This is a genomic window from Rathayibacter sp. AY1F4, from assembly GCF_002931775.1.
Classification (GTDB): domain Bacteria; phylum Actinomycetota; class Actinomycetes; order Actinomycetales; family Microbacteriaceae; genus Rathayibacter.
In genome coordinates, this window is sequence record NZ_PSVE01000015.1 from 1 (window position 1) to 91,786 (window position 91,786).

Here is a 91,786-nt window from a genome sequence, read left to right on the forward strand (position 1 = left end):
CCCCTCCCGAACCGAAGGAAGACCCGCCCCCGTGAGCATCGAGATCAACAACGAGTCGAGCGTCCCCGTCGACGAGGCCGCCCTGCTGCGCCTCGCCGGCTACGCGCTCGACTCGCTCCACGTGCACCCCGACGCCGAGCTCGCGATCGTGCTGGTCGACGAGGGCGCGATGGAGCAGCTGCACGTGCAGTGGATGGACGAGCCGGGGCCGACCGACGTGCTCAGCTTCCCGATGGACGAGCTGCGTCCCGGGACCGAGGACGAGCAGACCCCCGCGGGGCTCCTCGGCGACATCGTGCTCTGCCCGCAGGTCGCGCAGTCCCAGGCCGAGTCGGCCGGCCACTCCGTGCTCGACGAGCTGCAGCTGCTGACCGCCCACGGGCTCCTGCACCTGCTCGGCTTCGATCACGCCGAGCCGGAGGAGGAGCGCGAGATGTTCGGCATCCAGCGCGACATCCTGGTCGGCTTCCACATCAGCGAGCGACGCCGCTAGAGCGCGCCGTGCCCACTCTCCAGCTCCTCATCGCCGCCCTCGCGCTCGTCGCCGTCGGCGGCTGGTTCGCCGCGACCGACGCCGCACTCGGCGTCCTCTCGCGCAGCGACCTGCTCGACATGGCCCAGCACTCCCGCAGCGCCCGCGCTCTCCGCGCGATCGCGGGCGACATGAGCGCCCACGTCAACGTCGTCAACTTCTCGCGGATCGCGGCCGAGACGACGGCCGCGGTGTTCGTCACCACGGTGCTGGTCGTCGAGGTCCCGCAGCTCTGGCTCGCGCTCCTGCTGGCGGTCCTGATCATGGCGGCGGTCTCGTTCGTCCTGGTCGGCTCCAGCCCCCGCAGCGTCGGGCGCGCGAACGCCCGCGCGGTCCTGTCCACCAGCGCCTCGCTCGTGCACGTGCTCCGGCTCGCGCTGGGCCCGGTCGCGCACGGGCTCGTGGCCCTCGGCAACCGGGTGACCCCGGGAACCGGGCGCTCGGCGGGGTTCTCCTCCGAGGAGCAGCTGCTCAGCATGGTCGACGAGGCGACCGAGCAGGACGTGCTCGAGCAGGACGACCGCGAGCTGATCCACTCGATCTTCGAGTTCAACGACACCTTCGTCCGCGAGGTGATGGTGCCCCGCACCGACATGGTGACGATCGAGGCGACCTCCTCCGTCGGCGCCGGCATGGGGCTCCTGCTGAGCCGCGGCATCTCCCGGCTCCCCGTCATCGGCGACGGCGTCGACGACGTCCTCGGCGTGCTCTACCTGCGCGACGTGGCCCGGCACACCTACGAGCGGCCGGACGACGACGACACGGTCGCCGATCTCGCGCGCCCCGCGCTGTTCGTGCCCGAGTCGAAGAAGGCCGACGAGCTGCTCCGCCAGATGCAGCTCGAGTCCAACCACCTCGCGATGGTGGTCGACGAGTACGGCGGCATCGCGGGCCTGGTGACGCTGGAGGACCTCATCGAGGAGCTCGTCGGCGACATCTCCGACGAGTACGACCGCGAGGTCGACCTCTTCGAGGAGACGGCGCCCGGGGTCTACCGCGTCTCGGCGCGCCTGCCGGTGGACGAGCTCGGCGAGCTGTTCGAGCTCGACCTCGAGGACGACGACGTCGACTCGGTCGGCGGACTGCTGACCAAGGCCTACGGGCGCCTCCCCGAGCGCGGCGCGACGGCGCGGATCGGCGGAGTGCTGCTCGAGGCCGAGCAGGCGGACCCGCGCCGTGGGACCATCTCCACGGTGATCGTCCGCCGCGATCCCGATCTGGACACCGCCGGCGAGCCCGGCACCGGCCCCGTCGCGATCATCGCGGACGGCGGCACCACCACCCCCAGCCCGAGCACGGCTCCCACCCGCGGAGCCACGGGCGATCAGCACGAGGACGCACGATGACCGACACCACTCCCGCCGCCGCTCCCTACCGGGCGGGCTTCGTGTCCTTCGTCGGCCGCCCGAACGTGGGCAAGTCGACGCTCACGAACGCCCTCGTCGGCGAGAAGATCGCCATCACGAGCTCGAAGCCCCAGACCACGCGGCGCGCGATCCGCGGCGTGGTGCACCGCACCGACGGCCAGCTGATCGTCGTCGACACCCCGGGCATCCACCGGCCGCGCACGCTTCTCGGCGAGCGGCTGAACTCGCTCGTCACCTCGACCCTCGGCGACGTCGACGTCATCGGGATGCTGTTCCCGGCGGACGAGCCGATCGGCCCCGGAGACCGCTTCATCAACGAGCAGCTCGACTCCTTCCCGCGCGCCCGGAAGGTCGCGATCGTCTCGAAGGTGGACCTCTCCTCGAAGAAGTCCGTGGCGAAGCAGCTGCTCGCCGTCTCGGAGCTGCGCGAGTGGGACACGATCGTGCCGATCTCGGCCGTGACCGAGGAGCAGCTGGACGTCCTGGCCGTCGAGCTCCTGCGCCTGATGCCGGTCTCGCCCGCCCTCTACCCGGAGGAGGCGGTGACCGACGAGGACCTGTCCTCGCGGATCGCCGAGTTCATCCGCGAGGCCGCCCTCGAGGGCGTCTCGGACGAGCTGCCGCACTCCCTCGCCGTGACGCTCGACGACATGGTCGAGCGCGAGGACGGCTCGCTGATCGACATCTACGCCAACGTCTTCGTGGAGCGCGACAGCCAGAAGGGCATCATCATCGGCAAGGGCGGCCAGCGCCTGCGCGAGGTGGGAGCCGTCTCCCGCGAGCAGATCGAGCGCCTGCTGGGCCGCCGCGTGTTCCTCTCCATCCGGGTGAAGGTCGCCAAGGAGTGGCAGCGCGACCCGAAGCTGCTGGGGCGCCTGGGCTTCTGACGCCGGAGGACGACCGCGGTCACCCTCCAGGACGACGCCCCCGGGCGCGCGGACCCGTAGCGTGGTCCTCATGCGCGCCCTCCTCGACCGACCGGCGGCCCTGCCGATCGCCGGGGCGCTGCTCGCCGCCCTCCATCTGTTGCTCGGGCTCACCGGGGTCACTCCGACCGAGCGGATCGCCGGCGGCCTCGTGCTCGCGCTGGCCCTCGCCGTCGCGGGATTCCTGCCCGCGCTCGCCCCCTCGCTCGTCGCGGTCGGCGCGCTCGCCGACGGAGGCGTCCTGCTCGGCGGCGTCCCCGTCGACGGGGTGCTCGTCGGCCTGGTCGTCCTCTGGCAGACGACCCGCCGGGTGGGCCCCTGGACCCGTGCCTTGGCGCTCGCGGGCGGCCTGATCCTCGCCGGGATCGGCGGCGTCACCGTCGCGCTCGGCCTCTCCGGTCCGCTCGATCCGTCCGGGCTCCCGGCGCGCGTGGAGTTCGCCGTCCTCGCCCTGGTCGCCCTCGCGGTCGCCTCCGTGCTCGGTGCGGCGAAGGTCCTCGTGTACCTCAAGGCGCTGCGGGCGCCGGTGCTCGCGGGCGATCGGATCGACGCGCTGCTGACCCGGGTCGTCGGGCCGCAGGACCCGTTCGCGGTGGGGGTCGCCGGTGGTCAGGCGCTGGTGCTCCTCCTCGTCGCCGGCCTCCCGTTCGCCGGGGTGGACGGCGCGATGCAGCTGCTGGTCGCGGGCGTGCTCGCGGTCGCGCTGGTGCTGCACCGGCGGTCCCCGGTCCTCGCCCTCTCGATCGCCTGGGCCGGCGCCGCCCTGCAGATGAGCGCGAGCCTCGCTCCCGGACCCGCGGATCTGGCCATCCTGGCCGTCCTCTTCGGCGCCGGCGCGTCGGAGTCGCGGCGGGTGCGGATCGCGGGCGCGGTGTCGGCCGTCCTCGGCGCTGTGGTCGCCGTCGTCTACCTCGTCCTCGTCTTCGACCTCGTCGCGAGCGCCTACGACGGCCTGCTGTCGGCCGGAGCCACCTTCGGCGGGATCCTCGCGACGCTCGGCCTCTCCTGGACCATCGGACTGCTCTCGCGCTCGGTCCGCCGGGCGCGGGAGGGCCAGACCCTGCGCGCGCAGGCCGAGCAGGAGCGCGCCCGGGCGCAGCGCGAGCTCGACACCGTCGAGGAGCGCAACCGGATCGCCCGCGACATGCACGACGTCGTCGCCCACTCCCTCGCCGTCGTGATCGCCCAGGCCGACGGCGCGCGCTACCTCGGCGCCACCAGCCCCGAGCAGACCGACGCCGCGCTGCTGACCATCTCCTCCGTCGCCCGGGACGCCCTCGGCGACGTGCGCGTGCTCCTCGCCCAGCTGCGGCACTCGCAGAGCGACGGCCCGCAGCCCGGCGCCCGCGACCTGCCGGCCCTCCTCGACAGCGTGGGCGGAGCCGGAGCCCCCGTCCGCGCCGAGCTCGCCGTCGACCTGGAGGCGGTGCCGCGCGCCGTCGGTCTGGCCCTGTACCGGATCGCCCAGGAGGCGACCACGAACGCTCTCCGCCACGGCCGCCCGGGCTCGCCGCTCGACATCGCCCTGCGCCAGGACGGCGGCGAGCTCGCCCTGACCGTGCGCAACGCCCGGTGCGCCGACGTCGAGCGCGACTCCCTGCCGGGCGAGGGCCACGGGCTGGTCGGCATGCGTGAGCGCGCCGCGCTCGTCGGGGGAGTGCTCGCCGCCGGCCCGGTCGGGGACGACTTCGTCGTCGACGCGCGCCTGCCCTCCTCCCCGTCCCTCGCCCGCACCGCCCCACCCCTCGCCTCCGGAGGCAGCCCCGCATGACCGACACCATCCGCCTCGTCCTCGTCGACGACCAGGCCCTCTTCCGCGCCGGCATCCGCATGCTGCTCGGCTCGCAGCCCGACCTCGAGGTGGTCGGCGAGGCGTCGGACGGAGCGGAGGGCGCGGAGCTGGTCGCGCGGCTGGCCCCCGACGTCGTGCTGATGGACATCCGGATGCCGGGCGTCGACGGGATCGAGTCGACCCGGCGGATCCTCGCGGACGCGCAGGAGCGGCGGGTCGAGCCTCCGCGCATCCTCGTGCTGACCACCTTCGACCTCGACGAGGCCGCCGCGCGCGCCATCCGGGCGGGCGCGAGCGGCTTCCTCCTGAAGGACACGGAGCCCGGCTTCCTCCTCGCCTCCGTCCGCACCGTGCACGCGGGGACCGCCGTGGTCGCCGCCTCCGCGACCCGCGAGCTCTTCGAGCACTTCGGAGCGGCGGGCAGCGGACGCGAGACCCCGCCCGCCTTCGCGACCCTCACCGACCGCGAGCGCGAGATCTTCCACCTGGCCGCGCGGGGGATGAGCAACACCGAGATCGCGCGCGCCGAGTTCCTGAGCGAGGCGACGGTGAAGACGCACATCAGCCGCACCCTCGGCAAGCTCGGCCTGCGCGACCGCGTGCAGCTGGTGGTCTACGCCTACGAGAACGGCCTGGTCTCCTAGAGCGGGACGCCGGGGTGACGCGCCGCGGGGGCGGTGCTACCCTGACCGGGTGCGCTTCGGACAGCTCCTCCTTCTCCGCCGCGACGAGATCTGATCCTCAGGCCATCCTCGTCGCGGAGTCCGTCGTCGGCTGAACCATCCCTCGCCCGCGAGGTCGATCCGCATCCGGATCCCCGCGAGACCGCCCGACCGGCACCGCCCACCAGCGGAGCCGCACGCGAGCGGGATCGGTCACGAGCGAGAACAGACACGTGCGCACCACTGCGCCGGGAGAGCACCTCATGCTGAACAACCAGAAGCCGTCGCCCATGCCGATCGGCAAGTACCGTCCCTTCCACGAGCTGATCGCCGTGGACCTGCCCGACCGCACCTGGCCGTCGAAGCGCATCACGACCGCGCCCCGCTGGTGCGCCGTGGACCTCCGCGACGGCAACCAGGCGCTCATCGACCCGATGAGCCCCGAGCGCAAGCGCATCATGTTCGATCTGCTGGTCCGGATGGGCTACAAGGAGATCGAGGTCGGATTCCCGAGCGCGAGCCAGACCGACTTCGACTTCGTGCGCAGCCTCATCGAGGAGGGCGCGATCCCCGAGGACGTCACCATCCAGGTGCTGACCCAGGCCCGCGACCACCTGATCGAGCGCACCTACGAGTCGATCCGCGGTGCGCGCCAGGCGATCGTGCACCTCTACAACTCCACGAGCGTGCTGCAGCGCGAGGTCGTGTTCCGCAAGGACCGTCAGGGCATCATCGACATCGCGCTGGCCGGCGCCCGCAAGTGCCGCGAGATGGAGTCGACCGTCCCCGGCACGGCCGTCTACTACGAGTACTCGCCCGAGAGCTACACCGGCACCGAGCTCGACTTCGCCCGCGAGATCTGCGACCGGGTCGTCGAGGTCTTCGAGCCGACTCCCGAGCGCAAGGTCATCCTGAACCTGCCCGCCACCGTCGAGATGGCCACCCCGAACGTCTACGCCGACTCGATCGAGTGGATGAGCCGCAACCTCGCGCAGCGCGAGAACATCGTGCTGTCGCTGCACCCCCACAACGACCGCGGCACGGCCGTGGCGGCCGCCGAGCTGGGCTACCTGGCCGGTGCCGACCGGATCGAGGGCTGCCTCTTCGGCAACGGCGAGCGCACCGGCAACGTCGATCTGGTCGCGCTGGGCGTGAACCTGTTCACCCAGGGGATCGACCCGCAGATCGACTTCAGCGACATGGACGGCATCAAGCGGACCGCCGAGTACTGCAACCAGCTGCCCGTGCCCGAGCGCAGCCCCTGGGCGGGCGACCTGGTCTTCACCGCCTTCAGCGGCTCGCACCAGGACGCCATCAAGAAGGGCTTCGAGGCGATGCAGGCCGAGGCCGAGCGGACCGGCCGCAGCGTCGACGAGCTCACCTGGGCCGTGCCCTACCTGCCGGTGGACCCGAAGGACCTGGGCCGCTCCTACGAGGCGGTCATCCGCGTCAACTCGCAGTCCGGCAAGGGCGGAGTCGCGTACCTGCTGAAGACGGACCACGCGCTCGACCTGCCGCGCCGACTGCAGATCGAGTTCTCGGGCGTCGTGCAGGCCAAGACCGACGCCGAGGGCGGCGAGGTCACGAGCGAGCAGATCTGGACGGTGTTCCAGGACGAGTACCTGCCGGCGCCCGCCGAGCGCGCCGACGAGAAGTGGGGCCGCTTCGAGCTGCTGCGCACGAACACGTCGAGCGATCTGGGCGGCAGCATCGCGCTGGACGCGGTCCTCCGGGTGGGCGACGAGCGCGTCTCGGCCAGCTCGCGGGGCAACGGCCCGATCAACGCCTTCGAGGCCGTGCTGGAGCAGCAGGGCGTCGAGGTCCGGGTCCTCGACTACGTCGAGCACGCGCTCAGCGCCGGCGGCGACGCGCTGGCCGCCTCGTACGTCGAGTGCACGGTGAACGGCCGCACCCTGTGGGGCGTGGGCGTGGACGCCGACATCTCGACCGCCTCCCTCAAGGCCATCGTCTCGGCCGTCAACCGCGCCCTGCGCGAGGAGGTCCCGGTCCGCGAGCTGGCCGGCGCCTCCGCCTGATCGGGCCCGATCCCCGCCGTGGGAGCCGTGATGCGTCGCGGCTCCCACGGCATTCCCGTGCGCGGACCGCGCGGGACTCCGCTCCCTGCGTCCGGGTCGGCCGCCGCTAGGTCCGGCGGCGCCAGCGCAGGCGCGGCACCCCGCTGAGCGCGCGCTGCTCGGGCAGGCTCCAGCCGTAGCGGACCGCGAGCAGGCGGATGACCGTGGTCACGCCCACCGCGAGCGGCGCGGCGAAGTCGATCGTCACTCCGAAGCGCAGCGCGAGGACCAGGACGCCCGTGCCCACCGAGGCCGCGACCGCGTAGAGCGAGCCGACGTGCATCAGCGCGATCGGCCGGTTCAGCAGGATGTCGCGGACCACGGATCCGCCGACGGCCGAGACGGTGCCGACGAACACGGCCGGCACCTCCGGCACGCCGAGCGACAGGGCCTTCGTGGTGCCGATCGCGCCGAAGAGCCCGAGGGTCAGCGCGTCGAGAGCGGTGATCGTCCCGTCGACCCGGTTCAGCAGGTGCTGGAGCAGCATCCCGAGCAGGGAGGCGGTCACCGCGACGATCAGGTACGCGTCGGTGTGCAGGGCCACCAGGGGCGTCTGGAGCAGCAGATCGCGGAGCACGCCGCCGCCGAGGCCGGTGGCCGTGCCGATGATCGTGACGCCGAGCAGGTCGATCCGGCGGTCGCGGAACTCGCCCGCGAACATCGCGCCCTGGAGGCAGCCGATGGCGATCGCGAGCAGGTCGGCCCAGGCCGGGATCTCGAAGAGGGAAGCTGCCACCCGGACATCGTTCCACGGCGAGGGCCCTGCCCCGGCCGGGCTGCCAGCCGGGTGTCGGGGGTCGGGGGGATAATCGGAGGATGCCCACCTATCGCGACGAAGCCGTGGTGCTCCGCACGCACAAGCTGGGCGAGGCCGACCGCATCGTGACGCTGCTCTCGCGCAGCCACGGCAAGATCCGCGCGGTGGCGAAGGGCGTGCGCAAGACCGGCTCCAAGTTCGGCTCGCGGCTCGAGCCGTTCATGGTCGCCGACCTCCAGCTCTACGAGGGCCGGAGCCTCGACATCGTGACGCAGGCCGAGTCGCTCGGCGCCTACGGTGCGCTGATCGCCGCCGACTACGACAGCTACACGGCGGCGAGCGCGATGGTCGAGACGGCGGACCGCCTCACCGACGCGGACGCCTCCCTGCAGCAGTACCTGCTGCTCGTCGGGGCCCTGCGCTCGCTCTCGAAGCACGAGCACGAGCCGGTGCTGACGCTCGACTCCTACCTCCTGCGGGCGCTCTCGATCGCGGGCTGGGCGCCCAGCTTCGAGGACTGCGCGCGCTGCGGCGCCCCCGGGCCCCACGGCGCGGTCGTGGTGCAGCTCGGAGGCGTCGTCTGCGCCGACTGCACGCCGCCCGGCGCACCGCGGGTCGCTCCGGAGGTCGTGGTCCTGCTGGGCGCACTGCTCACGGGAGACTGGGCCCACGCCGAGACCACCGAGCCGACCACGCGGTCGCGGGCGAGCGGAGTGGTCGCCGCCTACACGCAGTTCCACCTCGAACGCGGTCTGAGATCCCTGGAGCACGTCACCCGATGAAGCCCTTCACCCACAAGGACGCCGAGCCGTACCGCCCCCTCGACTGGACCGGGATCCACCCGCCCGCGATCCCGCGGAAGGCCGTTCCGGGGCACGTCGCCATCGTGATGGACGGGAACGGCCGCTGGGCGAACTCCCGCGGCCTGACGAGGATCGAGGGGCACAAGCGCGGCGAGACGGCGCTGCTGGACGTCGTGGCCGGAGCGATCCAGATCGGCGTGAAGCACCTCAGCGTCTACGCGTTCTCGACCGAGAACTGGAAGCGCTCGCCCGAGGAGGTGCGCTTCCTGATGGGATTCAACCGCGACGTGCTGCACCGCCGCCGCGATCAGCTCAACGAGTGGGGCGTGCGCATCCGCTGGGCCGGGCGGAAGCCGCGCCTGTGGGCGTCGGTGATCAACGAGCTGCAGTTCGCCGAGCGGATGACCGCGGACAACGACGTGCTCACCCTCACCATGTGCGTCAACTACGGCGGGCGCACCGAGATCGCCGACGCGGTGCAGCGGCTCGCCGCCGAGGTCCAGGCGGGGCGGCTCAAGCCCTCCGGCATCTCCGAGAAGACGATCGCCCGGGCGCTCTACGTGCCCGAGATGCCGGACGTCGACCTCTTCGTGCGCTCCTCCGGCGAGCAGCGCACCAGCAACTTCCTGCTCTGGCAGAGCGCCTACGCCGAGATGGTGTTCCTCGACCGGCTCTGGCCCGACTTCACGCGGACCGACCTCTGGGACGCGATCGAGCACTACTCCGGCCGCTCCCGGCGCTTCGGCGGCGCGGTCGACGTTCCGGGGGCCTCCTCGTGATCCGGGCCGGGATCGTCGGCTTCGGGCTCGCGGGCAGCGTCTTCCACGGTCCGTTCCTCGCGGCCGACCCGGCGTTCGAGGTCGTCGCCGTCTCCACCCGCGACGCCGGTCGGAGGGCCGCGGCCTCCGCCGCGCATCCGGAGGCCCGGATCGTGCCCGACCTCGACGCGGTGCTCGCCGAGCGGCCGGAGCTGGTCGTGCTCGCCTCGCCGCCGTCGGTGCACCGGGAGCAGGCCGTCCGGGTGCTCGAGGCCGGTGTCGCCGTCGTGATCGACAAGCCCTTCGCACCGAGCGCCGCCGACGCGGACGCGATCATCGCCGCCTCCGAGCGGAGCGGTGCGCCCGTCTTCGTCTTCCAGAACCGGCGCTGGGACGCCGATCTGCTCACGCTCCGCCGCCTCCTGGGCGAAGGGGTCCTCGGCGAGGTCCTCCGCTTCGAGTCGACCTTCGAGCGCTGGAGCGCGCCGAAGACGGGACGGTGGCAGAACGACACGGGTTCGGCCGAGGGCGGCGGGATCCTCTTCGATCTCGGCAGCCACCTGGTCGACCAGGCGCTGCTGCTGTTCGGCCCGGCGGTCGTCACGGCGGCCGAGACCCGGACCGTCCACGAGGGCTCGGCGAGCGAGGACGACGCGTTCGTCTCGCTCCTGCATCACAGCGGCGTCCGCTCCCACCTCACCATGAGCCGCGTCGCCCGGGCGACCGGCCCCCGCTTCCGCGTGCTCGGCACCCGCGCCGCCTTCAGCGTCGACGGTCTCGATCCGCAGGAGACCGCGCTCCGCACCGGCGGCGCCCGGCCCGACGACGAGGGCTTCGGCGAGGTCGCGCCGGAGGGATGGGGCGTCCTCGTCGACGACTCCGGCGCGCATCCCGTGCCGAGTGAGCGGGGACGCTACGCCGCGTTCCTCGAGCAGGTCGCGCGGTCGCTCCAGGACGGCGCTCCCTCGCCGGTCGACGTCCGCGAGGCCCGCGAGGTCGTCGCCGTGCTCGAGCAGGCGCACGCCCTCGCCGCCCGCTGACCGGGCCCGCCGCCGACGCGCCCGGTCGCTCCCCGGTGTTGGCGATCCGGCTCCGGAGCGTCATCCTCGAGAGGTGAGCACCGCACTGCCGAACTCCGCCGACCTGCGCGCGCGCTTCGCCGGTGCCCGCGGCTACCACAACGCCTGCACCCTCGGCCTGCCGCCGCGGGAGACCGTCGAGGCGCTGCGGGCGGACCTCGATGGCTGGTCGTCGGGGGAGAGCACGGCCGCCGCCTACGGCGCTGTCGCCGAGCGCGCGCGTGCCTCGTTCGCCGCGATCGCCGGGGTCCCGGTCGACCGGGTCGCGATCGGCTCGCAGACCTCCGCCATGGCCGCCGTGCTCGCCGCCTCGCTGCCCGACGGGGCCCGCGTGCTCTGCGTGGACGGCGACTTCTCCTCCATCGTGTTCCCCTTCCTCGCCCAGGCGCACCGCGGAGTGACCGTGCGCTCCGTCGCGCTCGAGGCGCTGGCCGACTCCGTCGAGGACGGGGACGACCTCGTCGTCTTCTCCGCCGTGCAGTCCAGCAGCGGAGCGCTCGCCGATCTCGACGCCGTCCTCGAGGCGGCCGCGCGCCACGGAGTGCGGACCGCGTGCGACCTGACGCAGGCGGCCGGCGTCCTGCCGGTCGACGCCTCCCGCTTCGACGCGACCCTCACCCACGCCTACAAGTGGCTGTGCTCGCCGCGCGGAGTGGCGTTCCTCACCGTCTCGCCCGCCTACGCGGCCGAGCTCGTCCCCGTGCAGGCGGGCTGGTACTCGGGGGAGGACGTGTGGTCGTCCTGCTACGGACCGGCCATGCACCTGGCCGAGAACGCCCGCCGCTTCGACGTCTCGCCGGCCTGGCAGGCGTTCGCCGGCGCCGAGGCGTCGCTCGCCCTGTTCCGCTCGCTCGACCTCGACGCGGTCTGGGCGCACGCCTCCGGCCTCGGCGACTCGCTGTGCGAGCGGCTCGACCGGGAGCCGCAGCACCGGGCTCTGGTGTCGTGGCCGGACGAGCGCGGAGCGGACCTGGAGCGGCTGCAGGCCGCGGGTCTGCGCGCCTCGGGCCGCGGCGGCCGGCTTCGCATCGCCTTCCACCTCTGGAACGACGAGTCCGACGTGGACGAGCTCGTCCGCGTGCTGCGGGAATAGCGGGGCGCCTCCTCCGTTGTCCTGAGGGTGAGTGCTGAGCCGAGCCCCCTGTCCGTCGACGTCTGGTCCGACATCGCCTGCCCCTGGTGCTACATCGGGAAGCGCCGGTTCGAGCGCGGGCTCGAGGCGTTCCGCGCCGCCCACCCCGAGGCTCCGGAGGTCGTCGTGGAGTACCGCAGCTTCGAGCTCTCGCCGGACACGCCGGAGGACTACCGCGGGGGAGAGGCGGCGTTCCTCGCCGAGCACAAGGGCATCCCGGAGGCGCAGGCGCAGCAGATGCTCGACTCCGTCACGGCGATCGCGGCGAGCGTCGGCCTCGACTACCACTTCGAGTCGGTGCGCCACGTCAAGACGGTCACCGCCCACCAGGCGCTCCACCACGCCAAGGAGAACGGACTGCAGCTCGAGCTCGTCGAGCGTCTCCTGAGCGCGTACTTCGTCGAGGGCCGCGACCTGGCCGATCCGGAGGTGCTCGCCTCGCTCGCGGGCGAGGTCGGGCTCGACCCGGCGGAGACGCGCCGCGCTCTCGAGGACCGGCGCTACCTCGGGCGGGTGCAGTCCGACATCGCCCAGGCCCGCGAGTACGGGATCTCGGGGGTGCCGTTCTTCGTCCTCGACGGGCGCTTCGGCGTCTCCGGCGCCCAGGAGCCGGCGGCGTTCACCGAGGTCCTCGAGCATGTGCTGGAGCAGCGGGCGGCCGTCGCGTGAGCGGGCCGTTCGAGATGCTGGGCGACTCCGGCGTGCCGCTGTGCGAGGACGGCGTCTGCGCCGTGCCGCCGGCCACGGAAGCGGAACCGCAGGCCGAGGTGCCGCCGATCAGCGCGGAGGCTCCTCCACGGTGATGTCGGCCACGGTCGCGCCGTAGGCGGCCACGAGGGCGTCCGCGTCGACGAAGGCGCTGCGCCCGTCGGCGCCCGCACCCATCGCGACGCGGCGGCCGAGGATCCGCTCGTCGGCGTAGACCGGCCAGGCCGTCGTGGAGCCGATCGGGGTGATGGTGCCGCGCCGGTAGCCGGTCGCCTCGAGGGCGGCCGTCTCGTCCGGGAGGCGGAGCTTGTTCACTCCGACCACCGCGCGCAGCTTCGGCCACGCGATCTGCCGCCCGCCGGGGACGAGGGCGAACAGATAGCCGCCGTCGTGGCGCTTCACCACGAGCGACTTCACGATGTCGCCGGGCTCGATGCCGAGCAGCGCGGCCGCCTCGTGCAGGCTGCCGGCAGCGGGCCTCTCCACGATCTCGACCGCCAGGCCGCGGGCGGACGCGTCCGCCTCCAGCCGCTGCGAACCGTCCTCCACAGGTGTGCTCCCGTTCATCTCTCCACCTCTCCGCTCGTCACTCCGCCTTCCCCAACACAGGATCTGGGAGAATCGATACCGATGTCCTCCACTCTCACGGCCGCCCCGCCCGCGCGCACCGCGCCGGCGCTCCGGATCGGCCCCCTCGAACTCGACGCGCCGGTGGTGCTCGCCCCCATGGCGGGCATCACCAACACGGCGTTCCGCCGCCTCTGCCGCGAGTTCGGCAACGGCCTCTACGTGAGCGAGATGATCACCTCCCGCGCGCTCGTCGAGCGCACGCCGGAGTCGATGCGCCTCATCCGCCACCACCCCAGCGAGTCGGTGCGCTCGATCCAGCTCTACGGAGTGGACCCGGTCACCGTCGCCGAGGCGGTCACCATGCTCGTCGCCGAGGACCGGGCCGACCACATCGACCTCAACTTCGGCTGCCCCGTGCCCAAGGTCACCCGGAAGGGCGGGGGAGCGGCCCTGCCGTGGAAGCTCCCGCTGTTCCGGCAGATCGTCGAGGGCGCCGTGAAGGCGGCCGGCGACGTCCCGCTCACCGTCAAGATGCGCAAGGGCATCGACCCGGACCACCTCACCTACCTCGAGGCCGCCCGTGCCGCCGAGGGCGCCGGAGTCGCGTCGATCGCGCTGCACGCGCGCACCGCCTCCGAGTTCTACAGCGGGCACGCCGACTGGTCGGCGATCGCCACGCTCAAGGAGACGGTCACGAGCGTGCCCGTGCTGGGCAACGGCGACATCTGGTCGGCCGAGGACGCGCTGCGGATGATGGCCGAGACGGGCTGCGACGGAGTCGTCGTCGGTCGCGGCTGCCTCGGGCGCCCCTGGCTCTTCGGCGACCTCGCCGCCGCGTTCGCCGGCTCCGACGAGCGGTTCCGTCCCTCGCTCGGGCAGGTCGCCGAGGCGTTCCGCCGCCACGCGGAGCTGCTCGTCGACTTCTTCGAGAGCGAGGAGCGCGGCTGCCGCGACATCCGCAAGCACGTCGCCTGGTACTTCAAGGGCTACGCCGTCGGCGGCGACCTCCGCGCCCGCCTGGCCACGGTCGAGACGCTCGCGCAGCTCGACGAGCTCCTGGCGACGCTCGACTGGACGCAGCCCTACCCGGGCGAGGCGGCCGAGGGGCAGCGGGGTCGCGCCGGCTCGCCCAAGGTCCCTTCCCTCCCGGACCGCTGGCTCGAGTCCCGTGAGCTCGACGCCGGGCAGCGCGACGCGGTCTCGGCCGCCGAGATCCACAACAGCGGTGGATGACCGCGCGCTCTGGGGGTACTCGCTCGTCGACACCGAGCGATTCCTGCCGGAGGACCACTCGACCCGCCGCTCCGACTTCGCCCGCGACCGCGCCCGGCTCTTCCACTCCAGCGCGCTCCGCCGTCTGGCCGCGAAGACCCAGGTGCTCAGCCCCACGGCGGGCGTCGACTTCGCGCGCAACCGCCTGACCCACTCGCTCGAGGTGGCGCAGATCGGCCGGGAGCTCGCCACGAGCCTCGACCTGGACCCCGACGTCGTCGACACGGCCTGCCTCGCGCACGACATCGGGCATCCGCCGTTCGGGCACAACGGCGAGCGCGCGCTCAATACCTGGGCCGAGGGGATCGGCGGCTTCGAGGGCAACGCGCAGACCTTCCGGTTGCTCACACGGCTCGAGCCGAAGGTGTTCGGCGACGACGCCCGCCCCTACGGGCTGAACCTCACCCGCGCCAGCATCGACGCGAGCTGCAAGTACCCCTGGCCCGACACGCGCTCGGTCGCCGACCCGTCGGGGCGCGCCAAGTTCGGCTTCTATGCCGACGACGCCCCCGCGTTCGCCTGGATGCGCGAGGGCGCCCCCGAGGGGGTGCGCTGCATCGAGGCCGAGGTGATGGACCTCTCGGACGACATCGCGTACTCCGTGCACGACTTCGAGGACGCGGTGGTCTCCGGCTACATCGACGTCGAAGCACTCGGCTCCCGCGCCGACCACGAGGACCTCGTGCAGTCGATGCACTCCTGGGTCGGCGGGGAGGTCGGCCACGACGAGCTCGTCGCCGCCTTCGACCGTCTCGACTCGCTCGACGTGTGGGTCTCCTCCTGGGACGGCTCCCGCCGCGACCAGGCCCGGCTCAAGAACCTGACCAGCCAGCTCATCGGCCGCTTCGCCGCCGCCGCCACCGAGGCCACCCGCGAGGCGTACCAGCACCCCGACCTCGTCCGCTTCGGCGGCCACGTCGTCGTCCCCCGCGAGCAGCAGGCCGAGATCGCCGTGCTCAAGGGGATCGTCGCGACGTTCGTGATGTCGCGGAACACCCGCCAGCCCATCTACGCCCAGCAGCGCGAAGTCCTCACCCGCCTCGCCGACACCCTCCTCGACCGCGGCCCGGGAACCCTCGAGCCCGGCTTCGCCGAGGACTGGCACGCCGCCCCCGGCGACGACGCCCGCCGCCGCGTCGTCGTCGACCAGGTCGCCAACCTCACCGACCAGAGCGCCCTCGCCTGGTTCGAGAGGCTGTGCTGAATTCCACGCCGGTCCTTGCCCGGCGTGGCGCGGTCGGCTTGGCGACGTGGTGCGTTTCGTGGAGCGGGGTGCGTCCGCCTGGGGCGATCCGCTGGCACGCGGATCGGCCGTTCGGCGGTGCCGGTGGCACGCCGGTCCTCGGCCGGCGTGGCGCGGTCGGGTGTGCTCGATTCCACGCCGGTCCTTGCCCGGCGTGGCGCGGTCGGCTTGGCGACGTGGTGCGTTTCGTAGAGCGGGGTGCGTCCGCCTAGGGCGATCCGCTGGCACGCGGATCGGCCGTTCGGCGGTGCCGGGGAGCACGCCGGTCACCGCCAGGCGTCACCGCGGTCGGCTTGTCGGGGTGGTGGGTTCCAGGGAGCCGGGTCCGTCCGTCTGAGGCGATGTGCTGACGTGCGGGTCGGCCGGTCGGCCGTCGAGGCCGACAATCCGGACAGCTACACCCGCTCGGGCGGGAGGCTGACCGAGTCGCAGGCGCTGGCGTTCGCCACCCTCCTGACGGCGCGCGCTCACCGCTCCGGCCTGGCGATCGGCTAGAAGAACGGAGCCGACCTCGCCGCTGCCGGGAAGAGGACGGTCGGCTTCGACTTCGCCGTCGTCGAGGAGTGCCAGGTCTACGACGGGTGCGCGGCGTACACGGACGTCTACGGGCGCCAGGTCTACGAGATCGAGTACACCGACAACGGCCGGTCCGCCTACGCCGAGGCCTGCGCCGCGCAGGGCCGGAGCATCTCGGTCACCCTCCGCGACCGCGACGTCGTCCCCCGTGGCGCAGCGGGCTACGTGAACCGGCACTGCTGACGCCGGGCGGACGCTACCGCAGGGCTCCCAGCACGACGGCCGCGGCGCGGGCGACCAGCGCGTCGTCGTACTCCGCCTCGGGGTCGTTGCGCGCCGAGAGGATCGACAGCACGACCGCGTCCCGCCCGGGAGGCGTCACCACGGCGACGTCGTTGCGGATCCCGCCGGCGCCCCCGGACTTGTCCGCAACGCTCCAGCCGGCCGGAGCGCCCGCCCGGACGAGAGTGTCGCCGGTCGCGTTGCCGCTCATCCAGTCGAGCAGGACCGCCCGGTCCTCCGCGGACAGCACGTCACCGGTGGCGACCGCGGCGAGGTCCGCCGTGAACGCGGCCGGGGTGGTGGTGTCCTCGGTGCTGTCGGGCTCGATCGTGTTCAGCGCGGGCTCCTCGTTCACCACCTCAGTGGTGGTGTCGCCGAGAGCCTCGAGTCCACGGTCGAGGGCGGAGGGTCCGCCGAGGCGCCGGAGCACGAGATTCAGCGCTGTGTTGTCGCTCCGGCGGACGGCCGCCTCGGCGAGCTGCGACAGCGGCAGGCCGGTGGCGGTGCTCTCCTCCGTGACGGGGGAGTAGCCCGCCGCCTCGACGTCGGCGACGGTCCAGGTGACCACCTCGTCCCGCTCGGCGGCGGGGACGGTGCGCAGGAACTCCGTTGCGGCGAGGGCTTTGAGGCTCGAGGCGAAGCCGAAGCGCTCGTCGGCCCGGTGATGGACCCGGCGGCCCGAGCCGGTGTCGACGGCGCTGACGCCGATCCGGGCGTCGAACTCGTTCTCGAGCGCGGCCAGCTCGGCGGAGACGTCGATCGGAGGAGGGGTGGCGGAGGATGTCGACGACGGCACCGAGGCGGACGACGGCGGCGCGACCGGGGTGTCCGCCGTGGTGGTGCACCCGGCGAGGGCCAGGAGGAGGGCGGAACCCGCGAGTGCGCGGAAGGTCCGCGACGACCCTCTCGAACGGTTCACAGCGCGGAGTAGACGACGGAGAAGGCGACGGCGGCCGCCGCGGTGACGCCGAGCGCCGCGAGCGAGACGAGTGCCCGCGGCCTCCTCCGCACGACGGCCAGGACGAGGAAGCCCGCGCCCAGGACGATCTGGAGCCACCAGTACACCGGACTCGTGGTGTCGGCGACCGCGCCCAGCGCCCAGACGCCCTCGCCGACCAGCACGCCCGAGAGCGGCGCGACGGCCAGGACGCGCCACGTCCTCGAGCCGTGGAGAGTGAGCGCGGCGGCGGCGCCCAGGATCGGCCCGGCGGGGACGGCGAGCAGCCAGAAGACGTCCGTGAAGGGAGGCGAGTAGCCGAAGCCGCGCGCTGCGGTCACCAGGTCGTAGCCCTCGAGCAGCGCCCAGAAGCTCAGCAGGCCGAGAGCGGTCGCCGCCGCCGGTCGGGCGCCGCCGAGGCGCACGAGCGCGAACACGAGCATGGACCAGCCCCCGGAGGAGTTGGCGAACGAGCTCACCGACGGCGGGAGGGAGCCCTGCAGCAGGCTGGTGAGCCCGCCCAGGGCGAGACCGCCGAGCAGGGCGACGAGCAGAGCACGCAGGAGAGGCGGGCGGGAGGCGGCAGGGGGCATGGGTCGATTCTCGGAGACGGCGGGCGGGTGCGGATCAGGGATGACCCTGATCTCGGGGTGCGGGGCGATCACAGGTCTCGGGGGTGATCCGCGCCGCCCTGGTGGAGTTCTCCCCACCCCGGCTCGGCGGCCCCGGCGGCCGATACGATGGACCCCATGCCTCGGATCCGACAGTCAGATGTCGAGGAGGTCAAGGCGCGGGTGAACATCGGCGACGTGATCGGCGAGTACGTCACGTTGAAGTCGGCCGGCGTCGGCTCGCTGAAGGGCCTCTGCCCCTTCCACGACGAGCGCAGCCCCAGCTTCCACGTCCGCCCGCAGGCCGGCTTCTACCACTGCTTCGGCTGCCAGGAGTCGGGCGACGTCTACAGCTTCGTCATGAAGATGGACCACAGCTCGTTCAGCGAGACCGTCGAGCGCCTCGCCGGGCGCATCGGCTTCCCGCTGCAGTACGAGGACGGCGACGGCCGCGCGCCCGAGACCGGCGGGCGAGCGCGCCTCCTCGCCGCGAACGACGCCGCGGAGGAGTACTTCCGCGAGCAGCTCGCGACCCCGGGCGCCGACGTCGGCCGGCGCTTCCTCGGCGAGCGGGGCTTCGACCGCGCCGCCGCCGACCGCTTCGGCGTCGGCTTCGCGCCCGACGGCTGGGACGGTCTCACCACCGCGCTCAAGCGCCGCGGCTTCTCGGAGGAGGAGCTGACCACGGCCGGGCTGGTCAGCAGCAACAACCGCGGCGGCGTCTACGACCGCTTCCGCGGCCGCCTCGTCTGGCCGATCCGCGACGTGACCGGCCAGACCGTCGGCTTCGGCGCCCGCCGCCTCCTCGAGGAGGACAAGGGCCCCAAGTACCTCAACACCCCCGAGACGCCCGTCTACCACAAGTCCCAGGTGCTCTACGGGCTCGACCTCGCCAAGCGGGACATCTCCCGCGGGCACCGGGTGGTCGTCGTCGAGGGCTACACGGACGTCATGGCCTGCCACCTCGCTGGCGTCACCACCGCGGTCGCCACCTGCGGCACCTCCTTCGGCGTCGACCACATCAAGGTGCTGCGCCGGGTGCTGGGCGACGACAGCGGCGTCGGCGAGGTCGTCTTCACCTTCGACCCCGACGCGGCGGGCCAGAAGGCCGCGATGCGCGCGTTCCAGGAGGAGCACCGCTTCGCCGCGCAGACCTTCGTCGCCGTCGCGCCCGAGGGCCTGGACCCCTGCGACCTCCGCCTGAACCGCGGAGACGACGCCGTCCGCCGCCTCATCGACGACAAGAAGCCGATGTTCGAGTTCGTGATCCGGCAGCTGCTGGACCGCTACGACCTCGAGACGGTCGAGGGCCGGATCGCGGCCCTGCGCGCGGCCGCCCCGGTCGTCGCCGAGATCCGCGACCCGGCGCTGCGGCCCGGCTACTCCCGCGAGCTCGCCCGGATGCTCGGCCTGGACATGGCCGAGGTCAACTCCGCCGTGCGCTCCGCCGGATCCCGGCCCCGCTCCTCCGGACCCGAGGGCCGCGACCAGCAGGGCGGGCGGGGCGGCGGCGAATCGTCCGCGGCCGAGGCGCCCCTCGGCGCGCGCATCGCCGACCTCCCCGTCGACGTCGTCACGCGCATCGAGCGCGAGGCGCTGATGGCGATGCTCCAGCTTCCGCAGGCGATGGGTCCGGAGCTCCTGGCCAGGGCGGCGCACGCGGCGGTCACCAACGAGACCCTCCGCGTGGTCCGCGACGCCGTGGTCGCGAACCTCGAGCGGGCGGAGGACCGCGACTGGGTCGAGCACGTCGCCGACGACGTCCCCGGCCCCTTCGCCTCGCTGGTGCGCCAGCTCGCGGTGGCGCCGATCCCGGCCGCCGACGAGGAGGGGCTCGCCCGCTACTCCCGGGACGTGGCGATCTCGCTCATCGAGCGCGATCTGCTCCGCGAGATCGCCGAGCTGCGCGGGGCGCTCCAGCGCGCGTCCGCCGATCCGGTGATGGCGCGCGCGGTGCAGGTGCGCCTGGTCGAGCTCGAGCGCGAGAAGCGGGCGCTGCGCACGGAGTGAGCGTGTTGCGGTCGTGTGAAGAAATCGGCCGCACGCCCGTGCCGGTTCGGAGAGCGCTTCCAACTGTGTTACCTATGAGGAACAGCAATGCGGGCGTCCAGTGTCGTGACGCCACAGCCCACAGGAGATCTGTGTGCCGAGAGTCCGCGCGCCCGGAGCGCGCCCGCATCCCATCCTTGACAGGAAGAGGCAGACGGAGATGAATTCCGCATCCACTCGCGGCACCCGTGCACTGGCCGCCGCCGCAGGCTTCGCCGCGGTCGCGCTCGTGCTGACGGGCTGCGCCGCCGGCGGGAACGACTCGTCCGGCGGCAGCGCCGGAGGGGCCCTGACCATCGGCACCACCGACAAGATCACGACGCTCGACCCCGCGGGCTCCTACGACAACGGCTCGTTCGCCGTGATGAACCAGGTGTTCCCGTTCCTGATGAACACCCCCTACGGCAGCCCGGACGTCGAGCCCGACATCGCCGAGTCGGCGGAGTTCACCGCTCCCACGGAGTACACCGTGAAGCTGAAGGAGGGACTGAAGTGGGCCAACGGCCACGACCTCACCTCCTCCGACGTGAAGTTCTCCTTCGACCGCCAGGTCGGCATCGCGGCCGAGAACGGCCCGTCCTCGCTCCTGGCGAACCTCGACAGCGTCGCGGCTCCGGACGACACGACCGTGGTCTTCACGCTGAAGTCCGAGAACGACCAGACCTTCCCGCAGATCCTCTCGAGCCCCGCCGGCCCGATCGTGGACGAGGAGGTCTTCTCGGCCGACGAGCTGACCGCGGACGCCGACATCGTCTCGGGCGACGCCTTCGCCGGCCAGTACACGATCGCGAACTACGACGTGAACAACCTCATCCAGTACAAGGCGTACCCGGACTACCAGGGCGTTCTCGGCGAGGCGAAGACGGACACCGTCAACGTCAAGTACTACGCGGACTCGTCCAACCTCAAGCTGGACATCCAGGAGGGGAACATCGACGTCGCGTTCCGCAGCCTCTCGGCGACGGACATCGACGACCTCCGCGGCAACGACACGGTCAAGGTCGTGGACGGCCCCGGCGGCGAGATCCGCTACATCGTCTTCAACTTCGACACCCAGCCCTTCGGCGCGACGACCGGTGAGGCCGACAGCGCCAAGGCCCTCGCCGTGCGCCAGGCCGTCGCCGACCTGATCGACCGCGACGAGATCGCCGACCAGGTCTACAAGGGCACCTACACTCCCCTCTACTCCTACGTCCCCGCCGGCCTGACCGGCGCGGTCGAGCCGCTCAAGTCGCTCTACGGCGACGGCAACGGCGCGCCCGACGCCGACAAGGCGAAGGCGACCCTCGAGGCCGCCGGCGTCACCGCTCCGGTCACCCTGAACCTGCAGTACTCGAACGACCACTACGGTCCGTCCTCGGGCGACGAGTACGCGCTGATCAAGGACCAGCTGGAGTCGACCGGCCTCTTCACCGTGAACCTGCAGACCACGGAGTGGGTGCAGTACTCGAAGGACCGCTCGAGCGACGTCTACCCGGCGTACCAGCTCGGCTGGTTCCCCGACTACTCCGACGCCGACAACTACCTCTCGCCGTTCTTCATCAAGGAGAACTTCCTCGCGAACCACTTCGACGACGCCGAGGTGCAGAGCCTGATCGCGCAGCAGGTCTCGACCACCGACGCCGACGCGCGCACCGCGCTGATCGAGCAGATCCAGGAGAAGGTCGCGGCGCAGCTCTCGACCGTCCCCTACCTGCAGGGCTCGCAGGTCGCGGTCGTCGGCAGCACCGTGAGCGGAGCCGAGGACACCCTCGACGCCTCGTTCAAGTTCCGCTACGCGGCACTCAGCAAGGGCTGATCCACCCCCCCCTCGCGGCCGGCGCCTCCCCGACAGGAGGCGCCGGCCGTTCTCCACGAAAGGCATCACGTGACGACAGCCACGACGGCTGCGGCGACGGCGCCCACCCGGCGACCGCGCGGCTCCGGGGGCGGACTCGGGCGCTACCTGCTCGTCCGCTTCCTGCTCATCATCCCCACCGTCTTCATCCTCGTGACGCTGGTGTTCCTCCTCATGCGCTCCACGGGCGACCCGATCACGGCGGCCCTCGGCGGCCGCCTGACCGCGGACCAGCTCGCCGAGCGCGTGGCCGCCGCCGGCTACGACCGGCCGCTGATCGTGCAGTACCTCGAGTACCTCGGCAAGCTGCTGACCGGCGACTTCGGCACCACCCTGAGCGACAACCGCCCCGTCACCGAGGTGCTCCTCACCTACGGCGCTGCGACGGTCGAGCTCGCCTTCTACGCCCTGATCGTGGCGTTCCTGGTCGGTATCCCGCTCGGGATGCTCGCCGCCTACCACCGCGACCGCACCCCCGACGCGGTGCTGCGCATCTTCGCGATCCTCTGCTACGCGACCCCGGTGTTCTTCGCGGGCCTGCTGCTGAAGCTGGTGTTCTCCGTCTGGCTGAAGTGGTTCCCCGTCGCCGGGCGTGCCTCGACGAGCACCGAGCTCTCGCTCCAGTTCCTCGAGAACAAGACCGGCATCTACCTGATCGACGCGATCCAGACCGGCGACCCGGCCGCGATCTCGGACGTGCTCTCGCACGCGGTGCTCCCCGCCGTCGCACTGGGACTGCTCACCGCGGGCATCTTCCTGCGCCTGGTGCGCACCAATGTGATCGGCACGCTCGGCACCGATTACGTGGACGCGGCGCGCTCGCGCGGCGTCAGCGAGTTCCGGCTCGTCCGCACCCACGCCTACCGGCCGGCGCTCATCCCGATCATCACCGTGATCGGCCTGCAGATCGCCCTGCTGCTCGGCGGCGCCGTCCTCACCGAGACCACCTTCGAGTGGAAGGGCCTCGGCTTCCAGCTCGCCGAGTACCTCCAGGCCCGCGACTTCGTGGCCGTGCAGGGCATCGTCGCCCTGCTCGCCGTCATCGTGGCGCTGACCAACTTCATCGTCGACGTCATCGCGGCGCTCATCGACCCGCGAGTGAGGTACTGAGCATGAGCACCACCTCCCCGGCGCGTCCGCGCCGCCGTCTCGTCGACCGTCTGCCGGTCGTCCACCAGCTCCGGCAGAGCGTCGGCCTCCAGCGGGGGATGCTCGTCACCGGCCTGATCATCACCGGCGCGTTCCTGCTGGTGGCCCTGTTCGCGCCCCTCATCGCGCCCTACGGCTACTCGCAGCTGCGCTCGGGCGGCGAGTCGTTCGGCGCGCAGGAGCCGCCGAGCGCGGAGCACCTGCTCGGCACCACCGTCGGCGGCTACGACGTCCTCTCGCGAGTGATCTGGGGAGCGCAGACCGCGTTCCTCGTGATCGTCGTCGCCGTGGTCCTGTCGATCTTCCTCGGCGTCTTCCTCGGCCTCGTCTCCGGCTACCTCGGCGGCTGGCTCGACCGCGTGCTCGTCGTGATCTGCGACGCGATCTACGCGTTCCCGACCCTGCTGCTGGCGATCGTGATGTCGATCGTCATCTCCGGCGGGCAGTCGAACCTCTGGGCCGGCATCTTCGCCGCAGCGGTCTCGATCACCGTGGTCTACATTCCGCAGTACTTCCGCGTGATCCGGGCCGAGACCGTGCGGATCAAGGGCGACGCCTTCGTCGAGTCGGCGAAGGTCATCGGAGCGTCGACGCCGCGGATCATGTTCCGCCACGTCCTGCGGAACGCGACGCGCACGCTGCCGCTGATCTTCACGCTGAACTCCTCCGAGGCGATCCTGACCCTCGCCGGCCTGGGCTTCCTCGGCTTCGGCATCGAGCCGACGTCGGCCGCGGAGTGGGGCTACGACCTCAACAAGGCACTGTCGGACGTCACGAGCGGCATCTGGTGGACCTCGGTCTTCCCGGGCCTGGCGATCGTGCTCGTGGTGCTGGGCATCACCCTCGTGGGCGAGAGCCTGAACGACCTCGCCGACCCGCGCCTGCGCGGTCGGCGCGCGGTGGCCGCCGGTGCCGGCGACGTCGCCGCGACGTCCGTCGTGCCGGGCGGCGTCCTCGCCGCCGACGGCCTGGAGACGCCGGGGCACGACCCCGTCGCCGGAGTGGAGGGGACGCGATGAGCGACCAGCGCATCGTCCGGGACGCCTCGGCGCGTCCGATCGTGGACATCACCGACCTCGAGGTCGCCTTCGCGAGCGACCGCGGCGCCGTCCGCGCCGTCGCCGGGGTGAGCCTGCGCGTCGAGCGCGGCGAGGTCCTGGCGATCGTCGGCGAGTCCGGGAGCGGCAAGACCGTGACCGCGAAGACCATCCTCGGCCTCCTGCCCGAGACGGCCACCGCCTCCGGAGTGGTCCTGCTCTCGAAGAAGGACGGCAGCGCGGCGACCGACGTCGTCTCCGTGCCCAAGGCCCGCCTCCGGGAGCTGCGCGGCACCGACGTCGCCATGGTCTTCCAGGAGCCGGGAACCGCCCTCAACCCGGTCTTCACGGTGGGCTGGCAGATCGCGGAGGGACTGCGCGCCCACGGCTCCGTCTCGAAGAAGGAGGCGCGCAAGCGCGCGATCGACGTCCTCCGCACCGTCGGCATCCCGGAGCCGGAGAAGCGGGTCGACTACTACCCGCACCAGTTCTCGGGCGGCCAGAAGCAGCGCGTCGTCATCGCGATGGCACTGGTCCTGGATCCCGGTCTGATCGTCGCGGACGAGCCGACCACCGCGCTCGACGTGACCGTGCAGGCCGAGATCCTCGACCTGCTCCGCCGGTGCCGCGACGAGTTCGGCACCTCGATCGTGCTGATCACCCACAACATGGGCGTCGTCGCCGACCTGGCCGACCGCGTCGCCGTGATGTACCAGGGCGAGCTGGTCGAGGAGGCGACGGTCTCCGAGCTGTTCTCGGCGCCGAAGGCCGAGTACACGAGGAAGCTCCTCGCCGCCGTCCCGCACGTGGGCCAGGGTGTCGAGCGCGCCCGCGTCCGCGCCGTCGAGCGCGCCGAGGCCCCCGAGGCCGAGACGCTCGTCGCCGCCGAGGGCCTGCGGATCCAGTACCCCGGCCGGCTCGGCCGTCCCGGCTTCGTCGCGGTCGACGGCGTCTCGCTGCGCATCCGCGCGGGCGAGGTGCTGGGCCTCGTCGGCGAGAGCGGCTCGGGCAAGACCACCATCGGGCGCGCCATCGCGGGCCTGACGCCGGTGACCGGCGGGTCGCTGAAGGTCCTCGGCAAGGAGATGCGCGGCATCCGCGAGCGCGCCTTCCGGCCGGTCCGCGGCGACATCGGCTTCGTGTTCCAGGACCCGGCGTCGAGCTTCAACCCGCTGCTCACCATCGCGGAGTGCGTGGCCGAGCCGCTGATCGTGCACGGACGGGCCGGTGACGCCGCCGGGGCGCGCTCGCGCGTCGACGAGCTCCTGGAGGCGGTGCAGCTGCCCCGCTCCTACGGCGACCGCTACCCGCACGAGCTCTCCGGCGGCCAGCGCCAGCGCGCCAGCCTCGCCCGGGCCCTCGCCCTCGAGCCGAAGCTGCTGATCGCCGACGAGCCGACCTCGGCGCTCGACGTGTCGGTGCAGGCCCGCGTGCTCGAGCTCTTCGCGGAGCTGCAGCGCGAGTTCGGCTTCGCCTCCCTGTTCATCAGCCACGACCTCGCCGTGGTCGACCTGCTTGCCGACCGCATCGCGGTGCTCTACCGCGGCGAGCTGGTCGAGGAGGGGACGGGGGCCGAGGTGCTCGCCGCGCCGAAGCACCCCTACACGCAGCGCCTGCTCGCCTCCCTGCCCGTGCCCGACCCGGTCGAGCAGGCCTCGAGGCGCGAGCTCCTGCGCAGCATCGTCGAGGCGGAGCGCCGGGCGTGAGCAGGACCGCCGAGGATCAGGCCCCCATCGTCGTCGACGACCTCAGCGTCGAGTACCCGCCGCGCGGCATCAGCCGCCGGTGGACGGCGCTGCGGGGAGTGAGCCTCCGCGTGGAGCCGGGGGAGGTGCTCGGGATCCTCGGCGGCAGCGGCTCGGGCAAGTCCACGCTCGCGCGCGTGCTCGGCGGCGACGGCCTGGGGCACGACGGCGGCCGCACGCGCCCGGTGATCATCGGAGGGGACGCGACGGTCGCGGGGCACCGCCTCCGCTCGCTCCCCGCCCGCGAGCTCAAGCGCTTCACCGTCGACGTCGCGCATCTCGCGCAGGACGCCGGAGCGGCCCTCCGCCCCGAGCTGACCGTCTCGGAGCTGATCGCCGAGCCGATCTTCCTTCGCGACCGCCACTACGACCCGAAGGCCGCGGCGGTGCGGGTGGCGACGCTGCTCGACTCCGTGCACCTGCCGCTGTTCCTGCTCGACCGCTACCCCTACGAGCTCTCCAGCGGCCAGCGCCAGCGCGTGGCCGTGGCCCGCTCGCTCGTGCTCGGGCCGAAGGTGCTGATCGCCGACGAGCCGACCTCGGGCATCGACGCGACGGTGCGCGAGTCGATCGTCGACCTCCTCGCCGACCTGCGGCGCCGGGAGGGATTCGCGGCCGTCGTGGTCAGCCACGACATCGATGTGCTGAGCCGGTCGACCGACCGGATCGCAGTGCTCGTCGGCGGCGAGGTCGTCGCGTACGGGCCGCTGCTGGAGGTGCTGATCGAGGCCCGGCACCCCTACGTGCGCGAGCTCGGAGCGGCCTTCGCCGAGTACGAGCGCTTCGACGCCTCCCGAGCGCAGCGCGTCGAGGCGGCCGACCAGTGACCGTCCCGCGCGTCGCGGTGCTCCCGCGGCCGAAGCCGGTGTTCGCCGAGGCGGTCGAGTCGGGCGGGGGAGTGGTCGTCGGACTCGACGAGAGTCCGGACGCGCTGCTCTGGCTGTCCTACGGCCGCACGGACGAGCTGGCCGCTGTGCTGGAGGAGCACCCGTCGATCCGCTGGGTGCAGCTGCCCTGGGCCGGCGTCGACGTCTTCGCGCCCGTGCTCGCCGCGTCCCGCGCGGACATCGTCTGGACCAGCGCCAAGGGCGCCTACGCGGAGCCGGTGGCCGAGCACGCGCTCGCGCTGGTGCTCGCCCTCCTGCGCTCGCTGCCCGAGCGGGCGCGCGCCGAGTCGTGGGGGCCGAAGAAGGCGGTCACGCTGCATCGCGCCTCCGTGGTGATCGTCGGAGCAGGAGGGATCGCTCGCGAGCTCCTGCGGCTGCTCGCCGTCTTCGACTGCCGGGTGACGATCGTCCGCCGCGGAGACGAGCCGGTGGAGGGCGCCGCCCGCACCCTGTCGGCGTCGCGGCTCGCCGAGGCCGCGGCGGACGCCGACGTGCTGGTCCTGGCCGCCGCCGCCACCGCGGGCACGGAGCGGATGGTCGACGCGGGTCTGCTCGCGCGGCTCCCCGCCCACGCCGTGCTCGTCAACGTCGCCCGGGGGAGCCTCGTCGACACGGACGCGCTCGTCGCGGCCCTCGCCGAAGGCCGTCTCGCGGGCGCCGCGCTCGACGTGACGGACCCCGAGCCGCTGCCGGACGGGCATCCGCTCTGGAGCGAGCCCCGATGCCTGATCACGCCCCACAGCGCGGACACCCCCGAGATCACCGCGCCGCTCCTGGCCGAGCGCGTGCGCGCCAACGTGGCCGCCTGTGCCGCCGGCGGGCCGTTCGTCGGCCGCGTCGACCCGGGCTCCGGCTACTGAGAGCGCGCCCGATTTTGCGTTCGCGGAGAGTTTGCTAAAGTAGTACCGCGCTGATCGCCTCCGGGTGGTCGGATGATCCTCGATAGCTCAATTGGCAGAGCAATCGGCTGTTAACCGGTAGGTTCTTGGTTCGAGTCCAAGTCGGGGAGCGAAGGGTCCGGGACTCCACTCTCGGGCCCTTTTTTCGTGCCCGCGAGCGGTCGCTCTCGAGGGCCCACCCGCTCGGACCGACGATCGGAGGCGCGATGCGCGAGGACGTGCTCGCCCTCCTGCGCCGCCGCCCCGACGTCGAGGCGCCGGATCTCGTCGCCGTCGACGCCAGTGACCGCCTGCTGCTCGACCTCGCCGCCGATCGCGGCCGCCTCGCCGTGATCGGGGACGCCTACGGGGCGCTGAGCCTCGGCCTCGCCGCCGACGGACGTGCCGTGCGCGTCGTGCAGGACTCGATCACCGCCGAGCGCGCTCTGGCGCAGAACCTCGAGACGGTGCGCGGGTCGGGCGTCGACCTCGCGCCGATCGAGATCGTCGACTCCGTCGCGGAGGCCGTCCGCGACGCCGACGCGGTGCTCCTGCGCCTGCCGCGCTCGCTCGACGCCCTGGCCGCCGTCGCAGCCGGGACCGCACTCGCGAACCCGGCGGCGACCCTGATCGGCGCCGGCCGCATCAAGCACATGACGCGCACGATGAACGACGTGCTCGCCGTGCGCTACGAGCGGATCGACGTCTCCCTCGCGCGTCAGAAGTCGCGCGCCCTGCTCGCAAGCGGCGCGCTCCCCGACCAGCCGCCCGCGCCCGGGCCCGAGCGGCGCCGTCTGGACGAGCTCGACCTCGAGGTCGTCGCGCTGCCGGGAGCCTTCGCCGGGGCGCGACTGGACCTCGGCACCCGCGCCCTCCTCGCCGCCCTCGATGTCGACTCCCTTCCCGCGGGCACCGCACTCGACCTCGGCTGCGGAACCGGCGTCCTCGCCGCCGTAGTGGCCCGGGCCCGCCCCGACCTCGCCGTGACCGCGACGGACACCTCGCGTGCCGCGGTCGAGTCCGCCCGGGCGACCGCGGCGGCCAACGGGCTGGCCGTCAGCGTCCTTCGCGACGACAACGCCTCGACGCTGGAGGCGTCCTCCGTCGACGTCGTGCTCTGCAATCCGCCGTTCCACTCCGACGGAGCCGTCACCGACCTCGTCGCCCGGCGCATGCTGCGCGCGGCCGGCCGCGTGCTGCGCCCCGGAGGCGTGCTGTGGACGGTCTTCAACTCCCACCTCGCGCATCCGGCCGAGCTGCGCCGCGCGGTCGGGCCGACCTCGGTGGTGGCGCGCGACCGCCGCTTCACCGTTACCCGCTCCGTGCGCTCCGACGACTGAGTCAGGCTCCGCAACCCCCTCCGCGGCCTCAGGTCCGCTGTCCGCGGCGCGGGTACGATCTCTCTCCGGCGCTCCTGTGCCGAACCCGTCCCGTCCCCCCCGGAGGCCGTCGTGCTCGAAGTCGTCCTCATCCTCGCCCTGATCGCCCTGGTCGCGGTCGTCGTGCTGTGGCGCCGCGCCGTCGGCGCCGAGCGCCGTGCCGCCGAGAGCCGTGCGGAGGAGGCGGCACGCGTCGTCCGCCTCGAGCTGGCGGTCGGCGAGCAGGAGGCGAGGCTCCGCATCGTCGGCGAGCTCGAGCAGCTCGCGGTCCGCAGCGCCGCGCACGTCGTCGAGGAGGCCGAGAGCGTCCGTCTCACGATCGACCGCGACCCCGCCGCAGCCGCGCGGTCGGCGCAGCGGGCCGTGCGGGCGGCCGAGGCCTCACTGGCGCAGCTGCGCCGCATCGCGACCGTCGCCTCCGTCGATCCGGGGGAGCTGCCGCGCACCGGCGGCTCCGTCCCCCTGATCGAGGGCGCCCGCGAGCGAGGCCTGAGCGTCCGCGAGGAGTCGTTCGGCGAGCCGTTCCCGCTGCAGGACGGCGCCGAGGTGGCTGTGCTCCGGGTGCTCGAGTACGCCTTCGACTCGGCGCTGGAGACCGGCGGCGCGGGGACCGAGGTCCGCATCAGCTCCCGATGGACGACCACCGGCCTCCGGGTGGAGGTCGACGACGACCGCGAGCAGCACGGCGCTGCGGAGCAGGACGCCAGCGCTCTCGAGGCGGATCTGCGCTCGCTCACCGAGCGCATCGACAGCCCCGCGCTCGCCGAGCTGCGCGAGCGGGCCGCCCTCTTCGGCGGCGACGTGACCGAGAAGCGGACGCCCGGCGTCGGCCGGAGCGTCACCGCCTCGTTCCCCGCGATCCGCCACCACAACGGCGTGCACGGGGTCGACCTGGCCTGAGTCAGTCCTCGAGGTGCTCCACGCCGGGCAGCCACGAGACGCCGGGGCCGCCCCAGCCGCGCTTCCGGGTGATCTTCGCGACCGGCTTGTGGTAGTCGTGCTCGAGGCGGTCGATGTAGAGCACGCCGTCGAGGTGGTCGAACTCGTGCTGGAACACGCGGGCGAACCAGCCGTCCGCGACGATCTCGAACGGCTCCTGCTCGAGGTCGACCGCGCGGAGGATCGCGCGCTCGGATCGGCGGAGCGGGAAGCGCTCGCCGGGGAAGGAGAGGCACCCCTCCGACTCCGTGTCCTCGTCCGCCTCGCCGAGCGGGGTCGGCGTGACGAACAGCTCGGGGTTGATCGCGACGCCGCGGCGGGGGGTGCCGTCGTCGTCGGCGTAGTCGTAGACGAACAGGCGCAGCGGGACGCCGACCTGCGGGCCGGCGAGGCCGACTCCGGGGGCGGTGTCCATCGTCTCGAACATGTCGGCGACGAGGGTGCGCAGCGCATCGTCGAACTCGGTGACGGGGGCGGCGGGGGAGTGCAGGACGGGGTCGCCGGCGATGCGGATGGGGAGGACGGCCATGGGGGACAGGGTACCGCGGGGCCGCCGACCGGGTCCGCGAGGATCATCCGCTGGGCTCAGCCCCTCACCCGTGCGTCGGAGGACTCCCGGAGGCGTTCTGGGTAGGGTCGACCCCATGCCCGCCGATCTCGCCGAACTCCTCAACGACCCGGCGAAGTTCATCGGCATCCCGATCGCTCTCGTGGGCGCGGTGTTCCTCTCCCTCGGCGCGCAGTTCCAGCACCGGGGAGTGGCGAAGGTGGAGCGGTTCTCGAAGCGCTCCGGCTCCTCCGGGCTCAGCGGCGGCCAGCTGGTCGCGCTGCTCTCGCGCCCCTCGTGGGTGATCGGCACCCTGCTCCTCGGCCTCGCGATCGTCTTCCAGCTGACGAGCCTCGGCTTCTCCCCGCTCATCGTGGTGCAGCCGCTCGGAGCGGTGGCGCTCGTGATCACCGCGGTCGTCAACGCGCGGGTCAGCCGGGTGCGCCTGAACGCGGCGTCGATCCGGGCGATCGTGCTCTGCGTCGGAGGCGTCGGCACGTTCGTCCTCGTGGCGGCGTTCAACGCGGTCGACAAGTCCATCCAGACGCCCGAGCTCATCACGATCCTCGTGATCCTCGCCGTGGTGCTCACGGTCTTCGTCATCGCCTTCCGCGTCTTCCGCCGCGGAGCGAAGGCGATCTTCTACATCGTGGGCGCCGGAGTGGTCTACGGCTTCGTCGCGACTCTCGCGAAGGTCGTGCTCAACCGCATCAAGTACGGCGAGTTCGACCCGCTGACGGTGGTCTGCATCGTGGCGCTCCTGGCCGCGACCGCGCTCGGCGGGTACTTCGTGCAGAACGCCTACTCCTCCGGCCCGCCGGACCTCGTTGTCGCGGGCCTCACCGTCATCGACCCGCTGGTCGCCGTCGCGATCGGCATCGTCGTGCTCGGGGAGGCGCAGTACGCGGCCCCGTGGGCGATCCCACTCTTCATCGCGGCCGGTGCCGTCGCCATCTACGGCGTCTTCCTCCTCGCCAAGCACCACCCGCAGGCGCGCTGACGGCGCGGGATCCCGAGTGGTGAGGACTCCTCTGCCTACAATGGGTCCGCGCCGAGAGCCACGAAACCGACCGACCTCCGCCGATCGCTCCCTTCTCTCCCCGAGCGGCACGACACCGATAGGACCTCCCGTGTCAGATCCCCGCGACGCGTCCCGACCGGGATCGCCCGACTCCCGACCGCTGACGGTCGTGATCGGCTGCGACACCTTCGCTCCCGACGTGAACGGAGCCGCGAAGTTCGCCGAGCGCCTCGCCGCCGGTCTCGCGCAGCGCGGCCACGAGGTCCACGTCGTCGCCCCTTCGGCCGACGGCTGGAGCGGCACCCGGGTCGAGACGCACGAGGGCCAGCGGATCATCGTGCACCGGCTCTACAGCTGGCGCTGGTACCCGCACGACTGGCTGCGCTTCGCGATGCCGTGGCGGATCCGGCAGAACAGCGCGCGCATCCTCGACGAGGTGAAGCCCGACGTCGTGCACTTCCAGTCGCACATCATCGTCGGCCGCGGTCTCGGGATCGAGGCGGCCAAGCGCGGCATCCGCATCGTCGGCACGAACCACTTCATGCCCGAGAACATGCTCGAGTTCACCCTCCTGCCGAAGGCCGTGCAGGCCAAGGCCGTGGCGATGGCCTGGCGGGCTGCGCGCCGCACCTTCGGCCGGGCGGAGGCGGTCACCACACCGACCCGCAAGGCCGCGCAGTTCCTCGAGAAGTACACGGGCCTCCGGGGCGTCCACGCCATCTCCTGCGGCATCGACGCCGACAACTACACGCCCGACTTCGCGGCCCGCGCCGGCGACTCGATCCTCTTCGTCGGCCGCGTGACCGGCGAGAAGCACATCGACGTCCTGCTCCGCGCCGTCGCCCTGCTCGATCCGGCACTCGACGCGAAGCTCGAGATCGTCGGCGGCGGCGACCAGATGCGCAACCTGCAGCAGCTCGCCGCGACCCTCGGCATCGCCGACCGCGTGCGCTTCACCGGCTACGTCTCGGACGCCGAGCTCAAGGAGGCGTACACCCGCGCCACCGTGTTCGCCATGCCGTCCATCGCCGAGCTGCAGAGCATCGCGACGATGGAGGCGATGGCCTCGGCCCTCCCCGTCGTCGCCGCCGACGCGATGGCCCTCCCGCACCTCGTGCACGACGGCGAGAACGGCTACCTCTTCGCGCCGGGCAGCGCCGAGGCCCTCGCCGACCGCCTCACCGCCGTGCTCACGGCCGATCAGGAGGACCTCGAGGCGATGAAGCGCGCCTCCCTCCGCATCGTCGCCGCGCACGACATCAACCGCACGATCAGCACCTTCGAGAGCCTGTATCGTGGGGAGCCGGTGGCCGATCCGGCCTCCGACGCAGCGTCCGCACCCGCCGCCACCTGACGGCCGCTCGGACGGCCGCCGCGGGGCGTTAGCTCAGCCGGTCAGAGCAGCGGACTCATAATCCGTCGGTCACGGGTTCAAGTCCCGTACGCCCTACTCCGCTCCACCCGCGGTCGTTCCTCCTCTCCAGCGCCGGGTCGGGCCTCCACCTGATGCCGGTCTCGTCGGAGCGCGCGGTCCGCTCCTGTCGGACCGGCGTGCCGTGCCTCAGGACGCCGCCGACGCGGTCCTCGCCGGCACGCCGACCGCAGACGAGTCGGAGGCGACGTCGCGGACGACGACGGCGCCGGCTCCGATCCGCACACGGTCGCCGACGGTCACGTCCCCGACGATCGTCGCGCGGGCGCCGATGTAGACGTCGTCGCCGATCACGGGCGTCCGACCCTTCGACTCGCCGATGGTGACGCCGTGGTAGATGAACGCGTTCCTCCCGATGACCGTGCGCGGGTGCAGGATCACGCCGCGGCCCCAGTGGGGGAGACGCAGGCCGGGCCCGACCTGAGCGGTCGGCGGCAGCTCGGCTCCGACGATCATGCGGGTCCAGACGAGATCGACCAGGCGGTAGACGAGGTGGAGGGGGAGCCGGGTCCTCCGAGAGCTCGAGTACTGCCCGAGCCGGAGGACGAGGACGGTGAGCCGGTCGGAGGCGTGGCCCTTGGCGGCCAGGTCCGCTCGGACGACGGCTCGGAGGTCAGCGAGATCCATGCTCCCAGTCTGAGTGGGAGCCACGCGGGTGGGTCCGGGCCGTCGGAGATCGTCCGGGGCGTGGCGAGCATCCGCAAGCGGACGACACGGTGGCGCGATGCGCTAGCACGTCCCGACGCGCCGCGCCCGTACTGGCCGCTCTCCGCTCGACGTGATTGCCTGATCCCGTGCCTGATCTTCCGATGTTCCCGCTCGGCTCCGTGCTCCTGCCGCACATGCCGCTCCCGCTCCGGCTGTTCGAGCCGCGGTACCTGCGGATGCTCGGCGACGTCCTCGAGGACGAGACCCTCGCGTTCGGCGTCGTGCTCATCGAGCGCGGCCAGGAGGTGGGCGGCGGCGACCAGCGGTTCGCGGTCGGCGCCCGCGCGCGCATCCTGAACATCGACGGGGCGGAGTCGTTCGTCACGCTCGACTCCGTGGGCGAGGAGCGCTTCGAGGTCGTCCGCTGGTACGAGGACGACCCGTACCCGCGCGCCGAGGTCCGCCTGCTGCCCGATCTGGAGTGGGACGAGAAGCACGCCCCCGCGCTGGCTGCGGCGGAGTCGGCGGTCCGCACGGCACTGGCGGTCGCGAGCGAGTTCGTCGAGCAGCGCTACGGCGCGGTCGTCGAGCTCGCCGAGGATCCGGCCGCGCACGCCTGGCAGCTCGCCGGCGTCGCACCGGTCACCGAGCTCGACCGCCTCGCGTTCCTCCGCAGCTCCACCATGGAGGAGCTGCTGGAGTCGGTCCGGGAGCGCTCCGCCGAGGCGACCGAGTCGTTCCGCGCCGGCTGGGCCTGAGCCCCGTCCCGGCGTCCCCCGACGAGCCCGTCAGTCCTCGAGGCTGACGCCGCGCTCCTCCGCCAGCTTGACCAGGTCGTCGACGACCACGAGCGCCATCCGCACCGAGCGGTCGCGGCGGTACTCCTCGTCGTCCGGGTCGATCCGCGAGGTGCGGTCGAGGGTCTCCTCGATCGACTGCGCGAGCTCGCGCCACGCGTCCTGACGGGCGTCGTCGACGAGCGTCGCGAGGTACTCCTCGTCCTGCGCCCGCCTGTGGAGGGAGTCGGCGACCAGGAGCGAAAGCCGCTCGCGGTGGTCGAGGTTGTCGACGTCGGCCGAGCGGTAGTCGTGCACGTGGTCGGAGCGGCCGCCCACCGAGGTCACGTCGGCGGCGATGCCGCGCAGGCGCTCGGCGGCTGCCTCGGACTCGCGCGCCAGCTTCTCGAGCTCCTCCGCGGCGACGACGGAGTAGCGGCCCGAGTCGAAGGGGACGTCGGCGCCGAGGCCGTCCATCAGCACCCGGTTCTTCACGGCCATGCGGCTCGCGTACTGCGCGAGCATCAGGCCCTCCTCGGCGGCCTCCTCGACGGAGGCGGGCTCGCGCGACGGGTTCTCATCGGGGTCGTACGGCTCCATCTTGAACCTGCGTCGACGCCGGAACCACACGTGCGTCACCTACATCCCGGAGCAGGCGCCCCGCCCGCCGGAGCACCTCTTCGAGAGTACCCGGCGGGCGGGCGCCGTGGTCGGCGGCTCAGGCCTCGCGCCAGTCGTCCTGCCGGAGGTGGGAGCCGGCCTGCGGCCCCATCTGCAGCATCCCGCCGTCCACGACGTACGAGGATCCGGTGATGTAGGAGGCGGCGGGAGAGGCCAGGAAGGCGACCACCGCCGCGATCTCGCGGGCGTCGCCGGGGCGGCCGAGGGGGATGCCGGGGCGGTCGATCGTGACGGGGTCCACGTCCTCGGCGTCGTTCATCGGCGTGGCGATCTCCCCGGGGGCGACGGCGTTGACGGTGATGCCGAGGGAGCCGAGCTCGAGTGCGGCCACCTTCAGCAGGCCGCCCAGCCCTGCTTGGCAGCGGTGTAGGCGACGGAGCCGACCCGCGGCTGGTGCTCGTGGACGCTGGTGACCGCGATGATCCTGCCGCCCGTGCCCTGGGCCGCCATGCGCCGCGCGGCGCGCTGGAGGCAGACGAACGCTCCGTCGAGGTTCAGGGCGACGGTCGAGCGCCAGCTGTCGAGGCTCTGCTCGAGGAAGGGCTCGCCCCCGCCTCCGCCCGCATTGCTGACGGCGACGTCGAGCCCGCCCAGTCGATCCGCGAGGTCGTCGATCACGTCGCCCGCGCCCTCCAGATCCGTCGTGTCGAGGCGCGCGATCTCGGCGCGCCGGCCGAGGGAGCGCACCTCCTCCGCCGTGCCCTGCGCACCCTCCTCGTCGCTGTGCCAGGTGATGCCGACGTCCATGCCCGCCTCGGCCAGTGCCACCGCGGTCGCCCGGCCGATGCCGGAGTCCGAGGCGGTCACCAGTGCACGGGTGGGCTGGAAGTCTCGAGGTCCCTGGGTCATGTCGTCTTTTGTCTCGATCGGGCCGCCGATCCGGCGGACACGGGTCGATCCCATCAGCGGATCCGGCGCGCTCGGGAGCCGGTTGACAGGTCCGGGCTCGCGCGAGACGCGTGGCGGTGTCCCCGCTGAGCGCCCCGATCGCGTTGACTGGGCGGATGGATCACCGGCGCATCTCGGTCGTCGTCCCCGTGAAGGACGACGCCCGCCACCTCGAGCAGCTGCTCGAGCTCCTCCGCGAGCAGACGCTCGCTCCGTTCGAGATCGTCGTCGTCGACGACGGGAGCACCGACGACAGCGCCGCCGTCGCGCGGGCGGCGGGCGCGCGGGTGGTGCGGCACGACGGAGCCGGGATCCCGGCGAGCACGGCGCACGGCTTCGACGAGGCGCACGGCGACGTCCTCGCACGGCTCGACGCCGACTCCCGCCCGGGACCCGACTGGCTGGCGCGCCTGGCCGGCCACTTCGCCGACCCCGAGGTCGGAGCGGTGACCGGTCCCGGACGCTTCGACGAGCTCGGCCCGATCGCCCGGGTGATCGCGCGGGTCGCCTACATGGACGCCTACTTCGTGCTGATGGGGTCGGCGCTGGCCAACTGGCCGCTCTTCGGCTCCAACTGCGCCGTCCGCCGGTCGGCGTGGGAGGAGATCGCGGAGGAGATGCACCGGCACGACGCCTACGTGCACGACGACGTCGAGATCAGCGTGCACCTGGGACTCCGACACCGGATCGTGCTCGACCGCCACCTCGAGGTCGGCATCTCGGCCCGCCCCTTCGGCGCCTTCGCGGACATGCTCCGCCGGTTCGACCGCGCTCTGCACACGCTGGCGCGGCACCCCGGGATGGGGTCGTCCCTGCAGCGCTGGACGCACCGGGTGCGCCGCACCCACCGCGACCGACTGCGAGCGACGGCCGCGGCGCGCCGCTCCGGCTGACGATGAGAACCGACGGCGCCGCCTGACGGCTAGGGCTGGGCCGCGTCCGGCCGGGCCGCGTCCGGCCGGACCGCGTCGGGCTCGGCCTTCGCCGCCCGATCCTCGTCCGGCGCGGGGCGCCCCTCCTTGGGCATCGCCCAGACCGCGGCGAGCATTCCCACGGCGAGGACCGTGAGCGCGATGCAGACGAAGCGGGTGCCCTCGGCGAGGTCCGCCGGTGCGGGGACGCCGCCGCCCGCCTTCGCGTTCACGATCGCGCCGAACACGGCCACGGCGACGGCGCTGCCGATGTTCCGGGCGAAGAAGTTTGTCGAGGAGACCACTCCGCGCTCGTTCCAGTCGACGCTCGACTGCGCCCGGATCAGCGTCGGAGTCGCCACGAGCCCCATGCCGGCGCCGATCAGCACGCAGAAGCCGGCGATCTCCCACAGCGTCGAGGAGGCGCCGAGCAGGATGGTCAGCGCCGTGCCGATCACGACGAGCCCCGCCCCGAGGAAGCCCGTGTTGCGGAAGCCGATGCGCAGGTAGAGCCGGCCCGACAGGGACGCCGCGACCGGCCAGCCGAGCGTCATCGCCGCGACGGCGAAGCCCGCGCCGAGGGCGGAGCTGCCGAGCACGCCCTGCGCGAAGGTCGGGAAGTACGAGGTGACGCCGAGCGTGATCGCGCCGACGGTCACCGAGACCAGGCTGGTCGAGATCAGCACGCGCCGCGTGAGGACCCAGAGGGGGAGCACCGGGGCGGCCGCGCGCCGCTCGATCGCGACGAAGCCGGCGAACGCGAGGGCCGAGACGACGAACACGCCGACTCCGGCGGGGGAGAGCCACGGCCAGGCGCTGCCGCCCTCGAGCAGCCCGAGGATGAGCAGCGCGGTGCCCACGGCGAGCACGGAGGCGCCCGCCACGTCGATCCGCTGCTTCTCGCCCCGGGTGGTCTCGCGGAAGCTGCGGATCAGGAGGAACGCCGCCAGGAGGCACAGCGGGATGTTGACGAGGAAGATGCCGCGCCAGGCGCCCAGGTCCGAGAGCACGCCGCCGAGCGTCGGCCCGACGACCGAGGAGATGCCCCAGACGCTCGCGAGGTAGCCCTGGGTCTTCGCACGCTCGGCGACCGTGTAGATGTCGCCGGCGATGGTGATGCCCATCGGCTGGATCGCTCCGGCCCCCAGACCCTGCAGGGCTCGGAACGCGATCAGCGCGGGCATGCTCCAGGCGAGGCCGCACAGGAGCGAGCCGACCAGGAACAGGGCGATGCCGATCAGCATGATGGGCTTGCGCCCGATCACGTCGGCGAGCTTGCCGTAGAGGGGGACCGAGACCGCCTGGGCCAGCAGGTAGATCGAGAACAGCCAGGGGAACTGCTCGAAGCCCCCCAGGTCGGCGACGATGGACGGCACGGCCGTCGAGAGGATCGTGGCGTCGAGGGCGACCAGAGCGGTCGAGATCATCAGGGACAGCAGGATCGGGCCGCGCTCCGAGCGCAGTCCGACACTCGCGCGGGTGGGGGCGTCGGTCACTCTGCCCAGGCTATTCCATAGCCGGGGGATGGAAGCGGGGAGGAGAGGATCCGCTCCGGGGCTCGGTAGACTGGTGGCATGGAACTCGTTCTCTGGCTCGTCGTGTCCGCCATCGCCGGTGTCGGCCTCGTCTCCGGAGTCGCGGCTCTCATCGCCATGACGCGGGCGCCCTGGTCGGCCGACAAGTAGCCGCCCGGCCGGCCTCGCGCCGGCACTACTCGTAGATCCGCACCACGCTCCACTGCGGCTCCGTCGACGCGACCACGTCGAGCACGAACGCTCCGCCGGTCGCGAGGTCCGTCGCCTGGAAGCGCCAGCCGCCGATGCTCACCGGTGTGCGCCCGAACGTCGGCGGGAACCCCTCGAGGGGCGCCCACCACTCGCTCGTGCAGGTCCACACCGTCGGCCGGTCGGTCACCCGGTAGCTCCCGCCCCGCCACTCGAGCGCGATCGGCACTCCCTCGCCGTCGGTCGAGACCAGCGCCGTCTCGTCGATCACCGCCATCGTCGTGCTCCCGTTCACTCGCCGGACCCGGTTGGCCGTTCGAACATGTGTTCGATAGTCTGCGAGTGTACGCCGCGGCGCTCGTGCTCGCCACGGCCGCGGATCGACCGGTGGGAGGCGCGATGATCGAGTGGAGTCCGCTCCAGATGCTGCGCAGCAGCGGGCAGGACGAGTGGGTGATGGTCGACGCCCTGCGCACCGGCCGGATCGGCCTGGTGCGCCGCATCGAGACCGGCCCGTACCGCGAGACCTGGTTCCGCGCGGTGACCTGGGCGGCCGAGCCGGAGAGGCGGACGCTCGTGGGCTACTCCCGCTCGATGGACACCATCGCGGCCGCCCTGTGGGCCCATCAGCCGCCGACGGCGCAGGAGAAGCCCTTCCCCGGCTACCCGCCCTCGCGGCCGTCGCCGTGACTCCTTCAGCGAGAGGGGGCCCGGCCGTCCCCGCGACGGCGGCCTCCGTGTCCGCCACGGGGGAGAATGGCCCGATGCTCCTCGCACTCGTCGGCGGCCCCACGGGGGCGTGGCGGGCGGTCGACCCCGTTGGCGGCGCCGAGGCCGGGAGCGGCAGAGGGCCGGCCGAGCTGGCGGCGTTCGTCCGGGAGCGGGAGCAGGAGCGCCCGCGCTGGGTCTGGGACGACACCGCGCGCTGGTATCCCGCACTGCTGTCGGCCGGTGTGGTCGTCGCCCGGTGCCACGACCTCCGGCTGGCCCGCGCGATCCTCCGCCGCTCGGTCTCCGCCGCCGCATCGGCTCTCGCGCGCTCGCCCCTCGACCCGTGGGACGCGGGAGCCGCGGCCCCCGCCGCGCAGGACACGCTGATCGGGTTCGAGGAGGCGGCGGGCGGCTCCGACGAGCTCGACCCCGTCCTCGAGCTGGCCCGGCAGGAGGAGGCGCTCTCCGGCGCCGCCGAGGCCGGCCGGCTCCGCCTGCTGCTCGCCGCCGAATCCGTCGGCGCCCTGATCGCTCGCGAGATCGCCCACGCGGGGCTGCCGTGGCGCGCCGATGTGCACGACCGGGTGCTCACCGGGATGCTCGGCCCCCGCCCGCTCTTCGGCGGCCGCCCGGCCCGGTTGGAGGCGCTGGCCGTCCGCCTGCGCGACGAGCTCGGCGCGCCCGAGCTCAACCCCGACTCGCCGGCCGAGCTCCTCAAGGCGCTGCGGCGCGCGGGGCTGCCGGTCGAGTCGACGCGCTCCTGGGAGCTGCAGTCCCTCGAGCACCCCGCGGTGCCGCCGCTCCTGGAGTACAAGAAGCTCTCGCGGCTGCTCACCGCCAACGGCTGGGCCTGGCTCGACGCGTGGGTGCGCGACGGACGGTTCCGGCCGGAGTACGTGGTGGGCGGCGTCGTCACCGGCCGCTGGGCGACCTCGGGCGGAGGGGCGCTGCAGCTGCCGCGGCAGATCCGCGCCGCGGTCACCGCGGATCCGGGCTGGAGCCTCGTGGTCGCGGATGCCGCGCAGCTCGAGCCGCGCATCCTCGCCGCGCTCTCGGGCGACTCGGCCATGGCCGCCGCCGGGCGGGGCCGCGACCTCTACCAGGGCATCGTCGACGCCGGCGTGGTCCCCGACCGGCCGCGGGCCAAGGTCGCGATGCTGGGGGCGATGTACGGGGCGACGAGCGGGGAGGCCGGGCGGCTGCTCCCGAGGCTCGCCCGTGCCTACCCGCGCTCGGTCGCGCACGTCGAGGCGGCGGCTCGGGCTGGCGAGCGCGGCGAGAGCGTCTCGACATGGCTCGGGCGCAGCTCGCCTCCCGGCCCCGAGGGGCTCTCGGCGGATGCGGCGCGAGCGCGCGAGTGGGGACGCTTCACCCGCAACTTCGTGGTGCAGGGGACCGCGGCCGAGTGGGCGCTCTGCTGGATGGGCGAGCTGCGGGCGCGACTGCGCGCCGAGGGCGGCGCGGTCGGCCGGGCGCACCTCGTCTACTTCCTGCACGACGAGGTGATCGTGCACGCCCCCGCCGACGTCGGCGAGCGGGTCGCCGCGATCGTCCGCGAGGCTGCAGTGCGTGCCGGACGCTCGCTCTTCGGAGAGGGCGAGGTCGACTTCCCGGTCACCGTCGCCGTCGTCGACTCCTACGACCAGGCGAAGTGAGACACGGGATCAGTACCAGTGCGGCGAGCGGTTGTTCCAGCTCGACCACGCGCTGCAGGGCGAGCCGTAGGCGCTCTTGATGTACGAGAGACCCCAGTCGACCTGCGTCGCCGCGTTCGTCTGGTAGTCGGCTCCCGAGTTGGCCATCTTGCTCGCCGGGAGGGCCTGCGGGATGCCGTAGGCACCGGAGGAGCGGTTCAGCGCGTTCCAGCGCCACCCCGACTCGCCGTTCCACAGCGGGATGAGACACCGGTCGACCTGATCGGCGCCCCAGCCGAAGCGGCCGACAGCGGTCCGGGCGTAGGCCTGGGCCTGCGCGGGGGAGAGGCCGTCCGTGCGTCCGGCGTAGGTGCCGAGGGCGGCGATGGTCTTGGCGGAGCTGTTGCGCGCGCCGGTCGGGTCGTCGTCGCCGAGCTCGACCGGGCCGCCTCCGCCGCCTCCACCGTTGGAGGGCGCTGCCGGAGCCGCGGCCGCGGCGGGAGCCGACGCGGCGCGCTGGCGGGCGGCCTCGGCCTCGGCGGCGAGGCGGGAGAGGCGCTGCTGCTCCTCGAACGCCGACTTCGCGTCCTGGCCGTCGGCGTACTCCCGCTCGATCTCGGCGGTGGTGTTCTTGAGCGAGGCGAGCTGGGTGTAGAGCTCCTGGCTGTACTTCTCCTGGTCGGCGACCTTGGCGTCGGCCTCGGCCTGCGCGGAGCGGGCGGCCGAGAGCGCGTCGGCCGCGGCGGTGGCGAGGGAGACGCGCTCGCCCCGGGCCTGCTCGGCCTGAGCGGCGAGGGAGACGGCCTGGTTCTCGGTCGACTGCGCCGCGGTCTGGAGTCGGCTGGTCTGCTGGGTGAGCTGCGTCATGGTGCCGAGGCGGTAGAGCAGCTCGCTCGACTCGTCGCCGCCGATGAGGAGGTTGAGCGTCGCATCGGTCCCGCCGTTGCGGTAGAGCTGCGCGGCGAGACGGCCGGCCTGCTCCTTCGCTGCGTCGGCGTCCGAGCGGGCGGCGGAGGCGCGCTCCTCCAGGGCGCTCACGCGCTGGGTCGCCTCGTCGAGAGCGCTCTGCGCGGCGTCCGCCTCGGCGGCCCGGCTGATGGCGGCGTCGGTGAGGGCGGCGGCCTGGTCGCGGAGGTCGGCGAGGAAGGCGGTGATGCGGTCGACCTCGGCGGCGGTGGCGCTCTCGCTCGACTTCGCGGCCTCCACATCGGACCACGAGGGGTAGTCGGACGGGTCGTAGGCGGCGGACGCGGAGAGCGGAGCGGCGAGGGCGGCGCACAGGACGAGGACCGTGCCCGCTCCGGCGGCGACGAGGCGCCGGCGCGCCCGGGAGGGGACGCGGAGACCGAGGGGGGTGCGGGACATGCGAACCACCCTAGGCGACGGCACCCGCGCCTGTCTCGTCCTAGCTCGAGGCTCGACGGCCCCGACGGGGACGCTCGAGAGCGTATCCGCGGACGCCCCGTCCCGGCCCGTCGCCCGTGAGCTCGTCGCGGGCCGCCTCGAGGAGGCGCCGCAGGGCCTCCTCCCGCACGCGGGCGGCGATCGCGGCGAGGCGGCGCTGCGGGTGCGCGTCCTCCTCCGCCGGCTCGTCGGCGGTGGCGGGCAGCGAGCTCTCATACGCGTCGAGGACGGCGGCGAGGTCGGCGCCGGACAGGCTCGAGGCCAGCAGCACCCGGTCGAGGACGTCGTCCCAATCCTCCTCCGGGGACGCTCCGTCACCCGTCAGCCAGGCGGCCGCCTCCGCGCGGCCCTCGTCGGTGAGCGCGTGCAAGGGGAGGCCGTCGTCGGTGGACCCGGCCGAGACGACGAGGCCCCGCTCGCGCAGGCGCTCGAGCGTCGAGTAGATCTGGCCGACGTTGACCCGGGGCCGGTGCGCGGCACGGTCGAGGAGCTCGGCGTGCAGCTGGAGGCCGTAGGCGGGGCCGAGCGTGAGCAGGGCGAGCAGGCCGTCGCGGACGGACACGGTGCTCCTCCCGGCGGGCGTCTGGCGGTGTGCGGCGTCCGGCGGCGCGGACGACCCGAGTATAGGCAGGAGCCGCCGGCGGCCGGTCGAGCAGGCGCGGCGAGCCGCCTTGACGGAGGTCCGCCGCTCCTGCATGATCGGGCGTGGTGGCACGTCCACCGTCATAATCGAAGAAGGCGCACCGCAGAGTGTTCCGTGGTCCGGGTCGTTGGGGAAGACGCACCGGGACGAACGGAGGACACCATGGTGGCGCAGCAGACTCGGGGTGTGCTCTTCGTGCACTCCGCCCCCCGCGCGCTCTGCCCCCACCTCGAGTGGGGGACAGGTCGCGCTCTTGGTCGTGCCGTGAACTTCGCCTGGATCGAGCAGCCCGTGCTCCGCAGCACGCTGCGCGCCGAGTTCGCCTGGGAGGGCCCGGTCGGAACCGGTGCCGTCATCGCGTCCGCTCTCCGCGGCTGGGCCGATGTCCGCTACGAGGTCACCGAGGAGCCCTCGCCCGGCGTCGACGGCGGCCGCTGGATGCACACGCCCGAGCTCGGAATCTTCTACGCCCAGACCGACAGCGCGGGCAACACCGTCGTGCCCGAGGACCGCATCCGCTCCGCTATGGAGCTCGCCGGCGCCGACTCCATCGAGCTGCACCGCGAGCTGCGCCTCGCCCTCGGCCAGGCCTGGGAGGACGAGCTCGAGCCCTTCCGCTACGGCGGCGACTTCGCCCCCGTCGTCTGGATGCACGGGGTCGGCTGAGCTCGTTCGACGCCGCTCCTCGCGCGGCGTCGCGCAGTCGGCTCGGTCGGGTGGTCGGGTTCCGTGGAGCGGCGGGCGTCCGGCGACGCCGATCCGCTGGCACGCGGATCGGCGGATACGCCTCGCGGCAATCGTTCGCTCCCGCCTCCCTGAACCAGGCGGCCAGCGGACCCCCGCTCCGGCAGAGGTCCGTCTCGAGGTCGCGCCGTCGCTTCGCGGTTGCCGCTCGCTGCGCACGTCGACCAGACGGTCGGCGGAGCACCGCGTTCCGGCGGAGGGCGTCGGAAGACTCGTGGACCCGCCCGCACCTCTGTCGCGCCTGATCCGAGCATCCGACCCGAGTCTCGGCGAAGCCCGCGCTCCCACCCGAACAGCTTCCGTGATCGGAGCATGCGACCCGGGTCGCGGCGAAGCCCGCGCTCCCCTCGAGCACAGCTGCTTGAACCGAAGCCTTCTACCCGAGTTGCGGCGGAGCCCGCGCTCCCACCCGGACAGTTTCCGCGATCGGAGTCTCCGACGCGAGTCGCGGCGGAGCCCGCGCTCCCACCCGGACAGCTTCCGCGATCGGAGCCTCCGACCCGAGTCGCGGCGAAGCCCGCGCTCCCACCCGGACAGCTTCGTTGATCCGATCATCCGACCCGAGCCGCGGCGAAGCCCGCGCTCCCCACCAGCACGGCGTGCTCACCAGCCCACACCAGACGGCGGCGCAGCTCCCTCGCGGCACGAGGCGTATCCGGTGATCCGCGTTCCAGCGGATCACCGTCGATGCACCGCACCGGCCCTCGGGAACCCCGCCCCCCTCCCCAGCGGACGCGCCTGCGCCGCGCAAGGAGCGGCGCAGCCCGCTTTCCGCACGGTGGAGCGGGGCTACGCCCCGCTACACCGTCCGGAAAGCGGCAACAGCATTGTGCCCCCCGAACCCGAACGAGTTCGAGATGGCGACCAGCGGTCCGTCGCCGAGGGCGCGGGGGCTGGTGACGACGTCGAGGGGGATCTGGGGGTCCTGCTCGAAGAGGTTGATGGTGGGGGGTGCGGTGCGCTCGTGGAGGGCGAGCACGGTGAAGATGGCCTCGAGCGCGCCGGTGCCGCCGAGGAGGTGGCCGGTGGACGCCTTGGTCGCGGAGACGGCGATGTTCGGGAGGTGGTCGCCGAAGACGCGCAGCAGGGCGCGGTACTCGGCGATGTCGCCGACCGGGGTGCTCGTCGCGTGGGCGTTGACGTGGGTGACGTCGGTGAGCGCGGCTCCGGCCTGCTCGAGGGCGCCGATCATGGCGCGGGCGGCGGCGGAGCCCTCGGGGTCCGGAGCCGTGATGTGGTAGGAGTCGCTGGTGACGGCGCCGCCGGCGAGCTCCGCGTAGATGCGTGCTCCTCGGGCGAGGGCGTGCTCCTCGGTCTCGAGGATGAGCGTCGCGGCGCCTTCTCCGAGGACGAAGCCGTCGCGGGAGACGTCGTAGGGGCGCGAGGCGGTCGCCGGGTCGTCGTTGCGGCGCGAGAGGGCCTGCATCGACGCGAAGGCGGCGATCGGGAGCGGGTGGACGACCGACTCCGTGCCGCCGGCGACGACCACGTCGGCGAGGCCGAGCTGCATGTGCTCGTAGGCGTTCGCGAGGGCCTCGGTGCTGGAGGCGCAGGCCGACACGTCGGTGCGGGCGTAGGCGCGGGAGGGGATGGCCATGCTGATCGCGGCGGCGGCCGCGTTGGGCATGAGCATCGGGATGGTCATCGGGAGGACCCGGCGGGGTCCTCGCTCGCGGAGGGTGTCCCACGCGTCGACGAGGGTCCATAGGCCGCCGATGCCGGTCGAGTAGTCGACGCCCACGCGGAGCGGGTCGACGTCGGTGATGCCGGAGTCGGCCCAGGCCTCGCGGGCCGAGATGAGCGCGAACTGGCTGGAGGGGTCGAGGCGCTTCGCCTCGGGGCGTGAGAGCACCTCCTCCGGGCGGACCTTGGCCTGGGCGGCGAAGGTGACCGGGATGTCGTACTGAGCGACCCAGTCCTGCTCGAGGGAGCGGACGCCTGATTCGCCGGCGAGGAGTGCGTTCCAGGACTCCCGGGCGGTCCCGCCGAGGGGAGTGCTGGCACCGATTCCTGTGACGACGATCTTCTTGGTCATGACGAGCTTCTCTGTTCCGTGTGGGTGGGTGCCGGGCTCACCCCGGCCGACGGTCGCCGGCCGGGGTGTCCGTCACGAGGACGGGGTGCGCGGGCGACGACTACTCGGACGCCTTGACGATGAAGCGGACCGCGTCGCCGACCGTCTTGAGGTTCTTGACCTCGTCGTCGGGGATCTTCACGTCGAACTTCTCCTCGGCGTTGACGACGATGGTCATCATCGAGATGGAGTCGATGTCGAGGTCGTCGGTGAACGACTTGTCCATCTCGACGGAGTCGGTGGCGATGCCCGTCTCGTCGTTGACAAGCTCGGCCAGGCCGGCGAGGACTTCTTCGTTGGACAGTGCCATGGTTCTCTCCTTGGGGGTTCTTCGGGTGTTCGTCAGTGACCGTAGGTCAGTTTAGGGGTGGGGTCGCGCCGGTCACGGGAGCACCACGACCTGCGCGCCGAACACGAGTCCGGCGCCGAAGCCGATCTGCAGCGCGAGTCCGCCGTGCAGCTCCGGGTGCTCCTCGAGCAGGCGGTGGGTGGCGAGCGGGATCGACGCGGCGGAGGTGTTGCCGGTGGTCTCGATGTCGCGGCCGATAGCGACGGTCTCGGGGAGCTTCAGCTGCTTCGCGAGCTCGTCGATGATGCGCATGTTCGCCTGGTGGGGGATGAACGCGGCGAGGTCCTCGGGCTGGACGCCCGCCTCCGCGAGCGCCTGCTTGGCGACCTTGGCCATCTCCCAGACCGCCCAGCGGAAGACCGACGGGCCGTCCTGGCGGAGGGTGGGCCATTCGGCGGTGCCGTCGCGGTAGGCCGCGAGCGGGTTGTCCATGCCGACGGTGTCCCACTTGGAGCCGTCGGATCCCCACACGGTCTTCGAGATGCCGGCGGTGTCGCTGGGGCCGACGACCGCGGCGCCCGCGCCGTCGCCGAGGAGGAAGGAGATGCTGCGGTCGGTCGACTTGACCAGCTCGGACAGCTTCTCGGCTCCGACGACGAGCACGTACTCGGCCAGGCCGGAGCGGATGAAGGAGTCGGCCTGGGCGATGCCGTAGGTGTAGCCGGCGCAGGCGGCCGAGATGTCGTACGCCGGGGCGGGGTTCGCGCCGATGCGGTCCGCGAGGAGCGCGGCCAGCGACGGGGTCTGCACGGTGTTGCTGATCGTGGAGACGAGCACGACGCCGATCTGGTCCGGGCGGATGCCCGCCTTCTCGATCGCCTCGAGGGAGGCGGTGGTCGCGAGGTCGACCGCGTGGATGTCGGCGGAGGCCCTGCGGCGCTCGATGATGCCGGTGCGCTGGCGGATCCACTCGTCGGAGGAGTTGATCGGCTCGATCAGGTCGTCGTTCGGAACGACGAGGTCGCCGCGTGCCGCGCCGATGCCGAGGATCCGGGTGTACGCGCTGCCGCTGGACTGGGTGAGGGAAGGGGTCGTCATGGGGTCTCTCCTGCTAGGCGGCGTGCTCGTCGAGGAAGGCGCGGGCGGCGTCCACGTCGTCGGGGGTCGTGATGGCGATGCTCGGCACGCCCTTGAGGCCGCGCTTGGCGAGGCCGACCAGCGCGCCGGCGGGTGCCAGCTCGATGATCCCGGTGACGCCCGCGTCGGCGAAGGCCGCCATGCAGAGGTCCCAGCGGACGGGGGACGCGACCTGGCCGACGAGCAGCTCGAGGAACGCGGCACCGGAGTCGACGACCGACCCGTCGCGGTTCGTCCAGAGCCGGAGCGTCGGGTCGGAGGGGGTCAGCCCGGCGGCGACGCCGGCGAGGGAGTCGCGGGCGGGCGCCATGTAGCGGGTGTGGAAGGCGCCGGCCACCTGCAGGGGGATCACGCGTGTCCCGCGGAGCGGCTCCGCCTTGAGGGCCTCGAGCGCGTCGACCGCGCCGGCGACGACGATCTGACCGCCGCCGTTGTAGTTGGCCGGCTCGAGGCCGAGCTCGTCGAGACGGGCGATCAGGGCCTGCTCGTCGCCGCCGAGGACCGCGCTCATCGCGGTCGGCTCGGCGGCGGCCGCAGCGGCCATGGCACGGGCGCGCTCGCGGACGAACACCAGCGCGTCGGCCTCGGTGAGGACCCCGGCTCCGGCAGCCGCGGTGATCTCGCCGACGGAGTGTCCGGCGATGCCCGCGATGCGCTCGCGCCGTCCGCCCTCGAGGAGGGCGGCGAGGCTCACGAGTCCCGCGGAGACGATCAGGGGCTGGGCGACCGCGGTGTCGCGGATGGTGTCCGCGTCCGAGACGGTGCCGTGCGCGGCGAGGTCGATGCCGACCGCCTCCGAGTGCGCGGCGACCTGCTCGGCCACGGAGGGGATCTCGAGCCAGGGGGCGAGGAATCCGGGGGTCTGGGAGCCCTGACCCGGGGCGACGACGACGATCACGGTATCCAGTCTTCCGATCTGCGCTCGCACGTGCGGCGCGTGGAGCCACTGACAAACCACAAAGAGCTTGTCGCGGGTCTACAAGTGTTCAGGGGCGGGAGGGGTTCGGCGAGCAGACGGCCTCAGCGGCGGGACGGCTTCCGGCGGACGGCGCCGTCCGGGTCGCTCATGGAGCCGAGGATGAGGGCGGACTGGAGGATGAGCGCCTCGCGGGCGCCCGTCGCGTCCCAGCCGATCACCTCGGCGACCCGCTTGAGGCGGTACCGCACCGTGTTCGGGTGCACGAACAGCTCGCGAGCGGTCGCCTCGAGGGAGCGGCCGTTGTCGAGGTAGGCCCACAGCGTGGTCAGAAGCTCGGTCGAGTGCTTCTGCAGGGGCCGGTAGATCTGCGTGATGAGGCTCTGGCGGGCGAGCGGGTCACCGGCGAGGGCGCGCTCGGGAAGGAGGTCGTCGGCGTTGACCGGTCGCGGCGCGTTCCGCCAGGAGCGGGCGACCGCGAAGCCGGCGAGGGCCGCGCGGGCGCTGCGGGACGCCTCGACCAGGGTCGGCACCTCGTGGCCGAGGACGAGGTGGCCCGTCCCGAAGCCGGGCTCGAGCGCCTCCGCGATCTCGAGGAACGCGACCGGCGGGCCGGTCTCCTCCGTGGCGTTCTCGCTCGGCTCGGCGCGGCCGATGACCAGGACGAGCCGGCTGCCCTGCACGCCGATCAGCACGTCGGCGTCCATGTGCCGCGCCGTGCGGCGCAGCTGGTCGACGTCGAGCATCTTGGGGGCGGTGCCCACCAGGACGGCGACCTCGCCGTGGCCGTGCCAGCCGAGGGCGGCGATCCGGCTGGGCAGCTCGTCGTCGGCCTCGCCCGTGAGGATCGAGTCGACGACCAGCGCCTCCAGGCGCGCGTCCCAGAGGCCTCGGGCCTCGGCGGCGCGCGCGTAGACGTCGGCCGCGGCGAAGGCGATCTCGCGCGAGTAGAGGAGGATCGCCTCGCGGAGGTCCTCCCCGCCGTTCTTGATCCGGTCCTCGACGACCTCGACCGTCACCTTGATCAGCTGCAGCGTCTGCGTCAGCGAGACGGAGCGCAGCAGCTCGCGGGGAGCGGCTCCGAACACGTCCGCCGCGATCCACGGCGTGGCCGACGGGTCGTCGAACCACGAGATGAACGAGGTGATGCCGGCCTGGGCGACGAGGCCGACCGCCGAGCGCCGACCGGGGGGCATGCTGCCGTACCAGGGCAGCGTGTCCTCGAGGCGCTTGATCGTCTGCGTCGAGAGCTCACCGGCGAGGGTGCGCAGCCAGGCGAGGGTCTGCTCCTTCGTGCGGGGAGCGCCCGGCCGGGTGGCCGGACGCTCCGCCGCAGGAGCAGGACCCCGCGCACTCGACGGTGCGGGTTCCTGCGAGAGCACGGACTCGTCCGTCAGCTCTCGCCGCCCGCGTTGCCGGTGGTGCCGGCGTTGACGTCGAGGAGGCGGTACTTCTCGATCGCCTGGACGGCGAGCGAGGGGTCGACCTCGCCGCGCTTGGCGAGCAGCTGCAGGGTCCGCACGACGACCGAGGGGCCGTCGATCTGGAAGTAGCGCCGCGCCGCCGCACGGGTGTCCGAGAAGCCGAAGTCGTCCGCGCCGAGCGTCGCGAAGTCGCCCGGGATGAACTGGCGCAGCTGGTCGGGGACCTGGTGCGAGAAGTCCGAGACGGCGACGAAGGGACCCTTCGCGTCGGCCAGCTTCTGCGTCACGTACGGCACCTGCTCGGCGTCCTCGGGGTGGAGGAAGTTGTGCTGCTCGGCCTTGATGCCGTCGCGGCGCAGCTCGTTCCACGAGGTGACCGACCAGACGTCCGCCGAGACGCCCCAGTCCTCGGCGAGGAGCTTCTGCGCCTCGATCGCCCACGGCACCGCGACGCCCGAGGCGAGGAGCTGGGCCTTCGGCCCGTCCCACTGGCCCCAGGAGATGCGGTGGATGCCGCGGACGATGCCCTCGACGTCGACGTCCTCCGGCTCCTTCGGCTGCACGATCGGCTCGTTGTAGACCGTGATGTAGTACATGACGTTCGGGTCGGTGTGCTTCCCGCCGTACATGCGCTCGAGACCGGACTGCACGATGTGCGCGATCTCGTACCCGTAGGCCGGGTCGTAGCTCACGACGGCGGGGTTGGTCGCCGCGAGGATCGGGGAGTGCCCGTCCGCGTGCTGGAGGCCCTCGCCGGTCAGCGTGGTGCGTCCTGCGGTGGCGCCGATCATGAAGCCGCGCGACATCATGTCGCCGGCCGCCCAGATCGCGTCGCCCGTGCGCTGGAACCCGAACATCGAGTAGAAGACGTAGACCGGGATGAGCGGCTCGCCCTGCGTCGAGTACGAGGTGCCGATCGCGGTGAACGCCGCGAGGGCGCCCGCCTCGTTGATGCCGACGTGGAGGATCTGGCCCTGCGGGCTCTCCTTGTAGGCCAGGAGGAGCTCGCGGTCGACCGACGTGTAGTGCTGGCCGCGCGGGTTGTAGATCTTCGCGTTCGGGAAGAACGCGTCCATGCCGAAGGTGCGCGCCTCGTCCGGGATGATCGGGACGACGCGGTTGCCGAAGTCCTTCGAGCGGAGGATGTCCTTCAGGATGCGGACGAACGCCATGGTGGTGGCGATCTCCTGCGTCCCGGAGCCCTTCTTGCCGACCGCGTAGGCCGAGTCCTCGGGGAGGTTCAGCTGCGTGTACTTCGAGCGGCGCTCGGGGAGGTAACCGCCGAGCGCGCGGCGGCGCTCCTGCAGGTACTCGATCGCCTCGTCGTTCTGACCGGGGTGGTAGTACGGCGGGAGGTAGGGGTTCTCCTCGAGCTGCGCGTCCGTGATCGGGATGCGCATGGTGTCGCGGAACGACTTGAGGTTGTCCAGCGTCATCTTCTTCATCTGGTGGGTCGCGTTGCGGCCCTCGAAGCTGCGGCCGAGACCGTAGCCCTTGATGGTGTGGGCGAGGATGACGGTGGGCTGGCCCTTGTGCTCCGTCGCGGCCTTCATGGCCGCGTAGATCTTGCGGTAGTCGTGGCCGCCTCGGCGCAGGCCCCAGATCTGCTCGTCGGAGTAGCCCTCGACGAGCTTCTTGGCGCGCGGGTCGCGGCCGAAGAAGTTCTCGCGGACGTAGGCGCCGTCCTCCGTCTTGTAGGTCTGGAAGTCGCCGTCGGGCGTCTTGTTCATCAGGTCGAGCAGCGCGCCCTCGGTGTCGCGGGCGAGCAGGTCGTCCCACTCGCGGCCCCAGATGAGCTTGATGACGTTCCAGCCCGCGCCGCGGAAGTACGACTCGAGCTCCTGCACGATCTTGCCGTTGCCGCGGACGGGTCCGTCGAGGCGCTGGAGGTTGCAGTTGACGATGAAGTTCAGGTTGTCGAGGCCGTCGTTCGCGGCGACCTGGAGCTGACCGCGCGACTCGACCTCGTCCATCTCGCCGTCGCCGAGGAACGCCCAGACCTGCTGGTCGGAAGCGTCCTTGATGCCGCGGTTGGTGAGGTACTTGTTCGCCTGCGCCTGGTAGATCGCGTTGATCGGGCCGAGGCCCATCGACACGGTCGGGAACTGCCAGAACTCCGGCATGAGCCGCGGGTGGGGGTAGCTGGAGAGCCCGCCGCCCTGATGCGACTTCTCCTGGCGGAATCCGTCGAGCTGGTGCTCGCTCAGGCGTCCCTCGAGGAAGGCGCGCGCGTACGGGCCGGGGGAGGCGTGGCCCTGGATGAAGACCTGGTCGCCGCCGCCCGGGTGGTCCTGACCGCGGAAGAAGTGGTTGAAGCCGACCTCGTACAGCGAGGCGCTCGACGCGTACGTCGAGATGTGGCCGCCGACCCCGATGCCGGGACGCTGCGCGCGGTGCACGAGGATGGCCGCGTTCCAGCGGATCCACGCGCGGTAGCGGCGCTCGACGTCCTCGTCGCCCGGGAAGTCGGGCTCGTTCTCGGGCGCGATGGTGTTGATGTAGTCCGTGGTGGGCACCATCGGCACGCCGAGGTGGAGCTCCTTGGAGCGCTTGAGGAGGCTGAGCATGACGTCGCGCCCGCGACCCCGGCCCCGCTCCTCGACGAGCGCATCGAGCGACTCGTTCCACTCCGACGTTTCCTCGGGGTCCGAGTCCACGTGACCGACGGAATACGGGTCCTGATCGTTAACAGTCACCCTCGACCTCTCTCTGGGGGCAGATCGTGCCCGAGACATCATTCTCATGAAGCGGTGCGGATCCGCGGATCCGGGGCTCGGATGACGAGCCGCGCGCGGGCACCTCCGTCAGCCTAGCGATTCCCGTGCCCCGAACCTGGAATCGCACTGTGGTGATCCACGAGGAATGAGCGCCGACGACTGTAGGAGAGCGCCAGACGGGACGCGTCGACCGGCCCGTGATCGGGGGAGACGGGATGTTCCTTGGAGTCTGCGCGGAGCGGGTCTAGCATTGCCCCTCGTGCTCGCGCGACTCTCGTGCGCACGGAAGGACATCGGACCGATGGCTCTCGAGAAGCTGACCCTGGCTCCCGACTTCGAACTCGCGAACCAGTACGGCGAGCGCATCCAGCTGGGCGACTTCCACGGGCGACGCAACGTCGCCCTGGTGTTCTTCCCCCTCGCCTTCTCCGGCACCTGCACGGGCGAGTTCTGCGCGCTGCGCGAGAACCTCTCCCTCTTCGAGCACGCCGACGTGGAGCTGATCGGCATCTCGGTCGACTCCAAGCACACGCTTCGCGCCTGGGGCGAGAAGCAGGGCTACGACTTCACGCTCCTCTCCGACTTCTGGCCGCACGGCGACGTCGCCAAGCAGTACGGCGTGTTCACCGAGGCGAAGGGCTACGCGACCCGCGCGACCTTCCTGATCGACAAGGCCGGCGTCATCCGGGACACGTTCATGACCGCCCCGGGCGAGCCGCGCTCCATCGACGCCTACCGCGCCGCGATCGACGCGCTCGCCCCCGCGCACGTCTGACCCTCCGGAGGCGGACCGCCCCGGTCGTCAGCTGAGGATGTTGACGGCCCGGGAGATCACGAGGGCCAGCAGGACGAATCCGGTGAACGCCTCGGCGATCATCAGGAGCTTCATCCGGCTCGACAGCGGCATCGTGTCGGTCGGGCTGAACGCCATGGTGTTCGTCGTCGAGACCGCGAGGTAGTCGACGAATCCGGGCCGCCAGTCGGCGCGCTCGGAGGAGGTCGCGGCGACCTCGGGCGCGGTGTCGCGGTAGGTGTCCTGCGGGAAGGCGAAGTCGGCCGCCGGCAGCTCGGTGCGGGGTAGCGTTCCGCGGGCGACCGGACCGCCGCGGTCGAGCTCCCAGAACAGCAGCGCGTACGCGACGACGTTGGTGACCCAGACCTGGAGCGCGGTGAGCAGCAGCGGCGGGCCGTCGGCCGTCCCGTCGACGAGGTCGATCACCACGGCGACCACGTTCACCTGGTTCGCCACGGCGAGCACGACCGCCAGGGCGATGGAGACCCCGCGCGACCAGCGCGTCTCGCTGTCGAGCCGGTGCGGGTTGACGACGAACAGCGGCACGAGCAGCGCGAGCGTGATGCCGGCGGCGACGAGGCGGACCACTGAGGTGTCGGCGCTGTGGCCGGCCACGTTCAGGGCGACGGCCACCAGGATCGCGGCGGAGGCGGGCCAGCGGCTCTCGGCGCGCCGCCTCGCCCGGGAGTCGCTGTCGGCGGTCATGTGCCGAGGCTAGTGCCCGCAGGGGGCTGCTCCGCCTGCCGTAGGATCGAGTCGATTCGTCCGCGGGTGCGCCCGCGACGGGGGCCTTTAGCTCAGTTGGTAGAGCGCCACGTTTACACCGTGGATGTCATCGGTTCGAGCCCGGTAGGGCCCACCACCTCCGTCGATCGGACGCTGCGCGTCAGCGGGACTGGCGGCGCTTGTAGGGCTTCGGCTGGCCCTTGACGATCGGGGCGCGCCCGGTCCCCTTGGAGGCCTTGGCCTTGCCTCCCGACTTCGGAGCCGCCTCCGGCTCGTCGCCGAGCGCGGCGAGCTCCTCGCGGGCGGAGGCGAGGCGCTGCCGCCCGGCTGCGGTGAGGGTCGTGGCGGCGGCACCGGGCTCGAAGAGCGGCTTGCCGAGGTCGAGCTCGACGGCGGCGACGGAGGAGTCGAGCTTCTGCCGCGAGATGCCGAGGCGCTCGGCGGCGCGCACGAAGTGCAGCTCCTCGGCGACCGCCACGAAGTGGCGCAGCTGGCTGATCTTCATCCCGAACCCTTCACGGCCGCTCCCTGCGGCACGACCACGGTACGCGGTCCGGGAGGGGGCGCCGACCGCCGGGAGCGCCGGCGGGAGCGGCATCGACCCGTCGATCCGCGCCAGAGGACCCGGCGGACGTTGCCGGACGCAGGCGGGAGGCCTACGGTCGCGCCCGTGGGCGGTCCCGAAGCCGGCCGCGGAGAGAGGCCGACGTGGGCGCGCTCATCTACAGCTCGATCGCGTCGCTCGACGGCTACGTGAACGACGCGGACGGCGGATTCGCCTGGGCGGAGCCGCGACCCGCCGTGCACCGCTTCATCACGGAGCGCGAGGGGCGGGTGCGCACGTACCTGTACGGGCGGCGCATGTACGAGGTCATGCGCGCGTGGGAGCAGACCTGGGCCCTCGCGGAGGAGTTCGCGTTCATCCGCGACTTCCAGGAGATGTGGCGGGCGGCCGACAAGGTCGTGTACTCGACCACGCTGGAGTTGGCCGAGACCCGCCGCACCCGCGTCGAGGGAGGGTTCGACCCGGTCGTCGTCGCCGCGCAGGTCAGCGCCGCCGACCACGACGTCTCGATCGGCGGGCCGACCCTCGCCCGGCACGCGCTGCTGGCCGGAATCGTCGACGAGGTGCAGGTCTACACGGTGCCGGTGGCGGTGGGCGGCGGGACCCACTTCCTCCCGTGCGGGTTCCACGCGCGCCTCGACCTGCGCGAGGAGCACCGCTTCGCCGACGGCACGGTCTTCACGCGCTACAGCGTGCGGCGCTGAGACCGGCTACTCGGCGCCGACCAGCGCGGCGATCCGCGAGGCGAGACGGGCGCCCTGAGCACGTCCGGCGCGGGCGGAGGCGGCGCGGACGGCCGGGTCGAGCGAGTTCGGGCCGAAGGCGCGCACCGACTCCTCGTCGGCGTAGAGCACCTCGACCCGCGAGTCCGCGAGGGCGTCGAGCTCGCCGGTCGGGATCAGGCCCGCGCCGGGCGTGCCGACTCCCGGCAGCGGAGTGACGATCAGGACCCAGTCGGCTCCCGCGGCGAGGTCGGCGTTGCTGCCGGAGCGCACGCCGCCGTCCATGTAGCGGACGCCGTCGATGCTGACGGGTGGCCAGACCCCGGGGACGGCGCAGCTGGCCGAGATCGCGTCGACGAGACCGACGCCGCTCTCGCGGTCGAACACGCGCAGCTCGCCGGTGGCCGTGTCGACGGCGGTGATGAGCAGGCGCTGCTCGGGCCAGTCGGCGTCGCCCACGCGGGCCGAGATGACGGCCCGGCGGGTGTCCTCGGGGAGCGTCTCGGCCTCGAGCGCGAGGGTGCCGATGCGGCGCCGCGCGTCCTGGGGCGAGGTCGCGCCCTCGACGGCCGCGGCGAAGAGGGCCTGGAGGCGCTCACCGTCGACGTCCGCTCCGATCTCGGCGGACTCCTCCTGGAGCTGGGCCTCGTACGACTCGTCGAGGCCGGTGCCGGTGCTCAGCTGCGCGGCGACCGCGGAGCCCGCGGAGGTGCCGATGAAGGTCGTCGAAGGATCGAGCAGGAGGCGGGCCGCCTCGGGGGAGGCGTCTGCGAGGCCGCGGAGGACGCCGAGCTCCCAGGCGATTCCGGCGAGGCCGCCGCCGGCGAGGACGAGTGCACCAGGCATGGGGGAGGTCCTTTCGATCAGGATCAGGAGGGGGCGGGCGCTGCGGAGCGCCGCAGCACCAACGCTGTCACATCGTCGTGCGCGTCGTCTGCGAGAGCATGCAGACGCTCGAAGAGAGCGGGGTCGTCGTTGCTCCGCACCAGCTCGGCGAGACGGTCGAGCGCGTCGAGGCGCCCGCCGAAGACGTCGAGCAGGCCGTCGCTGCAGGAGAAGAGCGCGTCGCCGGGGGCGAGCACGCGCTGCTCCTCCTCCCAGGAGACGTCGGCGGCGATGCCGAGCGGGACGCCGGTGGAGGCGAGCCGCTCCGTGGTGCCGTCGGCGCGCAGCAGGAGGGTGAGGCCGTGGCCGCTGTCCACGAACGCGACGGCGCCGCTCGCGAGGTCGACCCGGGCGATCAGCGCGGTCGCGAACATCCCGGTCGCGGTCAGGTCGGGCAGGAGCTGGCGGTTGACGGCCTCGACGGCTGCCGCGGGAGGGAGCTCCGGCCGCGCCTGGAACGCGGAGCGGATCGCGGAGGCGACGATCGCCGCCGAGACCCCCTTGCCCATCACGTCGACCAGCTCGAGGGAGAGGTCGTCCCCGCTGCGGCGCCACGCCGTGTAGTCGCCGGCGACGTCGTGCAGCGGCGTGGTCAGCGAGTCGAGGCTCCACTCGCCGAGGTCGAGGCGCGGGGGCCAGAGCCGCTCCTGCGTCTCGCTCGCGCGTCCGGAGAAGGCGATCTCCCGCAGCTCCCGCTCCGCCCACCGGCCGAGGTCCTCGAGGATCTCGCGCTCCTCCTCCGAGAAGCCGCGCGCCTCGCTGTCGATGATGCAGATCGTGCCGACGCGGAGGCCGTCCCCGACGACGAGCGGGCGGCCCGCGTAGAAGCGCACGTGGGGGGATCCGGTGACGACTCCGCGGTCGGCGAACCGCGGATCGGTGGTGGCGTCCTCGACGACGAGGATGTCGCCCTGCTGGACCGTGACGTCGCACATCGAGTCGGCGCGCAGCATCCTGCTCGCCCGCGCCGAGCGCTGGGGCGACTTCGTGAACTGCGTCGACTCCTCGAGGATGTTGATCTCGGCGAGGGGGACGCGCAGGAGTCGGCGGGCGACGCGGGTGATCCTGTCGAAGCGCTCCTGGGGGGTGCTCAGGCCGATCCCGAGCTCGGCGATCGCGGCGAGGCGGGCGCGCTCGGTCGGCTCGCTCACGTGCGGATCCGGGCGAGTGCCCAGAGGTTCTGCCCGTCGACACGGCGGTAGGAGAACTCGGTGACGAGGGCGTGGATGAAGGGGATGCCGCGGCCTGCCTCGTCCCACTCGTCCGGCATGTCGCGGGGGTCGGCGACCTCGGCGGGCGCCTCCTGGGCGGAGTCGTTGAGCGAGGCGCGCAGCTCGGTCGCGTCGACGCGGATCTCGACCAGGCAGATGATGTGCCGGTACGACCGGGCGTGCTGGACGATGTTCGAGGTCAGCTCGACCAGCGCGGTCTCGAACGACATCCGGTCGACCGGCGCGACGCCCGGCTCCTCGAGCCACAGCTCCTCGAGCGCCTCGTGGACGGCGGTGACGCCGTCCTCGGGCGGCGTGCGCACGACGAAGGAGCGCTCAGGCACGGTAGGCCTCCTCGACGGTCTCGGCGCTCCCGAGCAGGCGGTCGAGGTTGGACAGGCCGAGCACCATGGCGGGCTGCTCGCCGGCGGCGGCCACGCGCAGCTCGCCGCCCGCCTTCCGCGCCTCCTTGAGTCCGGCGACGAGGACGCCGAGCCCGGACGAGTCGAGGAACTCGACCGCCGCCAGGTCGACGACCACGCGGACCTCTCCCGCCTCGAGCGCGCGCTGGAGGACCGCTTCGAGCTCCCACGCCGTGGACAGGTCGAGCCGGCCGACGGGGCGGATCACCACGATGTCGGGCTCGATCCGCTCGGTGCTGATCCTCGAGCTGGGCTCCATGGTGTCCTCCTGACTGGACGGCACGCGGTTCCGCAGGGCTCGGAGACGTGGTGAGGACGCGGTCGGGGGCGCGACCGAGGGGCTCCGGATCCGATGCGGGGGTGAATCGGGGAGTTCGTCCGCGTCCGACCGTACAAGGGAACGGGGCGCCCCGTGGGAGGCGTGACCGCATCCGCGCTGCGACACGCGGTTCGCGGCCCCGGGGAGGAGGCTCCGCTCAGCCCCTCGCGGCGGCGAGAGTGTCGGCGGCGAGCCGCACGGAGGCGTCCCGGCCGGTCAGCCAGAGCGGCACGGAGCGGGCGCGGAGCCCCGCCGACTCGAGCGCCGGGACCGCGTCCGCGTCCTCCTCGCCGATGAGCCAGGCGTCGAGGAGGCCGCCCCCGCTCCGGGCTCCGTAGTGCCGGCCGACGGCCTCGGCGGAGGTCTCGACGCCGATCGCGGCGAGGCAGGCGTCGGCCATGCCGCGCACCACCGCGCCTCCGATGACGGGGGAGACGCCCACGACGGGTGCGGAGGTCCGGCGGAGGGCGTCCGCGATCCCGGGGACGCCGAGGATCGTGCCGATCGAGACGACGGGATTGGAGGGGGCGACGAGCACCGCGTCGGTGTCGGCGATCGCCTCCAGAACGCCCGGGGCGGGGCAAGCGCTCTCCACCCCCTGCTGGACGAAGCGGCGGGCGGGCGCGGACGCGCGCAGCCGCACCCACCACTCCTCGAAGTGGAGGAGCCGCACGCCCTCGCCGGGGAGCTCGACCTCGACGTGGGTCTCGACGTCCTGGTCCGACATCGGCAGCAGGCGGACCCCCAGCGGCCAGCGGGCGGTGATCCGGGCGGTCGCCTCCGAGAGGGTGAGGCCGTCGCGCAGCATCGAGCTGCGGGCGATGTGGGTGCCGAGGTCGAGGTCGCCCAGGGTGAACCACGGCCAGCCGACGCCGAAGGCGGTGAGCTCGGCCGAGACCCGCTCGCTCTCGCCGGCCCGGCCCCAGCCGCGCTCCGTGTCGTTCACTCCGCCGAGCGCGTAGGTGATCGAGTCGAGGTCGGGGCAGACCTTGAGGCCGGTGAGCCACATGTCGTCGCCGGTGTTGACGACGACGGTGATCTCGCTCGCCTCGCCGCCGGCGGCCTCGAGATCGCGGAGGTGCTCGCGGACCGCCGAGGTGAAGCGGGCGCCGCCGACGCCTCCGGCCAGGATCGTGATGCGCATCCGCCCACGCTAGCGGCACCGACGGATTCCTCCCCCGGCGAGCCTTAATGCTGCGGATCCGCGCCGGAAACACCGGGGAAACGTCGAACCCCGACGATGAAGCCCTGTCCCCGGAGCCGGACGGTCCGTCATTGCCTTCGGGCCCGGCGCGGACCACAGTGGGTCCACGTCCCCGGCTCCGCACCGCCCGGCGGAGCACACCGGAGCCGGACAGGGACGCCCGAGCATGGAGGTACCGATGACCATCGTCCGCGCAGCGATCACCCAGACGACCTGGACCGGCGACAAGGAGTCGATGCTCGACAAGCACGAGCGGATGGCCCGGGACGCCGCAGCCGACGGCGCGCAGATCGTCTGCTTCCAGGAGCTGTTCTACGGCCCGTACTTCGGCATCACCCAGGACAAGAAGTACTACCGCTACGCCGAGCCCGCCGACGGGCCGATCGTGCAGCGCTTCGCGGCCCTCGCGAAGGAGCTGGGCGTGGTGATGATTCTCCCGATCTACGAGGAGGAGCAGACCGGCGTCTACTACAACACCGCGGTCGTGGTCGACGCCGACGGGACGATCCTCGGCAAGTACCGCAAGCACCACATCCCGCACCTGGACCGCTTCTGGGAGAAGTTCTACTTCCGGCCCGGGAACCTCGGCTACCCGGTCTTCGACACCGCGGTCGGCAAGGTCGGCGTCCACATCTGCTACGACCGCCACTTCCCGGAGGGCTGGCGGGAGCTGGGCCTGAACGGCGCCCACCTCGTCTTCAACCCCAACGCCACCAAGCCCGGCCTGTCGAACCGCCTCTGGGAGGTCGAGGGCCCGGCGGCCGCGGTGGCGAACGGCTACTTCGTGCTGCAGCCCAACCGCGTCGGCCGGGAGGACAACGAGTACGGCGACCTCGCGGTCGACTTCTACGGCACCAGCCAGATCATCGATCCGCGGGGGGAGTTCGTCGGCGAGCGGGGCTCGGGCGAGGCCGAGGAGATCCTGATCCGCGACCTCGAGATGGACATGGTGCAGGAGATGCGCGACGACTGGCAGTTCTACCGGGACCGCCGGCCGGAGTCGTACACCAGCATCCCGAAGCCGTGACCGCAGACCGAGACGGGGAAGACCGATGAAGACCCTCATCAAAGGCGGGACGGTCGTCAACGCGACCGGCACCGGAGCAGCAGACGTCCTGATCGACGGCGAGACCATCGCCGCCGTCCTCGCCCCCGGCTCCACGCTGCTGGGCTTCGACCTGGCGGCCCGCGTCGACCGGGTGATCGACGCGAGCGGCAAGTACGTCATCCCGGGCGGGATCGACGCGCACACGCACATGGAGATGCCGTTCGGCGGCACCTCCGCCTCGGACACCTTCGAGACCGGCACGCGCGCCGCGGCCTGGGGCGGCACGACGTCGATCGTCGACTTCGTGGTGCAGTACCCGGGCGAGAGCGTCGTCGACCGCTTCCAGGCGTGGCAGGAGAAGGCGGCCGGCAACTGCGCGATCGACTACGGCTTCCACCAGATCCTCTCGGACGTGCAGGACTCCTCGCTCGTCGCGATGGACGAGCTGATGCGCGAGGGGGTGACCAGCTTCAAGCTGTTCATGGCCTACAAGGGCGTGTTCCTCTCGGACGACGGGCAGATCCTCCGGGCGTTCCAGAAGGGCGCGGAGAACGGCGCGATGATGATGATGCACGCCGAGAACGGCGCCCTCATCGACGAGCTGGTGAAGCAGACCCTCGCCGCCGGGAACACCGCGCCGTACTTCCACGGCACCTCTCGACCCTGGCAGGCGGAGGAGGAGGCGACGCACCGCGCGATCATGATCGCCGACCTCACCGGCGCGCCGCTGTACGTGGTGCACGTCTCCGCGAAGCAGGCGGTGGAGCAGATCGCGCAGGCCCGCGACCGCGGGATGAACGTCTTCGGGGAGACCTGCCCGCAGTACCTCTACCTCTCGCTCGAGGAGCAGCTCGGCGCGCCGGGCTTCGAGGGCGCGAAGTGGGTGTGCTCCACGCCGCTGCGCTCGAAGGCGGAGGGGCATCAGCACCACATGTGGCAGTCGCTGCGGACCAACGACATCCAGATGGTCTCGACCGATCACTGCCCCTTCTGCATGAAGGGCCAGAAGGACATGGGGATCGGCGACTTCTCGAAGATCCCCAACGGCATCGGCTCGGTGGAGCACCGGATGGACCTGATGTACCAGGGCGTGGTGTCGGGGCAGATCTCCCTGCCGCGCTGGGTCGAGCTCACCTCGACCACCCCGGCGCGGATGTTCGGGATGTACGGGAGGAAGGGCGTCATCCAGCCCGGCGCCGACGGCGACGTCGTCGTGTACGACCCGAGCGGGCACACCTCGATCGGGATCGGCGAGGGCCGCAGCCACCACATGAACATGGACTACTCGGCCTGGGAGGGCTTCGAGGTCGACGGCCACGTCGACACGGTGATCTCCCGCGGCAGGGTCGTCGTCGACGACGGCTCCTACGTCGGCACGAAGGGCGACGGTGCGTACGTCCCGCGCGGTCTGAGCCAGTACCTGATCTGAGCCGGCACCCGATCCGAGCCAGCACCTGATCGAGCAGAAGGAACCCCATGGACTTCGGAGTCGTCCTCCAGACCAACCCGCCCGCCTCGCGCACCGTCGCGCTCGCCGTCCTCGCGGAGACGCACGGCTTCGACTACGCGTGGACCTTCGACTCGCACCTGCTCTGGCAGGAGCCCTACGTGATCTACTCGCAGATCCTCGAGAGGACGCACCGGATCACGGTCGGCCCGATGGTCACCAACCCCGCCACGCGCGACTGGACGGTCATCGCCTCGCTGCACGCGACGCTCAACGAGATGTACGGGAACCGCACGGTGTGCGGGATCGGCCGCGGCGACTCCGCGGTGAGGGTGACCGGAGGAGCTCCGACGACGCTCAAGACGCTGCGGGAGTCGATCCACGTCATCCGCGAGCTCGCCAACAGCCGTCCGGTCGAGTACAACGGCCAGACGCTGCAGTTCCCGTGGAGCCGGGGCTCGTCCCTGGAGATGTGGGTGGCCGCCTACGGCCCGCTCGCCCTGAAGCTCGCGGGCGAGGTCGGCGACGGCTTCATCCTGCAGCTGGCCGACGTGGACATCGCGCGCTGGATGATCGGCGCCGTCAAGGAGGCGGCGGCGAACGCCGGCCGGGATCCCGAGTCGCTGCAGTTCTGCGTCGCGGCGCCGATGTACATCGGCACCGACCGGGAGCACATGCGCGACCAGTGCCGCTGGTTCGGCGGGATGGTCGGCAACCACGTGGCCGACATCGTGGGCCGCTACGGCGCCTCCGGAGCGGTGCCGCAGGCGCTGACGGACTACATCGCCGGGCGCGAGGGCTACGACTACAACGAGCACGGCCGCGCGGGCAACAGCCACACCGCCTTCGTGCCAGACGAGATCGTGGAGCGCTTCTGCGTGCTGGGCACGGCGGACGAGCACATCGAGAAGCTCCGGGCGCTCGCCGACATCGGCGTGACGCAGTTCGCGGGATACCTCCAGCACGACAACAAGGAGGAGACGCTGCGCGTGTACGGCGAGCGGGTCATCCCGGAGCTGCGCGAGCACATCGTGGCCCGCGCATGAGACCGGCCCTCGCGCGCGGGCTCGTGCTCGGCGCCGGCGGGCTCCTCCTGCTCGCGCTCGTGTGGGAGGGCTGGAAGGCGCTCGGGCCCGAGGCCGGGGTGGTCGTCGGAGGAGTCACGGTGCTCCCGCGCACGAGCGCCATCGCGATGCCCCACCTCTGGGAGATCGCGGCCCGGCTCGGCGAGCCGGTCACCGGAGCGCGGAACGCCCCGGCGCTCTGGTCGGCCGTCCTGGGGGCGAGTGCCTTCTCGCTCGGGATCGCCGCGGTCGGCTGGGTCGTCGGCACCGTCGTCGGACTGCTCCTGGCTCTCCTGATGCAGCGGTTCCGCACGGCGGAGTCGGCGGTGCTGCCCTGGATCGTGCTGAGCCAGACGGTGCCCCTGATCGCGATCGCCCCACTGGTGCGGCGCTGGGGGTCGCAGCTCGAGCTCGGACCGGTGACCTGGGAGAACTGGATGTCGGTGGCACTGATCGCCTCCTACCTCGCGTTCTTCCCCGTCTCGATCGGGGCGCTCCGCGGGCTCGGCTCGCCGACGGCCCACCAGGTCGAGCTGATGCACGTGTACGGCGTCGGCTGGTGGAAGACGCTGGTGCGACTGAGGCTCCCGGCGAGCGTGCCCTACCTGCTGCCGGCCCTCCGGCTCGGAGCGGTCAGCGCCGTCGTCGGCACGATCGTCGCCGAGGTCTCGATCGGCCTGCGCGGCGGGATCGGCCGCATGATCATCGAGTTCGCCTCCGCTGCCGGAGGCGACCCCGCCAAGCCCTGGGCGCCGATCCTCGGGGCGGTGCTGGTGGGCCTCGCGGCCGCCGGCGCCGTCGCCCTGCTCGGCACCCTCCTCCGTCCGTACCGCCGAGGGGAGCAGCCCGCATGAGCACTGCAGGATCCGCGGTCGTCGTCGACTCGGTCACGAGGACCTTCACCACCGCCCGCGCCGCGAGCGTCACGGCGCTCCAGGACGTCTCGCTCGAGGTGGCCGCGGGGGAGTTCGTCTCGCTGATCGGCCCGTCCGGCTGCGGAAAGTCGACGCTGCTGCGGCTGATCGCCGACCTCGACGAGCCGGACTCCGGCTCGATCGCCGTGTTCGGCAAGACGGCCCGGCAGGCGAGGCTCGACCAGGACTACGGGATCGCGTTCCAGCAGGCGGGGCTCCTGCCGTGGCGCACGATCCGGGCGAACATCGCCCTGCCGCTGGAGCTGCACGGCGTCGCCGCGACCGCCCGGCGCTCGCGCGTCGACGAGCTGCTGGCACTGGTCGGGCTCGGCGACTTCGCCGACTCCTACCCGGACCAGCTCTCCGGCGGGATGCAGCAGCGCGTCGCCATCGCGCGGGCGCTCGCCGAGAGCCCGCGCCTGCTCCTCATGGACGAGCCGTTCGGGGCGCTCGACGAGATGACCCGCGAGCGGATGCAGACGGAGCTGCTGCGGATCCGGCGCGAGACCGGCGCCGCAGTCGTCTTCGTCACCCACTCGATCCCGGAGGCGGTGTTCCTCTCGGACCGCGTCGTGGTGATGTCGCCGCGGCCGGGAAGGATCCGCGACGTCCTCCCGGTCGGACTCCCCGGAGCATCCGAGCGCGACGCGGCGGTCAGGGAGGACACGGCGTTCTTCCGCGACGTGAGCGCCGTGCGCGAGCTGCTGCACGGCGATCCCGCCGCCGTGCCGCGCGGAGTGGAGAACCGGTGAGCACGACGGCGCTGGCGCGCAGCGTGCTCGCGCCGCTCGTGCTCGGGATCGCCGCGGTCCTGCTCTGGCAGGCCGGGGTCACCGCTCTGGCGATCCAGCCGTTCGTGCTCCCGTCGCCGCTGGCGATCGGACAGGAGTTCGCCGCGAACCTCGGCTCCGTCGCCGAGGGCAGCGCGGTGACCGGCCGCAACGCGCTGGTCGGCCTGCTGGTCGGCGCGGTGCTGGCGGTCGTGGTCGCCGGGCTCTCGGCGCTCGCGCGGGTCTTCGACGGACTGGTCGCGCCGATCGTGGCCGCGGCCGCCGTCGTGCCGATCGTCGCCCTCGCTCCGGTGCTCTACACGATGTTCGGAGCGAACGCCGAGACCGCGAGGCAGCTCGTCGCGGCGCTCGCCGTGTTCGTGCCGGTGTACGTGACGACGCTGCGCGGGCTGCGGCAGGCCGCTCCGGTGCACCGCGACCTGCTGAAGGCCTACGCGGCGACCCCCTGGCAGACCGCCCGCACGATCACGCTGCCGGGAGCAGTGCCCTACGTCTTCACGGGGCTCCGCATCGCCTCCTCGCTCGCGGTGATCTCGGCGCTGGTCGCCGAGTACTTCGGCGGACCCGTGGGCGGGCTCGGCAAGTCGATCACGACTGCGGCCTCGGGCAGCGACTACACGCTCGCCTACGCCTACGTCCTGGGCGCCGTGGTCGTCGGCCTCGTGTTCTACTCCGTGACGGCCGCGCTCGAGGCGTTCGCGCTGCGCCGCAGCCGGCTGCGCTGAGCGCGGCGCCGCGCGTCCCCGCACCCTCCTCGATCCTCCCGATTTCCGATCCCCGATTTCCGATTTCCGATTCCCGATTTCCGATTCCCGACTCCACCCGACGCACTATCCGCACCGCCCGCATCATCAGCGCCACCTGCACCACAGCACCACCTGCACCACAGCACCACCTGCACCGCCGCACCACGGGGCGCGCCGCTCCGGCGACCCCGCAGACCGCACCAGGAGGACCCGTGACCAGACGCACCCGCATCACCCTGACGACGACCGCCGCCTTCGCGGCCGTGGGCCTCGCGCTCACCGGCTGCAGCGCCTCCGGCGGCTCCGACCCGGGGTCCGACTCCGGCTCCGGCGGCCTCACGCCGGTCACCCTGCAGCTGCAGTGGGTGGCCCAGGCGCAGTTCGCCGGGTACTACGCCGCGCTCGACCAGGGCTACTACGAGGACGAGGGCCTCGACGTGACGATCGCCGAGGGAGGTGGCGACATCGTCCCCCAGGACGTGCTCGCCTCGGGCGACGCGGACTACGCGATCTCCTGGGTGCCCAAGGTCCTCGGCTCGATCGAGCAGGGGGCCGGGATCACCGACGTCGCGCAGATCTTCGAGCGCAGCGCCACCACGCAGATCTCCTTCAAGGACAAGGGGATCACCTCGCCCGCCGACCTCGCCGGGAAGAGCGTGGGCAGCTGGGGCTACGGCAACGAGTGGGAGCTGTTCGCCGGCATGCAGAAGGACGGCGTCTCCCTCGACGACATCTCGCTGGTGCAGCAGCAGTTCGACATGAACGGCTTCCTCGCGGGCGACATCGACGCTGCCCAGGCGATGACCTACAACGAGTACGCCCAGGTCCTGGAGACCGTGAATCCCGCCACAGGCGAGCTGTACCAGCCGGACGATCTGAACGTCATCAGCTGGAACGACGTGGGCACCGCGATGCTCCAGGACGCGATCTGGGCGGACGCGGGCAGGCTCGCCGACGACGACGCGTACGCCGAGCAGACGGTCGCCTTCATCAAGGCCTCGATCAAGGGCTGGATCTTCGCGAAGGACGATCCGCAGGCGGCGGCCGACATCGTCACCGCGGCCGGATCCACCCTCGGTACCAGCCACCAGCTCTGGATGACCAACGAGGTCAACAAGCTGATCTGGCCCTCGACGAGCGGCGTCGGGATGATCGACGAGGCCGCGTGGCAGCAGACGGTCGACATCGCGAAGGAGACGGAGAACGAGACGGGCGCGACGATCATCAGCGCGGACCCGCCTGCCACCGCCTACTCGAACGAGTACGTCGAGAAGGCGCTCGCGGAGCTCGCCGACGAGGGAGTGGACACGAGCGGTGCCGACTACGCGCCGATCGACGTGACGCTGGAGGCCGGCGGCGCCTGAGCCCGGACGCCGCCCCTCCCGGCCCCCTCCGGGGCGGGAGGGGTAGGCTGGACCCTTGTGACTACTTTCAAGAAGACGCCGTTCACCGTGAACGTGCGCGACCTCGTGAGGCGGCCGGGCGAGATGCGCGAGCACCGCCTCGAGCTCGAGGCGCCGGAGCAGTTCGGCGAGGGGATCGTCGCGGTCCGCAAGGGATCGGCCGTCGATCTCGACGTCCGGCTCGAGTCCGTGCACGAGGGGATCCTGGCCAGTGTCGAGGTGTCGGCGAGGGCCGACGGCGAGTGCAGCCGGTGCCTGACCGACATCTCCCTGCCTGTCGATGTCGAGTTCCAGGAACTTTTCGCGTACTCTTCTGACGAAGCTTTCGACTATGAGGTTCACGACGACCACGTGGATCTTGAACCTCTGGTCAGGGATGCGGTGGTTCTGTCGCTGCCGTTCCAGCCGGTCTGCCGGCCGGACTGTCCGGGCCTCGACCCCGTCACGGGGGAGCGGCTGGCCGATTCCTCCACGCCCGAACCCGAGGCGCCGCGCGACTCCCGGTGGGCCGCGCTCGCAGGGTTGAGCGAGGGGGACGGCGGGGCCGCAGCGCCCGGAGCTTCCACCGACAGAGCTTCCGCAGACAGCGGTGAGGGCGCGACCGCCCGCACCGAATCCGACTAGAGGTAGAGAAGAGAGAATCATGGCTGTTCCCAAGAGGAAGAAGTCCCGCGCGAACACCCACGCCCGTCGTTCGCAGTGGAAGGCCGAGGTCCCCACCCTCGTCAAGACCATCGAGAACGGCAAGGTCGTCTACAGCCTTCCCCACCGCGCCAAGGTCGTCGAGGACTCCGCGGGCACCGCGCTGTTCCTCGAGTACAAGGGCCGCAAGGTCGCCGACGTCTGATCCCGCTCCTGGTCCGCACGGCGCGGGGCGCACCGCCCCTCGACGAACGGACCGCGGTCCATGGTGAACCAGACCTCCGCACGACCCTCCAGCGACGACCGGTCGCGTCTGGAGGCCACGCTCGGCGTGAGCCTCGACGGTGAGCTCTTCGAGCTCGCCCTGACGCACCGGTCGTTCGCTTTCGAGCACGGCGGCATCCCGCACAACGAGCGCCTCGAGTTCCTCGGCGACTCGATCCTCGGGCAGGCCGTGACCGTCATGCTCTACACCGAGTACCCCGCCCTCAGCGAGGGCGACCTGGCGAAGCGACGGGCGAGCCTCGTCTCGACCGTCGCGCTCGCCGAGATCGCCCGCGGCATCGGCCTGGGCGAGTTCCTCCGCCTCGGACGCGGCGAGGAGCTGACCGGCGGCCGCGACAAGGCGTCGATCCTCGCCGACACCGTCGAGGCCATCATCGGCGCCGTCTACCTGGGAACCGGGCCCGACGCGGCCCGCGACCTGGTGCTGCGCCTGATCGCCCCTCTGCGGGCCGATCCGCTCCGCTTCGGCGTCTCGATGGACCCGAAGACGAGCCTCCAGGAGGCGGCCGCCGAGCGCGGTGCGCCGGCCCCGCGCTACGAGATCGCCGCCACCGGCCCCGACCACAGCAAGGTGTTCGTCGCCACCGTGATCGTCGGCGGACTCGTCACCGCCCGCGGCGAGGGGACGAGCAAGAAGGCGGCCGAGATGGCCGCCGCGCTCGACGCGTGGACGCGTCTGGCGGCCCCCGGCGCAGCCGTCGCTCCAGCGGTCTCGGACTGACCGTGCCCGAGCTGCCCGAGGTCGAGGTGGTGCGGGCGGGTCTCGCTCCCGCGGTCACCGGCTCCCTGGTGACCGGCGTCGAGATCGTCGACGAGCGCTCGCTGAAGCGGCACGTGCATCCGCACGGGACCTTCGAGCGCCTGCTCGTCGGGCGCCGGCTCGAAGCGGCGGTGCGACGCGGGAAGTTCCTCTGGCTGCCCGCGGGCCGCGACGAGGCGCTGCTCGTGCACCTCGGCATGAGCGGCCAGGTGCTGCTGCGCACGGCGGATGCGGCGCTGCCGCGGCTGGCGCGCATCCGGATCGGGATCGAGCACCCCGAGCACGGCGAGCTCGCCCTGCACTTCGTCGACCAGCGGATCTTCGGCTCGATGGCGGTCGACGCTCTGGTGCCGACCCCGGACGGAGCGCCGGGCGGCTACGCGGGCGAGGAGGTCCGCGGAGGCGGCTGGCTGCGCGCCGTGCCCTCGCAGGTCGCGCACATCGCCCGCGATCCGCTCGACCCCTCCTTCGACCTGGGCTCGGTCGTCGCGTCGCTGGCGAGGAGGAGCAGCGGGATCAAGCGGGCGCTGCTCGACCAGACGCTCGTGAGCGGCATCGGGAACATCTACGCGGACGAGTCGCTGTGGGCGGCGGAGCTGCACCCGGAGCGGCCGAGCTCGTCGCTCGGCGAGGCGCGCATCCGCCGCCTCTTCGCCGAGGTGCGCTCGGTGCTCGAACGGGCGCTGGCCGAGGGCGGCACCAGCTTCGATGCGCAGTACGTGAACGTGAACGGCGCCTCCGGCTACTTCTCCCACAGCCTGCACGCCTACGGGCAGACGGGGAAGCCGTGCGCCCGGTGCGGCGAGGCGATCGTGCGGGTGCCGTTCATGAACCGCTCCTCGCACCTCTGCCCGCACTGCCAGCAGCTGCCGCGCTGAGGCACCGGAAGGCGCCGCCTCAGGCGGCGGCGTCGGCGGGCGCCGGAGCGTACCGGGAGTGGACGACGAGCTCGCCCAGCAGCGTCGCGACGAGCGTGATGACGGCGGCGATCGCCAGGCCGAGCCAGAGTCCGACCAGCAGGGCGAGCGCGCCGACTCCGGCACCCGCGGCGATCAGGACGATCGCGGCCGCGCGGCGGAACCACGGCTGACCGGAGCCACCCGCCAGGCGGGAGTCCGCAGCGAGGCCCGTGATCGTCGAGGTGACGACGACCGTCGTGACGTCCTTGACGGCGAGGTGGCGGGCGGTCGCGGCCTGGAGGCCCATCGCCCCGCCCAGCATGCCGGTGACGGTGAAGGCGAGCGGCTCGGGGTGCTCGGGCACGACCGCGAGCACGATCGCCAGGACGCCGAGCAGGATACCGACCACCGCGAAGAGCCAGGTCGAGCGCGAGGTCCAGCCCTTCTTCACCGGGCGGAGCACCCGGCCGCCGATCACGGCGCCGATCATGAAGGCGCCCAGCGCGATCAGGGGTCCGACCACGGGCAGGTCGGCCGCGCCGGAGAGGGCCATGCCGAGGATGACGACGTTGCCGGTCATGTTGCCGGCGAAGACGCGGTCGAGCCCGAGGTACCCGACGGCGTCGATGATGCCGGTCGAGAAGGTGAGGGCGAGCATCAGGCCGAGGGTCGCGCCCTCGGAGCGGGTGCGCAGGCGTCGGAACACGGGAGTCCTGTCGTCGGGGGCGGGTCTGGAGAATCGTGGCACACGCGTGCACATGCTCGAAACACGGCGCGGTTAGGGTCGGACGGCGCGGACGGGCCGCGCGGGAGGCGGACGCGCATGCGGTGGACGGAGTGGGCGGTGCAGCCCGGTGAGGGAGTGCCGCCGGGGGTGGACTACCTGCCGGCCGAGCCGGGTTCGGTGCTGTGGGGGCGCCTGCCGTGCGCGGCGGACGCGCCCGTGCTCACCGTCGACTCGGGGGCCGAGGTCGTCATCGACACGCTCAGCCACGAGGGCGTGCTGGAGGATCAGGGCCGCGATCCGGTCGCCTTCTTCGGCCGCCACGGAGTCGCTCCCGAGGGGGTTCTGCGCGACGCGGTCGCGCTCGCCGCGGACGGGCCGTTCCGCGACGGCGAGACGGACGGGCCCCACGTGGTCACGGGGCCGATCGCCGTCCGGGGAGCGCTGCCGGGGGACCTGCTCCGGATGACCCTCCTCGAGGCCGAGCCGCGCGTGCCGTACGGAGTCGTCTCGAACCGGTACGGCCGCGGGGCGCTGCCGGGCGAGTACCCGCTGCAGGAGGGGCCGTTCAGCGTCTTCGTGCGCGTCGACGAGGACGCGCAGGGCGGTCTCCGCGGCGTGATCCCGCTGGTGCCGGGAGGGGAGCGGGCCGCCCGGTTCCCGCTCCGGCCGTTCCTCGGGATCATGGGCGTCGCCGTCGCAGGGGAGGAGCGCCCGCACTCCGTGCCGCCCGGTGCGCACGGGGGCAACATCGACATCGCACTGCTGACCGCCGGAACCAGCCTCTACCTTCCCGTGCAGGTCCCGGACGCGCTCGCGTACGTCGGCGATCCCCACTTCGCGCAGGGCGACGGCGAGGTGGCGCTGACGGCGATGGAGGCGAGCCTGCGCGTCCGGGTGCGACTGGAGGTCGTCCCGCGCGCCGAGGCGCTCGCGGCGTTCGGGGAGCTGCTCGGGCCGATGGGGGAGACCGGCGAGTTCCTCGTGCCCACCGGGATGGACGAGGACCTGGACGTCGCCGTGCAGAAGTGCGTCCGCGCGGCCATCGCGCTGCTGGCGGCCCGCTACGGGATGGACCCGGCTCACGCCTACGCCTACCTCAGCGCGGCGACCGACTTCGACATCTCGCAGGTGGTCGACCTGGTGAAGGGCGTGCACGCACGCGTCCGGACGGCCGACTTCGATGACTGACCCGCGGGTGACGACGCTCGAGGGCGACCTGCCGGACGGGCTGGTGGACGCGGTCCTGGCGTACGAGGCGGCGCTCGGGGCGGACGACGTCGCGGCGCTCGCCGACGCGTTCGTCGACGCGCCGACGACGCTCCGGGGCGACGCCTCCGGGCTGCTCGTCGGCCACGCGGTGATCACCGGCTTCCGGGGTCGTCGCGGCGGGGCGCCGGTGCGGGAGCTGATGGAGCTGCACGTCAGGGCGGTCGATGCGGGCACGGCGCTCGTGGTGAGCGTGAACGCTCCGGCCCGTGGCGGGCGCGGGCTCGTCACGCAGCTGTGGTCGCGCGAGGGCGGGACCTGGCGGGTGCGCGCCGCGCAGGTGCAGGCGCCCTCGCTCGCGCTGGACCCCCGCGTCTGGCGGGCCGTCGGCGCGCCGCTCGTGCCGGCCGCCGGCTCCGGGACCCTCGACGGACTGGACGTCGCGGTCAAGGACCTCTTCGCGATCGAGGGCCAGCGGATCGGCGCGGGAGTGCCGGCCCGCCTCGCTTCCGCGCCGATCGAGGCGGCGACCGCTCCGGCCGTCGCGCAGCTGCTCGCAGCGGGAGCGTCGGTGCGCGGGATCGCTCAGACCGACGAGTTCGCGTACAGCATCGCCGGCCGGAACTCCGGCTACGGGACGCCGCCCAATCCAGCCGTGCCCGGAGCGATCCCGGGCGGATCGTCGAGCGGACCGGCGACCGCCGTGTCGCTCGGGCAGGCCGCCGTCGGGCTGGCGACCGACACGGCGGGATCGATCCGGGTACCCGCCTCCTACCAGGGCCTGTGGGGGCTGAGGACGACCCACGGTGCGGTGCCCGTCGAGGGGCTGCTGCCGCTGGCGCCGAGCTTCGACACCGTCGGGTGGCTGACGCGGGACCTCGGCACGCTGAGGCGGGTGGCCGAGGTCTGCCTGCCGTCCGGCCCGCCGGTCCGGAGTCTCGCGGTGGCGCCGGCACTGCTGGGCGGAGTGGACGCGGCCGTCCGGGCGGCGTTCCGATCGGCGGTCGGGAGGATGAGCGCCGACGAGGTCGAGCTGCCGGCCGTGGCGGAGATGCTCGAGGCGTTCCGGCTGGTGCAGGCCGCGGAGGCGTGGCGGTCGAGCGGCGCGTGGGTCGCGGCGCATCCGGGAGTGCTGGCGGCGGACGTGCAGGCGCGGTTCGACGCGGCGGCGCTCGTCGACGAGCAGACGGAGGCGGCCGCGCGGGCGCGGGTCGCGGGTTTCCGGCAGGCGCTCGACGGCGCGCTCGACGGGCGGGTGCTGCTCCTGCCGTCGGCGTCGTCGGTCGCGCCGACCCTCGACGCGTCGGCCGAGACGATCGACGCGGCACGGTCGGCGACGCTCGGCCTGACCTGCGTCGCGGGGATCGGCGGGCATCCGGCGCTGTCGGTGCCGCGGCTGAGCGTCGACGGTGCTCCGGTGGGGCTCTGCCTGGTCGGGCCACGCGGATCGGACCTCGCGCTCCTGGAGCTGGCCGGCGCGCTCTGAGGGCGCGCTCCGAGTGCGGGTGGGGGGCATCCCGCGCCCGCAGGAGCGCAGCATGTCCCGCGGTCAGAACGGCGGCGGCGCATCGCTGAAGCTCGGCCTGCGCGGTGGCCGCGGCGGCGCGGGCGGATCGGGTGGACGGGTGACCACGCGGCGGCCCGTGGGGGTGGTCCAGTCGGCCGAACCGTCGGGGTGGAGCGTGTAGGTCCAGCGGTCCCCGTGGCGGACGTGGTGGTGGCCGACGCAGAGCGACGCCAGGTTGTGGAGTGCGGTGTCGCCTCCGTGGCGCCACTCCAGCGTGTGGTCGGCCTCGGCCGTCGCCGCCGGCCGGGTGCAGCCGGGGAAGCGGCAGGTCCGGTCGCGCAGCTGGAGTGCGAGGCGCATCCGCGGGGGAGGGAGGCGGTGCGTCCTGCCGACCGAGACGACGGCACCCGAGCTCGGGTGGATGAGCACCGGGGTGACGGCCGAGCAGGGTCCGAGGAGCTCGCGCGCGACGCCGGCCGGGACGAGGCCGTAGCCGTCCAGTTCTGCCGGCGTCTCGTCCTGCCCGGCCGCGGTGCTCGCGGCCACGGTCAGACGCACCTCGGCCCGGATGCCGCGAGCAGACGTCCGCGGCCTCTCGTCGCCTGGCGCCGTACCGGACACGTCGCCGTCGCAGAGCAGGTCGACGAGCGCGTCGGCCCGCAGCTGCGCGAGCGTGCGCTCCTGCGCCGGACCGCTCCCGCCGCCCGTCCTGTCGCCGTTCCCGTCGCGGAGGGTGCGGGCGATCCGGTCGAGCCGCGCGAGCGCGCCCATCGCGGCCGGAGCGGGGAGGGTCGCGCAGAGCGTGGCCATGCCGTCCTGCTCGGGCGAGACCCGGACCGACCGGTCCTCCCGAGCGCGGGCGTGCCGGTCGGCCAGAGGACTCTCGTGGAGTTCGTCGCGCAGTCGGACGAGGCGTCCCCGCAGCTGGGTCGGCGTCATCGAGGCGGCGAGTCCCGCAGCGCGCTCGTCGAACTCCGGGAGGGAGGCCGGCGGCAGGGTCGCGGCGACTCCGCAGACGATCTGCCCCGCCTCCCAGCGCAGCCGCGCCTCGGCCAGCGCGGCGCGCGTGCACGGGAGGTGCTCGACCAGCAGGCGGGCGTGCTCGAGCTCCCGGGCGGCCACGCGCTCGGACACGGCCAGCGCTACGGCGAGCTCGGCCCGCACCGAGCGCTCCACGAGGTCGCGCGACTCGCTGGGTGACCCGCCGCGAGCGAACGCCTCGGGGCGGCGGAGCGCAGCCCTGTACGCCTCGTGCAGCGCCTCGGCGGAGGCGAGGTGGAGCGGAGCCGCGGACCGGGCGAGCAGCGCCGCACGGTCGCCGAGGGCGCGGACCTCCTCGAGTCCCTGCCGCATCCGATCCGCCATACCTGTATTGAATCAGCGACCACCGACACCCGGGCCGCAGAGGCGTCCGATCAGGAGAATCAGACCCTGAGCCGCCCCTGTGGAGGAGCGCTGCGCCGCCGGAGGGGTGCCGAGACCCCGACACGGCTCAGGAGGGTCCGCGGAGGACCGACGTCAGCGTGAGCAGGATCACGACGACGCCGACGACGACGAAGAGGGCGCCTCCCGCGGCCATCACGACGGGCGACTGCGTCCTCGGCCCGACCCTCTGCCCCCGCCTGCGCAGCTGGTCACGGGCCCGCGCGGAGATCCACTCGCGCCGGCCGATGAACACCGCTCCGAAGACGATCGCGATCGGCGCCCAGACGAGAGCGACGATCTGGTCCTCGGTCACCGGCCGGTGACCGTTCGGTGTGGCGCTGTCCTCATGCCGACCAGTGTCCCGCGGACCTCCCGGGTGACCCGCCGCACCTCGTGAAACACCGGCGAAACGTCCGTCCCATAGGCTCTCCGAGTGAAACAGCTGTTTCTCTCCCGCTCGTGAAGAGGTGGCCATGACCGCGCCCGCACCGTTCCTCCCCGTCGATCCGCCGCCGCGCCTGCTGATGGGGCCGGGCCCGATCAACGCGGATCCGCGCGTCCTGCGTGCGATGTCGGCGCAGCTGGTCGGGCAGTACGACCCGTTCATGACGGCGACGATGACGGAGACGCAGGCGCTGTACCGGCAGGTGTTCCGCACCCGCAACGAGAAGACGATGCTCGTCGACGGCACGAGCCGTGCGGGAATCGAGGCGGCGCTGGTCTCGATGCTGGAGCCGGGCGACCGCGTGCTCGTGCCGGTCTTCGGGCGGTTCGGGCACCTCCTCCGGGAGATCGCGGAGCGCTGCGGCGCGGAGGTGCACGTGATCGAGGCCGAGTGGGGGCAGGTCTTCCCCGTCTCGGCGATCGCCGAGGCCCTGGCCCGGGTGAAGCCGAAGATGCTGGCCGTGGTCCACGGCGACACGTCGACCACCATGGCGCAGCCGCTGGAGGAGCTCGGCGCCCTCTGCGAGAAGCACGGCGCCCTCTTCTACACCGACGTCACCGCCTCCCTCGCGGGCAACGCCTTCGCGACCGACGAGCTCGGGCTCGACGCGGTCACCGCGGGGCTCCAGAAGTGCCTGGGCGGCCCGTCCGGATCGGCTCCCGTCACCTTCTCGGAGAAGGCCGTCGCGGTGATCGAGTCGCGCAGGAGCATCGAGGCGGGGATCCGCGACGAGGGCGACACCGTCAGCGCCCGCCGCGTCCGCTCCAACTACTTCGATCTCGGCATGGTCTTCGACTACTGGGGGCCGCGCCGCCTCAACCACCACACCGAGGCGACCACGATGCTCTACGGCGCGCGCGAGTGCGCCCGCATCGTCGTCGAGGAGGGTCTGGACGAGACGGTCGCCCGCCACGCGCTGCACGGGTCGGCGATGCTCGCCGGAGTCCGCGGCCTCGACCTCGAGGTGTTCGGCGACGTCGGGCACAAGATGACGAACGTCGTCGCGGTGCGCATCCCGCAGGGCGTGAACGGGGACGCGGTGCGCGGGGAGATGCTCGCCGACTTCGGCATCGAGATCGGCACGTCCTTCGGGCCGCTGCACGGGAAGGTCTGGCGCATCGGCACGATGGGCTACAACGCCCGGACGGACGCGGTGCTGACCACCCTGGCGGCGCTGGAGGCGGTGCTGCGCCGCGCGGGCGCCTCCGTGCCGGTGGGCGGCGGAGTCGCGGGGGCCTACGAGGTCTACGGGGCGGCACGCGCATGACCGGCACCACCACGGACCCCGCCACCACGACCGCGCCCCCCGCCGCCGCCGCCGCCCCCGCCCTCGACGCCGCCGCGATCATGGCCCGCTGCGACGAGCTCGCCGCGGTCTCCTCCAGCCGCGACGGCATCGAGCGGGTCTACCTCTCGCCCGAGCACGCCCGGGTGAACGCGATGGCCGCGCGCTGGATGACCGAGGCCGGCATGCGCACCTGGCAGGACGCGGCCGGCAACCAGTGCGGCCGCTACGAGGGCGCGACTCCGGGACTCCCGGCGCTCCTGCTCGGCTCCCACCTCGACACGGTCCCCGACGCGGGCCGCTACGACGGGATCCTCGGCGTGATGCTCGCGATCGCCGTGGTGTCGCGCCTGCACGGGGCAGGCCGGCGCCTGCCGTTCGCCGTCGAGGTCGTCGCGTTCGGCGACGAGGAGGGCACCCGCTTCGGCACGGCGCTCCTCGGCTCCCGCGCCCTCGCCGGCACCTGGGACGAGCACTGGTGGGAGCTCGAGGACGCCGACGGGACGACGCTCGTCGAGGCGTTCCACGAGTTCGGGCTGGACCCCTCGCGCATCCGCACCGCCGCGCGCGACGCGCAGGACGTGCTCGCCTACCTCGAGGCGCACATCGAGCAGGGCCCCTACCTGGAGGAGGCGGACCGCGCCCTCGCCGTGGTCTCCTCGATCGCGGGCGCCCGCCGCTTCGCACTCACCCTCACCGGCAAGGCCGGGCACGCGGGCGGAGTTCCGCTCGACCGCCGCCGCGACGCGCTCACCGGGGCGGCCGAGGCCGTGCTCGCGGTGGAGCGCATCGCGCGGGAGCAGGGCGTGATCGCCACGGTCGGCCGGCTCGAGACCTTCCCGGGCGCGGTCAACGTCATCCCCGGCCGGGTCGAGTTCAGCCTCGACCTCCGCGCCGAGACCGACGCCCAGCGCGACACGGCGTGGGACGCCATCGAGCACGCGATGTCGGAGTCGGCGTCGCGCCGCCGTCTCGCGCTGACGGTGGAGGAGACCCATTCGGCCCCCGCGGTCGTCGCCTCGTCTCGGCTGCAGGACGTCGTGCGCGCGGGCATCCGCGCGACCGGGGACGCGGAGCCGATGGTGCTGTTCTCCAAGGCCGGCCACGACGCGATGGCGGTCGCCGACCTCGCCGAGTACGCGATGCTCTTCCTCCGCTGCGAGGGCGGCGTCAGCCACCACCCGGACGAGAACGTGACCGAGGCCGACGTCGCGACCGCGCTCGACGCGTTCGAGGCGGCCGTGCTGGCGCTCGCCGACGGGACGCCGACCGCGTGACTCCCGCCCCGGCCCCCTCGACGAGCATCGGCCACCGCATCGATGCCGGCTACGCCGCGCTGTCGCGGCAGGAGCAGCGGGCGGCCGACTTCATCCTCGACCACCTCGGCGACCTGGCCGTCTACACGGCGACCGAGCTCGCCCAGCACAGCGGAGTGTCCAAGGCCACGGTCTCGCGGCTGTTCCGCCGCCTGGGGTTCTCGAACTCGCAGGAGGTGCGCGAGCACGCCCGGGCGCTGCGGTCCTCCGGAGTGCCGGTCGGTCCCGCGCAGGGGCAGGGGGATCCGCTCGCCGCGCACCTCGAGAGCGAGCGGGCGAACCTGGCCCGGCTGGCCGCCGCGTTCGGCGACGGGCGGCTGGAGGAGGCGGTGCTGCTGATCGCGGGAGCGCGGGAGGTCGTCGTGATCGGACTGCGCAACAGCTACCCGGTGGCGCTGCACCTGCGCCAGCAGCTCGCGCAGGCGCGCGGACGCGTCCGGATCGCCCCGCAGCCCGGCCAGTCGCTCGGCGAGGAGCTCGAGGGGCTCGGAGCCGAGGACGTCGTGGTGCTGGTCGGCTTCCGCCGCCGCCCCGCCCCCTTCGCCGCCCTGATCGGGACGCTCGCCGCGCGCGAGGTGCCCGTGGTGCTCCTCGCGGATTCGCCCGCCCGGCGCTACGCGGAGCACGCGGCGGTCTGGCTGGAGTGCCCGGTCGACAGCGGCACGGCGCTGGACAGCTACGCGGCGGCGATGAGCGCGGTCGCGCTCGTGGCGTCCGGAGTGCTCGGCGCGTCCCCGAGGGAGTCGCGCGAGCGGATCGCCGGGATCAGCACGGCCTACGCGGAGCTCGCCGAGCTGGAGGACCGGCCGTGAGCGAGGCGGCGGAGCTGATCCGCGCGCACGCCAAGGACCCCGTCGGGCAGGCCGACCCGGCCCCGGCCCTCGGCCGTGCCGAGCTGATCACCCCCACCTGCGGCGACCGGATCGAGCTGCGCGTCGACGGCGGCGTCGAGCAGGTGCGCCTCGCCTGGAGCGGGCGGGGGTGCGAGGTCTCGCGGGGATCCGCGTCGCTGCTCGTGGACGGTCTCGACGGGCTGCCGGCGTCGGACATGCGGGAGCGGATCGACGCGTTCCTCGCGGCGATGGCGCACCGGGAGGGTGCTCTCGCCGGCGACGAGCAGGCACTGCTCGCGGTGGCGGGCAATCCCGTCCGCTCCGTCTGCGCGACCCTGGCCTGGCGGGCGCTGGCCGCCGCCCTCGACGACGCGGACCTGGCGTGAGTCGCTCAGTCCGGCCCGTCGCGGTCGGCTCCCGACCACAGATCGCCGCACTCCACCCCGCGCGCGCCCCTCGCGCGGAGCAGGTCGCGCGCGCCGGAGTCGCCGTGCACGCCCTCGAGGAGCTCCGGCCAGTGGTCCCGTCCCAGCAGCACCGGATGACCGGGCCGACCGCGGAAGACCGCGCGGGCGAGCACGTCCGGCGCGACCGGCGCCTCCGCGAGCAGCCGGGCCGCCACGCTCGGCGGCTCCTCGGGCAGGTCGACCAGGGCGACCAGCGCGGCGACGCCCTCGGCCGCGGCGAGACCCGCGCGGAGCGACGCCGAGAGGCCGCTCTCCCACTCCGCCGCGACGACCACGTCCGCGGACGGCGGCACCAGGAGGCGCGCCCGTCCGGCCTCCGCGCCCAGGACCACGAGCACCCGCTCGCAGCCCACCGCGCGGAGCCTCTCGACGGCTCGCTCCACCCAGGGAACTCCCGCCGCGTCGCACCGCAGCGCCTTCGGGCCGCCCGCCCGGCGCCCCGCACCCGCCGCGAGCACCAGCCCGACGAGGTCCCGACTCCCGACCAGATCCATCCGACCATCGTGCCGCAGGCAGAGCCCCTGCTCCGCCGGACGAAGGAGACCGCATGACCGACACCCGATCCGAGACCGCCCGCGACGTGCTGCTCGCGTGCCTCGCCGTCCCCCGCTGGGCCGACGAGGTCGCCTCCGGCGCGCCCTACCCGTCGGCCGACGCGCTCGCCGACGCGGCCGAGCGGGCCGCGCGCACGCTCACCGAGGAGGAGGTGGAGGCGGCGCTGGCCGACCACCCGCGGATCGGGGAGCGGCACGCGGGTGCGGGGCGCTCCTCCGCGTTCTCGGCCGCGGAGCAGGCGGCGAGCCGCACGGGCGACGAGGAGCTGACCCGGCGGCTGCTGGCCGGCAACCGCGCCTACGAGGAGCGGTTCGGGCGCGTGTTCCTCCTCCGCGCGGCCGGCCGCGACCGGGCCGAGGTCGTCGCGGAGCTGGAGCGGAGACTCGGGCTCGACGACGAGACGGAGGCCCGCATCGTCGCGGAGCAGCTGCGGGAGATCACGGTGCTGCGCGTCCGCGGCCTCGACGACGGGCGCCTCGTCCGGGCGGAGGCCGCACGATGAGCGGGCACGCCAGCCGCGTCACCACCCACGTGCTCGACGCCGTCCGCGGCCGCCCCGCGCGCGGGGTCCCGGTGGCTCTCGACGCCCGTGCCGGCTCCGGCTGGGAGCGCCTCGCCGAGGCCCGCACCGACGACGACGGCCGCGTGGCGGCCTTCGGGCCGGAGCGCCTGGCCGCCGGGGTGCACCGGGTCGTCTTCGACACCGGCGCCTGGTTCGCCGCCTCGGGCACCGAGTCGTTCTACCCCGAGGTCGTCGTCGCCTTCCGCCTCGACGACGAGGAGGCGCACTTCCACATCCCGCTCCTGCTCAGCCCCTTCGCCTACTCGACCTACCGGGGCAGCTGATGCAGCTGCAGGACGTCCTCGACGCGCCGCAGCTGCGGCTGCGCGTGCTGGTCGCCGGCGACGGAGCGCTCGCCCGGCCGGTCGACGGCATCTTCACGACCGATCTCCTCGACCCGCGCCGCTACATCTCGCGCGACCAGCTGGTGCTGACCGGTCTGGTCTGGCGTCGGGACGCCCAGGACAGCGCGGCCTTCGTCGCCGCGGTCGCGGACTCGGGTGCCAGCGCTCTGCTCGCCGGCGAGGGGCTGCTGGGCTTCGTGCCGGACGACCTCGTCGTCGCCTGCCGCGAGCACGACGTCCCGCTGATCGCCGTGCCGGCCGATGTGTCGTTCGGCGCGATCACGGCGCACCTGTCGAACGCCCTCGCCGGCGACCGCGTGGCCCGGCTGACGGCCGCCCTCGCCCGCCAGCGGGAGCTGCTGACCGAGGTCTACCGGGGGCAGCAGCTCGACGAGCTCGTCACGCGCACCTCGCGCGAGCTCGGACTCCCCGTGTCGGTGCTGACCGCGACCGGCCGGACCGCGGCCTCCGCCTCGCCCCTGGGGCTGGGGGAGATCGAGCGGGTCGTGCACGCGGCGCTCACGGCCCGGCGCAGCCCGGTCGTGGTCGCGGACGCCCGCGGCGGCGCCCTGTCGGTCCTCACCGTCGCAGGCGCGGGCGAGCACCGCGCCACCTCCTGGCTGGTCGTCGTCGGGGGCGACTGGAACGACTGGCCCGCCGCAGTACTCGACGCCGTGACGGAGCTCGCCGGAGTCGTGGGGGTCTACCGGCTGCAGCGGGAGGCGGCGCTCTCGGCCGACTCCGCTCTCGCCGACCGCCTGCTCGAGCTCGTGGAGGAGGACAGCGAGCAGCCCGAGGCCGCGGTGTACCTGCGGCAGCTCGGACTCGGCGGAGCCGGGCGGTGCGCCGTGGTCGCCGCCGAGTTCGAGGGCGACGCGCCCCCGGACCTGGCGCGCCGTGTCCTGGTCGACGCCGCCGCGCACCTGGGCCGCGCCGTGGTCGGACGCGACGCCCAGGGCTGCGCGGTGGCGGTGCTGCCCACCGAGGCGACCGATGCGATCCCCACCGGCGCGGATCCGCTCGCCGTCGTCACCTCGGCGCTGCGGCGAGCGGGAGCCGCGTGGCCGGGCGCCGTGCTGCGCGTCGGGACGAGCGCCGCGACTCCGCTGCCCGCGCTCGGCGGCGCCCTCCGCTCGGCACGCTACGGGATGCTGCTGCCGGGCTCGCCGGGCGACGACGCTCCCGTGCGGGTCAGCGACTCCGGAGAGGTCACCTCCGCCGTGCAGCTGCTGAGCGCGGTCCCCGACCACCTGCGCTCGGTGTTCGTCGAGCTGGTGCTCGGGCGGCTCGTCGAGCACGACGCGCGCTACGGCTCGCAGCTGGTCGCCACGCTCGCGGCGTTCCTCGACTGCGGCGGCTCGTGGGTGCGCACGGCGGAGCAGACGCACCTGCACCTGAACACGGTGCGGTACCGCATCGCGAGGGTGGAGGAGCTGACGCAGCGCGACCTGTCGGACACCGCGGACCGCGCCGACCTGTTCCTGGCGCTGCGCCTGCGCTGACGGCCGGGTGCGCGCGGTCCGCACCGCGCCGCCCGGGCCGGCCCCGTCACTCCGGAGGCGCGATCCGCCTGCCCCGGACGTGCACCGCGGCGATCGCCGGCTCGCGCAGGGTCATCAGCAGGGCGAAGAGCAGCTGGGCCGTCGCCTCCTCCTCGTCGTCCGCGCGGATCCCGTGGGCGAGGACGTCGGCGAGCGGCTCCCACCGGTCGGGCTCGATGCGGAGGAAGTCCGCGTCCTTCCCGGGGTCGAGGCTGCCGAACCGCTCCTCCTGGTCGAGCGCCCGCGCGCCGGCGAGCGTCACCGTGAACAGGAGCTCGGCCGGATGCAGGGCGACGGCCGCGTCGCCGGGCTCCGAGAGGTGCACCTTGAAGGCGTCGTTCGCCACTCGCGCCAGCAGCCACTCGTCGCCCGCGCCCACGTCCGAACCGAGGGCGACGGTGACCCCCGAGGCGGCGGTCCGGCGCCAGGGCATGGTGCCGGAGCCGAGGAACTGCTGCGAGGTCGGGCAGTGGGCGATCGAGGTGCCGGTCTCCTCCATCCGGTGCAGCTCCGCGTCCTGGCAGTGCACGGCGTGGGCGAGGATCGTGCGCGGCCCGAGGAGGGAGGAGCCTCCGCGCGCGGAGCCGGGGAGGAAGAGCCCGTCGTAGGTGTCGAGGTAGCTGCGGGTGCCGTACGCGCCGAGCACGGCGGCGATCTCGCCGTCGCCGGGCCGGTCGTTCTCGTTGAGGTGGCTGTGCACGTAGACGCCGCGTCTGCGGACGTCGTCGTAGAGGTCGCCGAGCGCTCCGAGGGTCCGGGGAGTGACGGACAGCGAGAACCGCGGGACGAGCGCGACCTGCAGGAGCGGGTTCCTCCCGTGCCAGCGGTCGATCTCCTCCGACGCGAGCGTCAGCGCCTCCTCCTCGGAGGTGATCAAGGGCGCCGCCGAGGCCGGGCCCGTGGTCTGGATGCCGCGCCCCGACACGATCCGCAGCCCCGCCTCGCGGGTGCGCTCGAAGAGGGCGTCCTGCGCGGCCGGGAACGCGGAGCCGAAGACCATCGCGGCGGTCGTGCCCGCGGCCACCCGCCGCCGGGTGAAGGCGCGCGCGACGACGTCGGCGAACTCCGGGTCGGCGAGCCGCGCCTCCGCCGGGAACACCGTCCGGTCGAGCCACTCGAGCAGCTGGCCGCCGCCGAAGCCGTCGGTCGAGAACGTCTGGGGGAAGTGCACGTGCGCGTCGACGAAGCCGGGCAGCAGGATCGACGCGGCGTCGCCGGAGACCGGCAGGAGCGCGAAGCGGTCCGGCAGCTCGCGGTACGGACCGACCCAGGCGATCGTGCCGTCCTCGTCCACGGCGAGAGCGCCGTCCGGGATCGACACCAGCGACTCCCGCGCGGTCGCGAGCGTCGCACCCCCGGCGACGTGCAGCACGTGCCCCCGGTGGACGCCCCCGGCGCCGGTCACACCAGGCCCGTGTAGGCGGTCCAGGCGGATCCCGCGGGCGGCGCGTCGTCGCGGGTGACGCTCGCCTGGATCAGCCCGTAGGGGCGGTCGGCGGCGTGGAAGACCTCGTTGTCGTTCTCGACGCCGAAGGGCGAGAGGTCGTAGACGAAGTGGTGCTTGTTCGGCGCGGAGAGACGGATCTCGACGATCTGCGGGTACTCCTCCAGGACCGCCTTCCCCATCTCGAAGAGCGTCTGCTGGAGGGCGAGGGAGTGCACGGTCGCGAAGCGGCTCGTCAGGAGCGCCTTGACGCCCGCGTAGACCGCCTCCCAGTCCATCGCCGCGATCTCGTCCTCGCTCAGGGCGAAGCGCCACTTCGCGACCAGCGAGGTCGCCATCACCCGGTCGTTCGTCGGCTGGAGGACCGTGTACGGGTCGGTGAGGAAGCCGTGGAACTCGCTCCCCGTGGACTTGAGGACGGTGAGGTCCTTGAAGCCGCCGGTGATCCAGATCCGCCGCTCGTCGCCCGAGCCCTCGACCGTGACCGACGCGATCCGCGTCTCCTGGCCCTTCCGGACCCAGGTGTGGTCGTGCTCGCGCCCGTCCACCAGCACGCGCTCCCAGGCGAACTCCTCGATCTCGATGCGGGCGCCGTGGACGGGCTCGTAGCCGTCGACGAAGTGGCGGGCCAGCTCGAGGCCGTAGGGCTCGATCGAGCGCAGGCCCTTCTCCTTGGCGAAGGCGTACGCCGTCTGCTTCTGCGTGTCCGTGGGCAGGACGGCCGACTGGTCTCCCTCTCGGTGCGCGGCCTCGAAGTCGCCGCGGAGGGCCGTGGAGACGTTGACGTCGTGGATCTCGTGCCGCGGGGTCTCGCGGTAGATCCGCACGACGCGGTTCTCGGCCTTCCCGTACTGGTGGTCCCCGAGGATGATCGACATGTCCGCTCCTGTCCGTTCCGTGCGGCCGGGCCCGGTCACGCGGTGGTGCCCGTCCTGCTCGCGGCTCCTGCGAGCCCGTCTGCCAGCCTTGCGCCTGCCGGGGGCTCCGCGCACCGGCGGAGCATCCCGATGAGCCGCCCCCGGGACTCCGAGTCTTGTGCGATCCGCCCGCTCCGCGGCTCCGACCCGCCTCCGTTCACACGCTCGAAACCTGCCGATGACACGGCGGCGCTCGGCGTGAGCGGGGGAGCTCCCCGAGCTGTCGTCAGGGAGGCGGGGCATCGGCGGATCGAGGTCAGGGGCGGGTGAGGAGGCGCCCGGCGGGCGGGACCGTCTCGGTGGTGACACGGCGGCCGCCGACCCAGGTGGCGGCGACGGCGCCGCGGAGGACGCGGCCCTCGTAGGCCGAGACGGGGTTCCGGTGCGAGAGGGCGTCGACGTCCACGCGCCACTGCGCCTCCGGGTCGAACGCGACCAGGTCGGCATCGGACCCCGCGTGCAGCAGGCCCTTCTGGCCGAGCCCGGCGAACGCGGCGGTCGCCGTGGACATCCAGGCGACGACCTGCTCGAGCGGGATGCCCCGCTCGCGGGCCCCGGTCCAGACCGCGCGGAAGCTCAGCTCGAGTCCCGAGATCCCGCCCCAGGCGACGCCGAAGTCGCCGCCCGCGGGGAGCTTCAGCTCGGCGGTGGCGGGGGAGTGGTCCGAGGCGATGATGTCGATCGTCCCGTCGAGCAGCCCCTTCCAGAGTAGCTCGCGATTGCGCTCGTCGCGGATCGGCGGGCAGCACTTGAACTGCGTGCCGCCGTCGGGGATCGAGCCGGCGTCGAAGGTGAGGTAGTGCGGGCAGGTCTCGGCGGTGATCGGCAGCCCCTCGGCCTTCGCCTCGCGCAGGAGCGGCAGCGCGTCGGCGGAGGAGAGGTGCAGGATGTGCGCGCGGCAGCCGGTCTCGCGGACGGCCTCGATCACGTGCAGGATCGCGCTGCGCTCGGAGGCGGGCGGGCGGGAGTCGACGAACGCGCCGTAGGAGGCGCCGGGCTCCAGCGCGCTCGCCTCCAGCTCGGCCGGGTCCTCGGCGTGCACGATCAGCAGTCCGTCGAAGGCGGCGATCTCGCGCATCGCCTCGACGAGCTGCTCCCGGCTCAGGTGCGGGAACTCGTCCACGCCGCTCGGCGAGAGGAAGCACTTGAAGCCGAAGACGCCCGCGTCGTGGAGCTCGCGCAGCGTGCCGAGGTTCGAGGGGATCGCCCCGCCCCAGAAGCCGACGTCCACCTGTGCCTGCGGCCCGGCGGCCGCGCGCTTGGCCTCGAGCCCCGCCACCGTCGTGGTCGGCGGGATCGAGTTCAGCGGCATGTCGATGATCGTGGTGACGCCCCCGGCGGCGGCCGCGCGGGTGGCGGAGGCGAAGCCCTCCCACTCCGTGCGGCCCGGCTCGTTGACGTGCACGTGGGTGTCGACGATCCCCGGGATCAGGACCTGGCCCTCGGGGAGGACGATCTCCTCCGTGGTCCGCCAGGGGGCGTCCCGCTCGCCGACCGCGACGATCAGGCCCTCGGCGATCGCGATGCTGGCCGGACGCCGGCCGTTCTCGGTCAGCACGTCGGAGGCGCGGATCACGAGGTCGAGGAAGGGAGCGTCGTCAGGCATGGATCGACCCTATACTCGGCATGTTTCCTGCGTGTGAGCGCCCGTCGGCGGCTCCGCCCGGCCTCCCCGCAGCCCCGGCGCCGTCGCCTCCCGTCCGAGAAGAGGAGGCCGTCGTGCTCGACATCGCCGCCGCCCTGCTCGAGCGCGTCGAGGCGGGTGGGAGCGTCGCCGTCGTCACCGTCACGCACGTCTTCGGCTCGGCTCCCCGCGCTCTCGGCTCCTCGATGGCGGTGGACGCGGAGGGGCGCGCGATCGGCTCGATCTCCGGCGGCTGCGTCGAGGCGCAGGCGTACGCGCTGGCCCAGGAGGTGCTCGGCACCTCGGGCAGCGCGTCCGAGCACTTCGGCTTCGACGACGAGGCGGCCTTCGCCGCCGGCCTGTCCTGCGGGGGGCAGCTGCGCGTGTTCGGCCAGGTCGTCGACTCCGGCTGCACCGCGGTCCTCGCCGAGCTGCGCGCCGCCCGCGCCGGCCGCTCGGCCGCGCTGGCGATCGTCGTCGGCGGCCCGGAGGAGCTGGTCGGCCTCGTCCTCACCGGAGCGACGCGCCTCCAGGACGTCGTCGGCCCGCACCTGGACGAGGACACAGCCCGCCGCATCTTCGCCGAGCGCGAGGCGCGCCTGGCCTCCGGCCGCTCGGCCACGGTCGAGACCGCCTGCCGGGGGGCCGAGCTCGAGGTCGCCTACGTCGTGCACGCCGAGCGGCCGCGCCTGCTGATCTACGGCGCCGTCGACTTCTCCGCCGCGCTCTGCTCCGCCGGCGCCCTGCTCGGCTACCGCGTGACCGTCTGCGACGCGCGTCCGGTGTTCGCGACCGCCGAGCGCTTCCCGGGCGCGGACGAGGTCGTCGTCGAGTGGCCGTCCGACCACCTCGCCCGCGCCGAGGTCGACTCCCGCACCGTGATCGCGGTGCTCACTCACGACGAGAAGTTCGACATCCCGCTGCTCGAGACCGCGCTCGCGCTCCCGGTCGCCTATGTCGGCGCGATGGGATCGCGGCGCACCCACGAGCGGCGGCTGCGGCTGCTGCGCGAGGCGGGAGTGACGGAGGAGGCGCTCGCCCGCCTGCACTCGCCGATCGGCCTGGACATCGGCGCGTCGACGCCGGAGGAGACGGCAGTGTCGATCCTCGCGGAGGTGCTCGCCGCGCGCACGGGGACGTCGGGGGAGCCGCTCGCTGGGCGCTCGGGCCCGATCCACGCGGCGCGCTGAGCCGCACGTCCTCCGCTGGCTGTGCGCCGGCGTGATCGCACCGGCGTGATCGCACTGCGGCGGGAAACGGCCGCGAAACACCGCGCTGCCATGCTCGGGGCATGCAGCGCCACGTCCTCACCGGAGCCCACGTCGCCACCGTCGACGCGCACGGGACCGAGCACCCCGTCGGCCACGTCGTCGTCGACGACTCGCGCATCGTCGCCGTCGGGGCCGGCGACCCTCCGGCATGGGCCCTCGACGGACGGTCGCCGACGGGCCTGCCGGCGCAGGAGGCGATCACGCTCACGCGGGTCGACGGCCGCGGCCACCTGCTCACTCCCGGGCTCGTCAACACGCACCACCACCTCTACCAGTGGCTCACCCGCGGCTGGGCGCAGGACTCGATCCTCTTCGACTGGCTGGTCGCTCTCTACCCCGCCTGGTCACGCATCGACGCCGACCTGACCCGCTCCGCCGCCCTCGGCGCGATGGGCGTCCTCGCCCGGTCCGGCTGCAGCACCGTCGCCGACCACCACTACGTCTTCCCGCGGGGCTCGGGCGACATCGTCGGCGGCATCGTGGACGCGGCCGGCACCCTCGGCCTCCGGCTGCACGCGACCCGCGGGTCGATGGACCTCGGCGAGTCCCGGGGCGGCCTCCCGCCGGACTTCGCCGTCGAGACCACGGCGGCAGCGCTGCAGGCCAGTGGAGAGGCGGTCGAGCGGTACCACGACGCCTCCGCCGACGCGATGGTGCGGGTCGCGATCGCCCCGTGCTCGCCCTTCTCGGTGACCACCGACCTGCTGCGAGAGTCGGCCGTCCTCGCCCGTCAGCTCGGGGTCAGGCTGCACACCCACGGCTCCGAGACCGTGGAGGAGGACGCCTACACGCGGGAGGCGTTCGGCCTCTCGCCCACCGACCACCTGGAGTCGCTCGGCTGGCTCGGCGACGACGTCTGGATGGCGCACTGCGTCCACCTCGACGCCGACGCGATCGCGAAGTTCGCGGCCACGGGCACCGGAGTCGCGCACTGCCCGTCCTCGAACGGCCGGCTCGCGGCGGGCATCGCGCCGATCCCGCAGCTGCTGGCGGCGGGAGCACCGGTCGGCCTCGGCGTGGACGGCGCGGCGTCGAACGAGTCCGGGCAGCTCGGCTCCGAGATCCGCGCCGCGGTCCTGATGAACCGCCTGCGCGCCGGTGCCGACCGGATGAGCGCCCGGCAGGCCCTCTCGGTCGCCACCATCGGCGGGGCCCGGGTGCTCGGCCGGCAGGACGAGATCGGCTCGATCGAGGTCGGCAAGCTCGCCGACCTCGCGCTCTGGCGGATCGACGGGATCGAGCACGCGGGCATCGCGGACCCGGTCGCGGCCCTCGCACTCGGAGCGCAGCCCCCGCTGAGCCTGCTCCTGGTGCAGGGTCGCCCGACGGTGCGGGAGGGACGGCTGGTGAACGCGGACGAGGACGCGATCGCCCGCGAGGTCGCCCGGGCGAGCACGGAGCTCGCGTCGCGCGTCTGAGCTGCGGCGGTCGATCGGCGCTCAGCCCGTCGTCGTTCAGTCGGGCGGCGCTCAGCCCGTCGTCGTTCAGCCGGGCGGCGCCTCCGCCTCGACGGTCGCGACCGGGGCGGCGTCCGGGTGCAGGAGCCGCCAGATCCGGTCGCGGGAGAGCGGCAGCTCGGTCGGCCGCACGCCGATCGCGTCGCGGACGGCGTTGGCGAGTGCGGGGGCGACCGGGTTGTAGGGCGCCTCGCTCATCGACTTCGCGCCGAACGGCCCGAGCTCGTCGGCGGTGTCCGCGAAGAGCACCTCGGTCTCGGGCACGTCCGCCATCTGCGGGATGTGGTAGTTCCGGAGGATCGCCGTGGTCACGGTGCCCTCGCCGTCGAGGATCACCTCCTCGTACAGCGCCGAGCCGATCGCCTGCGCCACTCCGCCCTCGACCTGCCCGCGGCACTGCGCCGGGTTGATCACGAAGCCGGCGTCGGCCGCCTGCACCGACTGCAGGATCCGCACCTCGCCCGTCGGCTCGTGCACCGCGACGCGGAAGCCCTGGACGTTGAACGCGAGCGAGCGCTGAGCGCCGTCCTCGCTCCCGGTCGCGGTGACCGGTCCGCCGGCCGCGCGGACCAGATCGGCGAACGCGACCCGGGTGCCGTCCGGAGCGAGCAGGCCCTCGTCGTCGGGCTCGAATGTCTCGTCGTGCCCGGTCAGCCGCTTGGCGAGCGCCTGCAGCTCGGCGAGGAGGCGCGTCGCGGCCGAGTGGACGGCCTTGCCCGCGACCACCGTGCCGGCGCTGCCGAACGCTCCGGTGTCGTAGCGGGCCGCGTCCGTGTCGGACTGGCGGATCCGCACCCGGTCGGCCGAGGCTCGGAAGGCGCTCGCGACCAGCTGCGTGTGCACGGTGGTGGTTCCGTTGCCGAACTCGGCCGTGCCGACGCCGATGGTCAGCACGCCCGCGGCGTCGACGGTGACGGTCGCCTCCGAGAAGTGGCCCCGCGGTGGGATGGTGGCGATCATCGCCAGTGCCGCGCCCTGCCCGGTCCGCCACCCCGGTCCGACGGGGGCGGGGGAGCCGCCGCCGCCGGCCAGCGCCGCCTCGGTGAGGTCGAGGCACTGGTCGAGCCCGTAGGAGGCGAAGCCGATGTCGTCGCCCTCGACGTGCGTGACCACCAGCGGCTCGCCCGGGCGCACCGCGTTGATCCGCCGCAGCTCGAACGGGTCGATCCCGAGCTCGCGGGCGAGATCGTCCATCGCCGACTCGATGCCGAAGATCACCTGCCCGAGGCCGTAGCCGCGGAACGCCCCCGAGGGGAGGTTGTTCGTGTAGACGGCCTGCGCGTCGACGCGCTTGCTGGGCGCGCTGTAGACGGCGACCGACTCCGAGGTGCCGTGGAACATCACGCCGGGTCCGTGATTGCCGTAGGCGCCGGTGTCCGAGAGCACGTCCACGGCGAGGGCGGTCAGCCGTCCGTCGCGCCGGGCGCCGAGCGTGACGCCGACCCGCATCGGGTGTCGGCAGGGGGCCATCGTGAACTCGTCGCTCCGGGTGAACTCGAACTGCACCGGCCGGCCGGTGGCGAGCACGGCGAGGGCGACGACGTCCTCCGTCAGGATCTCCTGCTTGCCGCCGAAGCCGCCGCCCACCCGTGCCGTGAAGACGCGGACGGTGGACGGATCGCGGTCGAACAGGCGCGCGATCTCGTCGCGCACGAGGAAGGGCACCTGCGTCGAGGTCCGCAGCACCAGCTCTCCGCCCTCGAGCCAGCCGATGGTGCCGTGGGTCTCGAGAGCCGTGTGCGCGACCCGGGAGGTCGAGTATCGGCCCTCGACGACCACGTCGGCCTCGGCGAGTCCGGCGGCCACGTCGCCGTACTCTCCGTGGAGCTCCGCGACGACGTTCGCCTCCGGCCGGGCGATGCGCGAGGCGATCGGATCCTTGTCGGCGTGCAGGAGCGGCGCGCCGACCGAGCGCGCCTCCTCCGGGTCGAAGACGGCGGGCAGCACCTCGTAGTCGACCTCGACGGCGCGGCAGGCCGCCTCCGCCTCGGCCACCGACTCCGCGACCACCACGGCCACGCGCTGCCCGCGGAACCGGACGACGGTGTCGAGCATGCGGGTGTCGTCCGGGTCGTCGAGCCGGGACTCGTGGCGGGCGGTCGAGTAGAGGACGTCCGGGACGTCCTCGGCGGTGAGGACCGCGACGACGCCCCGCATCGCGCAGGCGGCGGCCGTGTCGATCGAGCGGATGCGCGCGTGGGCGTGCGGGCTCTGGACGACCTTCAGGTGCAGCAGGCCGGGCACGGCGACGTCGAGGGTGAACGGCTCGCGGCCCTGGACGATCCGCCGGCCGGCGGGCGCGCCGAGCGAGCGGCCGACCCGGGACTCCTCGGCCGACGGGCGACCGGTGCGGCGGACGGGGGTGAGACCCGACGGCGGGGCCGCGTGCCGTCCGCGGGCCGGGGCCTCCGTGCGATCCGCGCCGGACGGCTCGGCCGCGTGCGAGCTGTGCACGGACGCGCAGGCGCCCGTCACGGCCTCGCGGATGGGGCGGTAGCCCGTGCACCGGCAGAGGTTGCCCTTCATCAGCCGCGGCACGTCCTCGGCGCGGACTCCGTCGAGCGCCGTGGCCGTGACCACCATGCCGGCCGTGCAGAAGCCGCACTGGAACGCGCCGGCCTCGACGAACGCCTCCTGCACGGCGCTCGGCTCCTCGGGCGTGCCGAGGCCGGCCGCTGTCGTCACCTCGCGCCCCTCGACGCGGTGGGCGGGGTAGAGGCAGGAGTGGAACGGCGTCCCGTCGACGAGGACGGAGCAGGCGCCGCAGTCACCGGCGTCGCACCCCTTCTTCACCTCGAAGTGCTCGTGGTCGCGGAGGAGGGTGCGCAGCACCTGGCCGGGGCGGGGGGAGGCGTCGACCGGCTCCCCGTTGACGGTGAACCTCATCGGGCGCCTCCGGTCAGCTCGGTGCGGATCTCCTCGGCGAGCACGCGGACGACGGCGTGGCGCCAGTCGGCGGCTCCGTGCGGGTCGGTGAACCAGGTCGCGACGCCGTCGACGGCCGCGGCGAGCTCGGCCGAGGAGGGAGCGGCGGCGAAGCGGAGCAGCTCCGGCCGGACGGTCGCCGCGGTGATCGTGAGCACGAACGCGCCGTCGGTGTCGAGGCGGCCGATGACGACGGCGCCGGAGCGTCCGAGAGGGGAGAGCGCCGTCTTGCGGAACGCGGTGCGCGCCCGGAGGGAGGAGAGCGGGAACTCGATCGAGCGGATGACGTCGTCCCGGGCCAGGGAGGTGGTCATGTCACCGGTCACGAGCTCGGCGACCGGCACGGCGACGTCCGAGCCGTCGGCCCGCCAGACGAGGGCGGTGGCGTCGAGCGCGGCGGCGAGGCTGATCATCGGTCCGGCGGGCAGGGCGTTGGCGATGTTGCCGCCGACAGTGGCGACGTTCCAGATCTTGAAGGAGCCCAGCAGCGCCGTGCAGCACTGGAAGAAGAGCGGATGGGCGGTGTCGCCCGCGTCGGGCATCGCGGCGAGCTCGCTGAGCGTGCAGGTCGCCGCGATCGAGAGCCCGGCGTCCGTGCGCACGATCGGCTCCCACGCGAATCCCTGCAGGTCGAGGAGCTCGTCGAGGTGGTCGTGGGGGAGGGAGAACACCCAGGAGCCGCCTCCGATGACCGCTGAGCGCGGCCCGCGGCCCGCCAACTCGGAGCGCTCGCGCACCACCCGGACGCGCTGGATCGTGTTCAGGTCCATGCCGCGCCTCCGTCCCGCGCCCGTCGGGCGTCTCCCCCCAGTGAACCCCACCCGTGTGACGCCCGTGTTTCCCCAC

86 protein-coding genes, 3 tRNA genes and 2 pseudogenes are annotated in these 91,786 nt (G+C 73.1%); 57 read left to right on the forward strand and 34 right to left on the reverse strand.

Annotated features, from left to right (window positions below):
- The first annotated feature begins 31 nt into the window (after positions 1 to 31).
- From ybeY to leuA, 6 genes are all read left to right on the forward strand, one after another.
- On the forward strand, positions 32 to 493 hold the full coding sequence (ybeY, locus tag C5C59_RS10605) for an rRNA maturation RNase YbeY (protein ID WP_104223424.1): 462 nt from the start codon (positions 32 to 34) through the stop codon (positions 491 to 493).
- A gap of 8 nt (positions 494 to 501) precedes the next feature.
- Positions 502 to 1,878 (forward strand): hemolysin family protein, encoded by a 1,377-nt coding sequence (locus tag C5C59_RS10610; protein WP_104223425.1) that lies wholly within the window; start codon positions 502 to 504, stop codon positions 1,876 to 1,878.
- Positions 1,875 to 2,786 (forward strand): GTPase Era, encoded by a 912-nt coding sequence (gene era / locus C5C59_RS10615; RefSeq protein ID WP_104223426.1) that lies wholly within the window; start codon positions 1,875 to 1,877, stop codon positions 2,784 to 2,786. The genes C5C59_RS10610 and era overlap by 4 nt, the downstream gene beginning before the upstream one ends.
- A 70-nt stretch (positions 2,787 to 2,856) precedes the next feature.
- Complete coding sequence (locus tag C5C59_RS10620) at positions 2,857 to 4,596, forward strand: histidine kinase (protein WP_146083121.1); 1,740 nt, start codon at positions 2,857 to 2,859, stop codon at positions 4,594 to 4,596.
- Positions 4,593 to 5,261, forward strand: a complete 669-nt coding sequence (locus C5C59_RS10625) for a response regulator transcription factor (RefSeq protein ID WP_104234459.1) — start codon at positions 4,593 to 4,595, stop codon at positions 5,259 to 5,261. Before C5C59_RS10620 ends, C5C59_RS10625 begins: the two co-directional genes overlap by 4 nt.
- Before the next feature lie 281 nt (positions 5,262 to 5,542).
- Positions 5,543 to 7,315: a 2-isopropylmalate synthase gene (gene leuA / locus C5C59_RS10630; protein WP_104238221.1), complete on the forward strand. Its 1,773-nt coding sequence runs from the start codon at positions 5,543 to 5,545 to the stop codon at positions 7,313 to 7,315.
- A 106-nt stretch (positions 7,316 to 7,421) separates the two neighbouring features.
- Here the strand turns inward: leuA and C5C59_RS10635 are convergent, their stop codons facing one another.
- Entirely contained in the window at positions 7,422 to 8,090 is a 669-nt protein-coding gene (locus C5C59_RS10635) for a trimeric intracellular cation channel family protein (protein WP_104223430.1), read from the reverse strand.
- 80 nt (positions 8,091 to 8,170) lie between these two features.
- On the opposite strand from C5C59_RS10635, the gene recO reads away from it, so the two are divergent.
- The 5 genes from recO (at position 8,171) to C5C59_RS10660 (ending at position 12,552) form a co-directional block, all read left to right on the forward strand.
- The gene (recO, locus tag C5C59_RS10640) at positions 8,171 to 8,893 is read left to right on the forward strand and encodes a DNA repair protein RecO (protein ID WP_104223431.1); all 723 of its coding nucleotides are present in this window, start codon (positions 8,171 to 8,173) and stop codon (positions 8,891 to 8,893) included.
- Positions 8,890 to 9,693: an isoprenyl transferase gene (locus C5C59_RS10645; RefSeq protein ID WP_104238220.1), complete on the forward strand. Its 804-nt coding sequence runs from the start codon at positions 8,890 to 8,892 to the stop codon at positions 9,691 to 9,693. The genes recO and C5C59_RS10645 overlap by 4 nt, the downstream gene beginning before the upstream one ends.
- A complete protein-coding gene (locus C5C59_RS10650; RefSeq protein ID WP_104238219.1) occupies positions 9,690 to 10,712 on the forward strand; it encodes a Gfo/Idh/MocA family oxidoreductase in 1,023 nt (340 codons plus the stop codon). The genes C5C59_RS10645 and C5C59_RS10650 overlap by 4 nt, the downstream gene beginning before the upstream one ends.
- A 73-nt stretch (positions 10,713 to 10,785) precedes the next feature.
- Positions 10,786 to 11,844, forward strand: coding sequence for an aminotransferase class V-fold PLP-dependent enzyme (locus C5C59_RS10655; protein WP_104238218.1), 1,059 nt, complete (start codon positions 10,786 to 10,788; stop codon positions 11,842 to 11,844).
- Positions 11,845 to 11,871: 27 nt separating this feature from the next.
- Complete coding sequence (locus C5C59_RS10660; protein ID WP_104238217.1) at positions 11,872 to 12,552, forward strand: DsbA family protein; 681 nt, start codon at positions 11,872 to 11,874, stop codon at positions 12,550 to 12,552.
- Between the two features lie 108 nt (positions 12,553 to 12,660).
- Here the strand turns inward: C5C59_RS10660 and C5C59_RS10665 are convergent, their stop codons facing one another.
- On the reverse strand, positions 12,661 to 13,158 hold the full coding sequence (locus C5C59_RS10665) for an aminoacyl-tRNA deacylase (RefSeq protein WP_104223436.1): 498 nt from the start codon (positions 13,156 to 13,158) through the stop codon (positions 12,661 to 12,663).
- 63 nt (positions 13,159 to 13,221) lie between these two features.
- On the opposite strand from C5C59_RS10665, the gene dusB reads away from it, so the two are divergent.
- From dusB to C5C59_RS17585, 3 genes and pseudogenes are all read left to right on the forward strand, one after another.
- Entirely contained in the window at positions 13,222 to 14,394 is a 1,173-nt protein-coding gene (dusB, locus tag C5C59_RS10670) for a tRNA dihydrouridine synthase DusB (protein WP_104234452.1), read from the forward strand.
- Positions 14,387 to 15,637 (forward strand): deoxyguanosinetriphosphate triphosphohydrolase, encoded by a 1,251-nt coding sequence (locus tag C5C59_RS10675; RefSeq protein ID WP_104238216.1) that lies wholly within the window; start codon positions 14,387 to 14,389, stop codon positions 15,635 to 15,637. Before dusB ends, C5C59_RS10675 begins: the two co-directional genes overlap by 8 nt.
- Before the next feature lie 237 nt (positions 15,638 to 15,874).
- Positions 15,875 to 16,435: pseudogene (locus C5C59_RS17585) on the forward strand (endo alpha-1,4 polygalactosaminidase).
- A gap of 13 nt (positions 16,436 to 16,448) precedes the next feature.
- Here the strand turns inward: C5C59_RS17585 and bla are convergent.
- Positions 16,449 to 17,393 carry a class A beta-lactamase gene (gene bla / locus C5C59_RS10685; protein ID WP_104238215.1) on the reverse strand — a complete coding sequence of 315 codons (945 nt, stop codon included), beginning with the start codon at positions 17,391 to 17,393 and terminating at the stop codon, positions 16,449 to 16,451.
- On the reverse strand, positions 17,390 to 18,004 hold the full coding sequence (locus C5C59_RS10690; RefSeq protein WP_181134883.1) for a DUF6518 family protein: 615 nt from the start codon (positions 18,002 to 18,004) through the stop codon (positions 17,390 to 17,392). Before C5C59_RS10690 ends, bla begins: the two co-directional genes overlap by 4 nt.
- Positions 18,005 to 18,160: 156 nt before the next feature.
- Here C5C59_RS10690 and dnaG point away from each other — a divergent pair, with 156 nt between their 5' ends.
- The 10 genes from dnaG (at position 18,161) to C5C59_RS10740 (ending at position 29,883) form a co-directional block, all read left to right on the forward strand.
- Complete coding sequence (gene dnaG, locus C5C59_RS10695; protein ID WP_104238214.1) at positions 18,161 to 20,032, forward strand: DNA primase; 1,872 nt, start codon at positions 18,161 to 18,163, stop codon at positions 20,030 to 20,032.
- A 199-nt stretch (positions 20,033 to 20,231) separates the two neighbouring features.
- Positions 20,232 to 21,869: an ABC transporter substrate-binding protein gene (locus C5C59_RS10700; protein WP_104223443.1), complete on the forward strand. Its 1,638-nt coding sequence runs from the start codon at positions 20,232 to 20,234 to the stop codon at positions 21,867 to 21,869.
- Positions 21,870 to 21,938: 69 nt separating this feature from the next.
- Positions 21,939 to 23,018, forward strand: a complete 1,080-nt coding sequence (locus tag C5C59_RS10705; RefSeq protein WP_104223444.1) for an ABC transporter permease — start codon at positions 21,939 to 21,941, stop codon at positions 23,016 to 23,018.
- A 2-nt stretch (positions 23,019 to 23,020) separates the two neighbouring features.
- Positions 23,021 to 24,076 (forward strand): ABC transporter permease, encoded by a 1,056-nt coding sequence (locus tag C5C59_RS10710; RefSeq protein ID WP_104238213.1) that lies wholly within the window; start codon positions 23,021 to 23,023, stop codon positions 24,074 to 24,076.
- Positions 24,073 to 25,800: an ABC transporter ATP-binding protein gene (locus C5C59_RS10715; RefSeq protein ID WP_104226684.1), complete on the forward strand. Its 1,728-nt coding sequence runs from the start codon at positions 24,073 to 24,075 to the stop codon at positions 25,798 to 25,800. Before C5C59_RS10710 ends, C5C59_RS10715 begins: the two co-directional genes overlap by 4 nt.
- Positions 25,797 to 26,666: an ATP-binding cassette domain-containing protein gene (locus tag C5C59_RS10720; protein ID WP_258062717.1), complete on the forward strand. Its 870-nt coding sequence runs from the start codon at positions 25,797 to 25,799 to the stop codon at positions 26,664 to 26,666. The genes C5C59_RS10715 and C5C59_RS10720 overlap by 4 nt, the downstream gene beginning before the upstream one ends.
- Positions 26,663 to 27,586, forward strand: coding sequence for an NAD(P)-dependent oxidoreductase (locus tag C5C59_RS10725; protein ID WP_258062718.1), 924 nt, complete (start codon positions 26,663 to 26,665; stop codon positions 27,584 to 27,586). Before C5C59_RS10720 ends, C5C59_RS10725 begins: the two co-directional genes overlap by 4 nt.
- A 76-nt stretch (positions 27,587 to 27,662) precedes the next feature.
- Positions 27,663 to 27,735: transfer RNA gene (locus tag C5C59_RS10730), tRNA-Asn, on the forward strand.
- Between the two features lie 96 nt (positions 27,736 to 27,831).
- On the forward strand, positions 27,832 to 28,944 hold the full coding sequence (locus tag C5C59_RS10735; protein ID WP_104238212.1) for a class I SAM-dependent methyltransferase: 1,113 nt from the start codon (positions 27,832 to 27,834) through the stop codon (positions 28,942 to 28,944).
- 111 nt (positions 28,945 to 29,055) lie between these two features.
- On the forward strand, positions 29,056 to 29,883 hold the full coding sequence (locus C5C59_RS10740; RefSeq protein ID WP_104238211.1) for a hypothetical protein: 828 nt from the start codon (positions 29,056 to 29,058) through the stop codon (positions 29,881 to 29,883).
- Position 29,884: 1 nt separating this feature from the next.
- Here the strand turns inward: C5C59_RS10740 and def are convergent, their stop codons facing one another.
- Positions 29,885 to 30,451, reverse strand: coding sequence for a peptide deformylase (def, locus tag C5C59_RS10745; RefSeq protein ID WP_104223450.1), 567 nt, complete (start codon positions 30,449 to 30,451; stop codon positions 29,885 to 29,887).
- Positions 30,452 to 30,566: 115 nt separating this feature from the next.
- Here def and C5C59_RS10750 point away from each other — a divergent pair, with 115 nt between their 5' ends.
- The 3 genes from C5C59_RS10750 to C5C59_RS10760 all read left to right on the forward strand — a co-directional run bounded on the left by C5C59_RS10750 (position 30,567) and on the right by C5C59_RS10760 (position 32,940).
- Entirely contained in the window at positions 30,567 to 31,469 is a 903-nt protein-coding gene (locus C5C59_RS10750) for a DMT family transporter (RefSeq protein WP_104223451.1), read from the forward strand.
- A 130-nt stretch (positions 31,470 to 31,599) separates the two neighbouring features.
- On the forward strand, positions 31,600 to 32,844 hold the full coding sequence (locus C5C59_RS10755) for a glycosyltransferase (protein ID WP_258062719.1): 1,245 nt from the start codon (positions 31,600 to 31,602) through the stop codon (positions 32,842 to 32,844).
- 22 nt (positions 32,845 to 32,866) lie between these two features.
- A tRNA-Ile gene (locus C5C59_RS10760) sits at positions 32,867 to 32,940 on the forward strand.
- Between the two features lie 111 nt (positions 32,941 to 33,051).
- Here the strand turns inward: C5C59_RS10760 and C5C59_RS10765 are convergent.
- The gene (locus tag C5C59_RS10765; RefSeq protein ID WP_104238209.1) at positions 33,052 to 33,549 is read right to left on the reverse strand and encodes a serine acetyltransferase; all 498 of its coding nucleotides are present in this window, start codon (positions 33,547 to 33,549) and stop codon (positions 33,052 to 33,054) included.
- A gap of 167 nt (positions 33,550 to 33,716) precedes the next feature.
- Here C5C59_RS10765 and C5C59_RS10770 point away from each other — a divergent pair, with 167 nt between their 5' ends.
- Positions 33,717 to 34,328: an LON peptidase substrate-binding domain-containing protein gene (locus C5C59_RS10770; protein WP_244229436.1), complete on the forward strand. Its 612-nt coding sequence runs from the start codon at positions 33,717 to 33,719 to the stop codon at positions 34,326 to 34,328.
- A 30-nt stretch (positions 34,329 to 34,358) separates the two neighbouring features.
- On the opposite strand, the gene C5C59_RS10775 is transcribed toward C5C59_RS10770, so the two are convergent.
- Both C5C59_RS10775 and C5C59_RS10780 read right to left on the reverse strand, forming a co-directional pair.
- On the reverse strand, positions 34,359 to 34,946 hold the full coding sequence (locus tag C5C59_RS10775; RefSeq protein WP_104223455.1) for a hypothetical protein: 588 nt from the start codon (positions 34,944 to 34,946) through the stop codon (positions 34,359 to 34,361).
- Positions 34,947 to 35,064: 118 nt separating this feature from the next.
- Positions 35,065 to 35,876: pseudogene (locus C5C59_RS10780) on the reverse strand (SDR family oxidoreductase).
- Between the two features lie 155 nt (positions 35,877 to 36,031).
- Here C5C59_RS10780 and C5C59_RS10785 point away from each other — a divergent pair.
- The gene (locus tag C5C59_RS10785) at positions 36,032 to 36,808 is read left to right on the forward strand and encodes a glycosyltransferase family 2 protein (protein WP_104223456.1); all 777 of its coding nucleotides are present in this window, start codon (positions 36,032 to 36,034) and stop codon (positions 36,806 to 36,808) included.
- 29 nt (positions 36,809 to 36,837) lie between these two features.
- Here the strand turns inward: C5C59_RS10785 and C5C59_RS10790 are convergent, their stop codons facing one another.
- The gene (locus C5C59_RS10790; RefSeq protein ID WP_104238224.1) at positions 36,838 to 38,253 is read right to left on the reverse strand and encodes an MDR family MFS transporter; all 1,416 of its coding nucleotides are present in this window, start codon (positions 38,251 to 38,253) and stop codon (positions 36,838 to 36,840) included.
- A 283-nt stretch (positions 38,254 to 38,536) separates the two neighbouring features.
- Positions 38,537 to 38,845, reverse strand: a complete 309-nt coding sequence (locus tag C5C59_RS10795; RefSeq protein WP_104226677.1) for a hypothetical protein — start codon at positions 38,843 to 38,845, stop codon at positions 38,537 to 38,539.
- 104 nt (positions 38,846 to 38,949) lie between these two features.
- Between C5C59_RS10795 and C5C59_RS10800 the strand changes: the two genes are divergently transcribed.
- Complete coding sequence (locus C5C59_RS10800; protein ID WP_146076962.1) at positions 38,950 to 39,240, forward strand: hypothetical protein; 291 nt, start codon at positions 38,950 to 38,952, stop codon at positions 39,238 to 39,240.
- Between the two features lie 74 nt (positions 39,241 to 39,314).
- Entirely contained in the window at positions 39,315 to 40,916 is a 1,602-nt protein-coding gene (locus C5C59_RS10805; protein ID WP_104238208.1) for a bifunctional 3'-5' exonuclease/DNA polymerase, read from the forward strand.
- A gap of 9 nt (positions 40,917 to 40,925) precedes the next feature.
- Here the strand turns inward: C5C59_RS10805 and C5C59_RS10810 are convergent, their stop codons facing one another.
- Positions 40,926 to 42,260, reverse strand: coding sequence for a hypothetical protein (locus C5C59_RS10810; protein WP_104238207.1), 1,335 nt, complete (start codon positions 42,258 to 42,260; stop codon positions 40,926 to 40,928).
- A 40-nt stretch (positions 42,261 to 42,300) separates the two neighbouring features.
- Positions 42,301 to 42,861: a PadR family transcriptional regulator gene (locus C5C59_RS10815; protein WP_104238206.1), complete on the reverse strand. Its 561-nt coding sequence runs from the start codon at positions 42,859 to 42,861 to the stop codon at positions 42,301 to 42,303.
- 243 nt (positions 42,862 to 43,104) lie between these two features.
- Here C5C59_RS10815 and C5C59_RS10820 point away from each other — a divergent pair, with 243 nt between their 5' ends.
- Positions 43,105 to 43,608 carry a DUF3145 domain-containing protein gene (locus C5C59_RS10820; protein ID WP_104238205.1) on the forward strand — a complete coding sequence of 168 codons (504 nt, stop codon included), beginning with the start codon at positions 43,105 to 43,107 and terminating at the stop codon, positions 43,606 to 43,608.
- An 877-nt stretch (positions 43,609 to 44,485) separates the two neighbouring features.
- Here C5C59_RS10820 and C5C59_RS10825 read toward each other — a convergent pair.
- The 6 genes from C5C59_RS10825 to aceE form a co-directional block, all read right to left on the reverse strand.
- The gene (locus C5C59_RS10825) at positions 44,486 to 45,721 is read right to left on the reverse strand and encodes a beta-ketoacyl synthase (RefSeq protein ID WP_104226673.1); all 1,236 of its coding nucleotides are present in this window, start codon (positions 45,719 to 45,721) and stop codon (positions 44,486 to 44,488) included.
- 100 nt (positions 45,722 to 45,821) lie between these two features.
- Positions 45,822 to 46,070, reverse strand: a complete 249-nt coding sequence (locus C5C59_RS10830; RefSeq protein WP_104223463.1) for an acyl carrier protein — start codon at positions 46,068 to 46,070, stop codon at positions 45,822 to 45,824.
- A gap of 72 nt (positions 46,071 to 46,142) precedes the next feature.
- The gene (locus C5C59_RS10835) at positions 46,143 to 47,147 is read right to left on the reverse strand and encodes a beta-ketoacyl-ACP synthase III (protein ID WP_104223464.1); all 1,005 of its coding nucleotides are present in this window, start codon (positions 47,145 to 47,147) and stop codon (positions 46,143 to 46,145) included.
- A gap of 13 nt (positions 47,148 to 47,160) precedes the next feature.
- Positions 47,161 to 48,084: an ACP S-malonyltransferase gene (locus tag C5C59_RS10840; RefSeq protein ID WP_104226672.1), complete on the reverse strand. Its 924-nt coding sequence runs from the start codon at positions 48,082 to 48,084 to the stop codon at positions 47,161 to 47,163.
- Between the two features lie 122 nt (positions 48,085 to 48,206).
- Positions 48,207 to 49,373 (reverse strand): CdaR family transcriptional regulator, encoded by a 1,167-nt coding sequence (locus tag C5C59_RS10845; RefSeq protein ID WP_181027189.1) that lies wholly within the window; start codon positions 49,371 to 49,373, stop codon positions 48,207 to 48,209.
- Between the two features lie 122 nt (positions 49,374 to 49,495).
- Positions 49,496 to 52,222 carry a pyruvate dehydrogenase (acetyl-transferring), homodimeric type gene (gene aceE / locus C5C59_RS10850; RefSeq protein WP_104238204.1) on the reverse strand — a complete coding sequence of 909 codons (2,727 nt, stop codon included), beginning with the start codon at positions 52,220 to 52,222 and terminating at the stop codon, positions 49,496 to 49,498.
- 322 nt (positions 52,223 to 52,544) lie between these two features.
- Between aceE and C5C59_RS10855 the strand changes: the two genes are divergently transcribed.
- The gene (locus tag C5C59_RS10855; RefSeq protein ID WP_104238203.1) at positions 52,545 to 53,018 is read left to right on the forward strand and encodes a peroxiredoxin; all 474 of its coding nucleotides are present in this window, start codon (positions 52,545 to 52,547) and stop codon (positions 53,016 to 53,018) included.
- A gap of 27 nt (positions 53,019 to 53,045) precedes the next feature.
- On the opposite strand, the gene C5C59_RS10860 is transcribed toward C5C59_RS10855, so the two are convergent.
- Positions 53,046 to 53,741, reverse strand: coding sequence for a hypothetical protein (locus tag C5C59_RS10860; RefSeq protein ID WP_104238202.1), 696 nt, complete (start codon positions 53,739 to 53,741; stop codon positions 53,046 to 53,048).
- An 81-nt stretch (positions 53,742 to 53,822) separates the two neighbouring features.
- Here C5C59_RS10860 and C5C59_RS10865 point away from each other — a divergent pair.
- Positions 53,823 to 53,898: transfer RNA gene (locus C5C59_RS10865), tRNA-Val, on the forward strand.
- Positions 53,899 to 53,922: 24 nt separating this feature from the next.
- On the opposite strand, the gene C5C59_RS10870 is transcribed toward C5C59_RS10865, so the two are convergent.
- Complete coding sequence (locus C5C59_RS10870; RefSeq protein ID WP_104223469.1) at positions 53,923 to 54,267, reverse strand: LysR family transcriptional regulator; 345 nt, start codon at positions 54,265 to 54,267, stop codon at positions 53,923 to 53,925.
- A gap of 203 nt (positions 54,268 to 54,470) precedes the next feature.
- On the opposite strand from C5C59_RS10870, the gene C5C59_RS10875 reads away from it, so the two are divergent.
- Positions 54,471 to 55,031, forward strand: a complete 561-nt coding sequence (locus tag C5C59_RS10875; protein WP_104238201.1) for a dihydrofolate reductase family protein — start codon at positions 54,471 to 54,473, stop codon at positions 55,029 to 55,031.
- A 6-nt stretch (positions 55,032 to 55,037) separates the two neighbouring features.
- Here the strand turns inward: C5C59_RS10875 and C5C59_RS10880 are convergent, their stop codons facing one another.
- The 5 genes from C5C59_RS10880 to cofD form a co-directional block, all read right to left on the reverse strand.
- Positions 55,038 to 55,895, reverse strand: coding sequence for a patatin-like phospholipase family protein (locus tag C5C59_RS10880; protein WP_104238200.1), 858 nt, complete (start codon positions 55,893 to 55,895; stop codon positions 55,038 to 55,040).
- Positions 55,896 to 55,918: 23 nt separating this feature from the next.
- Complete coding sequence (locus C5C59_RS10885) at positions 55,919 to 57,085, reverse strand: PP2C family protein-serine/threonine phosphatase (protein WP_181134884.1); 1,167 nt, start codon at positions 57,083 to 57,085, stop codon at positions 55,919 to 55,921.
- Entirely contained in the window at positions 57,082 to 57,489 is a 408-nt protein-coding gene (locus C5C59_RS10890) for an ATP-binding protein (protein WP_104238198.1), read from the reverse strand. Before C5C59_RS10890 ends, C5C59_RS10885 begins: the two co-directional genes overlap by 4 nt.
- Positions 57,482 to 57,826, reverse strand: coding sequence for an STAS domain-containing protein (locus C5C59_RS10895; protein WP_104223474.1), 345 nt, complete (start codon positions 57,824 to 57,826; stop codon positions 57,482 to 57,484). The genes C5C59_RS10890 and C5C59_RS10895 overlap by 8 nt, the downstream gene beginning before the upstream one ends.
- A 217-nt stretch (positions 57,827 to 58,043) precedes the next feature.
- On the reverse strand, positions 58,044 to 59,030 hold the full coding sequence (cofD, locus tag C5C59_RS10900; RefSeq protein WP_104238197.1) for a 2-phospho-L-lactate transferase: 987 nt from the start codon (positions 59,028 to 59,030) through the stop codon (positions 58,044 to 58,046).
- Positions 59,031 to 59,268: 238 nt separating this feature from the next.
- Between cofD and C5C59_RS10905 the strand changes: the two genes are divergently transcribed.
- The 11 genes from C5C59_RS10905 to mutM all read left to right on the forward strand — a co-directional run bounded on the left by C5C59_RS10905 (position 59,269) and on the right by mutM (position 69,068).
- Positions 59,269 to 60,117: a nitrilase-related carbon-nitrogen hydrolase gene (locus C5C59_RS10905; RefSeq protein WP_104238196.1), complete on the forward strand. Its 849-nt coding sequence runs from the start codon at positions 59,269 to 59,271 to the stop codon at positions 60,115 to 60,117.
- Between the two features lie 25 nt (positions 60,118 to 60,142).
- Positions 60,143 to 61,567 (forward strand): dihydropyrimidinase, encoded by a 1,425-nt coding sequence (hydA, locus tag C5C59_RS10910; protein WP_104238195.1) that lies wholly within the window; start codon positions 60,143 to 60,145, stop codon positions 61,565 to 61,567.
- A gap of 47 nt (positions 61,568 to 61,614) precedes the next feature.
- Positions 61,615 to 62,631 (forward strand): TIGR03842 family LLM class F420-dependent oxidoreductase, encoded by a 1,017-nt coding sequence (locus tag C5C59_RS10915; RefSeq protein ID WP_104238194.1) that lies wholly within the window; start codon positions 61,615 to 61,617, stop codon positions 62,629 to 62,631.
- Positions 62,628 to 63,503, forward strand: coding sequence for an ABC transporter permease (locus C5C59_RS10920; protein WP_104223479.1), 876 nt, complete (start codon positions 62,628 to 62,630; stop codon positions 63,501 to 63,503). The genes C5C59_RS10915 and C5C59_RS10920 overlap by 4 nt, the downstream gene beginning before the upstream one ends.
- Positions 63,500 to 64,315: an ABC transporter ATP-binding protein gene (locus C5C59_RS10925; protein ID WP_104234205.1), complete on the forward strand. Its 816-nt coding sequence runs from the start codon at positions 63,500 to 63,502 to the stop codon at positions 64,313 to 64,315. The genes C5C59_RS10920 and C5C59_RS10925 overlap by 4 nt, the downstream gene beginning before the upstream one ends.
- Entirely contained in the window at positions 64,312 to 65,079 is a 768-nt protein-coding gene (locus C5C59_RS10930; RefSeq protein ID WP_104238193.1) for an ABC transporter permease, read from the forward strand. The genes C5C59_RS10925 and C5C59_RS10930 overlap by 4 nt, the downstream gene beginning before the upstream one ends.
- A gap of 233 nt (positions 65,080 to 65,312) precedes the next feature.
- On the forward strand, positions 65,313 to 66,464 hold the full coding sequence (locus tag C5C59_RS10935) for an ABC transporter substrate-binding protein (RefSeq protein ID WP_258062721.1): 1,152 nt from the start codon (positions 65,313 to 65,315) through the stop codon (positions 66,462 to 66,464).
- Positions 66,465 to 66,587: 123 nt separating this feature from the next.
- Positions 66,588 to 67,127, forward strand: coding sequence for a DUF177 domain-containing protein (locus tag C5C59_RS10940; RefSeq protein ID WP_104226701.1), 540 nt, complete (start codon positions 66,588 to 66,590; stop codon positions 67,125 to 67,127).
- 19 nt (positions 67,128 to 67,146) lie between these two features.
- Positions 67,147 to 67,350, forward strand: a complete 204-nt coding sequence (gene rpmF / locus C5C59_RS10945; RefSeq protein ID WP_104223482.1) for a 50S ribosomal protein L32 — start codon at positions 67,147 to 67,149, stop codon at positions 67,348 to 67,350.
- Positions 67,351 to 67,410: 60 nt separating this feature from the next.
- Complete coding sequence (gene rnc / locus C5C59_RS10950; protein ID WP_104239602.1) at positions 67,411 to 68,151, forward strand: ribonuclease III; 741 nt, start codon at positions 67,411 to 67,413, stop codon at positions 68,149 to 68,151.
- A 2-nt stretch (positions 68,152 to 68,153) separates the two neighbouring features.
- The gene (gene mutM, locus C5C59_RS10955; protein ID WP_104239601.1) at positions 68,154 to 69,068 is read left to right on the forward strand and encodes a bifunctional DNA-formamidopyrimidine glycosylase/DNA-(apurinic or apyrimidinic site) lyase; all 915 of its coding nucleotides are present in this window, start codon (positions 68,154 to 68,156) and stop codon (positions 69,066 to 69,068) included.
- A 19-nt stretch (positions 69,069 to 69,087) separates the two neighbouring features.
- Here mutM and C5C59_RS10960 read toward each other — a convergent pair whose 3' ends face one another.
- Entirely contained in the window at positions 69,088 to 69,795 is a 708-nt protein-coding gene (locus C5C59_RS10960; protein ID WP_308470726.1) for a YoaK family protein, read from the reverse strand.
- Between the two features lie 117 nt (positions 69,796 to 69,912).
- On the opposite strand from C5C59_RS10960, the gene C5C59_RS10965 reads away from it, so the two are divergent.
- Together C5C59_RS10965 and C5C59_RS10970 are read left to right on the forward strand one after the other, a co-directional pair.
- Positions 69,913 to 71,004 (forward strand): acetamidase/formamidase family protein, encoded by a 1,092-nt coding sequence (locus tag C5C59_RS10965; protein ID WP_104239599.1) that lies wholly within the window; start codon positions 69,913 to 69,915, stop codon positions 71,002 to 71,004.
- Positions 70,997 to 72,508 (forward strand): AtzH-like domain-containing protein, encoded by a 1,512-nt coding sequence (locus tag C5C59_RS10970; RefSeq protein ID WP_104239598.1) that lies wholly within the window; start codon positions 70,997 to 70,999, stop codon positions 72,506 to 72,508. The genes C5C59_RS10965 and C5C59_RS10970 overlap by 8 nt, the downstream gene beginning before the upstream one ends.
- A gap of 63 nt (positions 72,509 to 72,571) precedes the next feature.
- On the opposite strand, the gene C5C59_RS10975 is transcribed toward C5C59_RS10970, so the two are convergent.
- Together C5C59_RS10975 and C5C59_RS10980 are read right to left on the reverse strand one after the other, a co-directional pair.
- Positions 72,572 to 73,894: an HNH endonuclease signature motif containing protein gene (locus tag C5C59_RS10975; RefSeq protein ID WP_104239597.1), complete on the reverse strand. Its 1,323-nt coding sequence runs from the start codon at positions 73,892 to 73,894 to the stop codon at positions 72,572 to 72,574.
- Positions 73,895 to 74,021: 127 nt separating this feature from the next.
- Positions 74,022 to 74,267, reverse strand: a complete 246-nt coding sequence (locus C5C59_RS10980; RefSeq protein ID WP_104239596.1) for a hypothetical protein — start codon at positions 74,265 to 74,267, stop codon at positions 74,022 to 74,024.
- Between the two features lie 160 nt (positions 74,268 to 74,427).
- Between C5C59_RS10980 and C5C59_RS10985 the strand changes: the two genes are divergently transcribed.
- The 4 genes from C5C59_RS10985 to C5C59_RS11000 are packed head-to-tail and all read left to right on the forward strand — an operon-like array spanning position 74,428 to position 78,219.
- Positions 74,428 to 75,666 carry an alanine--glyoxylate aminotransferase family protein gene (locus C5C59_RS10985; protein ID WP_258062724.1) on the forward strand — a complete coding sequence of 413 codons (1,239 nt, stop codon included), beginning with the start codon at positions 74,428 to 74,430 and terminating at the stop codon, positions 75,664 to 75,666.
- Entirely contained in the window at positions 75,663 to 76,961 is a 1,299-nt protein-coding gene (locus C5C59_RS10990) for an allantoate amidohydrolase (RefSeq protein ID WP_104251269.1), read from the forward strand. The genes C5C59_RS10985 and C5C59_RS10990 overlap by 4 nt, the downstream gene beginning before the upstream one ends.
- Complete coding sequence (locus C5C59_RS10995) at positions 76,958 to 77,812, forward strand: MurR/RpiR family transcriptional regulator (RefSeq protein ID WP_219812509.1); 855 nt, start codon at positions 76,958 to 76,960, stop codon at positions 77,810 to 77,812. Before C5C59_RS10990 ends, C5C59_RS10995 begins: the two co-directional genes overlap by 4 nt.
- Positions 77,809 to 78,219 (forward strand): iron-sulfur cluster assembly scaffold protein, encoded by a 411-nt coding sequence (locus tag C5C59_RS11000; RefSeq protein WP_104239682.1) that lies wholly within the window; start codon positions 77,809 to 77,811, stop codon positions 78,217 to 78,219. Before C5C59_RS10995 ends, C5C59_RS11000 begins: the two co-directional genes overlap by 4 nt.
- Positions 78,220 to 78,224: 5 nt before the next feature.
- On the opposite strand, the gene C5C59_RS11005 is transcribed toward C5C59_RS11000, so the two are convergent.
- Positions 78,225 to 78,794, reverse strand: coding sequence for an NTP transferase domain-containing protein (locus tag C5C59_RS11005; protein WP_104239681.1), 570 nt, complete (start codon positions 78,792 to 78,794; stop codon positions 78,225 to 78,227).
- 53 nt (positions 78,795 to 78,847) lie between these two features.
- Between C5C59_RS11005 and uraD the strand changes: the two genes are divergently transcribed.
- From uraD to C5C59_RS11020, 3 genes are read left to right on the forward strand one after another with little or no spacing between them, the layout of a single operon-like run.
- Positions 78,848 to 79,357, forward strand: coding sequence for a 2-oxo-4-hydroxy-4-carboxy-5-ureidoimidazoline decarboxylase (uraD, locus tag C5C59_RS11010; RefSeq protein ID WP_104234584.1), 510 nt, complete (start codon positions 78,848 to 78,850; stop codon positions 79,355 to 79,357).
- Positions 79,354 to 79,701 (forward strand): hydroxyisourate hydrolase, encoded by a 348-nt coding sequence (uraH, locus tag C5C59_RS11015; protein WP_104239680.1) that lies wholly within the window; start codon positions 79,354 to 79,356, stop codon positions 79,699 to 79,701. The genes uraD and uraH overlap by 4 nt, the downstream gene beginning before the upstream one ends.
- A complete protein-coding gene (locus C5C59_RS11020; RefSeq protein WP_104226647.1) occupies positions 79,701 to 81,263 on the forward strand; it encodes a PucR family transcriptional regulator in 1,563 nt (520 codons plus the stop codon). The genes uraH and C5C59_RS11020 overlap by 1 nt, the downstream gene beginning before the upstream one ends.
- Before the next feature lie 46 nt (positions 81,264 to 81,309).
- Here C5C59_RS11020 and C5C59_RS11025 read toward each other — a convergent pair whose 3' ends face one another.
- From C5C59_RS11025 to allB, 3 genes are all read right to left on the reverse strand, one after another.
- Positions 81,310 to 82,707: an amidohydrolase family protein gene (locus C5C59_RS11025; protein ID WP_104239524.1), complete on the reverse strand. Its 1,398-nt coding sequence runs from the start codon at positions 82,705 to 82,707 to the stop codon at positions 81,310 to 81,312.
- Entirely contained in the window at positions 82,704 to 83,624 is a 921-nt protein-coding gene (gene pucL / locus C5C59_RS11030) for a factor-independent urate hydroxylase (RefSeq protein ID WP_104239523.1), read from the reverse strand. The genes C5C59_RS11025 and pucL overlap by 4 nt, the downstream gene beginning before the upstream one ends.
- A gap of 295 nt (positions 83,625 to 83,919) precedes the next feature.
- Positions 83,920 to 85,269, reverse strand: a complete 1,350-nt coding sequence (allB, locus tag C5C59_RS11035) for an allantoinase AllB (RefSeq protein ID WP_104239522.1) — start codon at positions 85,267 to 85,269, stop codon at positions 83,920 to 83,922.
- Between the two features lie 113 nt (positions 85,270 to 85,382).
- Between allB and C5C59_RS11040 the strand changes: the two genes are divergently transcribed.
- A complete protein-coding gene (locus C5C59_RS11040; RefSeq protein WP_258062725.1) occupies positions 85,383 to 86,477 on the forward strand; it encodes an XdhC family protein in 1,095 nt (364 codons plus the stop codon).
- Positions 86,478 to 86,578: 101 nt separating this feature from the next.
- On the forward strand, positions 86,579 to 87,976 hold the full coding sequence (locus C5C59_RS11045) for an 8-oxoguanine deaminase (protein WP_104239520.1): 1,398 nt from the start codon (positions 86,579 to 86,581) through the stop codon (positions 87,974 to 87,976).
- A 66-nt stretch (positions 87,977 to 88,042) separates the two neighbouring features.
- Here the strand turns inward: C5C59_RS11045 and C5C59_RS11050 are convergent, their stop codons facing one another.
- Together C5C59_RS11050 and C5C59_RS11055 are read right to left on the reverse strand one after the other, a co-directional pair.
- Positions 88,043 to 90,901, reverse strand: a complete 2,859-nt coding sequence (locus C5C59_RS11050) for a molybdopterin cofactor-binding domain-containing protein (RefSeq protein WP_104239519.1) — start codon at positions 90,899 to 90,901, stop codon at positions 88,043 to 88,045.
- Positions 90,898 to 91,710, reverse strand: a complete 813-nt coding sequence (locus C5C59_RS11055) for an FAD binding domain-containing protein (protein WP_104239518.1) — start codon at positions 91,708 to 91,710, stop codon at positions 90,898 to 90,900. Before C5C59_RS11055 ends, C5C59_RS11050 begins: the two co-directional genes overlap by 4 nt.
- Positions 91,711 to 91,786 lie beyond the last annotated feature (76 nt).

Excerpts from the sequence above, each read along its gene's own strand:
- era (WP_104223426.1), top strand. The coding sequence starts at position 1,875 with ATGACCGACACCACTCCCGCCGCCGCTCCCTACCGGGCGGGCTTCGTG.
- C5C59_RS10620 (WP_146083121.1), top strand. The coding sequence starts at position 2,857 with ATGCGCGCCCTCCTCGACCGACCGGCGGCCCTGCCGATCGCCGGGGCG.
- C5C59_RS10625 (WP_104234459.1), top strand. The coding sequence starts at position 4,593 with ATGACCGACACCATCCGCCTCGTCCTCGTCGACGACCAGGCCCTCTTC.
- leuA (WP_104238221.1), top strand. The coding sequence starts at position 5,543 with ATGCTGAACAACCAGAAGCCGTCGCCCATGCCGATCGGCAAGTACCGT.
- recO (WP_104223431.1), top strand. The coding sequence starts at position 8,171 with ATGCCCACCTATCGCGACGAAGCCGTGGTGCTCCGCACGCACAAGCTG.
- C5C59_RS10645 (WP_104238220.1), top strand. The coding sequence starts at position 8,890 with ATGAAGCCCTTCACCCACAAGGACGCCGAGCCGTACCGCCCCCTCGAC.
- C5C59_RS10665 (WP_104223436.1), bottom strand. The coding sequence starts at position 13,158 with ATGAACGGGAGCACACCTGTGGAGGACGGTTCGCAGCGGCTGGAGGCG.
- dusB (WP_104234452.1), top strand. The coding sequence starts at position 13,222 with ATGTCCTCCACTCTCACGGCCGCCCCGCCCGCGCGCACCGCGCCGGCG.
- C5C59_RS10690 (WP_181134883.1), bottom strand. The coding sequence starts at position 18,004 with ATGCCCCCTGCCGCCTCCCGCCCGCCTCTCCTGCGTGCTCTGCTCGTC.
- dnaG (WP_104238214.1), top strand. The coding sequence starts at position 18,161 with ATGCCTCGGATCCGACAGTCAGATGTCGAGGAGGTCAAGGCGCGGGTG.
- C5C59_RS10700 (WP_104223443.1), top strand. The coding sequence starts at position 20,232 with ATGAATTCCGCATCCACTCGCGGCACCCGTGCACTGGCCGCCGCCGCA.
- C5C59_RS10710 (WP_104238213.1), top strand. The coding sequence starts at position 23,021 with ATGAGCACCACCTCCCCGGCGCGTCCGCGCCGCCGTCTCGTCGACCGT.
- C5C59_RS10715 (WP_104226684.1), top strand. The coding sequence starts at position 24,073 with ATGAGCGACCAGCGCATCGTCCGGGACGCCTCGGCGCGTCCGATCGTG.
- C5C59_RS10735 (WP_104238212.1), top strand. The coding sequence starts at position 27,832 with ATGCGCGAGGACGTGCTCGCCCTCCTGCGCCGCCGCCCCGACGTCGAG.
- def (WP_104223450.1), bottom strand. The coding sequence starts at position 30,451 with ATGGCCGTCCTCCCCATCCGCATCGCCGGCGACCCCGTCCTGCACTCC.
- C5C59_RS10750 (WP_104223451.1), top strand. The coding sequence starts at position 30,567 with ATGCCCGCCGATCTCGCCGAACTCCTCAACGACCCGGCGAAGTTCATC.
- C5C59_RS10765 (WP_104238209.1), bottom strand. The coding sequence starts at position 33,549 with ATGGATCTCGCTGACCTCCGAGCCGTCGTCCGAGCGGACCTGGCCGCC.
- C5C59_RS10775 (WP_104223455.1), bottom strand. The coding sequence starts at position 34,946 with ATGGAGCCGTACGACCCCGATGAGAACCCGTCGCGCGAGCCCGCCTCC.
- C5C59_RS10785 (WP_104223456.1), top strand. The coding sequence starts at position 36,032 with ATGGATCACCGGCGCATCTCGGTCGTCGTCCCCGTGAAGGACGACGCC.
- C5C59_RS10790 (WP_104238224.1), bottom strand. The coding sequence starts at position 38,253 with ATGATCTCGACCGCTCTGGTCGCCCTCGACGCCACGATCCTCTCGACG.
- C5C59_RS10800 (WP_146076962.1), top strand. The coding sequence starts at position 38,950 with ATGATCGAGTGGAGTCCGCTCCAGATGCTGCGCAGCAGCGGGCAGGAC.
- C5C59_RS10805 (WP_104238208.1), top strand. The coding sequence starts at position 39,315 with ATGCTCCTCGCACTCGTCGGCGGCCCCACGGGGGCGTGGCGGGCGGTC.
- C5C59_RS10810 (WP_104238207.1), bottom strand. The coding sequence starts at position 42,260 with ATGTCCCGCACCCCCCTCGGTCTCCGCGTCCCCTCCCGGGCGCGCCGG.
- C5C59_RS10820 (WP_104238205.1), top strand. The coding sequence starts at position 43,105 with ATGGTGGCGCAGCAGACTCGGGGTGTGCTCTTCGTGCACTCCGCCCCC.
- C5C59_RS10825 (WP_104226673.1), bottom strand. The coding sequence starts at position 45,721 with ATGACCAAGAAGATCGTCGTCACAGGAATCGGTGCCAGCACTCCCCTC.
- C5C59_RS10830 (WP_104223463.1), bottom strand. The coding sequence starts at position 46,070 with ATGGCACTGTCCAACGAAGAAGTCCTCGCCGGCCTGGCCGAGCTTGTC.
- C5C59_RS10835 (WP_104223464.1), bottom strand. The coding sequence starts at position 47,147 with ATGACGACCCCTTCCCTCACCCAGTCCAGCGGCAGCGCGTACACCCGG.
- C5C59_RS10855 (WP_104238203.1), top strand. The coding sequence starts at position 52,545 with ATGGCTCTCGAGAAGCTGACCCTGGCTCCCGACTTCGAACTCGCGAAC.
- C5C59_RS10860 (WP_104238202.1), bottom strand. The coding sequence starts at position 53,741 with ATGACCGCCGACAGCGACTCCCGGGCGAGGCGGCGCGCCGAGAGCCGC.
- C5C59_RS10870 (WP_104223469.1), bottom strand. The coding sequence starts at position 54,267 with ATGAAGATCAGCCAGCTGCGCCACTTCGTGGCGGTCGCCGAGGAGCTG.
- C5C59_RS10880 (WP_104238200.1), bottom strand. The coding sequence starts at position 55,895 with ATGCCTGGTGCACTCGTCCTCGCCGGCGGCGGCCTCGCCGGAATCGCC.
- C5C59_RS10895 (WP_104223474.1), bottom strand. The coding sequence starts at position 57,826 with ATGGAGCCCAGCTCGAGGATCAGCACCGAGCGGATCGAGCCCGACATC.
- cofD (WP_104238197.1), bottom strand. The coding sequence starts at position 59,030 with ATGCGCATCACGATCCTGGCCGGAGGCGTCGGCGGCGCCCGCTTCACC.
- C5C59_RS10905 (WP_104238196.1), top strand. The coding sequence starts at position 59,269 with ATGACCATCGTCCGCGCAGCGATCACCCAGACGACCTGGACCGGCGAC.
- hydA (WP_104238195.1), top strand. The coding sequence starts at position 60,143 with ATGAAGACCCTCATCAAAGGCGGGACGGTCGTCAACGCGACCGGCACC.
- C5C59_RS10915 (WP_104238194.1), top strand. The coding sequence starts at position 61,615 with ATGGACTTCGGAGTCGTCCTCCAGACCAACCCGCCCGCCTCGCGCACC.
- C5C59_RS10920 (WP_104223479.1), top strand. The coding sequence starts at position 62,628 with ATGAGACCGGCCCTCGCGCGCGGGCTCGTGCTCGGCGCCGGCGGGCTC.
- C5C59_RS10925 (WP_104234205.1), top strand. The coding sequence starts at position 63,500 with ATGAGCACTGCAGGATCCGCGGTCGTCGTCGACTCGGTCACGAGGACC.
- C5C59_RS10940 (WP_104226701.1), top strand. The coding sequence starts at position 66,588 with ATGCGCGAGCACCGCCTCGAGCTCGAGGCGCCGGAGCAGTTCGGCGAG.
- rpmF (WP_104223482.1), top strand. The coding sequence starts at position 67,147 with ATGGCTGTTCCCAAGAGGAAGAAGTCCCGCGCGAACACCCACGCCCGT.
- rnc (WP_104239602.1), top strand. The coding sequence starts at position 67,411 with ATGGTGAACCAGACCTCCGCACGACCCTCCAGCGACGACCGGTCGCGT.
- C5C59_RS10965 (WP_104239599.1), top strand. The coding sequence starts at position 69,913 with ATGCGGTGGACGGAGTGGGCGGTGCAGCCCGGTGAGGGAGTGCCGCCG.
- C5C59_RS10970 (WP_104239598.1), top strand. The coding sequence starts at position 70,997 with ATGACTGACCCGCGGGTGACGACGCTCGAGGGCGACCTGCCGGACGGG.
- C5C59_RS10975 (WP_104239597.1), bottom strand. The coding sequence starts at position 73,894 with ATGGCGGATCGGATGCGGCAGGGACTCGAGGAGGTCCGCGCCCTCGGC.
- C5C59_RS10985 (WP_258062724.1), top strand. The coding sequence starts at position 74,428 with ATGACCGCGCCCGCACCGTTCCTCCCCGTCGATCCGCCGCCGCGCCTG.
- C5C59_RS10990 (WP_104251269.1), top strand. The coding sequence starts at position 75,663 with ATGACCGGCACCACCACGGACCCCGCCACCACGACCGCGCCCCCCGCC.
- C5C59_RS11005 (WP_104239681.1), bottom strand. The coding sequence starts at position 78,794 with ATGGATCTGGTCGGGAGTCGGGACCTCGTCGGGCTGGTGCTCGCGGCG.
- uraD (WP_104234584.1), top strand. The coding sequence starts at position 78,848 with ATGACCGACACCCGATCCGAGACCGCCCGCGACGTGCTGCTCGCGTGC.
- uraH (WP_104239680.1), top strand. The coding sequence starts at position 79,354 with ATGAGCGGGCACGCCAGCCGCGTCACCACCCACGTGCTCGACGCCGTC.
- C5C59_RS11020 (WP_104226647.1), top strand. The coding sequence starts at position 79,701 with ATGCAGCTGCAGGACGTCCTCGACGCGCCGCAGCTGCGGCTGCGCGTG.
- pucL (WP_104239523.1), bottom strand. The coding sequence starts at position 83,624 with ATGTCGATCATCCTCGGGGACCACCAGTACGGGAAGGCCGAGAACCGC.
- allB (WP_104239522.1), bottom strand. The coding sequence starts at position 85,269 with ATGCCTGACGACGCTCCCTTCCTCGACCTCGTGATCCGCGCCTCCGAC.
- C5C59_RS11045 (WP_104239520.1), top strand. The coding sequence starts at position 86,579 with ATGCAGCGCCACGTCCTCACCGGAGCCCACGTCGCCACCGTCGACGCG.
- C5C59_RS11050 (WP_104239519.1), bottom strand. The coding sequence starts at position 90,901 with ATGAGGTTCACCGTCAACGGGGAGCCGGTCGACGCCTCCCCCCGCCCC.
- C5C59_RS11055 (WP_104239518.1), bottom strand. The coding sequence starts at position 91,710 with ATGGACCTGAACACGATCCAGCGCGTCCGGGTGGTGCGCGAGCGCTCC.